General features: G+C 48.8%; 94 protein-coding genes and 1 tRNA gene (1 of these 95 cut by a window edge). 36 read left to right on the top strand and 59 right to left on the bottom strand.

Annotated elements, in window-relative coordinates; genetic code table 11:
- Nucleotides 1–2,073: the 5' portion of a Lon protease family protein gene (locus tag D6M16_RS13220; RefSeq protein ID WP_120512342.1), read on the bottom strand. Its footprint begins 297 nt before the window's first position; the window shows 2,073 of its 2,370 coding nt (coding positions 1–2,073); the start codon lies at nt 2,071–2,073; its stop codon lies off the left edge, out of view.
- 170 nt (nt 2,074–2,243) lie between these two features.
- On the opposite strand from D6M16_RS13220, the gene D6M16_RS13225 reads away from it, so the two are divergent.
- Complete coding sequence (locus tag D6M16_RS13225) at nt 2,244–2,576, top strand: hypothetical protein (RefSeq protein ID WP_162941030.1); 333 nt, start codon at nt 2,244–2,246, stop codon at nt 2,574–2,576.
- Here D6M16_RS13225 and D6M16_RS13230 read toward each other — a convergent pair.
- The 4 genes from D6M16_RS13230 to D6M16_RS13245 form a co-directional block, all read right to left on the bottom strand.
- Nucleotides 2,573–2,968, bottom strand: a complete 396-nt coding sequence (locus D6M16_RS13230; RefSeq protein ID WP_120512344.1) for a hypothetical protein — start codon at nt 2,966–2,968, stop codon at nt 2,573–2,575. The genes D6M16_RS13225 and D6M16_RS13230 overlap by 4 nt on opposite strands.
- A 2-nt stretch (nt 2,969–2,970) precedes the next feature.
- The gene (locus D6M16_RS13235; RefSeq protein ID WP_120512345.1) at nt 2,971–3,273 is read right to left on the bottom strand and encodes a hypothetical protein; all 303 of its coding nucleotides are present in this window, start codon (nt 3,271–3,273) and stop codon (nt 2,971–2,973) included.
- 587 nt (nt 3,274–3,860) lie between these two features.
- The gene (locus D6M16_RS13240; RefSeq protein ID WP_162941031.1) at nt 3,861–6,029 is read right to left on the bottom strand and encodes an SEC-C metal-binding domain-containing protein; all 2,169 of its coding nucleotides are present in this window, start codon (nt 6,027–6,029) and stop codon (nt 3,861–3,863) included.
- Between the two features lie 945 nt (nt 6,030–6,974).
- The gene (locus D6M16_RS13245; protein ID WP_162941032.1) at nt 6,975–7,424 is read right to left on the bottom strand and encodes a DUF3850 domain-containing protein; all 450 of its coding nucleotides are present in this window, start codon (nt 7,422–7,424) and stop codon (nt 6,975–6,977) included.
- 382 nt (nt 7,425–7,806) lie between these two features.
- Between D6M16_RS13245 and D6M16_RS13250 the strand changes: the two genes are divergently transcribed.
- Nucleotides 7,807–8,496, top strand: coding sequence for a helix-turn-helix domain-containing protein (locus D6M16_RS13250; RefSeq protein WP_120512348.1), 690 nt, complete (start codon nt 7,807–7,809; stop codon nt 8,494–8,496).
- 47 nt (nt 8,497–8,543) lie between these two features.
- On the opposite strand, the gene D6M16_RS13255 is transcribed toward D6M16_RS13250, so the two are convergent.
- Together D6M16_RS13255 and D6M16_RS13260 are read right to left on the bottom strand one after the other, a co-directional pair.
- A complete protein-coding gene (locus D6M16_RS13255) occupies nt 8,544–8,972 on the bottom strand; it encodes a GFA family protein (protein WP_120512349.1) in 429 nt (142 codons plus the stop codon).
- 41 nt (nt 8,973–9,013) lie between these two features.
- A complete protein-coding gene (locus tag D6M16_RS13260; protein WP_162941033.1) occupies nt 9,014–10,591 on the bottom strand; it encodes an ATP-binding cassette domain-containing protein in 1,578 nt (525 codons plus the stop codon).
- A 396-nt stretch (nt 10,592–10,987) separates the two neighbouring features.
- Between D6M16_RS13260 and lhgO the strand changes: the two genes are divergently transcribed.
- Nucleotides 10,988–12,229: an L-2-hydroxyglutarate oxidase gene (gene lhgO, locus D6M16_RS13265; RefSeq protein WP_120512351.1), complete on the top strand. Its 1,242-nt coding sequence runs from the start codon at nt 10,988–10,990 to the stop codon at nt 12,227–12,229.
- Between the two features lie 660 nt (nt 12,230–12,889).
- Here lhgO and D6M16_RS13275 read toward each other — a convergent pair.
- The 5 genes from D6M16_RS13275 to D6M16_RS13295 all read right to left on the bottom strand — a co-directional run bounded on the left by D6M16_RS13275 (nt 12,890) and on the right by D6M16_RS13295 (nt 18,986).
- Nucleotides 12,890–13,768, bottom strand: coding sequence for a 6-carboxytetrahydropterin synthase (locus tag D6M16_RS13275; protein WP_120512353.1), 879 nt, complete (start codon nt 13,766–13,768; stop codon nt 12,890–12,892).
- A gap of 123 nt (nt 13,769–13,891) precedes the next feature.
- The gene (locus D6M16_RS13280; protein ID WP_120512354.1) at nt 13,892–14,605 is read right to left on the bottom strand and encodes an outer membrane beta-barrel protein; all 714 of its coding nucleotides are present in this window, start codon (nt 14,603–14,605) and stop codon (nt 13,892–13,894) included.
- Nucleotides 14,606–14,737: 132 nt separating this feature from the next.
- A complete protein-coding gene (locus D6M16_RS13285) occupies nt 14,738–15,118 on the bottom strand; it encodes a SpoIIAA family protein (RefSeq protein WP_120512355.1) in 381 nt (126 codons plus the stop codon).
- 147 nt (nt 15,119–15,265) lie between these two features.
- Nucleotides 15,266–16,819: a long-chain-fatty-acid--CoA ligase gene (locus tag D6M16_RS13290; RefSeq protein ID WP_120512356.1), complete on the bottom strand. Its 1,554-nt coding sequence runs from the start codon at nt 16,817–16,819 to the stop codon at nt 15,266–15,268.
- Nucleotides 16,820–16,973: 154 nt separating this feature from the next.
- Entirely contained in the window at nt 16,974–18,986 is a 2,013-nt protein-coding gene (locus D6M16_RS13295) for an alkaline phosphatase D family protein (protein ID WP_240435618.1), read from the bottom strand.
- A 286-nt stretch (nt 18,987–19,272) separates the two neighbouring features.
- On the opposite strand from D6M16_RS13295, the gene D6M16_RS13300 reads away from it, so the two are divergent.
- Together D6M16_RS13300 and D6M16_RS13305 are read left to right on the top strand one after the other, a co-directional pair.
- Nucleotides 19,273–20,190, top strand: coding sequence for an AraC family transcriptional regulator (locus D6M16_RS13300; protein WP_120512357.1), 918 nt, complete (start codon nt 19,273–19,275; stop codon nt 20,188–20,190).
- A 116-nt stretch (nt 20,191–20,306) separates the two neighbouring features.
- The gene (locus tag D6M16_RS13305; RefSeq protein ID WP_120512358.1) at nt 20,307–22,430 is read left to right on the top strand and encodes a TonB-dependent siderophore receptor; all 2,124 of its coding nucleotides are present in this window, start codon (nt 20,307–20,309) and stop codon (nt 22,428–22,430) included.
- Between the two features lie 119 nt (nt 22,431–22,549).
- Here D6M16_RS13305 and D6M16_RS13310 read toward each other — a convergent pair whose 3' ends face one another.
- The 3 genes from D6M16_RS13310 to D6M16_RS13320 form a co-directional block, all read right to left on the bottom strand.
- The gene (locus tag D6M16_RS13310) at nt 22,550–24,079 is read right to left on the bottom strand and encodes a tripartite tricarboxylate transporter permease (protein WP_120512359.1); all 1,530 of its coding nucleotides are present in this window, start codon (nt 24,077–24,079) and stop codon (nt 22,550–22,552) included.
- A 2-nt stretch (nt 24,080–24,081) separates the two neighbouring features.
- Nucleotides 24,082–24,555 (bottom strand): tripartite tricarboxylate transporter TctB family protein, encoded by a 474-nt coding sequence (locus tag D6M16_RS13315; RefSeq protein WP_120512360.1) that lies wholly within the window; start codon nt 24,553–24,555, stop codon nt 24,082–24,084.
- A 105-nt stretch (nt 24,556–24,660) separates the two neighbouring features.
- A complete protein-coding gene (locus tag D6M16_RS13320) occupies nt 24,661–25,641 on the bottom strand; it encodes a tripartite tricarboxylate transporter substrate binding protein (protein WP_120512361.1) in 981 nt (326 codons plus the stop codon).
- Nucleotides 25,642–25,909: 268 nt separating this feature from the next.
- Between D6M16_RS13320 and D6M16_RS13325 the strand changes: the two genes are divergently transcribed.
- Complete coding sequence (locus D6M16_RS13325; protein ID WP_120512362.1) at nt 25,910–27,571, top strand: ATP-binding protein; 1,662 nt, start codon at nt 25,910–25,912, stop codon at nt 27,569–27,571.
- Nucleotides 27,568–28,275 (top strand): response regulator, encoded by a 708-nt coding sequence (locus D6M16_RS13330; protein ID WP_120512363.1) that lies wholly within the window; start codon nt 27,568–27,570, stop codon nt 28,273–28,275. Before D6M16_RS13325 ends, D6M16_RS13330 begins: the two co-directional genes overlap by 4 nt.
- A gap of 53 nt (nt 28,276–28,328) precedes the next feature.
- Here D6M16_RS13330 and D6M16_RS13335 read toward each other — a convergent pair whose 3' ends face one another.
- Nucleotides 28,329–29,081 carry an SDR family oxidoreductase gene (locus D6M16_RS13335; RefSeq protein ID WP_120512364.1) on the bottom strand — a complete coding sequence of 251 codons (753 nt, stop codon included), beginning with the start codon at nt 29,079–29,081 and terminating at the stop codon, nt 28,329–28,331.
- Between the two features lie 24 nt (nt 29,082–29,105).
- A complete protein-coding gene (locus D6M16_RS13340; RefSeq protein WP_120512365.1) occupies nt 29,106–30,098 on the bottom strand; it encodes a D-2-hydroxyacid dehydrogenase family protein in 993 nt (330 codons plus the stop codon).
- 243 nt (nt 30,099–30,341) lie between these two features.
- On the opposite strand from D6M16_RS13340, the gene D6M16_RS13345 reads away from it, so the two are divergent.
- The 8 genes from D6M16_RS13345 to arsJ all read left to right on the top strand — a co-directional run bounded on the left by D6M16_RS13345 (nt 30,342) and on the right by arsJ (nt 38,448).
- Entirely contained in the window at nt 30,342–30,740 is a 399-nt protein-coding gene (locus D6M16_RS13345) for a hypothetical protein (RefSeq protein ID WP_162941034.1), read from the top strand.
- A 34-nt stretch (nt 30,741–30,774) separates the two neighbouring features.
- Nucleotides 30,775–31,338 (top strand): copper chaperone PCu(A)C, encoded by a 564-nt coding sequence (locus D6M16_RS13350; protein ID WP_120512367.1) that lies wholly within the window; start codon nt 30,775–30,777, stop codon nt 31,336–31,338.
- 306 nt (nt 31,339–31,644) lie between these two features.
- Nucleotides 31,645–32,685 carry an outer membrane beta-barrel protein gene (locus D6M16_RS13355; protein WP_120512368.1) on the top strand — a complete coding sequence of 347 codons (1,041 nt, stop codon included), beginning with the start codon at nt 31,645–31,647 and terminating at the stop codon, nt 32,683–32,685.
- Nucleotides 32,682–35,006, top strand: coding sequence for a beta strand repeat-containing protein (locus D6M16_RS13360; RefSeq protein WP_120512369.1), 2,325 nt, complete (start codon nt 32,682–32,684; stop codon nt 35,004–35,006). The genes D6M16_RS13355 and D6M16_RS13360 overlap by 4 nt, the downstream gene beginning before the upstream one ends.
- 240 nt (nt 35,007–35,246) lie before the next feature.
- Nucleotides 35,247–35,588 carry an ArsR/SmtB family transcription factor gene (locus tag D6M16_RS13365; protein ID WP_120513173.1) on the top strand — a complete coding sequence of 114 codons (342 nt, stop codon included), beginning with the start codon at nt 35,247–35,249 and terminating at the stop codon, nt 35,586–35,588.
- A gap of 17 nt (nt 35,589–35,605) precedes the next feature.
- Nucleotides 35,606–36,607 carry an ArsJ-associated glyceraldehyde-3-phosphate dehydrogenase gene (locus D6M16_RS13370; protein WP_120513172.1) on the top strand — a complete coding sequence of 334 codons (1,002 nt, stop codon included), beginning with the start codon at nt 35,606–35,608 and terminating at the stop codon, nt 36,605–36,607.
- A gap of 14 nt (nt 36,608–36,621) precedes the next feature.
- The gene (locus D6M16_RS13375; protein ID WP_120512370.1) at nt 36,622–37,116 is read left to right on the top strand and encodes a cyclin-dependent kinase inhibitor 3 family protein; all 495 of its coding nucleotides are present in this window, start codon (nt 36,622–36,624) and stop codon (nt 37,114–37,116) included.
- A gap of 96 nt (nt 37,117–37,212) precedes the next feature.
- The gene (gene arsJ / locus D6M16_RS13380; protein WP_120512371.1) at nt 37,213–38,448 is read left to right on the top strand and encodes an organoarsenical effux MFS transporter ArsJ; all 1,236 of its coding nucleotides are present in this window, start codon (nt 37,213–37,215) and stop codon (nt 38,446–38,448) included.
- Between the two features lie 28 nt (nt 38,449–38,476).
- On the opposite strand, the gene D6M16_RS13385 is transcribed toward arsJ, so the two are convergent.
- Both D6M16_RS13385 and D6M16_RS13390 read right to left on the bottom strand, forming a co-directional pair.
- Entirely contained in the window at nt 38,477–39,304 is an 828-nt protein-coding gene (locus D6M16_RS13385) for a sulfurtransferase (RefSeq protein ID WP_162941035.1), read from the bottom strand.
- 125 nt (nt 39,305–39,429) lie between these two features.
- Nucleotides 39,430–40,305, bottom strand: a complete 876-nt coding sequence (locus D6M16_RS13390; protein WP_120512373.1) for a patatin-like phospholipase family protein — start codon at nt 40,303–40,305, stop codon at nt 39,430–39,432.
- A 294-nt stretch (nt 40,306–40,599) separates the two neighbouring features.
- On the opposite strand from D6M16_RS13390, the gene D6M16_RS13395 reads away from it, so the two are divergent.
- The 6 genes from D6M16_RS13395 (at nt 40,600) to D6M16_RS13420 (ending at nt 44,396) form a co-directional block, all read left to right on the top strand.
- Entirely contained in the window at nt 40,600–40,908 is a 309-nt protein-coding gene (locus D6M16_RS13395; RefSeq protein ID WP_120512374.1) for a DUF1330 domain-containing protein, read from the top strand.
- 108 nt (nt 40,909–41,016) lie between these two features.
- Nucleotides 41,017–41,355: a Fis family transcriptional regulator gene (locus D6M16_RS13400; protein ID WP_120513174.1), complete on the top strand. Its 339-nt coding sequence runs from the start codon at nt 41,017–41,019 to the stop codon at nt 41,353–41,355.
- Nucleotides 41,356–41,490: 135 nt separating this feature from the next.
- Entirely contained in the window at nt 41,491–42,267 is a 777-nt protein-coding gene (locus D6M16_RS13405) for an MBL fold metallo-hydrolase (protein ID WP_120512375.1), read from the top strand.
- An 81-nt stretch (nt 42,268–42,348) separates the two neighbouring features.
- Nucleotides 42,349–43,305, top strand: coding sequence for a GlxA family transcriptional regulator (locus tag D6M16_RS13410; protein WP_120512376.1), 957 nt, complete (start codon nt 42,349–42,351; stop codon nt 43,303–43,305).
- Nucleotides 43,306–43,545: 240 nt separating this feature from the next.
- A complete protein-coding gene (locus D6M16_RS13415; protein WP_120512377.1) occupies nt 43,546–43,953 on the top strand; it encodes a GFA family protein in 408 nt (135 codons plus the stop codon).
- A gap of 56 nt (nt 43,954–44,009) precedes the next feature.
- Complete coding sequence (locus tag D6M16_RS13420; RefSeq protein ID WP_120512378.1) at nt 44,010–44,396, top strand: hypothetical protein; 387 nt, start codon at nt 44,010–44,012, stop codon at nt 44,394–44,396.
- An 88-nt stretch (nt 44,397–44,484) separates the two neighbouring features.
- Here D6M16_RS13420 and D6M16_RS13425 read toward each other — a convergent pair whose 3' ends face one another.
- Together D6M16_RS13425 and D6M16_RS13430 are read right to left on the bottom strand one after the other, a co-directional pair.
- Nucleotides 44,485–44,787 carry a hypothetical protein gene (locus tag D6M16_RS13425; RefSeq protein WP_120512379.1) on the bottom strand — a complete coding sequence of 101 codons (303 nt, stop codon included), beginning with the start codon at nt 44,785–44,787 and terminating at the stop codon, nt 44,485–44,487.
- Between the two features lie 22 nt (nt 44,788–44,809).
- Nucleotides 44,810–45,799: a trypsin-like serine peptidase gene (locus tag D6M16_RS13430; protein ID WP_205576893.1), complete on the bottom strand. Its 990-nt coding sequence runs from the start codon at nt 45,797–45,799 to the stop codon at nt 44,810–44,812.
- 964 nt (nt 45,800–46,763) lie between these two features.
- On the opposite strand from D6M16_RS13430, the gene D6M16_RS13435 reads away from it, so the two are divergent.
- The 4 genes from D6M16_RS13435 (at nt 46,764) to D6M16_RS13450 (ending at nt 49,027) form a co-directional block, all read left to right on the top strand.
- Nucleotides 46,764–47,348, top strand: coding sequence for a nucleoside deaminase (locus D6M16_RS13435; RefSeq protein ID WP_120513176.1), 585 nt, complete (start codon nt 46,764–46,766; stop codon nt 47,346–47,348).
- Nucleotides 47,349–47,391: 43 nt separating this feature from the next.
- Nucleotides 47,392–47,853: a GNAT family N-acetyltransferase gene (locus D6M16_RS13440; RefSeq protein WP_120512380.1), complete on the top strand. Its 462-nt coding sequence runs from the start codon at nt 47,392–47,394 to the stop codon at nt 47,851–47,853.
- Between the two features lie 134 nt (nt 47,854–47,987).
- A complete protein-coding gene (locus tag D6M16_RS13445; RefSeq protein ID WP_120512381.1) occupies nt 47,988–48,512 on the top strand; it encodes a DUF2937 family protein in 525 nt (174 codons plus the stop codon).
- 143 nt (nt 48,513–48,655) lie between these two features.
- Nucleotides 48,656–49,027: a VOC family protein gene (locus D6M16_RS13450; protein WP_120512382.1), complete on the top strand. Its 372-nt coding sequence runs from the start codon at nt 48,656–48,658 to the stop codon at nt 49,025–49,027.
- 230 nt (nt 49,028–49,257) lie between these two features.
- Here D6M16_RS13450 and icmH read toward each other — a convergent pair whose 3' ends face one another.
- Genes icmH through D6M16_RS13475 form a run of 5 tightly spaced genes read right to left on the bottom strand, consistent with a single transcriptional unit; the run spans nt 49,258 to nt 53,864 of the window.
- Nucleotides 49,258–50,040 carry a type IVB secretion system protein IcmH/DotU gene (icmH, locus tag D6M16_RS13455; protein WP_120513177.1) on the bottom strand — a complete coding sequence of 261 codons (783 nt, stop codon included), beginning with the start codon at nt 50,038–50,040 and terminating at the stop codon, nt 49,258–49,260.
- Nucleotides 50,037–51,362: a type VI secretion system baseplate subunit TssK gene (gene tssK, locus D6M16_RS13460; protein WP_120512383.1), complete on the bottom strand. Its 1,326-nt coding sequence runs from the start codon at nt 51,360–51,362 to the stop codon at nt 50,037–50,039. The genes icmH and tssK overlap by 4 nt, the downstream gene beginning before the upstream one ends.
- Nucleotides 51,363–51,371: 9 nt before the next feature.
- On the bottom strand, nt 51,372–51,875 hold the full coding sequence (gene tssJ, locus D6M16_RS13465; protein WP_120512384.1) for a type VI secretion system lipoprotein TssJ: 504 nt from the start codon (nt 51,873–51,875) through the stop codon (nt 51,372–51,374).
- A complete protein-coding gene (tagH, locus tag D6M16_RS13470; RefSeq protein ID WP_120512385.1) occupies nt 51,868–53,259 on the bottom strand; it encodes a type VI secretion system-associated FHA domain protein TagH in 1,392 nt (463 codons plus the stop codon). Before tagH ends, tssJ begins: the two co-directional genes overlap by 8 nt.
- Nucleotides 53,260–53,267: 8 nt before the next feature.
- Nucleotides 53,268–53,864: a hypothetical protein gene (locus D6M16_RS13475; protein ID WP_120512386.1), complete on the bottom strand. Its 597-nt coding sequence runs from the start codon at nt 53,862–53,864 to the stop codon at nt 53,268–53,270.
- A 746-nt stretch (nt 53,865–54,610) separates the two neighbouring features.
- Here D6M16_RS13475 and D6M16_RS13480 point away from each other — a divergent pair.
- The 3 genes from D6M16_RS13480 to D6M16_RS13490 are packed head-to-tail and all read left to right on the top strand — an operon-like array spanning nt 54,611 to nt 59,798.
- A complete protein-coding gene (locus tag D6M16_RS13480) occupies nt 54,611–55,891 on the top strand; it encodes a type VI secretion system ImpA family N-terminal domain-containing protein (RefSeq protein ID WP_120512387.1) in 1,281 nt (426 codons plus the stop codon).
- A 22-nt stretch (nt 55,892–55,913) separates the two neighbouring features.
- Nucleotides 55,914–59,309, top strand: coding sequence for a type VI secretion system membrane subunit TssM (gene tssM, locus D6M16_RS13485; RefSeq protein ID WP_162941036.1), 3,396 nt, complete (start codon nt 55,914–55,916; stop codon nt 59,307–59,309).
- Nucleotides 59,310–59,345: 36 nt separating this feature from the next.
- Nucleotides 59,346–59,798, top strand: a complete 453-nt coding sequence (locus tag D6M16_RS13490; RefSeq protein WP_420812255.1) for an Lrp/AsnC family transcriptional regulator — start codon at nt 59,346–59,348, stop codon at nt 59,796–59,798.
- A 97-nt stretch (nt 59,799–59,895) separates the two neighbouring features.
- On the opposite strand, the gene tssG is transcribed toward D6M16_RS13490, so the two are convergent.
- The 10 genes from tssG to D6M16_RS13540 form a co-directional block, all read right to left on the bottom strand.
- Nucleotides 59,896–60,894, bottom strand: coding sequence for a type VI secretion system baseplate subunit TssG (gene tssG / locus D6M16_RS13495; RefSeq protein WP_120512390.1), 999 nt, complete (start codon nt 60,892–60,894; stop codon nt 59,896–59,898).
- The gene (gene tssF / locus D6M16_RS13500; RefSeq protein WP_120512391.1) at nt 60,891–62,639 is read right to left on the bottom strand and encodes a type VI secretion system baseplate subunit TssF; all 1,749 of its coding nucleotides are present in this window, start codon (nt 62,637–62,639) and stop codon (nt 60,891–60,893) included. Before tssF ends, tssG begins: the two co-directional genes overlap by 4 nt.
- Before the next feature lie 11 nt (nt 62,640–62,650).
- The gene (gene tssE / locus D6M16_RS13505) at nt 62,651–63,061 is read right to left on the bottom strand and encodes a type VI secretion system baseplate subunit TssE (protein WP_120512392.1); all 411 of its coding nucleotides are present in this window, start codon (nt 63,059–63,061) and stop codon (nt 62,651–62,653) included.
- Between the two features lie 69 nt (nt 63,062–63,130).
- Nucleotides 63,131–64,609, bottom strand: a complete 1,479-nt coding sequence (gene tssC / locus D6M16_RS13510) for a type VI secretion system contractile sheath large subunit (RefSeq protein ID WP_046220062.1) — start codon at nt 64,607–64,609, stop codon at nt 63,131–63,133.
- An 11-nt stretch (nt 64,610–64,620) separates the two neighbouring features.
- Nucleotides 64,621–65,118 carry a type VI secretion system contractile sheath small subunit gene (tssB, locus tag D6M16_RS13515; RefSeq protein ID WP_120512393.1) on the bottom strand — a complete coding sequence of 166 codons (498 nt, stop codon included), beginning with the start codon at nt 65,116–65,118 and terminating at the stop codon, nt 64,621–64,623.
- 26 nt (nt 65,119–65,144) lie between these two features.
- A complete protein-coding gene (gene tssA / locus D6M16_RS13520; protein WP_120512394.1) occupies nt 65,145–66,689 on the bottom strand; it encodes a type VI secretion system protein TssA in 1,545 nt (514 codons plus the stop codon).
- A complete protein-coding gene (locus D6M16_RS13525; RefSeq protein WP_162941037.1) occupies nt 66,686–68,644 on the bottom strand; it encodes a serine/threonine protein kinase in 1,959 nt (652 codons plus the stop codon). The genes tssA and D6M16_RS13525 overlap by 4 nt, the downstream gene beginning before the upstream one ends.
- 533 nt (nt 68,645–69,177) lie before the next feature.
- Nucleotides 69,178–69,600 (bottom strand): organic hydroperoxide resistance protein, encoded by a 423-nt coding sequence (locus D6M16_RS13530; protein WP_120512396.1) that lies wholly within the window; start codon nt 69,598–69,600, stop codon nt 69,178–69,180.
- Between the two features lie 203 nt (nt 69,601–69,803).
- Complete coding sequence (locus D6M16_RS13535) at nt 69,804–71,015, bottom strand: cyanate transporter (RefSeq protein WP_120512397.1); 1,212 nt, start codon at nt 71,013–71,015, stop codon at nt 69,804–69,806.
- Nucleotides 71,012–71,494 carry a nucleoside deaminase gene (locus tag D6M16_RS13540; RefSeq protein WP_120512398.1) on the bottom strand — a complete coding sequence of 161 codons (483 nt, stop codon included), beginning with the start codon at nt 71,492–71,494 and terminating at the stop codon, nt 71,012–71,014. Before D6M16_RS13540 ends, D6M16_RS13535 begins: the two co-directional genes overlap by 4 nt.
- A gap of 253 nt (nt 71,495–71,747) precedes the next feature.
- On the opposite strand from D6M16_RS13540, the gene D6M16_RS13545 reads away from it, so the two are divergent.
- The gene (locus D6M16_RS13545) at nt 71,748–72,194 is read left to right on the top strand and encodes a DUF3429 domain-containing protein (protein ID WP_240435619.1); all 447 of its coding nucleotides are present in this window, start codon (nt 71,748–71,750) and stop codon (nt 72,192–72,194) included.
- A 31-nt stretch (nt 72,195–72,225) separates the two neighbouring features.
- Here the strand turns inward: D6M16_RS13545 and D6M16_RS13550 are convergent, their stop codons facing one another.
- From D6M16_RS13550 to D6M16_RS13570, 5 genes are all read right to left on the bottom strand, one after another.
- The gene (locus D6M16_RS13550; RefSeq protein WP_120512399.1) at nt 72,226–72,993 is read right to left on the bottom strand and encodes an AraC family transcriptional regulator; all 768 of its coding nucleotides are present in this window, start codon (nt 72,991–72,993) and stop codon (nt 72,226–72,228) included.
- A 57-nt stretch (nt 72,994–73,050) separates the two neighbouring features.
- Nucleotides 73,051–74,778, bottom strand: a complete 1,728-nt coding sequence (gene leuA / locus D6M16_RS13555) for a 2-isopropylmalate synthase (protein ID WP_120512400.1) — start codon at nt 74,776–74,778, stop codon at nt 73,051–73,053.
- A gap of 181 nt (nt 74,779–74,959) precedes the next feature.
- Nucleotides 74,960–76,345: an FAD-binding oxidoreductase gene (locus tag D6M16_RS13560; RefSeq protein ID WP_120512401.1), complete on the bottom strand. Its 1,386-nt coding sequence runs from the start codon at nt 76,343–76,345 to the stop codon at nt 74,960–74,962.
- A 735-nt stretch (nt 76,346–77,080) separates the two neighbouring features.
- Nucleotides 77,081–77,171, bottom strand: a tRNA-Ser gene (locus D6M16_RS13565).
- 127 nt (nt 77,172–77,298) lie between these two features.
- Nucleotides 77,299–77,742, bottom strand: a complete 444-nt coding sequence (locus tag D6M16_RS13570; protein ID WP_162941038.1) for an NUDIX domain-containing protein — start codon at nt 77,740–77,742, stop codon at nt 77,299–77,301.
- 128 nt (nt 77,743–77,870) lie between these two features.
- On the opposite strand from D6M16_RS13570, the gene D6M16_RS13575 reads away from it, so the two are divergent.
- The 4 genes from D6M16_RS13575 to D6M16_RS13590 all read left to right on the top strand — a co-directional run bounded on the left by D6M16_RS13575 (nt 77,871) and on the right by D6M16_RS13590 (nt 81,085).
- A complete protein-coding gene (locus D6M16_RS13575) occupies nt 77,871–78,998 on the top strand; it encodes a M14 family metallopeptidase (RefSeq protein WP_120512403.1) in 1,128 nt (375 codons plus the stop codon).
- A gap of 270 nt (nt 78,999–79,268) precedes the next feature.
- On the top strand, nt 79,269–79,472 hold the full coding sequence (locus tag D6M16_RS13580) for a hypothetical protein (RefSeq protein ID WP_120512404.1): 204 nt from the start codon (nt 79,269–79,271) through the stop codon (nt 79,470–79,472).
- Nucleotides 79,473–79,646: 174 nt separating this feature from the next.
- A complete protein-coding gene (gene trxC, locus D6M16_RS13585; protein ID WP_120512405.1) occupies nt 79,647–80,081 on the top strand; it encodes a thioredoxin TrxC in 435 nt (144 codons plus the stop codon).
- Between the two features lie 152 nt (nt 80,082–80,233).
- Nucleotides 80,234–81,085: a hypothetical protein gene (locus tag D6M16_RS13590; protein WP_120512406.1), complete on the top strand. Its 852-nt coding sequence runs from the start codon at nt 80,234–80,236 to the stop codon at nt 81,083–81,085.
- 165 nt (nt 81,086–81,250) lie between these two features.
- On the opposite strand, the gene D6M16_RS13595 is transcribed toward D6M16_RS13590, so the two are convergent.
- Nucleotides 81,251–83,245 carry a methyl-accepting chemotaxis protein gene (locus D6M16_RS13595; protein ID WP_120512407.1) on the bottom strand — a complete coding sequence of 665 codons (1,995 nt, stop codon included), beginning with the start codon at nt 83,243–83,245 and terminating at the stop codon, nt 81,251–81,253.
- Nucleotides 83,246–83,630: 385 nt separating this feature from the next.
- Here D6M16_RS13595 and D6M16_RS13600 point away from each other — a divergent pair, with 385 nt between their 5' ends.
- The 3 genes from D6M16_RS13600 (at nt 83,631) to D6M16_RS13610 (ending at nt 87,611) form a co-directional block, all read left to right on the top strand.
- A complete protein-coding gene (locus tag D6M16_RS13600; protein ID WP_162941039.1) occupies nt 83,631–85,766 on the top strand; it encodes a TonB-dependent siderophore receptor in 2,136 nt (711 codons plus the stop codon).
- A gap of 130 nt (nt 85,767–85,896) precedes the next feature.
- Nucleotides 85,897–86,805, top strand: a complete 909-nt coding sequence (locus tag D6M16_RS13605) for an SMP-30/gluconolactonase/LRE family protein (RefSeq protein WP_120512409.1) — start codon at nt 85,897–85,899, stop codon at nt 86,803–86,805.
- A 47-nt stretch (nt 86,806–86,852) separates the two neighbouring features.
- A complete protein-coding gene (locus D6M16_RS13610; RefSeq protein WP_120512410.1) occupies nt 86,853–87,611 on the top strand; it encodes an IclR family transcriptional regulator in 759 nt (252 codons plus the stop codon).
- 23 nt (nt 87,612–87,634) lie between these two features.
- On the opposite strand, the gene D6M16_RS13615 is transcribed toward D6M16_RS13610, so the two are convergent.
- The 17 genes from D6M16_RS13615 to D6M16_RS13700 all read right to left on the bottom strand — a co-directional run bounded on the left by D6M16_RS13615 (nt 87,635) and on the right by D6M16_RS13700 (nt 115,019).
- Nucleotides 87,635–88,414 carry an IclR family transcriptional regulator gene (locus D6M16_RS13615; RefSeq protein ID WP_120512411.1) on the bottom strand — a complete coding sequence of 260 codons (780 nt, stop codon included), beginning with the start codon at nt 88,412–88,414 and terminating at the stop codon, nt 87,635–87,637.
- A 498-nt stretch (nt 88,415–88,912) separates the two neighbouring features.
- Entirely contained in the window at nt 88,913–89,941 is a 1,029-nt protein-coding gene (locus D6M16_RS13625) for an IS110 family RNA-guided transposase (protein ID WP_120512413.1), read from the bottom strand.
- A gap of 603 nt (nt 89,942–90,544) precedes the next feature.
- The gene (locus D6M16_RS13630; RefSeq protein ID WP_120512414.1) at nt 90,545–93,727 is read right to left on the bottom strand and encodes an AAA family ATPase; all 3,183 of its coding nucleotides are present in this window, start codon (nt 93,725–93,727) and stop codon (nt 90,545–90,547) included.
- Between the two features lie 2 nt (nt 93,728–93,729).
- Nucleotides 93,730–94,290, bottom strand: a complete 561-nt coding sequence (locus D6M16_RS13635) for an ABC-three component system middle component 1 (RefSeq protein WP_120512415.1) — start codon at nt 94,288–94,290, stop codon at nt 93,730–93,732.
- Complete coding sequence (locus D6M16_RS13640; protein ID WP_120512416.1) at nt 94,280–95,611, bottom strand: ABC-three component system protein; 1,332 nt, start codon at nt 95,609–95,611, stop codon at nt 94,280–94,282. Before D6M16_RS13640 ends, D6M16_RS13635 begins: the two co-directional genes overlap by 11 nt.
- The gene (locus D6M16_RS13645; RefSeq protein WP_120512417.1) at nt 95,604–96,683 is read right to left on the bottom strand and encodes a ComEC/Rec2 family competence protein; all 1,080 of its coding nucleotides are present in this window, start codon (nt 96,681–96,683) and stop codon (nt 95,604–95,606) included. The genes D6M16_RS13640 and D6M16_RS13645 overlap by 8 nt, the downstream gene beginning before the upstream one ends.
- An 897-nt stretch (nt 96,684–97,580) precedes the next feature.
- Nucleotides 97,581–102,122: an NPCBM/NEW2 domain-containing protein gene (locus D6M16_RS13650; RefSeq protein ID WP_120512418.1), complete on the bottom strand. Its 4,542-nt coding sequence runs from the start codon at nt 102,120–102,122 to the stop codon at nt 97,581–97,583.
- 199 nt (nt 102,123–102,321) lie between these two features.
- Entirely contained in the window at nt 102,322–103,818 is a 1,497-nt protein-coding gene (locus D6M16_RS13655) for a CoA-acylating methylmalonate-semialdehyde dehydrogenase (RefSeq protein WP_120512419.1), read from the bottom strand.
- Between the two features lie 2 nt (nt 103,819–103,820).
- Nucleotides 103,821–104,981 carry an iron-containing alcohol dehydrogenase gene (locus D6M16_RS13660; RefSeq protein WP_120512420.1) on the bottom strand — a complete coding sequence of 387 codons (1,161 nt, stop codon included), beginning with the start codon at nt 104,979–104,981 and terminating at the stop codon, nt 103,821–103,823.
- A 201-nt stretch (nt 104,982–105,182) separates the two neighbouring features.
- Entirely contained in the window at nt 105,183–106,679 is a 1,497-nt protein-coding gene (locus D6M16_RS13665) for an FGGY-family carbohydrate kinase (RefSeq protein WP_120512421.1), read from the bottom strand.
- Nucleotides 106,680–106,712: 33 nt separating this feature from the next.
- The gene (locus tag D6M16_RS13670; protein WP_120512422.1) at nt 106,713–107,552 is read right to left on the bottom strand and encodes a class I fructose-bisphosphate aldolase; all 840 of its coding nucleotides are present in this window, start codon (nt 107,550–107,552) and stop codon (nt 106,713–106,715) included.
- Complete coding sequence (locus D6M16_RS13675; RefSeq protein WP_120512423.1) at nt 107,539–109,290, bottom strand: glycerol-3-phosphate dehydrogenase/oxidase; 1,752 nt, start codon at nt 109,288–109,290, stop codon at nt 107,539–107,541. Before D6M16_RS13675 ends, D6M16_RS13670 begins: the two co-directional genes overlap by 14 nt.
- A 41-nt stretch (nt 109,291–109,331) precedes the next feature.
- The gene (locus D6M16_RS13680; RefSeq protein WP_120512424.1) at nt 109,332–110,318 is read right to left on the bottom strand and encodes an aldo/keto reductase; all 987 of its coding nucleotides are present in this window, start codon (nt 110,316–110,318) and stop codon (nt 109,332–109,334) included.
- A gap of 35 nt (nt 110,319–110,353) precedes the next feature.
- Nucleotides 110,354–111,313 carry a sugar-binding transcriptional regulator gene (locus D6M16_RS13685; RefSeq protein WP_120512425.1) on the bottom strand — a complete coding sequence of 320 codons (960 nt, stop codon included), beginning with the start codon at nt 111,311–111,313 and terminating at the stop codon, nt 110,354–110,356.
- 13 nt (nt 111,314–111,326) lie between these two features.
- A complete protein-coding gene (locus tag D6M16_RS13690; protein ID WP_120512426.1) occupies nt 111,327–112,346 on the bottom strand; it encodes an ABC transporter permease in 1,020 nt (339 codons plus the stop codon).
- Nucleotides 112,347–112,363: 17 nt separating this feature from the next.
- Complete coding sequence (locus D6M16_RS13695; RefSeq protein WP_205576894.1) at nt 112,364–113,899, bottom strand: sugar ABC transporter ATP-binding protein; 1,536 nt, start codon at nt 113,897–113,899, stop codon at nt 112,364–112,366.
- A 64-nt stretch (nt 113,900–113,963) separates the two neighbouring features.
- On the bottom strand, nt 113,964–115,019 hold the full coding sequence (locus tag D6M16_RS13700) for a substrate-binding domain-containing protein (protein WP_240435620.1): 1,056 nt from the start codon (nt 115,017–115,019) through the stop codon (nt 113,964–113,966).
- Between the last annotated feature and the right edge of the window lie 324 nt (nt 115,020–115,343).

Consider the following 115,343-nt stretch of genomic DNA (forward strand, 5'->3'; position numbering starts at 1 on the left):
CTGTGCCTGACCAAACTGGTTCATCGAGCCGGTAATGGCAATCGACTGATTGATCGGGCAACCGGAGAACGCCGAAATAATGGCACACAGCTCCGCCATGGAGGCGCTGTCACCGTCCACACCACCGTAGGATTGCTCAAAGGTCAGGTGTGTGGTCAGCGGAATGCGCGCACTCTTGCCAAACAGCGACGACAGATACGCGGTCAGTATCATCACGCCTTTGGAGTGAATCCGCCCGCCCAGCTTCACGCTGCGCTCAATGTCCATCACCTCGCCTTCCCCCCACGATGTCGTCGCCGTGATCCGGTTCGGCAAGCCGAAACGGTGATCCGACGTCGAAACCACGGACAGCCCATTGATCTGACCAATAACGTCACCCTGCGTATCTATCAGCGTGGTACCGTTCCTGAAGGTATGCAGCATCTGATCCTGCAGACGACTGACCCGTTTTTCCTGGCGCAGCAAAGCCTGTTCGACATGCGCGACACGTATCATGTTGGCATTGGCGGCTCTGGCGGTGTAATTGGTTTCGCGCAGCAGGTTGGCGATATCTGCCGAATGCAGCGACAGCTTGTTCTGATCCTCGGCCTGACGGGAGCTGTATTCAATGATGCGGGCAACGGCTTTGCGGTCACAATGCAGCATGCCGTTATCGTGCACGATACTGGAAATGAAACGCGCATACTGAAGCTCAGACTCATCGGTACGTTCCATTTCATCTTCAAAGTCCGCTGTGACACGGAACAGCTCACTAAAATCAGGATCGTAATGGACCAGCAACTGATAGGTCTGATAATCACCGAACAGGATAATTTTCACATCCAGCGGAATGGGTTCAGGTTCCAGTGAAATCGTACCGGACAGCGTGACTTCCCGCTCCAGTGAACTCAGGTTCAGCTTGCGTGAACGTAATGCCCGTTTCAGGCCGTCCCACACATAGGGCCGCTCCAGCACTTTCACCGCATCCATCAGCAAGACACCGCCGTTAGCACGGTGCAGGCTGCCGGATCGAATCAGCGAGAAATCGGTAAACACCGTGCCTTTGTAAGTCGCGTTCTCTATGTAGCCAAAGATAGCGTGATAATTCGGGCTCTCTTCCACCACAATCGGAAAGTGCTCACTCTCCTGGCTGACCAGCACATTGACCTGATAGCGACGCGGCATTTTCTTATCCAATGCGGCATAAGAAAGCGCGACCTGATCTTCACTTTCTTCCAAAAAGATATCGAGGTTTTCCAGAATGTCTTTCTGCATCGCCGTGAGATAGTCTTTTATCTCAGTATGACCGCGGTACTGCTTTTTGAGCGGTTTGACAAAATGCGAAACGACCTCCAGCGCCACTTCTTCATTGAGCTTCTGGATTTTATCGGAAAACTCTTCTTCCCAGTCAGTCAACTGGCGCGCAATGCCTCGCAGTTTCACTTCCAGCGCCGTGATAATAGTTTCGAATTTTTCCTGCTCTTCTTCAGGCAGCGCCACAAAGCTTTCTTCGGTGTGCGGCTCTTCGCCATTCATGGCCACTAACTGATAATCGCCCTGAGTCGTCAGGGTCAGGCTCACCTTTTGCTCTTTCGCTTGTTCGGTAAGGTTGCCCAAAGCCGTTTGCTGTTTCTCCGCCAACTGATTTTTCAGCTGCTCAGAGCGCGAGTAATACATTTCATTGTCGAACGCCAGCGGCAAGGCTTTCACCAGGCGAAGCATCAGCTTTTCAACGTCTTTTTTGAACGGCATTCCCGTGCCGGGTTTCAGTTTCAGCAGCTTAGGGGTACGGGTCTCTTCAAAATTCGCGACATAACACCAGTCATACAATGGCGAAGCATCCCCGTTCGGATCATGGCGGTTCAGATACCGCAGTACCATAGTCCGTTTACCCAGCCCGTTACGGCCTATGGCATATATGTTGTAGCCTTTCTCCTTGATCGACATCGCGAACTCAACCGCCTGCTGAGCGCGTTCCTGCCCCACAATTTCGTTCAGGGGTTCTAAATGTTTGGTTGATGAAAACTCGGCATCCAGCCCGTTTAAGGTGCAGGTGCGGTACAGGGTATCTGCTTGTAATGATTTCATTGTCATACCCTTCCCCTTATCTCTCCACTGATAGTTATTTCAGTGTAGCCAGCAATTAGTTACTTTTTAGTGACTTAGCTTGGTTTTAAGGAGTTATTTGTTTGAGTGGTGGTTTTTTGTGCGACGGGAGGGGGTGGGATGTCTAAAATGTCCAGCCTACCTTTAGGTGAATTTGTATGTCGCGCTTTCACTTTTGTGCCTGCCTCAGCATTTTCTTATGCGCGCCAGGTACTCTTTTGTGGCAAAAAGAGTACCCAGAAATGCCTTTGGGTTCTTTGTCGCTTTCCGGGCCGGTTGTAGGCGCTCCCAGCGCCGACAACCTAAAAATTCGTCCTGAATTTTTCCCTGGGTTGGGGATTATTTTAGCCGAGGATCGTGATTGCCATATTGTCCACTTACCCTTTACCTCAGTTGAATCTAATCAAGTTTATTTCAACCTGATGAATTTGACTGCTGAACTAGACAAAAAAAGCCGCAAAAGCGGCTTTTCCTATGTAAGGGTTTATTAACTCAACGCATCATCTTGATGTTTGTATAAGATCGAGAGCGCAGGAAAATACACCACGAGATAAAGTAATGTCAGTAACAGCACTTCCATACCTGACATCAATGCAAAATCTGCCCACATTGAGTCAGCAAAACTAAATGCGCCAATCACTGCCGTATTGAAGAACACAAGCTTCAAGACTACACGACTTTTAAAAACCGTCTTTCGATAGGCATATGCGTACAAGCACAAGAACATCAGTACGCCACTCGCCAAACCCCAAGCATTAACTAATGTGTTAGATTCCTGAAGCTGCAGCTGTGTGTTCTTAAACATGACCAGATTTATACCAATACTCAGGACCGTCAGTACCAGTAAAACCCAGAAAAACACTTTAGCCTTCGTTCGATTCATCTTTACCACCAATAACCATACATAATTTTACGAGGGTCATCTGGTAAACGCAAAATCGAGTCACGGTCTACCAGATATTTTCTTTTAAAATTATGACGTTGAATACCATATGCAGGCAGTTCCTCCAATAGTTTTATCGCTTTTTGCACATTTTCATCCTGCATTGTTGCACCAGCTTCAACCTCAGCCTTAAGTGCCGGCACTATGTAGCGATAGTATTCTTCGGATTTTGCACGTGTTAAAAAGACACCTGCAATTGCACCGCCTGCGTGCCATAAGCCTTTTACTACTTCAACTAAAAGCATGATTTCACCTTACTCAATAAAATACGTATTCTATTGATTTATAATGATTAATTGAATTAGTGAAAATGTCTTTTGTATACTTCGTAATGACTAATTCAGCTTACGAATTGACAGATAAATTTTAGTATTATCTCAAATACTAGTTAACCTCAGTGGTAATTTGCATGTCGCGCTTTAACTTTTGCGCTTTCTCAGCATTTTCTGATGCGCGCCAGGTACTCTTTTATGGCAAAAAGAGTACCCAGAAATGCCTTTGGGTTCTTTGTCGCTGTCCGGACCGGTTGTAGGCGCTCCCAGCGCCGACAACCTAAAAATTCGTCCTGAATTTTTCCCTAAAGCTGAGGAAATAGTTTGGATCGTAACTCGTTATTGCCCCATTATTTGGTAGACCTCTTACTCATTCACATCCTGTTCATGGGCTTTCCCCTACTAAAATTTATCCATTCTTCTAGTGGTGTTCGTTTGTAAATCCCCGTGTTGTATCATGGGGGTATATTCCACGTAACCTCATGCCGTTAACGGGGCTCAGATAAAAGAAAACTGCCCTTTCGGGCGGTTAGTTTAAAGCAAGTATATTTAGATGCCTTTTATCTACCGCAGCATCTCTTATACTTATTCCCACTACCACAGGGACACTTATCATTTCTGCCAATTTTAAATTTCATTTTCTTTTGAATATCTGAAGGAGAGATTTTCTTTGTGTTATTTTTTATCTCTTTAGGTATTGCTTTTTCCATATCCTCATCATATGCCCATGGAAAATCTACTCCTCCCATGAATACTGGATATTTAGTAATAGCATCAAAAAGAACACCAAACCACTTATCAAACTTACATGAGTATTTCTTCATGTTCATGTGAGCCAACATTCGATTAGCTTCATGCTCTAAGTCGATTTTATTCTTACATAAATCCACATGTACCGTCACACCGTATTCGTCCATAAGCAACGAAAAATCGTGTAGTTTGGAATCTTGAATACATTTGTACGAACAACCGTCTACTGCTTTATTGAAATCATTGATGGCCTTACTGGAAAATTTGAGCAATTCCAAACCAAAATTAATAACTCCCCTATCATCGCCTTTATCAATCACCGATATTAACCTTGAGAAAGGAGTGTTCACATGATAAGTGAGAATTCCCTCTGGTGTCTTTTTCCCTCCCCAGTAAGGTATTCTTCTAGACATTATTGCGTGATCTAAATCTCCACATATACTTTCATCTAAGCATGCGAATGTATAATCAGATGAAAGCCACAAATTTTCCTTTAGATGATGAGATAAAATTGTCAATTCAGAGCTTGCAACAAAATCATCAAAATAACCAGCTCGTCTATCTATATAGCTAATGAAGTAAAGTGGAGTGTTTAAGAATTCACTCATCACATCCAAGAAAAATATATCCATTACAAAAGGTTTCTTGATAAGTTCAAGGTCACTATCAAGAGTTAACATGTTCAGCGACTGAAATGTTAACGATGGGTAATGTTCTGATGTAATGGAAATAGGATAGAAGCAATCAATATCTAAGTTGAGTTCAATTTTTTGATTATTTTCGTCCTTTAATATGACGTTTTTGGAGTGCAAAGCTTTAGCACACTTCACGGCTTGGTCATATGCATTTTGTACTGCTGCTACAAAATCCCGCTTAGCTGCAACCCCATCACCTTGTCTAGCTGGAAGAGTTAAAGCCTTTGACTTTGCTTGAAATATTAATGCTTTATTTCCAAATAAAACTAAGACATCTATTTCGCTTATTCTAGTTTTTGAGTCTTTATATATTTCAATGTTGCTAAATACATTTTTTTCACCGAATACCTTCTTAAGGTATTTTATGGTCATTTTTTCTACATATTCACCACGATGTTTTTCTGCCTGTTTCAAATATTCCTTATCAGTATCACGAATCCAGAACATTGGAGATTCATATAGATTTTCTAATAAACTATAGCTGTTAAATATATAGTATTTATCATTGAAATTAATTATAGGTTGTAATTTCACATCGTTCAAATCAGTAACGTTATTGAAGTTCGTGTTATTTGTTGAGCATGTAAAGCACTCTATAAATGAATATAGTTCTGATTTTTCAAAATCAATTTTTTCACTTATAGCATCAATGTCTATTCTAAACATTTCAAGTAAGTCTTCATAGTTGGCTACTTTCTTGTAAAACCGACTTGCTTTTTCATTAATATTTTCTTTTATCATGCTAACTATATTAACTGCATTTCTAACTGTGAACCCCTTATTTTCAAGAATCCACTCTTCATCCTGTGCATATTTTTCAATAGACAGATCGTTATATTGAAAATCATAAGCACTGTCAGCAGAATAAAATGTAGATTCACGGATGGAAGCTGGTGAACTCATAAATCTTTCACCAAAACCTTTAGATGAATCCATATCTGAAAATAATGCTTCAATAGCACTAGGGTTAAATGTCATGCTGTTATGAAGTTCTTCAAGAAGACTATCTGAATCATTTGCTAATTTATCTATTTCTTCTTGCGTTATGTCTAACTTCGTTAATGTTTTTTTAACCATTAAACCTAACAATGTATTGATTTCATTTTTGCACAACTTATTTTTAGAAAACCAATGGCTAAAATTCTCAGCAATACTCCTCCCAGGAGAAGTAACAAGAAAGTTGTCCCTAAAACAAAGGGATGCAACTGCGTATATATAGCCGTTTGATTTACAAATTTCTTCTAATTGACTAAAGACATCTTGCTCTGCTCTATGCTTTATCATTATCACACCTTTTTCCTAGCCTATGAGTACGAGATTATAGTTTCTTGAACTTCACTATTTAGTGAAGGATCTCATGTTTGGTGAAGTGTCTTGTCTTGCAATTTTTAGTAGATAGGAAGTGGCCTTAAGCTCCAACTCGCTTTGAATCGCCAACAGAGTAACGCCTAACTGACAATATTTGACTTACAAAAAAATATTAATGAATTGCTAATATTCGATTTTTCGTAACGCATTTTTGTCCAAAAACGAGTTTAGCGCCCAATAGAGACGCACTCCCCTAGTGGAAAAATTCAGGACGAATTTTTAGGTTGTCGGCGCCGGGAGCGCCTACAACCGGCCCGGATCACACCAAAGAGCAAAAAGGGGCTTTCTGGGTACGCTTTGCACCAACAAAGAGTACCTGGCGCGCGAACTCAGATGCCAAGTAAACCACCAGACTCAAGCGCGACATACCTCAACTGCACCAGAAGCAATAAACACAACACACCCGAAAGCCCAAAAGAAACCCACTCCCTCAGGGAAAAATTCAGGACGAATTTTTAGGTTGTTGGCGCCGGGAGCGCCTACAACCGGCCCGGACCACTCCAAAGAACACAAAGGGGCTTTCTGGGTACTCTTTGCACCAACAAAGAGTACCTGGCGCGCGTACTAAGATGCCAAGTGAACTACCACACTCAAGCGCGACATACCTCAGCTGCACCAGAATCCATAAACACAACATCCCCAAGAAACCCACTCCCCAGGGAAAAATTCAGGACGAATTTTTAGGTTGTCGGCGCCGGGAGCGCCTACAACCGCCCCGGACCACACCAAAGAACAACAAGGGGCTTTCTGGGTACTCTTTGCCCCAACAAAGAGTACCTGGCGCGCGTACTCAGATGCAAAATGAACCACCAGACTCAAGCGCGACATACCCTCAGAATCTGAACTCCCCCAAAAAGAACATCACGACTCCACCGAAAACTTCTTCAAAAAGTGATTCGCCTCATCCACCCAACACCGCCCTGCCTGCACGTTGCGTTTCGCCTGTTTATCCGTGCTGCCGGCTTTCTTGATAAGCTGATAGGCCGCTTCTGTGTAATCGCAGTGCTCTTTTAAGCGATCACGCAGATAGCCAATCAAGCGAATACCCTGCAAGGGGGTGGTGTTTGCCAGCGACAATACACACCAGCCATCGTCCAGACCCGCCGCGTTACCGTGCTCGACATGGGTAATGAGTGAGCTCATCTCCTGCCCTGTCTCTTCGCCGTTAGCGTCCTGTTCGCGAAAAATAAGGACATCGCCGACCGTATATTGACGATGATTGAGACACAACTGGTGGGTTTTGCGTCCGGCCAGTATGTCGGTGAAATCGGCAGACGGAATACTCAGTTCATGAAGCGTGACTTTGTTCATGCCGGAACCTCCACGTTGTGGCGATCGGCGTTGACAAGGGAGCGCCATTGACCCGTCGCCTGAGTTCTCCGGCTCATTTGAGAACGCTGTGTATTGCCAAACGACATACGTTTAGCTTGCCGTAAAAGCAGAGTACGGAAATGAGGGACGATTAGCCTCCGAATCTCCACTTTTGCGATGCAGGGTACATCAATCGCTATTTGATTCCTTGTCATGAGTGGTATCCTTACGCGTTGGTTTTGCGCACTTTTTGCCAATTTTGCGCTGATTTGTTGAATACGCACAGTGTTGATCCTCAATTGAATACCGTCAATAACTTATGCCGTTAACAGGTGACTTTTGACGATCATTTTCGAGTTCGATCACACTGACTGGACAGTACATGAGTAAAAAAATCCTTATTTTTGACTATCTGAAAGGTCATGACTTCACATCGAATCTGAGAGACTTAACCCATTGTGCTTCCTTTGGTGAGATGGCAACGCTGTTTGACGTGCCAAAAACCACCTTCAGCACCTGGAATACCCATAACCGCACCTCTCATGAACTGGTTGTCCGTACGCATTTACGTACCGGCATCCCGATTCACCGGTTAATTTTACCTGCAGATTATCCCCTGGAAGCGCTGCATCATTCGTTTACGAACAGCAAAGCCGCTGAGCATAGCGCCATTGCTGAAACCTCAAATGAGTACAGAGCAGACCGGCAATCGACGACGAATAGCGCGGTATCCGACACAGTCGTCACGCTGGACAGCTACAGCCTGACCAATGGAAAGTTGCTCAGCACCGGTACACTTCCATATGCAAAACGCATTTTTGAGTCCTGGAGCCTGAATGCCGCATCCACCATTGAAGTGGAAAACCATGAAGGGCGGTTTCTGATTGATAAGAGTCAGAACGATGCCGTGAGCGGTGATTACCTGATTGATATGAACGGACGTCTGTCGATAAATCCTATTCAGCGCCTGCCGAACAAGCTGGCGGTGACGCTAGGCCACACCTGTGTAGAAGTGAATGACAACGAGATCAAAGTGATTGGCCGAGTGGCGGTCAGTTTGAAAAAGCAGTGAACTGTCACTATCCCGGGCCGCAGAGACCGGCCCGGGATGGCTGTTACTTAAGGGGCAAATTGAGCGAAGACTTCTTCTTCGGTCAGATTTTTGGTGTTGTTACTGAAGGCATAATAAGCCGGTTTTTTATCAATGAAGATCTGCTGCTCCATTTCCAGCTGACTTTCCTGATCCAGCAAACCTGCCGGTACTATGTACTGCCCGGTTGGTTTAAGAAAATAAAACAGATGAGTACCGCAATTTTTGCAGAAACCACGCTCGCCCCAGTCTGATGACGAGAAACGGGAAACATAGTCTTCGCCACTGAACGTCACTTCCGTGCCAGCCGAAACAGCCAGATACGGGCCACCGCTCCATTTACGACACATGCCGCAATGACAGACTTCCGCATGCAGCGTACCGCTGTTTGATTGCATTCCGACCTTACCGCACAGGCAATGTCCTGTGAGGTGATGCAACGATGATGTTGATGACATAGTGCCCTCCTTATCCATAAGCCTCAGATAGCATAGTTGATTTATCTGAAAAAATCCCAGCGCTGATTCACACCACACGCATCCACAAAATCCGGATCGTGACTGACCAGAATGAAGCTGCCCTGATGTTCACTCAATGCCTGGGCCATCATGGATTTTCCCTCCAAATCAAGGTGGTTGTCCGGTTCATCCAACAGCAGAACCCCTTCCTGTTGCTGATGACTCACCACCAGCATCGCCAGCCGCATTCGTTCACCGCCGCTCAGGGTCGACATTTGCTGCTCGACCCTTTCCCGGCGAAAACCGATACAGGCTGCCAGGGTGCGCAGCTCGGCGGCCGTATAGGCAGAGCACAGGCGCGTCAGGTTATCCATCAGCGTTGCCTGCAAATCAAATAAGGAAAAATGCTGATCCAGATAGCATAGCGGCCCGTGCCTGTGAATCTCACCCGAGCTGGCTGGCAGCTCACCCAATAGCGTTTTCAGCAAGGTCGACTTACCTGTGCCGTTACTGCCATGCAGATGAATTTTATCGCCATAGCAAACAGTTTGGCTGATGGCGGGTAATTGTCCCCGCTGTAAGCCCAGTTCGGTGATCGTCAGTAACCGCGCACTTCGCTTGGCCGCACTCTTGGTACTGAAGCTCAGAGGCTTATTGCAGTCCATTTTATCCTGCAGCGTTTTGAGCTGTTGCTGCGCCTGTTCCAGTTGCTGGTGTTGCTGATGTTTTCTTGATGATGCTGCACTTTCTGCGGCATTTTTCTGGTAATCAAGCAGCAAAGTGGACTGGCTGCCAGCGTGCCTGTCCCGCTTTCCGGCCGCCGCCCGGCGCTGGGCTTTTTCTTCATTGCGCTGATGCTGTCGGTGAAGGACGTTGATGTGTTGTTTCGCTTTCGACAGTTGCGTGGCCAGTAACCGGGCTTCATGACTTTTCTGTTCCCGGTATTGCATAAAATCAGTGCCGTAGCTGGCTAACCCCGTGTGGCTGAGTTCAACAATGCGATCGGCGTTTTTCAGTAATAGCGGATCATGACTGACCAGCAAAATGCCGCCCTGAAAATGGGTGATGTGTTGCGACAGCCATTCTCTTCCATGTCGATCCAGATGGTTTGACGGCTCATCGAGAATGAGCAGCTCAGCACCACTGCGAAAACAAAGCCACAACCGTAACCGTGTCAGCTCACCGCCGCTCAGACTGGTGCAGGATTGTCCGGGATCGGGCGGTAATCCTAACGCTGTTAACTGGCGGGACAGGGCATCCGGCAGATCCCATTGTTCGCCTACCGCCTCGAAATCTGCCGGATCGCAACTGCCGGCGGCGATGCGTTTCAGCGCTTGCAGGCAGTCGTCGACGCCCAGTGCCTGTGCGACAGTACCCAGCGCCGACAAATCGTTCTGCGCCGTCAGCTGAGGTAAGTAGGCGATGTGTGTATGCCTGACCACCCGGCCTTCATCTGGCTGACGGGTACCGCTTAACAGTGCGGCCAGCACAGATTTGCCACAACCGTTTCGGCCTACCAGTGCGGTGGTTTCACGGTCTAAAGTGAGGGATAGATCAGAAAACAGCGGTTCCCCGTGGGGAAGAAAAACAGTCAGAGACTGAGCTTGCAATAATGTCATAACGACCTCCGGTGCAAGCGCAGGGAGAGACATTACCGTCAGAATACATGGCTTTTTGCAGACAGATCTGAGTAGCACAACCGGTAACAATACGGTGATTCACAGCCGTTGACTGCTCAGACATAGACGGTTAACGCCCACTAACCCTGCGGATCCAAAAGAAAAAGTTCAAAGGATGTCAGGGGTTAGTGATTCATGTAGGCGTTAACTCCAAATGAGGTGATGGCGGCTATTAAACCACCGTAAAACGCATACCGCAAGATGCGCTCACCAGAAAGCAGGGGGATGAAAACAATTTATCCTTTTGCGACTTTGTCTGCTTAGTGTTTAAATACCTTATCAATCATAATGATATCGGCCTGAGCTGGCCTCTGTTACCTTTGCGAAGGATATGCGATGAAGGATGAGTACGACTATCTGGTGATTGGCGGCGGCATAGTGGGGGTCGCCACGGCCAGTGCTTTGTTACGCCGGTATCCTGACAGCAAAATTCTGCTGATTGAAAAAGAGAGCACCCTCGCCCGTCACCAGACCGGCCACAACAGCGGCGTGATCCATGCCGGTGTTTATTATGCACCCGGCAGCCTGAAAGCACGGTTTTGCAAGGAAGGCGTACAGCGTACACTCGATTTCTGCCGCCAGCATACTATTCCCGTCGACAACTGCGGCAAATTACTGGTCGCCACCAATGAGACAGAAATGCGCCGGATGCAGGATCTGCTGACACGCTGCCGTGAAAACGGCATTGAGGTCGAAATGCTGGATCAGGCTCAGTTGCGGGAAAGAGAGCCGAACATCAGCGGCCTGGGAGCGCTATTTGTACGGGCAACCAGCATAGTGGATTACCGGCAGGTCACTGAACATATGGCCAGCGATTTTACCGCTTCCGGCGGAAAAACGGCCCTGAATACACAAGTAACAGACATCACCGAGCACGGCGATCACATCGCACTGACCTGCCGCCTGAGTAACGCAACCAGTGCCGGTTCTTTTTCTGTCAAAGGCTGTTTTCTGGTGTGTTGCGGCGGGTTAATGGCCGATCGCCTGACCAGAATGATGGGGCTGAAGACAGATTTTCAGATCATCCCCTACCGCGGAGAATATTACCGTCTGGCAGCCAGACATAATCAGATTGTCCGCCACCTTATCTATCCGATCCCCGATCCTGCACTGCCCTTTTTAGGTGTTCACCTGACCCGCATGATAGATGGCTCTGTCACGGTTGGTCCAAATGCAGTACAGGGATTTAAACGAGAGGGTTACGGGCGTTTCAATTTCAGCCTGCGTGACACGCTGGACATGCTCTCTTTCCCCGGTTTCTGGCAGGTTACCGGTAAGCACCTGAAAACCGGATTACAAGAATATAAAGATGCCTGGTGGAAAGCCGGATATCTTGAGCGGGTACGAAAATATTGTCCGGGGCTGACTCTGGACGATCTGGAACCCTACCCGGCAGGTATCCGTGCTCAGGCCGTGCTGAAAGACGGTACATTGGTCCATGACTTTCTCTTTGCAGACAGCCCGCGCAGCCTGCACGTGTGCAATGCCCCGTCTCCGGCAGCAACCTCTGCGATGCCGATTGCCGACTACATTTGCGATAAAGTGGCTGAGATTGAACAAAAGAATGAGGCTGGCTGAAACAACAAATCAGGCTAAATCCAAGAAACCACTCCCCAGGGGAAAATTCAGGACGAATTTTCAGGTTGTCGGCGCCGGGAGCGCCTGCAACCGACCCGGACCACACCAACGAACAAAAAGGGGCTTTCTGGGTACGCTTTGCACCAACAAAGAGTACATGGCGCGCATCAGACGATGTCGAGAGAAGCACAGCACTCAAGCGCGACATACCATCACGACCGTTTACCCGACACCAAACCCAAACCCCAAGAAACTCACTTCCCTAGGGGAAAATTCAGGACGAATTTTCAGGTTGTCGGCGCCGGGAGCGCCTACAACCGGCCCGGACAACACCAACGAACAAGTAGGCATTTCTGGGCACTCTTTGGGCCAGCAAAGAGTGTCTGGCGCGCATCAGACGATGGCGAGAGAAGCACAGCACTCAAGCGCGACATACCATCACGACCGTTTACCCAACACCAAAGAACAAAAAGGGGCTTTCTGGGTACTCTTTGCACCAACAAAGAGTACCTGGCGCGCTACAAAGATGCTGAAATTGGCACGGAAAGTAAGCGCGACATACAAGCTAAATTTCAGAAATTGCGCTCGCTGTAGGGGTTCCCGCGAGCGCACTCCTGTTTAAGGCATGCTTTGAGAGAAATAACCGGTTTTTCGGTACGATTACAAGCTCGCCATTGCACCTTTGCCAACCCCTTCATAGGCGACAACATCCAGCGTCCGATGCTCACCAATGGCAGGTTTCACGGCGGCGGCAATATAATGCGCCAGCAGCTCAATGGTGGTATCTGTACCTATCATTTCCGTCTCGCTTTTGGCGATAGCAAGCTCAAACAGCCCCTGCGGTGCGGTATAGCGAAAACCGTAGTGGGTGGTATCAGACGCACTTGCCGCGTGCTCACTCAGGTTCAGTTCACTGACACTCACCTGATCTTCTGCTGTACCCAGATAAATATCTGTCCAGCGCTCTGCCCAGTCAGCTTCCAGCTTGCTGTCACGCTGGCCATCCACATACAGTTCAACCGGTGAACGGTGGCCGTGTGCAATACGCTGACAGTTGCCGTCGTGCTTTTTCAGACCGTGGCTGTAGTGGTAAAACGCGCCATCAATTTTTTCATGGCGTAATACCAGTTCAAGGCCCTGAACATTGTCCGGCAGCTTTCCTGACAGTACTTGATGCAAATGCTGAGTGACAGTCTCTACAGTGATGGCATCAGCGTCCACCAGACAATAAGCTTCATCCGGGCAATGCAGATGGATACTTTTATCACCACGAAGCAAGTCTACAGTCGCATAGCCCGGTTGAGTCGCGGCCATTTTGATCGATGCATTGGCTACCGGCACCAGTAAACGGTGGTCAACATACTGATCAACCAATTGTTTAATCTGCTTTTTGACCCGGCTGAAATCCAGCACCATGCTCATTTCATTCAGCTCGCCAGACATCACCACGTCCAGAATCCAGCTTTCTCCCACCATACCTCGGATCGGGCACAGATAGGAGGCATCAATAACGGTGAGATCTCTGACAAATAGCTTCACGCTGACGTCCTTACAGAAATGATTGTCGTTTTCGGAGCTGGGCATTATACGCGCACAGCCCAAGGTGTAAACCCAAAGCCGCAGGCTTCATCATACACACTGCCAGCTGTGGACAAACAACACTCAGTAACGGTAGTTGGCCGCCAGAAACAACGAGCTGACACCGCGCTGCTGCGATTCAAAGTTCACCGTATTGCCTGAGTCGTCCTGCCCTTGCCAGTTTTTCAGCTTGCTTGGCAGCACAGTGTGTCTGAAACCAGCCTCGACTGTCATGTCCGTAGAGACGCGCCACGCCAGGCCGGTTTGCATGCCAATGACAAAGCCACTGGTTTTGTAATCACCCTGATAGCTGGAATCGGAACTGACGCTGGCGTAACCGAAATGCAGGCCGACATATGGCGAAAAGTCTTTGTTATATAAGAAGAAATAATCTGTGCCAAGCAAGTTCAGATTGGCGATATTGTCAAATTTCAGCCCCGTTGACGGAAACCGGCTTTCTTCCACATGCCTTTCAAAGCTGTAGTAAATCCGACTGCGCCCTTCGGGTGTGTAATAACCAAAATCCACGCCCCAGAAGCCAGTGGCACCGGCGTCATCAGACGATTCAGATACACCGGCAATCGTTGCTGTGTCCGTTAAGCCCATCAGGCTGACGCCGCCCCTTAAACCAAAGAAATAACGGCTGTCTTCTTTATCGGCCTCTTCGCCCGATGGCAGAACACTTTCGGCCTTAGCAGCAGTCGGTTGCGGAGTTGCCGCTATGGAACCGGCACTGGCAAGACACCCAAATAACAACACAGAAGAAAAAGGTAAAAAAGAAAAGGTTCGAAACTGCAAAGCTGCCTCCCTGTTTAAACAGCCTAGTGGGGATTTCCCCTGAGCATGAATACTGCAGCATCATAGCAACTCCCTGCTTTACAGACGAGCGAAATCCCTGCAAAAACAGCAACAAACACTAAGCTGTGCGTTTCACTCTTCCCGTAACCAGGCTAAGGCGTCAAACGGGGTATCGAAACATTTCACTTCACCAGAGATAAACCAGCTGCCAATCTTCGCCACGATATCCATCCATCGCTGATTGCCATAAATGGCAATCCGGTGAAATTTTTTACCGTGTTTCAGGCCAAGTTTGAGGTCATCCCACGCCGCCTGCATTTCCCAGCCTTCAAACTCTGAACCATCGAAATAAACATTGACCTTTGGATTTGCAACGCCTTCAAGGGCATCGTCAATCAAAGGGGTGATCTGTTCATAATCTTCGTGAGTCAGCTTACCGATAGCCTTCAGTTCCATAAAAAAGTTATCGCCATCCCTGTCCACTTCAAACAATAATCCATGAGTAGTATGCATAAAGCCTCCGTTTGTCGTTAATGAATGAACAACTGGCTTAAGGATATTCTGGATAAGTGTAGCTGTAACAAGGGAAAACAGGAGATTATGACTAACAAGGAAATGCACACACCGGGCAGCTGGCCCGGTGTGTAATGTCGATAGGGATTAAGCGGTTTCTGCGGCCTGCTGCACTTCGGCCCTCAGATCTTTCTTGAGGATTTTCCCGGTCGCATTCATCGGCAGTGCCTGACGAATTTCGACCATGCGCGGGTATTTATAAGCAGCAAGCTGTTCTTTACCCCAGGTTTTCAGCTCCTCTTCGCTGACCAGTGCGCCCTCTTTCAGTACCACAAAGGCTTTCACTTCTTCGCCATACTGATCACAGGGCACACCGACAACGGCAACCATGGCCACGTCAGAGTGTGTCATGAAGACTTCTTCAATTTCACGCGGATAGACGTTAAAGCCACCCCGGATGATCAGATCTTTGACCCGATCGACAATGAACAGATTACCTTTTTCATCAAACCGCCCGACATCGCCGGTGTAGAACCAGCCATCGCGCAGGGCTTTTTCATTTTCTTCCGGCCGGTTCAGGTAGCCTTTCATGATGTTATGGCCGCGAACAATGATTTCACCCGACTCACCCTGAGGCTGTTGCTGGCCTTTGTCATCCACCACACGCACCTCCACGCCCTGAATCGGCTGGCCGACTGAACCCGGGATCCGGGGCATGTCCAGATGGTTGAAACTGGCAATAGGGCTGGTTTCCGATAAGCCGTAACCTTCCAGAATCGGTACGTTAAATTTCTCTTCGAAAGTGCGCAGCACTTCTACAGGCAATGACGCGCCGCCGCTGACACCGATACGCAGCGAAGACACATCGTTGTCGGCTTTGCACAGATTCATACCGATATACATAGTGGGTACACCGGCAAATAGGGTGACTTTGTGTTTTTCAATCAACCCTTTCACCAGTGCCGGATCAAAACGGGGCACCATCACCATGGTACACCCCAGACTGACGGGCGCATTCATATTGACTGTCTGGCCGAAGGTATGGAACAGCGGCAAGGTGAGTAAGTGGACGTCGTCGCCACGCATTTCCATCAGATTCTGCGCCACCAGCGCATTGGTGTACTGATTGCTGTGCGTCAGCTCCGCCCCTTTCGGCTGGCCCGTCGTGCCAGAGGTATACAGGACAACCGCCGTATCATCCGATTCACGGGGTGTGTAATCGCAAACAGGTGATTGATCTTTCATGAAAGATGTCAGGGTCGGTAATCCCTGATAGTCCGTCAGCGACTGATCGGCTGTCATCACTACCATGTGCTCGCAGCTATCGACCTGATTAAACGCGGCTACACCGGCCTGCGCCATGGGCAATCCTTCCACACCCTCAAAGCAGAAATAGAACTTCGCCGCTGAATCTTCCAGATGGAATTTAATTTCGCGTTCACGCAAGAGCACGTTGAGCGGCACAGTGACGGCACCGGCTTTTTGAATGCCGTAATAAACCAACGGGAAGAATGGCAGATTGGGGCAACTCAGTGCCACCCGATCACCCGGCTGTATGCCTTTGGCCTTCAGGCCATTGGCGATCTGGCTGGCAATGGCATTGAACTGAGCATAAGTGATCTGAGTGTCACCGAAAATAATCGCGACTTTGTCAGGCTTGGACACAGCATTACGCTGTAAGGCAGCGGCAAGGTTCAACATGGTGTTATCCTTGTGTTGAGTTCTACACAACGTTTTATAAAGACAAGCTCTCCCGCCTGCCTTTTCATTTGAACCATAGAATTAAACGGACGTTTGACCTATGTCAACAACGCCGCACCTCTGTGTTAAAAAATTGTGAAGCACCCGACTATGGCTAATTATTGTCAGGCCTTGCTGTTGCTTTTTCACCCGCTTCTGAATGGCGTTTCTGTTCTTGCCGGGTGGGAGGAAACCCGATGGACTGCCCCTCTGCTGTCAGAATCGCAATGCGTTCAGGCTGGCCGTCATCTTTCAGCCACAGCTCACCGATACAGCTGCTGTTGACTAAACGGCCGTGTCCCGGCGTGTCCGGATCCCGCTTGTAGATCTTCATGCGTTTACGTTTGGTAAACCAGTTGAGAGGAGAATGCGGACTGTACAATACCCTGTCCATTCGTTCACAAACCCGTAACAGTTTCTCCGGGAACGTATTTTTAATCCCGCTGGCGGTGATCTGGTAAATATTCGGACTGTTACGGCGAAAACGCAGCTGAATATCATAGGCAAACGAGTAATGCACATCGCCGGAAATGATCACAAAATGGGTCGGGGTTTTGGTATGGGTGAAGATGCTCAGCAAGGTATTGGCGGCCCCAGGGTGGGCCATCCAGTTTTCTGCATCCACCACCAGAGGCTTACCGAGTAATGTCATGATGCGCTGCAGAGTTTCGATGAACTTCACGCCGAAGATAGGCGCGGGCGATACTATGATCACTGCCGGTTCGTGAATCAGGGCCTGCTGCATTTCTGTGAGTGCTTCCCAGTCCATCAGACCGGAGGGCTTGTTCATTTTCGATTCTGAATGCCAGCGACGGGTTCGGGTATCCAACACCAGCATCTTAGGTTGCGTGTCCACCTGATAGTGCCAGTGCTCAAACGCATACAGGTGATCGATCATGGCATCGTGAGAAGCGTTGTCCGGCGCCGAAAAATAGCTACGGGCCTTGGTCATAAAAGTCTCGTCAAACTGTTCCGGGTCATTGCCCCAGCCCTGACAGAGCCAGTATCCGAACAAACTGTTGCCGATAATGCGCTTTGAAAAAGCATGCTGATAGGCTGCCTGTTCCCAGCCGACAGTCAGGTTCCAGTCGTCGGTGACATCGTGATCGTCAAAAATCATATAAGTGGGAATATGCGCGACCAGACGCTGGACGTTAACCAACCCGCTGATGAATCCCTGAATTTCCGTTTTTTCCTGTTGCCACAATTGCTGCCACTTGTCCGCCAGCACCTGTCCGCCGCACTGAAAACCCTGTTTTTCCAGACGATCAATATCTACCAGCTGCCAGACAGTCGGTGACCAGACCAGCAGATACATTGCCAGAAACTCGCTCAGACCAATCAGGTGGTTTTCACATTCATTGGCGGTGAAAACCGGCCGTTGTCTGGCTGGCAGCCAACGCAGCATACGAGTATCTGACAGCCAGTTACCGGTCGGTTCGTACACTGGCAGAACCTGATCCCGGCCATACAGCTGGTGATGACTGGCGCGTAACGACGATAACGACGCGTAGGAGGCATCGCTGAAGGTTTCGTCGGGTAATCCGAGCAAGTCGATGACCTGACTGATGGCGTCTAAGGTCGGTCCGGCCACATGATCGGCATAGATCTGATCGCCACTCATCATCAGTAAGGCCGGACGTTCACCCAGCGGCAGTGACGCCACCTTTTCATCAGCCGCCGCCAGACTGTCTTTGCCGGGAAAATGCGGATTGCGGCAGGAGCCATGCTGAATGTAGTCGGCACGGGATTTGATAGTCAGCGTCAGCCGCTCCTCACCGGGATAGAGCAGCTCAGGCAGCAGTGCAGTCAGTGCCCCCTGCTGGGTTTCAATCTCGTAAGCCAGCTCAGTATCCAGCGGAAAATCGCCGGAAAACTGTGCCATCACTACCCAGGCTGACTGCCCAATCTGAATTTGCTGTTCGCCGGTGAAATCAGCCTCAAAAAAAGGGGATGCCTCTTTGCCCTGAAAAAGCTGAAACCGGCCTTCAAGCGGTGCGGATGTCACCATCCACAGCGTTATCACCCTGGCATTACAGCGGCGCAATACCGGCCCTGTCAGCAATAAAGGCAGCTCACGCGATTGTTCAGCATTGTGCATATTCTTTTCGGGGTTGTTGACTGTCATTTATCCGTGTCACCTGTTACCTGCAATGTCACCCTGTCTATCCGTCTGCCTGATGCTGCATCAGGCAGACGGATATATTGATGAATTCATTCTACTTCGTACACCTTCGGCTCTTGCCAATAGAATGTCAAAGGTCAATTCACAGCCCGGATATGCAAGCTGTTGCGTCTGTGACGCTGCGCCATCTCCAGGTGACAAAGTGATAACCTGCTCAGCTACCGGGGACAAGGCTTCAGTGGTACTATCTACAGCCATTATGGAATCTCAAAGACACTGAACCGTCGTCATGAAAACACCAGCGCGCCCAGATCAGACACCCAAGCCGCATCATTTTACGCGTATTCAGCGGGTACTGGATTACATCCACACCCATCTGGATCAGCCGTTGAGTGTGGTGGAACTGGCGGAGCAAAGCTGCTGGTCACGCTGGCAGCTTCAACGGGTCTTTAACAGTGAAACCGGGCTGACACTGGCGCAGTATGTGCGTGAGCTGAAACTCAGCCGTGCCGCTGAACAGCTGTTATCGAGTAATGAGCGGATTCTCGACATCGCACTTGCCTGTGGTTTTAACTCCGAAATCAGTTTTATCCGCGCTTTCCGGCAGATGTTCGGCTGCTCTCCCGGCAGTTATAAAAAACGCGGCCTGCTGACAGGCCTCAGAACCCCTTTGCAATCGACCAGACCGGTAACGTTAGCGCCTGAGATCTCACAGCGTCTGTTACAAATTCGTCTTGAGCGCCGCCCTGCCTTTCAGCTATCCGGCGTGAGTGGCCCAATTCGTGGCCTGTTTGCCGATGATCCCGATTACCCGGAGACAGTACCCGCCATCTGGCACCAGTTTCATCAGCAGTTTACCGGGACAGACACATTAAGCCAGATAGGTGTGATTGATACGCAAAACCAGCCGGGTGACGCATTGATCTACTGGGCCGGCATACCGGTTGAACAAACGGTTGATGCAGATCCGCTTATCACAGCGCAGGCTCAGCGCCTGAGTGTTCCCGAACAGCTTTACGCCGTTATCCCCTATTCCGGGCCTATCCACCAGCTCGACAAGGTCCTCCACTGGTTCATTGCCGCCTGGCTGCCTGAGTCCGGTTATAAAGGCATTGATGGCTATGAGCTTGAGATTTACCCGCCACAGTTTGATGTGACCAATCCTGCTCAGCGGATGGAATACTGGCTGCCGGTGGAGCCTGCCTGAAATATCACGCCGCCAGATTTCAAGATGCACCAAATTGTTAATTTTCCCGCCGCAAAATCCTTAGAATGCAATTGATAACAATTAGCATTCACATATTGCAGCAGAGGTTTCTTTTGATGTATCGCACTTTCGCGCCTTCATGGCTGGCTATCTCCATAGCCTCAACGTTCAGCGTATCGGCTATCGCCCAGACAGACACTCAGACACCCAGTGCAGATGACACCATCATTGTGTTAGGGGAAACCTACCGCAACACAGCAACCAAAACCGCACTGACACCCGAAGAAACCCCGCAGGCTATCTCGGTTATCGACCGTGAAACGTTGGATCTGCGCGGGGCCAGCTCAGTCAGCGAAGCATTACGTTATGCGTCTGGGGTCAATACCGAGCTGCGCGGCGGGGCGGTCACCCGGCTGGACCTGTTCAATATCCGGGGGTTCATCAACTATCAGAATTTCTATGACGGTCTGCAACTGCCCTACCTCAGTGGCTGGAACCTGCAAGGTCAGGTGGATGCCTTTGCCGTCGAGCAGGTTGAAGTGTTTAAAGGCCCGACCTCTGTACTGTACGGCAATATACCGCCGGGCGGTATGGTGAACCTGATTGCGAAAACGCCGCAAAAACACCAGCAAACAGATATCGAAATCAGCACAGGTACCAACAACCTGATGCAAGCCAATATGGATACCACGGGCCAGCTGGGGAACAGCGATGTCAGCTATCGCCTTATTGCTCTGGCACGGAAAAGGGACAGTCAGGCCGATACGGCAGAAGATGAGCGTTATATGATTGCCCCTTCCATTGACTGGCAGGCCTCTGATGACACCCTGATCAACGTTAACCTGTATTACCAGAACGACCCGAGCGCCGGCATCTATACCACAGTACCGGCAAAGGGTTCTGTGTTGCCTAACCCGGAAGGCCAGCTGTCGCCTGACACTTTCACGGGCGATAAAAACTGGAATGATTTCGAACGTGAAGTACTGATGCTCGGCTACAAAGTGCTGCATGATTTTAATGACGACTGGACGTTACTGCATAACCTGAGATACAGCGACGCCAGCCTGCATCAGACCAACACCTACAATGGTGCGCTCGCCGCAGATAACCGGACACTCAGCCGTAACGCCTATCAGACCGATGAAGAGTTAGGTTTCCTGGCCATGGACAACCAGCTTACAGGCAAACTCCATTGGGGCGCTGCCGAGCACAATGTGCTGATAGGCCTGGACTACCAGAATATGGACGCTTCTGTGGTGTATCAGGACACACTGGACTACAGTGCGCCGAGCATTGATATGTTCAATCCGGACAATGATCAGATTGACCCGAGCAACCCTGGCTTTAACTACAGAGCCAAGCACAACATCAATACCTCTCAGCTGGGTGTGTATCTGCAGGATCAAATCCGCTGGAACAAGCTTATTGTGCTGGCCGGGGGACGGTTTGATCATTACGAACTTGATCAGAAGACCGACGGAGTAACATCCGGCGATATTGAGCAAGACAGCTTCTCCGGCCGAATCGGCGCGCTCTACAATCTGGCCTACGGGTTTGCACCCTATATCAGCTATTCGGAAAGCTTTGAGCCGGTAGCCGGGCAGGACAGATTCGGTAAAGTGTTCGACCCTTCCGAAGGCCAGCAATGGGAAGCCGGGGTAAAATACCAGTCTGCCGATCAAACCCGGTCCGCCAGCCTGGCAGCTTACCAGCTGACCAAGCAGAATGTGGTAACCCGAGACCCGAATGGCAGCGCCTATAACAAGATCCAAACGGGCGAAGTCCGTACCCGTGGACTGGAGTTCGAAAGCTTCTGGCTGCTGACTGACAATCTGGATATTGCGCTGAACTACACCTATACCGATGCAGAAGTAACGCAGGACAATACCGGCATCGAAGGCAAAACCCCGGTATGGGTACCCGAGCAGATGGCATCGCTGTGGACTAACTACTACATCTACAACGGCCTGTTGAGCGGTACTGTTTTAGGCGCGGGTGTGCGTTATGTCGGCGAGTCTGAACTGGATGCACAGAATACCGCCAAAGTCCCTGACTACACCTTGGTTGATCTGTCTGCCCGCTATGATTTAGGCGAACTGAGCGCCAGCCTGAACAATGTGAGCGCCACCGTCAGTGCCTCAAACCTGTTCGACAAGCAGTACTACACCTGTTTCGATCAAAGCAACTGCTGGTTGGGCACCGAGCGCTCGGTTGAAGCCAAGGTCGCATTCAGTTTCTGATCGTTAACCTGTGGGTCCGGCCTGAAACCGGCAATCAGTCGTCGGATGTCAGAAAAACAAAGCCGCACGGTCAGCTGACCGCGCGGCTTTTTCTTTGCTCTTATTTATCCGGCTTCAACTCACGCCTGTTGTGCCTGCGCTTTGGCAGCAGCCTTGCGCTTATCACGCCAGGTACTGAACAGTGGCATCAACAACGCCAGTACTGCCAGCACCATGATGGTTAATGTCAGTGGGCGTTCCACCAGGAAAGCGAATGAACCGTCAGACAGCGTCAGCGAGCGGCTGAGGTTTTTCTCCAGAATGTCGCCCAGTATGAATCCCAGCAGCATAGGCGCCATTGGGAAATTGAGCAATTTCAGGAAAGTCGCAATCACTGTGATCAACACCATCATCTGAATATCAAAGGCATTGAAACTCACCAGGTACACACCTGTGATGGAGAAGAACAGAATCAACGGGATCAGGATCGGACGCGGAATCACCAGCAGCCGGGAAATATACGGGATCAGCGGCAGGTTCAGAATCAGCAGTACCAGATTACCGAAGTACATTGAGATGATCACCGACCAGAAAACATCCGGATTATCCAGGAACAGGCGCGGACCCGGCTGAATACCGTATGCAATCAAGGCACCCAGCATAATAGCGGTGGTGCCTGAGCCGGGAATACCCAGTGTCAGCAAAGGGACGAAAGATCCGGTAGAGGCTGCGTTATTTGCTGACTCAGGCGCAGCCAGGCCCCGTAACGCACCTTTGCCGAATTTTTCTTTCTCTTCTTTCGGCGCCAGATTCCGCTCCATGCCGTAACTCAGGAAAGACGCAATGGTCGCCCCTGCGCCCGGCAATACGCCGACCAGGAAACCAAAGACAGAAGAACGCGCGACCGTAGGTGCCACATGCTTCACTTCTTCTTTGCTGAGTTTCATGCTGCCCAGATTATTCATGTCCATCTGCGCATCTTCATGCCTGTGCTCACCCCGCAGAACCGTCATCACCACTTCAGTCAGCGCGAACGTGGCCATGGCCAGCAGCAGGAAGCTGATACCGTCAATCAAATCCACATTATCGAAGGTAAAGCGCGGTACGCCCGTCATGACGTCGTTACCAACGGTCGAAATCATCAGGCCGAAGACTGTCATCATCAGGGCTTTGAGTACCTGGCCTTTGCCGGAAAAAGCAGCCACCGCGGTCAGGCCCAGAATCATCAACGCAAAATAGTCGCTGGACTGGAAACTCAGTGAGACTTTCGCCAGAGCAGGTGCTGCAAAGAGCAAAATGATGGCACCGACGGTTCCGCCAGTGAAAGAGGAATACGCAGCCAGTGCCAGCGCTTTACCCGCCTGATTTTTCTGTGCCAGCGGGAAACCGTCAAAGGCAGTAACCACTGTGCTTGAACAACCCGGCGCATTGATCAGTATTGATGAGGTTGACCCACCAAAAACAGCACCGTAGTACACTCCAGCCATCAGGATAATGCCTGAGGAAGGATCAAGACCATAAGTAATAGGGATCATCAGTGCAATGGCAGAAATCGGGCCCAGACCCGGTAACATACCAATGAATGTCCCGGCAAAGCAGCCAACCACTACCATCATCAGATTGAACGGCATAACTGCCGTTGACAATCCGGTCATCATTCCATCGAACATAGTTAACCCCCGAAAATACTCGTTATCAGTCGGCCAGGGGCCAGGTAGATGTCAAGTAACTGCGTCAGCAAGAACCAGAAACACACCGCAAATGGCACAGATGCCACCAGCAGAACCTTAGGACGGCGTTCACCCAGCAACCAGTACCCTCCCATCAGAAAGATCACTGTCGACAACATAAAGCCAATCCATTCGAGGGAAGCGGCAAAAATCAGCATCAGCAGCAGCAGTTTGGTGATCAGAACAAAATCCAATCCCCGTAAATCCAGCTTGTCATCCTGACTGCGGCTCGCTGTCACCAGCTGGCATAACGCCAGCACAATGCCCAGCCCGGCCAGTGTCAGCGGCAAAGATTTCGCATTGAAGGGCTGATATTCATCGCCGGGGAACATCTCAATGCCGCTACCGTAGTAACCGTAAACGATGGAAAAGCACAGAAATACCAGTCCACCGATATGATCTTTCGTTATTGTCATGGTCATCCTCACCACTATCGGTTTGACCCGGCCCCAGTCTCAGGCCGGTTTGTTACAACGCGCACCACCCAGACAGGCGGTGCGCAACATGTCATGCAGACAGGATTACTTCAGGAAGCCCAGTTCACGCATCAGATCGCCGATTTCTTTTTCCTGCTGTGACAGGAAAGCAACGAACTCTTTGCGAGGCTTGTAGATTTCAGTCCAGCCGTAACGATCACGCACGGTTTTCCACTGATCTGTGTTGTACATTTCACCCAGCACCTCGGCAAACTCATCGGCTTTTGCATCGCTGACACCCGGTGCGGCAAAGAATCCACGCCAGTTGACGAAAGTTGCGTCATAGCCCAGTTCCTTCAGAGTCGGTACTTCCGGCGCTGAAGGAGAGCGCTGATCGCCCGTCATCGCCAGGATGCGGATTTCACCGGCGTCAGCCAGCGTCAGCGCTTCACTCAGGCCGGTCGACAGCAATGTGGTTTCACCAGACAGCAGACCCGCCATGGCTTTACCACCGGCATCATACGCCAGGTATTTCAGACGGCGCGGCTCGCCACCACCGGCTTTAAACGCCAAGGCGGCAACCAGGTGATCCATGCTGCCACGGGCAGATCCGCCCGCCACTGTGATACTGGTGGGATCTTTTTTGTAATCGTTCACGATGTCGGTGAAGCTGGTGTATTTGGAGTTAGCCGGCACCACAAAAGCGGCATAATCACCCACAGTGGCGGCTACCGGGGTCAGATCGCGGAATGACTGAGGGAACACTTTCGACAGAGAGCGAATCACAATAGGGGTAGAGTTAACCATCAGAGTGTCTGTGGATTGCTCGGCGGTTTTAATCAGGTACGCAATGGCTTTACCGCCGCCGCCACCTGACATGTTCTCGTAAGAAATGGTGTCAACCAGTTCAGACTTTTTCAACACTTCACCGGTACCGCGTGCGGTGCTGTCCCAACCGCCGCCAGCACCACCAGGTACCAGAAAGTGAATGGAGTCCACTTTTGCCTGAGCACTCATGCTCAGTGCAGAAGCCATTAATGCAGCAAGTACGGAGACACGTTTGCGGGTAATTAACTGAGTAAGCATACCTTTTCCTCGTTATTAGATTGGGGTCCATCGCCCGACCTGATTTACCGCTATGGCTGAAACATAATGTCTGCCTGCGGCCTCAGGTTCTGTTATTGCTTAACTACCGGATCAAGGTATGCCACGTTCAGAAACATGAAAAGATTGTAAAAATAATGTGAATATCGGGCGTTAAATGCATTAAGTTCATATTGTTCACAGCATTTCGATGCCACTGACGGTACACTGTTTCACAGATGTTACAAAGGTAGACGGAACACCTTCCCACATGACTAAGTTGTTGTCTTTGCGTCATTTTCGACTCAAAACCCGGATGGTTTTAATTCTGGGTTTTATCGCGATCCTGCAAGCAGGGGCGCTCGGCCACTTTACCATTCGCTATCTCGACAATGTGTTACATGAACAGATTGGCCAGCAGGCGATTCGGGTAGCGAAAACCATAGCAGCGTCACCCGATGTGATTCGCGCGGTATCAGACAGAAACACCGCCTTTTTGCAGCCACTCAGCCTGAAAATGGCACAGGCTGCCCAGGCAAGGTTTGTCGTTATTGGCGACAGCCAGGGCATTCGGCTCGCCCACCTCAACCCGCAACGTATTGGCAAATCGATGTCGGATGATGACAGCGACGATAACCGCCAGGCGCTGATTAACGGCAAAGCGTATGTCGCGTTGGATAAAGGCAGTATCGGTTGGTCGATGCGAGGCAAAGCCCCTATTTTCAGCAACGATGGTGCTCAGATCATCGGCATAGTGTCTGTCGGTTATTTGCTGACCGAAGTCGATGCCATTGTCAGCCGCCATCAGCTTTCCATGATTGTGGCCAGCACGCTGGCCTTTCTGTTCAGTGTGATCATGGCACTCTGGTTTGCCAATCATTTCCGCAAAGCCATTTTTGATTTGGAGCCTGAGCAGATTGGCCGGCTGTTTCATGAACGCAATGCCACGCTGGAAACCGTGCGTGAAGGCATAGTGGCCATTAATCAGCACGGTATTATCACCACGTTTAACCATGCCGCCATCAAAACGCTGCAGTTACCGGCTGACGAGAAATACATTGGCCGCCATATCCATGATGTCTTACCCGACAACGGGATGCTGGATGTACTGGAAAGTGGCGAGCACCATTTTGATCAGGAAATCTGGCTGCATGATCGCAACCTGATCGCCAACCGTTTTCCGATGGTGCAGGACGGAGTAGTCACAGGGGTGGTATCGAGTTTCCGGCTGAAAAATGAAGTCGATCTGGTTAGCCGTAAGCTGACCCGTATTCAGCAATATGCCGACAGTCTCCGCAGCCAGTCCCATGAATACAACAATAAGCTGCACACCATAGCCGGTCTGATTCAGATTGGTGCGGTTGAGCAGGCACTGAAAGTGATCGGGCAGGAAACATCCAGCCATCAGAGTTTTATTCAGACCATAATGAAAGCCACCTCCGACAGTATTCTGGCCGGTTGCCTGCTTGGTAAATACAACAGGGCCAGAGAGCTGAATCTGGAACTGGCCATTGACGACGACAGCCAGATGTCAGACATACCGGCTTCTCTGCCCCGCGAGCAATTAGTCAGCATACTGGGCAACCTGATAGACAATGCGCTGGAAGCCACACTCAGGCACCATGGCGCAGGCGGTATGGTGCTGCTCAGTATGAGCGATTTAGGCAAAGAGCTGATATTCGAGGTCAATGATCAGGGCCCTGGCATTGCCGAAGGGGAGCAAGATAAAATTTTTACTCGTGGTTACACCACCAAGGACACAGAAGGGCACGGCATCGGGCTGCATCTGGTGAAACAACTGACTGACCATCTCGGCGGCATCATTACTGTCGAACCCGCAGAACCCTCCGGCAGTCGCTTTACTGTATATATTCCCAAATCACTGCGTCGTTCAGACAATGCAACAAGACACGGACAAGAGGAACAACAATGACAGCACCCATTACTGTCGTTATTGCAGAAGATGATCCGCAAAATGCGGAAATACAGCGTCGCTTCGTCGAAAAAACACCTGGCTTTCAGGTTGTAGGCATAGCCCATGGCCTTGATGAAGCCAGAGATTTGATTGACGTGTTCCAGCCACAGTTACTGTTATTGGATAATCAGTTCCCAACCGGAACCGGACTGGAACTGCTCAGGGAGCTGCGGGCTGAAAGCTGCCATACCGACGTGATTCTGGTCACGGCGGCCACGGAAGTTGAGACCTTGCGCACCGCGATGCGCAGCGGGATATTTGATTACATCTTAAAACCCGTTGTGTTTGAAAGACTGCAATCGGCGTTATTCAATTTCAGTGCTCACCTGGACAAGTTGTCTGACATGCAGTCACTGGTGCAAAGTGATGTTGATGGCTTACTGCAGCCCGCCCCCGCCGATCAACCCGCACCGCAGGCGTCGGCTCCCGGCACATCACGATTGCCGAAAGGCATCGATGGCCTGACGCTGGATAAGATCCGCAGCGTATTCACCGATCCCAACATTAACCTCAACGCAGAACAGGTCGGTCAGGAAATTGGCGCCAGCCGGACAACCGCGCGCCGATATCTTGAATATCTGGTCAGTACCGATGAGCTGAGTGCTGAAGTCTCGTACGGCAGTGTCGGCCGGCCGGAGCGCAAGTACCGCAGTCAGCCATAGCTGCCGGCGGCCAGCCCGCACGAAGACGGGCATCGGCCGCACATGTCTGGGCCTTAACGGCCACCTGCCAGATCGATAAACGATCCGGTCGAATAAGACGCCTGCTCCGACAATAACCAGCAGATCGCTTCTGAGACTTCTTCGGCAGTGCCGCCGCGCTGCATTGGGATCGCTGATTTCAGCCGTTCAATCCGATTCGGCTCGCCACCCGATGCATGCATGTCGGTGTAAATAAAGCCGGGTCGAACGCCGTTCACACGAATGCCTTCACTGGCTACTTCCAGTGACAGGCCGCGTGTCAGAGTATCCATCGCCCCTTTCGAGGCCGCATAATCGACATATTCAAAAGGTGCGCCGGTGCGGGAAGCCGCAGAAGAGACATTGACAATCGAGCCGCCCTGGCCGCCTTGCGAATAGGCCATGCGCCGGATGGCTTCCCGGCAGCACAGAAAACAGCTGGTGACATTAGTCTGCATCACGGCATTGATTCGTTCTGCTGACATCTGTAACACCGGCATCTGCTGCATCAGAATACCGGCGTTATTCACCAGCCCGGTTATCGGCCCCAACTCATTGTCGAGCGTGGCAAACAGCCGCATCACATCCTGTTCCTGAGACACATCCGCTTGTACCGCAATGGCGTTAACGCCATATTGACGCGCCCGGTGCACAATCTGCTCTGCCGCTTCATGCTCAGAGCGATAATTCACGCAGATACTCACGCCCTGAGAGGCCAGTTGAATCGCTGTCGCCGCGCCAATTCCCCGGCTGGATCCGGTAATCATTACTACCTGCTCTTTAGGCATCTTCGATTCCTTTTCATTCCATTGTTATTGATGAGGTTCACTGTTTAATACCCCGGCATTGGCAAGACCGGATAGCTGGCCTTTGCCGTAACTCACCACATTGGCCAGAGCCGTTTCAAAATACAGTGTGTAACTGTCCTGCTCGACAAATCCCAGGTGCGGCGAACACAGCACATTCGGCATGGATAACAGTGGCTCATCAGCGGGTAAAGCAGGCTCTGTCTCGTAAACATCCACTGCCGCATAACCCGGCCTTCCCCGCTCCAGAGCAGCCACCAGCGCGCCGGGTGCTACCAGTTCAGCACGACTGATATTCACAAACAGTGCGTCGGCTTTCATCTGTGCCAAATCATCGGCCGTCACACAGCCTCGGGTGTGTGCATTTAGCCGTAAATGCAGTGATACGATGTCAGACTGAGTAAAAAACGCCGCTTTCGACGACGCTGCCTGATACCCTTGAGTGGCTGCCAGCGCGCGAGAATTTTCACTGCCCCAGACCAGCACCTTCATATCAAACACTTCTGCGATTCGGGCAATACGCTGGCCAATTTTACCGAATCCCCAGATCCCCAACGTTCTGCCTCTCAGGCTACGGCCCAATTGCGGTTGCCCGGACTGCTGCCACTGCCCCGCCTGCAGATGCTGGCAATAAGGCAGCAGTTGCCGGCTGGCCGCCATGATCAGCGCCCAGCATAACTCCGTGGGCGCGACAGGAGAGCCAACACCTTCTGCCACAGCTACCTGGTGGCGGGTACAGGCTTCAAGATCCAAATGATTGCTGATCTTGCCGGTCTGGCTGATCAGTTTAAGTCGGGGGAGATGGGCAAGTAAGGCGTCGTCAATGACGGTGCGTTCCCGGATTAACACCAGTACGTCTTTATCTTTCAGTCTGTCGACAAGCTGAGCCTGATCAGCCGGCGGTGATGTGTACACAGTCACATCGTAATCATTCAGAAGAGCGTAACAGGGCAAGGTACGGACAACATCCTGATAATCGTCCAGAATAGCAACCTTCATTCCTTTGCCTCCGGTGGATAGGAGTCGATATTCAAGCACTCTTCTCATGAAAAAACAACCTGATAGTCAAGACGCTGGCGGCCGGTTTAACCCACAAAAAGCCTGTGTTCAGTCTGATTTTTTCAAGCACTTACCGGTAATCTGTTACCGAATGTTATTCTCATCTGCTATGATTCCAGCTTCTCAGAAACAGACAAAAACACCATGACCGCGACTTTGACTTCAACCCGCAATCGCGCTGGAATGATAACTATCGTTCTGGCGTCATTGTTATGGCTGAATATGCTGTCGGCTGTCGTGGTGATCAACCCGGCTTTCCATCAGGGTTCGCCCAGCGGCTTGACCGGGGAAAAAATTCTGATCTGCACGGTACATGGCCTGCAATGGGTCTCGGTCGCCGATCTGGTTAATCAGCAAGACGGCTCGCCGCACGCGCAATGGCAAAATCACTGCCCGCTGCTCACGCCATTACAGCCCATCCATTACGACACAAGTCATATTGTGCCGATCACTCTGGCATCCGTTGCGGTATTTTCCGGCCTGCGCCGTATGTTCTGGCTCAGCGCTAACAACAAACTGTATGAGCTGTTTGGGCCAAAACACTCTCCTCCGTCGTTAAGCACATCATCACATTCCGTTTAAATTTTTGATTGCTTAAATCCCATTGGAGAACACAATGAAATCATTACACGCTTTACTGCTGGCCGCTTCCGTCTTCACCTCCGGCCTGGCAACAGCCCACGAATTTGAGTCTGGCGAGTTGCATATTGATCATCCCTGGTCCAAAGAAGTCCCGCCTATGTCATCGGTGGTGGCCGCGTTTTTCTCCGTTGATAACCACGGCGATAAGGCTGATGTCCTGCTGCGTGCGGAATCCCCTATTGCTGAGAAAGTTGAACTTCATGAACATGCACACGAAAACGGCATGATGAAAATGCGTAAAGTGGACAACATCCAGATTGCTGCCGGTGAAACACAAATGCTAAAACCCGGCGGTTACCACATCATGATGTTTAACCTGACCTCAGTGCCTAAGCTGGGTGACAGCTTCCCGCTGACGCTCTACTTTCAGCATGCCGGTAAAGTGGATGTGAAAGTGAAGGTTGAAAAAGCCGATTACATAATGCAATCCGGGCAAGATATGGACCACAGCCAAATGAACCATGAAGGTATGGATCATGACGCTATGGAGCACGACAATATGGATCACGATGGCATGAACCAAGACAGCATGCACTGATCTGTCATTTAACAACACCTCCAACACCTCGCGGGCTCATCTTGCGGGGTGTTTTTGTTTCTGCGCCCGAGTGCGCGCTGGCACCCACGCATAAATCATTCCTGAACCCCAGATTGTTACCTCCTCCACCCAGGGTAAATGGCTAAGACTAACAACCCGTCCCATCATGTAATGATATCTGTGCAACTTCTTTCGCCATTCTGTGATCTTTGTACTAATTTGACTTTAGGCATACCTGGAAGACAAGAAGTTCCTAAAGCTGGGTAGCGCTTTGTAGCTTTTTCAAGGACTGAGGATGGATAGGTAATGAATCAGAGCACAAAGTTTTCCCTTTCATGTTTTGTACTAAGCACTTTATGTATCTCTCTCGCCAATGCTTCTGAGCACCGGGTCGGACTCCGCGCCAATTACACTTTTGCTGATGGTGCCTGTGAAAGCCATAACATCAGCTGTGATGATGATGCGCCAGGTGCGGGGATTTTCTATAACTATGCCTGGACTCCGCGCTGGGAACTGGAAGTAGCCTACGACTATTACGGCCAGTTTGATGCCACTTACCCGGCACTGGATGACCCTTCGGTTGGCGCCGATTATGAAGGAGATGTGTTAGGGCTGTCAGCCTCTCTGGGCTATCGCTATCCGGTATCGGATGTCGTTTCTCTGGTGGGCAAAGCCGGCGTGATGGCCTGGCATGTTTCCAGTGACGGTAAAGAAATTGCCGGGACGGTATCCAACGACGAAGACGGCTTCTCTCCCATAGTCGGCGTCGGCGTTGACTGGGACGTTACACCGCGCTGGCGAACCGGGCTCAGCTATCAGTTTGCCAATAATGTTGGCGACGATGGCACGGCTGGCGCCGATCTCCACACCCTGATGCTGGGCATCAGCTACCGCTTCTCAGGTAACGATCCGCAGCCTGCGGCCGTGTTTGAGCCGCAGCCTGAGCCTGCACCACCGACTGTCACGCAGGAAGCCTTCACCCTCCAGGTGGATGGTACTCAGTCCAATGCCATTTTCGAGTTCAATTCAGCCAAACTTCGCCCTGATATGACATCCACATTCCAGCCGATGCTGAATCACCTGAACCAGTATCCGGAAGCCATGCTGCGCGTGGAAACCCATACCGACGATGTTGGCTCAGAAGACTACAACATGAAGCTGTCTGAACGCAGGGCGCAAAGTGTTGTGCAGTATTTTGAACAACAGGGTATTACCCCTGACCGTATCAGCTACGAAGCGTTTGGCGAAACCAAGCCGCTGGTCAGCAATGACACCCCGGCTAACCGTGCCATGAACCGACGCGTTGTGCTGACTTCTCCTCAGTTTACAAGGAAGGCAATCCAATGAAGAACAACATTTGCCGGTATCTGACGCTCTGGCTGAGTCTTTTTCTCATGACGCTGACCCTGGCAGGTTGCGGCGGAGAAGGTAGTGGTCTGCCCAGCCAGAAAGACAACAACACCAGCGCCGTAGACAAGGGCGGTAAAACGGTTCGTAATCTGGAGATCATCCCCAGTGCGAACACAGCCGAAGCAGGCAGTTCCCTGAGCTTTACAGTGAATGCCATTCACGCGGACGGCGGTAAAAATGATGTTACTCAGGACGCACAGTGCACCAGCAGCGATGAATCAGTCGCCACCGTCAGCGGCAAAGGAATGATCCAGGCCGTTGCTGCCGGTCAAGCCACCATTTCCTGCAGCTATGCGGGCGTCAGCGGCGGTAACGTCGTGATTACTGTAACGGGTGGCCATACTGTCAGTCAGCTGCAAATCACTCCCGGACAGGTGTCCGCAGCGGCAGGGACACAGGTGCAGTTTACCGCGCTGGCATACTATCACGATGGCAGCCGTGAAGATGTCACCAGCCAGACCACCTGGAATACCACAGATGCCAGCACTGCCGAGGTGGACTTAAACGGCATGGCTTCCGCCAAAGCGTCAGGGGTAGCAACAGTCACCGGTCAGTTTGAAGGAGTGAACAGCAATCAGGCGACGATGACAGTGACAACAGCCACACTGAGTGCCATTCATCTCTCACCCGCCACGGCATCCTTGGTACAAGGCACACAGCTGCAGTTTACTGCCACAGGTCAGTTCTCCGATGGCTCGACACAAGACGTCACCTCTCAGGTGATCTGGAACAGCGACAATACAGCAGCTGCCACCATCTCGGCATCAGGATTAGCTGAAGGCGTTGCCGCGGGGACTAGCGGTATAACCGCCAGTTTCGGTGGCACAACCAGTGCGCCTGTTAATCTCACTGTGACGGCGGCCACAGTTGATTCAGTGCAAGTAACACCCGCTAACCTGAGTCTGGCCAAAGGCACCAGCCGGGCCTATACCGCCATCGCGCATTTTGATAACAACACGTCGCAAGATGTCAGTGCGCAAGCAACATGGAGCAGCAGCAATACCACAGTGGCAACCGTTTCCGCTACGGGTATGGTCAGTGCTCTCACGGCGGGATCTGCCGCTATCTCTGCCAACTTTGGCGGAACAGTCAGCAACAACGCAACTCTGTCTGTCACTGAAGCGACCGTGATTTCTGTCACCATTGCACCGGAAACGGCCAGTATTGCCAGCGGCACCACCCAGCAATTTTCTGCCACCGCCAAGTTCTCCGACGGCAGCTCCATGGATGTAACCGATCAGGTGAACTGGAAAAGCGGCGATACCAGTGTCGCCACCCTTTCTGCCACAGGCCTAGCGCAAGGTTTGAGCGAAGGAAGCACAGTGGTTACCGCCCATTATCAGGGGATGAACAGCGCTGAGATTCCTCTCTCAGTCACACCGGCGACCATCAGTGCCATTGCTGTCAGCCCGGGGACAGCCAGTATTGCTAATGGCACCACCCAGCAGTTTACTGCCACGGCAACCTTTTCCGATGCCAGCACGCAGGATATTACCCATCTGGTCAGCTGGGTCAGTTCGGACACAGCTATCGCCAGCATCAATACCTCAGGTCTGGCCCAATCGCTGGCAATGGGGACGACAGAAATCACGGCCAGCTATCAGGGGCAAACCAGCCCGGCCGTCACCCTGGAAGTGACGGCTGCAACGGTAACGTCACTGACAGTAGCGCCATCCACGGCAACCATTGCCAACGGTTTGACCCAGCAGTTCACAGCCACAGCCACCTTCACGGACACATCCACTCAGGATGTCACGGATCTGGTGAGCTGGGTGAGCAGCGATACCGGTGTCGCGACCATCACTGCTGACGGTCTGGCGCAGGGCGTCTCCGAAGGATCTGCAACGATTAGCGCGAACTATGAGGGCAGCTCGAACACAGCAGACCTGACGGTTGGACCTGCGGTACTGGATCGTATCAGGATCGAATCTGATCACTCCGGTGAACTGGAAGTCAGGTTACTGTCTCCACTCAACTTTAGCGTCTCAACCAGAGCCTATTACACTGACGGTAGCAATGAAGTCTTAGATAACAATATTGTGACTTACCATAACTCCAATACTTCCCTGCTCGCATTGGATGTATTAACCGGCCTGGTCAATGTCAGTGCTATTGTGGCAGGCAGTGCAGAAATTACCTCTTCTGCGCTGTCTCTGAACAGTGAAAATGCTATTAGCATCAACTGTCTGGTCGCTATCCCTGGCGTGCTGTCACTGTGTACTATTGATTCGATTGAGAAAATAGCCATTGAACTTTAATGGCTTTATATTCTGCAAACGGGTCCGCGATAATGCGGACCCTTTTTATTCCTGCCTCATAGCCACTAAGTCTTCAAAGCGATAGCTCTCTTTTTCAAAACCCTCTCATCTTGAGCATTGTCTGCTCCGCTAAACAGCGCCAATACTCCAATATGAAGATTTCATGACATCGGCTTCGCAGGGATTGACCAAACGCGGCATCCAACTAATATATACGGAAATTCGAATATGGTTATAAGCATGCTACCACATCAATTTTTTAAACTGCTGGCAGATGAAACCCGTGTGCGTTGCTTACGGTTAATCGTCAAAGAGCAATGCCTGTGTGTGGCGGAACTGACCGAAGCACTGCAGGTCAGCCAGCCGAAAATGTCACGTCACCTGGCTGTGATGCGCGCCAGCGGATTACTGGTTGATGTCAGGCAGGGGCAATGGGTGTTTTACCGGTTAGCTGACGATCTGCCCGGCTGGATGCGAAAACAAATTTACGGACTGGTGGACTCGAACTGTTTAGAGCAGGAGTACCAACAGGACAGTGAACGACTCATGGTAATGAAACAACGACCCGTTTGTTGCCAATAATGCAGGAAGAGTTAACGATGACAATCAAAGTAGGTATCAATGGTTTTGGCCGTATTGGCCGTCTGGCACTGCGTGCAGCGTTTGACTGGCCAGAACTGGAATTTGCACAGATCAACGATGTTGCCGGCGATGCCGCAACCCTGGCTCACCTGCTGGAATTCGATTCCGTGCAGGGCCGCTGGCATCACGAAGTGAAAGCGGAAGGCAATCACATTGTCATTAATGGTAAAGCCATCCTGGCCACGCAGGAAAAAGCGATCGATGCCGTTGACTGGTCTGGTTGTGACGTGGTGATTGAATCAACAGGCAAACACCGCAACACCGAGTATCTGAATCAATATCTGACGCAGGGTGTGAAGCGTGTCGTCGTATCTGCACCGGTGAAAGAAGAAGGCATTGCCAATATTGTGGTAGGCGTTAACGATCATATCTTTAATCCTGCCCAGCACCGTATTGTGACGGCAGCGTCCTGCACCACCAACTGTATTGCGCCTGTGGTCAAAGTGATCCATGAAAAACTGGGTATCGAGCAGTCTGCATTTACCACGATCCACGATTTAACCAATACCCAAACCATTCTGGATGCACCACACAAAGATTTGCGCCGCGCCCGTGCCTGCGGCATGAGCCTGATCCCGACCACCACAGGATCGGCCTCGGCCATCGTCGAGATCTTCCCGGAACTGAAAGGCAAAATTAACGGCCATGCCGTGCGTGTCCCGCTGGCCAATGCGTCACTGACCGACATCATTTTCGACGTCAAACGCGACACCACAGCCGAAGAAGTCAACCAACTGCTGAAAGACGCTTCGCAAGGCGAACTGCAGGGGATTTTAGGCTACGAAGACCGTCCGCTGGTGTCTATCGACTATAAAGGCGATCAGCGCTCAACCATAGTGGATGCTTTGTCTACCATGGTGGTCGGCAAGCGTATGGTGAAAATCTATGCCTGGTATGACAATGAAATGGGTTACGCCACCCGCACGGCGGAACTGGTACGTAAAGTCGGACAGGCATAACAGGAGCCATAACAATGACACATCCAATCTGGACTTTACCCGTTACCGATACCAGTTCACTGGTACTGACACCCTGCCCCGGCACCAAAGGCGTTTCTCTGGCAGACAGCCTGACACAGCTGAAAGCACAAGGGGTGCGCGCTGTCGTTACTGCCATCAATCAGCAGGAAATGACAGACAAAGAAGTCGCTGATTTGGGCCTGCAGGTTGAACAGTCTGGCATGGTGTGGGCGCACACTCCCATTGAAGACGATGCCGCGCCTGATAGCGAATTTGCCGCACAGTGGCAGGCAGCCAGCCCGCAATTGCATAAAATTATTGCAGAAGGGGGCAACATCGCTCTGCATTGTATGGGTGGCTCAGGCCGTACCGGTCTGCTCGCCGCTCATCTGTTGCTGGAAATGGGCTGGCCGTTGTCACGCATTATTGAACAGGTTCAGGCGCTGCGTCCGGGGGCCTTTACCAAACCGGTCCAGGTCGATTACATCCGCCAGGTAGCGTCACAATAATAAACAGTGTTTTGCCGTTTCGCGCCTGTCTGCACATGCTTGGGTTTGGCATAGCAGCCAGCAGCCGAAACGGCGAACAATACGGGTGTCGTGTCTATGTTTGCTAAATATTTCGCGCAATTCAGCCAGCCGGTCCGTCAGTATATGCTGGTGACCTTCAATTACTGGAATTTCACTGTGACTGACGGCGCGCTGCGCATGTTGGTCGTCCTCTATTTTTACGAGCTGGGTTACTCCACCCTGGCCATCGCCTCCCTCTTCCTGTTCTATGAATTTTTCGGCGTGGTCACTAACCTGGTCGGCGGCTGGCTGGGCGCCAGACTGGGCCTGAACCGGACCATGAACATTGGCCTTGGCATGCAGATTGTTGCCCTGCTGATGCTGGCCGTCCCCAACCCTATGCTGACGATTCCCTGGGTCATGGCCGCACAGGCATTGTCGGGAATCGCCAAAGATCTCAACAAGATGAGTGCCAAGAGTGCCATCAAAACGCTGGTGCCTGACAATAAACAAAGTGCGCTGTATCAGTGGGTCGCGCTGATGACGGGGTCAAAAAACACCCTCAAAGGCGCTGGCTTTTTCCTCGGTGGTTTACTGCTAAGCATTATGGGTTTCCAGAATGCAGTACTGACCATGGCGGGTGTGCTGGCGCTGGTATTCATCAGCAGTCTCCTGACGCTGAAAGCTGACATGGGCAAAGCAAAAAATAAGCCCAAATTTGCCGAGATGTTCTCTAAATCCGAGAGCGTCAACATCCTTTCTGCTGCCCGCATGTTCCTGTTCGGGGCGCGGGATGTATGGTTTGTGGTTGCACTGCCTGTCTACCTGGGTTCAGTGTTTGGCTGGAATCACAGTGCTGTCGGCGGCTTCATGGCGGCCTGGGTGATGGCCTATGGCTTTGTGCAGGGTTTTGCCCCCAAACTGACAGGCAAGGCGCAGGGCAAAGTGCCGGACGGACAAGCCGCAACACGCTGGGCACTGCTGCTGGCCATCATTACCGCAGGTATCGCTTACGGGGTGCAAATACAATGGCAACCGGAACTGGTGATCATTGGTGGGCTGATGCTCTTTGGGGCGATCTTTGCGATTAATTCGTCGTTGCACTCATACCTGATTGTCAGCTACGCCAAAGACGATGGCGTCTCGTTAGATGTCGGCTTCTACTACATGGCCAATGCTATGGGCCGACTGATAGGCACCGTATTATCCGGTTGGGTGTTCCAGGTTGCAGGCCTGTCCGCCTGCCTGTGGGTATCTTTCGTCTTTCTCGCCCTCACCACCCTGATTTCCCTGAAACTGCCTAAGATCCAGGCTTATCAGGTCGTCTCTTAAACGCCATCATCATCAGCGAACCGAGGCACTAGGCAACGGGTAAATCGGTTCGCTGCCCCCACTCCGCCCAGGCGCCATCATAAACCGACAGGTTTCTGTACCCGCACAGATAAGCTGCTAGCAGCCCGATGCAGGCAGTTACGCCTGAACCGCAGGTGAAGTACAGCCGATCGTCGGCGAACACCTGCTTTTGGGCAAACAACGCCTGTAATTTATCTGGATCTTTATACTGACCACCTTCAAGAAAAGAGGCGAACGGCAGGTTTATCGCATGGGGAATATGCCCGCTTCTCAATTCTGGCCGTGGCTCTGGCTGCTGACCACAAAACCGCCCAGCGGCACGCACATCGATAATATGATGCCCTGGCAGACCGGCTTTTTCTGCCAGTTCTCGCCAGTCAGCAATCCACGCGGTGTGATATGCACCCTGCCACCCGTTACCACTCTCGGGAATGACGGGAGAAGCGACAACATCCCGGCCTTCAGCGATCCATGCAGGCAAACCGCCATCCAGCACATAAACCTGTTTATGCCCCATCAACCTAAACAGCCACCAAGCCCGTGGCGCTGAGTAGATACCTTTTGCATCGTAAATGACAATCTCACAATCTGTCTCAATGCCCAGTTTGGAGACTTCTCGCTGAAATGCCTCATAATCCGGGGCGGTATGAGGCAGCGAAGAAGAAGCATCAGAAAAATGCCGCTCCAAATCAAACGCAATAGCGCCGGGAATATACTGCCGAGTGTCCAGGTCGACATTATCACCAGTCACACTCTTCATGGTGGCATCCAGAATGACCAGGTTGGGCGATCCGCTTTTCCTTGCCAGCCAGGAGGCTGAAACTAATACACTCATCATTTCCTTCAGATAAACACGTTATTGGGTGATTTACGCTCAATTTGAAATCATCCTACTGAAAAAGGCGATTGTTAAATTGTAATTACAGCGATTTTCAGCCCTTATTGCGAGGAAACTGTTTCTCACAGGCAAAACTGACAGTTTTCATCATGAGAGCCATTGAGAGACTGCCGGCGATGGATATGAAGCATGCCTTCTTTCAGGCCCATCTTATAACCTTCATCCAGGGTGGATTTTCGCATGGTCAAACGCTTCACGCTAAAACTCTCCGGCGGGGCGATAACCCGGATTGTGGCATCTGCCGGCGGTTGACGGATGAACGCCAGTGAAGCGTTATAGTTATCAGCTCGTTTGATCATAGCTGCGGCTATCTGTGGCTGGCGGGCAAAGACTTTTTTCATCATCCACGGATATTTAGCCGGTTTCATCTGATAGCTGAGCGGATGTGACAAAATCACCGTAATATCTTTTGCGCCGCGGCGGTAGGCTTCCCGCACCGGGATCGAATCTGCCACACCGCCATCGGTATAGCAGCCGCCGGCAAAGCAAGGTGTTGCTTTATAAGCAATCGGCAGCGCACTGGTGGCTTCCATGACATCGCTGACATTGGAGGGATTCACATTGTAATAATCCGCCGTACCCGTATGGATATTGGTTGCTGCGGCAATCAGTGCTGTTTTCCCGAACAGTTTGTGCTGATCCAGCGGATAAAGCCGTAATGATTCATCAATCAGCCACTTCACATCCACCAGATTACCTCCCTTCAGAAAACGGGCGGGATTGTAAAATCGCTTATCCGTCGCTAACTGCGTGATAACGCGGTAACTGCGCTTGGGCTGATTTGCCAGATATCCCAGTAAGTTGGATGCGCCAGCTGAAACGCCGATAGCCAGATCAAAAGGGTTATAGCTGTCATCCATAAAGGCATCCAGTACCCCGCTGGCAAAAATACCCCGCATAGCACCGCCTTCCACCACTAATGCTGTTTTCTTATTCATAAACTGCTAACCAACTGATTTAAATTAGATAAAGAGTACCTAAAGTTGCTCTGGCAAGGTAATTGAAATCACGGATTGTTCAGATAGGAGCAAGCTATGGATACCCAGCAGGTCATTAGCAACAGTTCTCAGCAAGACAGGCGATGTTTTCATCAATACACTGTCTGTTCTGGTAGCATTCCGGATAATTATCAAGATATTCCTTGAGCAAACTCTGAATCTTCACTCAACTGGCTATGTTTTCCCAAAGGATTACCCTAGGGTTTCAGATAAACACAGAATAGGGAAATAGCTATGTCTTTTGAAATGCTGGTTGCGCTCGATGTCGCGAATGATGAAATTTACGCACAATACAGACGTGAAATGACCCCCATTTTATCCCGCTATAACGGCAGCTTTGGCTATGACTTCAAAGTCTCAGAGGTATTGATTTCACAGGTGTCTGCATCTATCAACCGTGTTTTCTCTATTCGCTTCCCCAGCGAAGAAATGAAAAATCAATTCTTTAACGACAAAGAATATATTGCAGTAAAGCAACATTATTTTACGCCGTCGGTCCGGGCCACTACCCTCATCGCCAGCTACGAGAAACCAGACAACTGAAACCCTGCAGGCACTTTTATTGTGCTGTCCAAAACGCTACCGTATCGCCTTTCTGACAACCAGTGCTGCGAGCAAAGCGTCAAGCTTGCCGCCCTCAACGAGATAAACATGCGAAAGACCGATAAGAAAACGGATAACCAAATCAGACTATTACTGACAGAAGTGTGTGATCATGCGCTGGAGACCTACCCCGGCTTTCAGTGGCTGACCCATCTGGTCGATTATTCGCACTTTCCCGAAAGCCTGAAAGTGGTTTGCGTATTCGATACCAATACGAACCTGTCACATTTCTATGAGGAAGGAAAGCCTGCGCTCGACGCCTTAATAGTGGCAAAACTGACAACGATTGGCATTCGCCCGAGCAAGTCGTCTGCCTTTATTTCGTATGACACTGAAGAAAATTGCGAACGAGAGAACAAGGGCAAGTGGGCACACCGTTTGGGGTGAGTGAAACTGGTTTTACGAGACCGGTGGCTTGTCCCGATCTCGTTGAACTATGTCCCGCGGGCCACTCACAACACCTTGAAAATACTCTGATAATGAAAGCTCAATACACAGAGTTATTATCAGAGAGTACATATCATGAAATTTACTCAAATCCGCAACGCAACACTGCTCATTGAATTTGCAGGAAAAAAATTACTTGTCGACCCTATGCTTGCTGACAAGGGCACCTACCCAGGTTTTGAAGGAACACCTAACAGCCATCTGAACAATCCATTGGTCGATTTGCCTTGCCCCATCGAAGCGTTACTGGATGTGGATGCCGTTATCGTCACTCATACGCATCCGGATCACTGGGATGAAGTCGCCAAGCAGGTCATCCCGAAAGATATGCTGATCTTTGCCCAGCATCAGGCCGATGCTGATGTGATTGGTCAGTCCGGCTTCTCCGATATTCGCGTGCTTGCGAACCGCACAGACTATGACGGTATCAGCCTCAGTATTACCAACGGCCAGCACGGCAGCGATGAGGTCATGGCGGTTATTGGCGAACGTATGGGTGAGGTATCGGGCGTCGTACTTGCTCACCCTGATGAGCCGACATTGTATATAGCAGGAGATACCGTCTGGAACCCATTTGTTCAGAGCAGCATCGAACAATTTCAGCCGGAGATCATCGTGCTGAACAGTGGTGATGCGCAAGTGACTGGCCTTGGCCCGATTATCATGAACAAAGAAGATGTCCTTACGGTGTATGAAGCCGCCCCGAATGCCACAATCATCGCCAGCCATATGGAAGCGGTTAACCACGCGGTATTAACACGGGAGGCACTGCGCCAGTATCTGGCAGATAATCAGGCAATGGATCGTGTGCTCATTCCCGAAGATGGTGAGTGTTATTTATTTGCACATTGATAGATAGTCAAGTGCCCTTTTCATCAGTGGTCCTGTAGGGCACTTCATTTCAGTCTGTATCAGCAAGGAACTAAAATCGTCATGTCATTACCCACAGTTGCTGTTATCGCATTTAACCAGTTCAGTACCTTTCACTTTTCTGTTCCCTGCATCATTTTTGATGACATACTGCCTGACATGAAGCTTTTTAATCTGACAATTTGTGCCGGTGAGCCCGGACAGATTCGTTCCAGTCATGGCCTGATCATTGATGCTCCGTCAGGGCTGGACGGATTAAACAATGCCGACATTATTATTGTTCCTTACTGGCGCAAATCTTCTGAGCAACCAAACAGTGCCTTGTTAGATGCCTTACGCAAAGCACATGCCCGTGGGGCACAAATCGTAGGCCTATGCCTTGGCACCTATGTACTGGCTTATGCTGGTTTATTACATCATCGCCGGGCCTCAACACACTGGGAGTTCGAGCAGGATTTCTCCCAGCGATTTCCGGATACCATCCTTGATACCAACGCACTCTATGTCGATGATGGCTCTGTTGTGACATCGGCAGGGACAGCCGCAGGGCTGGACTGCTGCCTGTATCTGCTGCGACAGCGCTATGGCAGTGCCATTGCCAATAAAGTTGCCCGTCGCATGGTTATTCCCCCTCATCGCGACGGTGGACAGGCCCAGTTCATTGAACGACCGGTTCCAGCCACCACACAGGATGAACGCATCAACCGTTTGCTGGCATACCTGCGCGGTACGCTTGATCAACACCATGAACTGGATAGTCTGGCCGAACGGGTGATGATGACCCGCCGGACATTCACCCGCCACTTTCAAAAAGCAACAGGTGCTTCTGTAGGTGAATGGTTACTCTCGGAACGGTTACAACGCTCTCAGGAACTGCTCGAGTCAACGACACTGCCGATAGAGTCTGTCGCTGCACAAGTCGGTTTTACCTCTGCAACCTCCTTTCGGGATCACTTCAAAAAGAAGTGCAATGTGACGCCAAGCGAGTGGCGTAAATCGTTTCACTATTCAAATCGCTGACAGCAGAGAATGGCAGAAATGGGAAAATGCGAGCCTGCGATAGCAACACATTGCGTAAGCGCACAAAAATGAAAGCATACAGTACGAAATACATGAAAAGTTGCGATAAATCAGGATAATGCGGCCAAATGAACCGAGCAGTTGTCGGGTTCACACGGCGCACGGGAAACAAGATATTGATGCAACAGACCTGAATTCGGTCAGATGCCATCAGTCTTACTAGAGCCACAAGGAGTTCTTATGTATACCGGCAGCTGCCTTTGCGGTGGCGTACAACTTACCATTACCGGAAAAATCAGCGATATCATTCACTGTCATTGTTCTTTATGCCGGAAATCGACAGGCTCTGCTTTTGCCACAAACGGGTTTGTAAACACCGCTGATTTTACGGTTACCCAAGGACAGGAGTTACTGCATTACTTTGCATTAAAATCTGGCAGGCAACGCCATTTCTGCCGAGTCTGCGCGTCGCCGATATACAGTTCCAATACAGCAGATCCTGCCCGCATCCGGATCCGGCTCGGCATTCTCGACTCAGAGATCGTCGAAAAGCCCATATCACATAACTTCGTCACATCGAAAGCCAACTGGGATAGTCTGGATGTCAACTTGCCCCAGTATGAAGCGCACGAACCAGGCAGAAAATAACCGCATTCTTCGCTCTCCATCAAAGAAAGCAACACGCAAGAAGGTAAACAAAGTCGATGACCAACGCCCAAGATTTTTCAATCTGTCGTCAGTATTTCACCTACAAAAACGATGAATACAGATTATTAAGAATTAAAAATGCGAGAGTAAAAGTAAATACACTGAAAGATCACCTGCTCAGAGTATTCATTATCGGCATGCTCGTTTCCAGCGTCATAGGGTTCATGGAGCCTTCAGGGATCGCTTGGATATTCATGCCGTTCGGGTTTATCACTGGCGCGCTGGGCGCTTTAGTTTCTGCACGTAAATATGAGCTGCAGATTGAATTCGAGCACGAAGACGAAACCGGGCTTCAGTGGATTAGCGTTGTAAAAGGTAATAAACAAACCGATATGGCAGTATTGTCAGAGCAGGTAAATAAGATACAGCAAAAGATTGCCTGAAATACCGCAATGGAGGTGGCGTTACACTGTACTGCAATGACTTGTTAATATTACCACTTTCCATTGCACAGCAAGAATCAGAAAATACTCATTGGTCTGAAACCGTTTTTCGTGGCATATTTTGCAACCTATCTATCGTTTCGTCAGAAGCGGTTAGCCATATCTGAACCGGAAATGATTCGAGTACTGTGACATCTTTAACCTCACCATTTTTTTCAAGCAACTGAACTTGAGCAAGTATCGGATCGTTTGCTTCAGCACTCCCCAAAATCATCACTCGCTTCCAGTTATCTGTTGTGGAACAGGCTTGTATCATCATAAAAAGTACAATCGCAATGCATTTTTTCATGTCATTTTCTCGATAATGAAGCCCAACAATGTTGAGCTTCATGAAAAGTGTCTTTTCGGATGATTTAAGGATTATTGGCAATCCAGCTTTTGAGCGTATTGTAAACAGTACTGGTCAAACGTGTACCGCAGTTTCTCGTTGTAGAACCTGTGGTATGTATACCTCTGACATAATTATTACTGTCTTTAATACCACTGCCACTTTGGCCGCCAGCTGTATCAAGCGTATAACAAACCCTGTAGCTCGATATGGCAGAGGTCGAGCCGGAATCTGTCCACATTGTGCCTGTCGGTTTATCACCAGGGTACCCCGTTACGCTATGTGTACCGTCAGAATAGGTTCCCCAGCCTGAGTGACCTCCATGAGGAGCGCTATCGAGAACAATAATGGCATAGTCATAATTTGTATCACCGTTATTGTGCCAGGCTGTGGTCGTGACGGCATTTTTCCAGGTCGTCGTTCCCCAGGGCTTATACGAACCATTTTGACCGGCAGTAAAATTCAGTGATTTATACCAGGTTCCAGAACCATTGGAAACACAATGACCAGCCGTTAACACGTGTGTTTTCGTGATTAGTGTTCCCGTACAACCCACAGCAATCCGGCCATTATACAAATGCGGTGCCGACGTTGTATTCGTCACTTTTACGCGATTATCCGCACCGATTACTTTCAGTGGTGATATCACATCGTTCGGAAGTGCCGGCACTGTCGCTTCGTGAGGCTCGGTCGAGAAAACACTCGAGTCAAATCCTTGCTCTTGCATGATTTTGACCGCTTGGTCCAAGAGCGCCAGAGTTTCTTCCGATATATCAGCTTTAAATTGGGTTCCATCGGCAGAGACGGCTACAGCCCCCATCGCTGCCGCCCTTTCTGCCAAAGAGTATTCTTGTTGCAGTGAATATTCATCGGCTTCCGGGACATGAACTACATTGTCGCCTTCAATAAAAGTGGCTTCTTCATTCATTTTTACAAAATTATTCAGGTCATTTGCATGTGCGTTATTTATAAAAAGACCCGCAAGTGCAATAAACACCAGATTCCTTTTCATCATTCTGCATCCTATTTATTAATATTCATAGAGTGGTCAGTAATGCGAAATTATGTCAATAGCCAACTGTTCTCGCATTGATAACTATAGGCCACCATATACACGCCACTAAAAACAAAAATAAAAAAGCTCATCAAACATGAAAAACAGAATATCAAGCAAAGAAATCAAAATAAAACAATGGTGAAAATATAAAATGCAGATTAATGTACCGAATTAATTTCATTAAAATCAAAATAGTCACTAAATTTAGACCAATAACAAAGCTTGAAATCATTATTTACCTTTAACATTGTAAATAATGTATTTACTCACTGAAAAGTAAAAACAACCTTCATATAAAGGAAAACACCATCTCAACAACTAACCATCAAAAAAACAATCACTTACCCCTCCAAGCATTTCACGCCTGATATCACATTTCATTTATTGAAATCAGATGAAACAATAAAAAACACATGAAGTTTAATGACTTATGCAAAACTTTTACTTTCCCCTCTTTAAAGGTTGCAAACAAAGACAACCAAATAAAATCACCTTCTTTTTATTAGCTCCAGTTTACTCCCAGAATCATTAGTGTGTTTTCATTGCCAATATTGATAAAACCATAAATACCGTCCACTTCCCCTTTGGCGTTTCATACTGAATGATGACAAATCAAGCCGCGTCAATATAACCCTAACATTTACAATGACAACCATACCCGAATCATGTCTGACTTAATCATATTCAAAGCCGAGGTGTGTTTTAATTTACCCTCACCGGCTAGCCTGCTTTCACAGTACTCTTCCATTTTTTCGCGCATTGCTCCATGTGACAAAGTCAGCGCGGCCAAAAAAGATCGCCATCAAAACTTTCGCATTGTCCAATAATGTGAGCCCGAGCAAATGAGCAATGAATGAACTAAAATAATCTGCAAAATCAGAGTTATACTTTCGAAACTCAATCTTGGAACAGAGAGATGGTTATGACGACCCTGCTGAATCAGCATTCAGACATCAATGAATCCGCGCTTCGTGCGATCGCCCATATGCCGACGACCAGCTTGCCTGTGTTAATGGACCATGATTTCACAAGCAAGTTATCCGATGCAGACTACATGCGGATTGCTGTCCTGCTGGCACAAAAAAGCTACGACGAAGGGGGCTGTCCGATCGGAGCGGTCATCATCCATAACCAGACCGGACACATTGTAGGTAAAGGTCACAACACCCTGGTTCAGGAAGATCACCCGTACAACCACGGTGAAACCTCTGCGATACGCGATGCTGGCCGGATAGATTTCAGCCAGACCACCTTGTTTACCAGCCTGAGTCCTTGCGATGTCTGTGCAACACTCTTGTATATGAGAGGATTCAAACGGGTTGTCGTCGGCGATGTTACCAATGCTTCAGGGAACGAAAACCTGTTACGGGAAAAAGGCGTTCAGGTTGATATTCTGGAAGATAAGCAAGGAATTACCCTTTACGCTCAGTTCCGAAAAGAAAAACCAGAGCAAGATCTTGAAGACTGGAAAGGACTGTGTGCGGTTCATCCGCATTGTGCCTCCTAGCTGACAGCCTCATTGTTCACCTTTCAGAAACAGGAGAAACCCATTGGAAATCATCCGTTGCTGTCAGGTCAGTGATTTAGCAGCATTACGCGAGCTCTACGCGGAGCTGCGGCCTCATGACCCTGTATTATCTGATTCGCAAGCAATGAATAGCTGGCAGGATATACTCAACAGCCCACACACCAAAATCATTGTTGCCGATATTGATGGGGTGCTGGCATCCACCTGCCAGCTTGGCCTGGTACCAACCATGACGAACGGAGGTCAGCCTTTTGGCATCATCGAGCATGTGGTGACCTCACCACAATACAGACGGCAAGGACTGAGCCAGAAGGTCATCGAAAAAGCGCTTTCGCTGGCCTGGGAGATGGGATGCTATAAAGTCATGTTGCTATCTGGAGAAAATTGGCCAGAGGCACATCACCTTTATGAAAAAGTCGGATTTCAGTCGGGCATTGAGCGCGGATTTGTCATAAAAAATCCATTAAATTCCGGTTCGGGCTGACCTGTGACGATGAGCACAGCGCACGTTTTACTTCAACAATCCTGCCTGGTTATCAGCTATAACATACGAAGCTGAAAAAGAAGACGTTAACCGAATGTCGCTTTGCGCCACTTTAACCAAAAAAGGAAAGTCCCTTGGTAGGAAGAATTGTTGATAAATTGCTGTTTGGCGTCATGCTGATTGCTGCGCTTCAGGTTCCTTTACTGGCCGATCACTATCAGCAATATCTGGCCGGATTATTTGAAGCCACACAATGGCAGGTTAACGGCTACGAAAACACCGCCAGACAATACGGTTATCCTGACGTGACAGCGATGATTGAACAACATCTGGCAAATACTGAAGCCAGTGTTAAAGCGGACGCCTTACAAAAGCAAGCAACCCTGAGCCTGTATGAAGATCTGAAATCAGGGATGACCGTTTTTGAGCATGGGACATTAATTGAAAAATCAGTGTACATGTTCACACCTGCACACTTTGACTCGTTACAGAAAACCCTTGCCCATTTCAAACCCGGCATTCCACTCTCGCTAAATGGTCTGATGTTTGGTGTCATCCTGGGGTTAGCCGCCAATATCTTACTTACCCTGCCGTTTACTTGGTTGTTCAATCGCAGACGCCGGGCCAGGATTACCGCCAGACGCTCAGTGATATCGTGATTTCATTCCTGGTGACGGGATCCAGTGGCTCATTGATGAACTGCACAATTTATCGCCGGAAAACTGGACAGGCTTGCAATCTAAACCAGACTTATTCGTAAACTTGATACCCGCTTCTACCCAGAGCCAGGAGGAAAGATCGCGTGATAAGTAATGTACTGTTAGGCACGAATGATTTACCCAGAGCAGAACGTTTTTACGACGCACTGCTGGTGTTGTTTGGCGCCAAAAAGACCATGAAAACCGAGCGTTCTGTATTATGGCAAACCCAAAACGAAAGTGTGGGCATCGCCATTTGCACACCACATGACGGACGAGCGGCCACCAGCGGTAACGGCAGCATGGTTGGCCTGCAGGCCAATTCTGCCGACATGGTAACAGCCATTTATCAAAAGGCCCTTGAGCTGGGTGGTACAGACGCAGGTGAGCCCGGTGAACGAAAGCCCGGCGTTTTTGCGGCTTATTTCAGAGATCCGGATAACAACAAGCTGGGAGTGTTTTTTGTTCAGTGTTGATACCGTTTCAGCTGTAATCCGGAAGTGATTTTTCTCTTCCGGATTACAACGCAGAGTGGCTATATCACATCACGTATTGTGAACACAGCACAATAATATAGCCACTCACAGCCTTCCTGCCACAGATGTGTACTTATCCGGCACCGACATTGCTCGCTTGAAAATTCACTGTGGCATCTTCGATTTTTAATGCCTGTAGAATTGAATGATTACAGAACCCATGTAAGGATTCAGCCAATCAGTTGGTTAAATTTAAAATCTATAATCCAATACGTGGCTGAGTACATCGCTGCCAATAACACAACCGTGCAACCAATAGTCAGTTTTGGCGAAATCACACGCCTTAAAGGCCGACTAATAACAGCGGCCTTTAAATTCACTAACTGTAACTTTTCCTGATCCTGTAGCCGGTCTTCTTTGATCAACTGGTAAATGGTTTCGGCTATATCCGCAATTTTTTCATTACCCCGTTCAACGCGACCGAATTTCCCTTTAAAACCAACCTGCAACAGAAAGTATAAAAATTCGATAAGCTGTCGGTAACGTTTGGGATCTTGTCTTAGCCTGTCCAGTATCGTATAGAATTTATCACCACCTGATGTTTCATTGTGAAACTCAGCAAGCAGGCTGTGTGTGCTCCAATTACTTTTCTCTCCCCACTCCTGACTGTACACCGCTTCGTCAACCGCGGCACAGACACAGTAACGCATCACCAGAAGCGATGCTCTGTCTGTGTTTGCCAGCAGTAATCGCTTCTCGGCTTCTTGAATCTCCCTGCCAATTTGCTCACGTAGCAAGGTGGGATCATCCAGCCATGGAATAGAGGGAATACAGGTCAGACAAGCCAGTACCCAGGTAAACTCATCAACCAACGGGTTAATACCCAGCTTTTTGATTTCCAGCTGCTTGACTGCAATATTGCGTGGCACTTCCGGCGCCGGCATGACCTCCAGAGGTTTGCCTGGCTCAGGCTGAAACAGAACGACTGTTATGTCATCATCGAACTGACTCATAATCTGACGGCCCACATTTGTAATTCAATATTCGGGAAATCGCCGGAAACATGCATTGCAATCCCAGAAGAAGAAGACAATGCTTTCCATTCATCAGACCCCTTGTCCAGCTCAAAATACGTAAAGCCCGCATGGTAAGGTAACTGACGTGGCACCACCGGCATTGCTTTAATAGCGATACCTGGCAACTGGAAGTTCACCAAATCACGAATATTTTCCAGACTACCCACTTTAACCTGAGATACAAAGCGAGTATGCAGTACATCGAGTGTGACATCAGCTTTCACTGCAAGAATAAAGGTTGTGGTCTGAATAATATCGCGATCAGCAATATTGGCAACGCGTATACCGTAGCCCTGCTCTTTCAGCACCAGTGGGATGGCACGCTGTTCTGACATTACGGTCAGGCTATTGCGGTTCCTGCTGATCAAAGACCACATACAGTCAGTCAGATCACCATGATTATAGGGAGAAAAAGTCTCAGGCCGGCGTGATGATGTGCATAATGTTGCCAGTTCCCCTTCAGCCTGCAGCAACACTCGGTAGAGTGCTTCCGGGTGAACACCTTCCAAGCCAGCTAAGTGCCAAAATACCGGCTCTAACTTGTTCACTACCTGCAGTAGCATAAAATCCGCTACCGAAGATACACCTTGCTGATCAACCACACCAAGCCGGCTAACTATTGATTCAGCTCGATGTTTCAGCAAAGAAGCAAATTCAGTAACAAACTTGGTCAGTACAGCAGAAGCTTTAATATCCAGGCAAGTGGGAATGAACTTGTCATCAAGCAACACAGTACCGTCACTTTTGACTTCCGAAATTTTCAGAATAGGGATCGACGTAAAAGCTGAACGATCTTCAGTCTCTAACATCAAGCGGAAATTCAGGCTGCCGACATGAATGGTTGTGGTATCTTCACTCTCGTACTGACAATCTACCACTTGCTGCTCGTGAAGATGATAGCGTGCGCCGTCGCCCGCATTGGTATACAGCTCCCCCTGTTCAGAAGGCAGAGGACAACATAAATACACCACTTTATCTACCGTGGATGTGTCCACTTCCAGCAGTGCAGGCGCTGATGCTTCAGAAGGAAAAGCAAACGGTGTGCGATCCTGTAATATCCCCTCCGCAACAGTAACGCCAATTTTACCCATTTTCAGCAGTTCGGCATTAATCTCTAACCGACTGATTCCCCAATTTAATGGCGAGCTGAAAGCGGTATACAAACTCATTTGCTGAGAGTGAAAACGATCCAACTGCTGAAAATGCTGCGGTTTCATGAACATGCCGTCTTGCCAGACAACCGGGTTATACAATGACATAATGCTTCCTTAGAAATAAATCTGTTCTACGCCTTGTGTTCGCTCTACAGACAACACGTTATTCACCAGATTCACGTCCAGATAATAACTCTCCCGCTCTTCAATGGTGTGTATAGTCCGCCAACTGGTCCCGTTAATATCCCGGAAAGCAACTGCAAATCCGACTGCTCGTGTTTCTGGCTGAAGTTTTAAGAATTCGGTGAGTTCCTGATCTGGCTCTAACTGGTACTCATAGCGCTTAATATACTCATCACCCAGCGCGGCTTTGTCGTTTTCAAATAATGAAAAGAAATCCAGGCTGCGAAACAAGACCGGTGAAGACAATTCATAGATACGCAGAATAGCCGGTGATGATGACCCGTTAGGACGCAGGTTCAGGCTCTTATCGGTCATAATGTGCACTTCTATTTCCGCGGTTTCAGGGATAAGCCCGGTGGTATCTTTGAACTGCTCCCATACTGCGCACCCTGACAGTGTCAGTGCGGCCAGCAATCCCAAAAAATAATTACGCATTTTGCTCCTGTAATAATTCTCTGTACTTTGATTCCAGGCTTGTATCAAAGCGATGTTTTTCATCGGTCCGCCAATTTGACTGCTGTTCAGAAAAATACGCCTGATAAGCTTTCCAGGTCCGTTGGCCCTTCAACCATCCCCCGTCAGCCTTTCGCTTAGCTTCAAATGCCGACGGTGATAAAGCATCTAACTGTTGCTGGAAAATACCGTCACGCGCCTGAAGTAACCGGGATCGGTGCGCATCCAGCTCTTCCTGGATATGCTCGATCAACTCATAAGGCTCAAGAACCGACTGCTGGTAAAGCGACATCATACTGTCCAGTAAATGTGGCTTGGCTGACTCGGATTCACCTGCCATCACCAAAGAGCGATGCAATTCAGCATTCAGTGAATCCAGGCATCCTTTTAAGCTCAGCCCCATTTGACGAAACCAGTTCTCGTCGCAAAGATGCTGTAACTCTGACGGAATCCCTAAACCTTCCAAAAACGCCTGTTGTGCAGGCTGAGCGGATGGCTCAGCTTGCTTTGAGTCAGCTTGCTTTGAGATAGTCCGCACTGATTTGGAGTGAATGTGTTGCTCTGTTAATGAAGGCTGGGTAGGCGATGTTAAACGCTCAGCTGGCCCGGTTTGTTTGATGCTCTTTTCTGGTCCTGGCGATAAGAAGGTTTCTGGTCCTGGCGCTGAGAAAGCCTGCGCCTGATTGAGAACTGAAAAACTGTCATCTTCTGCATTCCAGTCTTCCGGAATCAGGCTGGGAACATCCATTTCAGAATGGATGCTTTCACTATCGTCAAGGATTTGTCGTTGCGTTGTGTTGTAATCAACAAATTGGTTGGGTTCTTCATCTTCAATCAGTGACTCAGCTTCTTCATTCACTTCCTGAAGATGAGCAAGCGGTTCTGTAGAGTCCGCTTTATCATCTTGTGCCAGAAACAAATCTTCTATCGTTCCGTCTCCCAGCATTTCAGATTCAGGCGGGAGGATCAGGTTCAGACTGTCGACGGGATCGTTGCTTTTCATATCCGGCATAATGTCTTCTGCCAGATTGATGTGATGCACTTCATTCTCAAACCCCGCACTGAACTCATAGCGCCCCATCGAAATAGAATCGCCCTCCTGCAGGACTGTAGGCTGACTCTTCAGCGTACGCTTACCATTAATGAAGGTACCATTAGTGCTGATGTCATTAAGGTAATACTCACCGTTATAACAGGTGATCAGGGCGTGTGTTGCTGACAGATACTTATTATGATCTTCCAGATGAAAGGTACTCTGAGCACTACGACCGATTGTCCCGCCCTGACTGTCAAATTCCATTTGCTTTGCCCCGACATACTCTTCCGGGGCACTGTTTACTTTGAGAATGAGGGTTTTGTGCGTCATAAACGATCTTAGAATAAAAACGATAAGGAAAATTCTACGCCGCCAAGACCATCATTGACCGGCACGATCAGCGTCGCCTGAGGCGCAATCTGCAAATGCGCATCAGGATTACTGCCCATTTTTATCACCATTCCGGCATTGAGCAGTAAACTGGCTTCGAACGCATTGTTATCAGGTAACTGAGTACCGTACTTGAATTCATCGGCGTCGACATGCCAGCGCTCGCTGTACTCGCTATAAGCGAGTGATATACCGGCACCAACATAAGGCGTCAGCCAGCTCGCCACGGGTATGGCATACTGAGGCAGCACACGAAACTCGTAATTAGTGACTTCCTGGTAAACACCATTCTGAGGGGCAGGAATACTGTCCGCAAAATAATTCAGACCAAACCACCAGCGCCAGCGGGCACTGTTATCATCGATCGGCCGTGTATGTACCAGTCCCCAGCGAATACTCTGGTTTTCACCCGATTCGCCTTCCTCTGCAGTAGAAGTAAAATCGTAGTATGCGCCAGTTACACCGAAGCGTTCACCCTTAGCAGAGGCGAAGGAAGCATGAATGAAACAATAAACAATACAGGCAACTGTAAGAAGACGAGGCATAATGTTCGCTTTCTCTAATTTAAAAACCCCTGAAAGATAAACGCATAAAAATATGAATTCAAGGCTTCATTTTCTCTATTTTTAAATAAGTTATTTTTCCTATTAAATCTGTCATTTTGACTGTATTGGCTTGCAGATTGACAGCGAAATACAGACGTAAAAACGCTACCCACCCCGGCTACTAAAGCTGCAAAAAAATCAAGAAAACCAGTGCGATCAGCCTCTAAAAAACACAAATAAAAATAAATTAAATTAAACTTAAAAATATTGAATAAGAATCACAAAAAAGAATACGCAGGATAAAAATCCCTACCTACATTCATGTTAACAAGAGCTAATAACCCCTTGCATCATGAGGAAACAATCTAAAAAAACATAGCCTTATCCATAATAAACCGAACGCAACACCTTGAATGTGAATTTAACTGTGATCTTTATCCAGCAAAGATGGCATTCATTTAGTTTAGTATAATTCTTCCTATTACAATGCAGTGCACATGAATGTCATAACCGTGTTAAATAAAGCTGATTTGTGACAAACAACTGCTGAAACCGACATATTACCTGCTGCCTGATTACATCATGGCGAAAGCACGTTGAGGAGTTAATAAAACATAAGATTAGTCCGCCCTATTATTTAGTATCTACTAATAAATTAAACATTAAGTTAGCGTGTAGGAATTTACTTTCCTGTCACAGGGACACCTTTACTCATAATTACAAGTTTCGAAGTTGGCTATTAAATAATGAAATTCACTGATATTGCACTCAGACCAATATCGGCACAACTGCCTGTTGGTCATGACCCAAGAGAGCTCGATCTCTTTTCTGATTTAAAAAGAAACGTAAATCGATTAAGCAGTTTTGTCTCTCCGGCACCCTGGAAAGAAATCTATGCTGTTTCAGAATTGCTCCTGACCCAGCACAGTAAAGACTTTCGCTGTGCCAGTTACTACTGCGTATCTGCGTGCCGTATTGACGGACTGATGGGCGCTGTAAATGGACTCAGTGTTCTCAATGACCTATGCATAGTTTACTGGCACACCGCATTCCCGGTTGCCAGTAAACCCAATGCGCGCATCCAGTCTTTTGACTGGGTGGCAGAACAAATGCCATTAGCACTCAGCAAAATTAAAGTCTCACTCAAAGATCTGCCCCTAGTGGAAGCCGGGCACCATCTTGCGCTGAATATTGAACAGGAACTCCAGCGTCAGTTGGGAAAACAAGCCCCATCGCTGGGACCGGTTCGCAGACAGTTTACTGAATGGAAAGATCAACTGGATGAACAGGCCGAAAAAGAATTAGCTAAACAAAAACAGCGTCCATCACCCACGCCAGCCCCAACGCCAGAAGTAGCAAGTCAGCCTGCCGCTGAGCAGCAACCTGTCAAAAAACAGCCAGCGAAACACATTCTGCCGGCCTGGTGTTACTGGCTGGCTACAGTGTTTACCCTGGGTTGTCTGGTCTTTTCCATTGTCGCAGTCCGCCAATACCTGTATCAGCGTGACATTAAGGGCGCCACTGCAGAGCAGCTGGAAAGTATTACGTCAAGGCTTATCCAGGCTGAACCCTATTTCAAACACAGGCTGAAAGAAGATGTTCTGACCAGAACCCATGATCTGATGATGAACTGGACGGCTTTTCCCGGACGGGTATATGAGCACCAGACATTGGAAGAACTGGCAAATAACGTCAATGCGCTCTACCCAGACTCCATTGCTGCCAAAGAGTCAGTGAGTCAGTACCGGGCCGGAAAAGCAGCGCTGGCTCAGGATTATTTACTCATCAATGACCAGTTCAAACGAGCCAGAACTATCATAGCTAACGCAGCACTTGTCGATGACAGTGAAAATATTTCAGCGGCCTACCGATTTAGTAATACCCTTTTTCCATTCCTTGGTCGCCTTGATTATTTGGAGAAAGGTCACATAAACCATGACGATATTTTAAAAGCACAAAAAACCTTAAGTGCTTATCAATATCGCCTTATGGAACTCACACATAATTTCGAAAATAAAAATCAATAAAAATATTCAGGCAGGTTATATCTTGATTAGTAAACTCAAAACGCCAAGAGTATTCATCGTGCTCTCAGCAGCGCTGCTTTCGGTGCTGTATGGCTTATTCGCATATTTCATTATGGCTTTTCCTGTCAGCGATTACCTGACATGGGGACCTGTGCTTCTCATCTGTGGTTTAGCCATGGTGCTTCTGATCACTTACGAAGTAAAAAAACGCAAATCACGCGCTACCAGCGATATAGAGACAGAAGAAGAAACCTTAAACGGACTATTATCTTCCCTGTTGAGGAACGCCAGTCATAAGCCTATTTACTTGCTGCTGGGTAACAAAAAATCAGGAAAGACATCACTCCTGACCAGCTCACATGCCATCAAGCCCATAGATCAGAAAAATACGCTGCAAACGGATTATTTTGTCTGGCATGAATCTGAACAAGCGATATACATCAAACCGGCTCCACGCCTGATTTATCAGGATACATCGAACACAGATCAAACACTCTGGAAAGCGTTTCTGGAGAAAATTGTCGCGGTTAAGCCTCGAAAACCCTTTGCGGGGTGCCTGTATGTGGTGGATCTGGAGTTTTTGATCACCCAGGAAGAGTCTCAGCGCGAGTATATTCTGGATATTATCAATACCCGCGTCAGCGACATCACTGAGATGACCCATACGGCATTGCCTGTATATGTTTTCCTGTCAAAGATTGACAAACTGAAAGGCTTTAAAGAATTTGTTTCACTCAGTCCGCTTAAAATGCAGCTGGAGCATCTTTCAATTTCACTGAAAGATGCCAAAGGTACACTCAATGACGTCTTTGACAGCGGCTTTTACGCTATTCTCAGCAAGATGGAGCAAAGCACGCTAGACTGCGCCGCGATGGAACGCTCACTGGTCAACAACAGTGCACTGGTAACCTTTCCGAAGCAGTTTGAGCTTTGCCATAACATCATCCGGGATACCCTGAACAAAGTGCGGCTGGAAAAGGACGGATTTCACCTTGTTGACCTGCGGGGTCTTTACTTCACATCCAGTCATCAGGGCGGCCGGAAATACAACCTGCTCGCCAAAGGATGCAGTAATTATTTCAATGTCCCAATGATTGCCTCTGAGCACGACCAGTTATCAGAGTCACCTTTGTTCACCCGTTTCATTATTGATGAGCAGGTACTGCCCGAGGCAAACTTTGCCGGAGAAAACAAACGCCACCTGCGACAACTCATGCGTAAGAGCCATATGACTATGGCTGCTTGTGTCACATTGCTTAGTGTAAGTGGTTACTATTTCTTTACGACTACGCAGAGCAATATTTCCATTATCAACCAGCTTCTGGAAGTCGCTGGCAATAAAAACAATGATCACGAAACCGCCGACCTGAAGAACCATTTTGCCGTAACATCGAACGGTATTTTGCCTCTTTATCAGGCCTGGACCAACGCCAGTCATCTTCTGGACGAAAAACTGATCGATATTAATGTCGACAAACTCGATCAGACAACGCAGATTGCCTACCGACATTTGCTTGACAGCATCCACCAGCAACTGTTGCCACTGGTAGAAAAGCATATCCAACGAAAACTGGCCAAAAGCAGCCTTTCGCATCAGGAAAAGCTCCATTTGCTGAAAATATATTTGATGCTGAATGAAACGGACAAGCGCGATTACAGTTTTCTTCTGAAGTCTATTTCACGTCTGCTTACAGAGGATTTTGGCTCAGACGGCGTATACGCCAACATACCTCAGTATCTGTCGGTGTACTTCAAAACTAACTTCCCGCCCATTGGGATCAACTGGGATCTGGTTCGAACCACAAGGCGAGACCTGCTGTCCCAATCCAAAGTCGATATTGCCTACAGCCAGATTCTTAATAGCGGCAGAGATGCCGATCTCGGCCAGCTCAGTATTCCAAGAGCAATAGGTTTCAATTTCGGTGAAATTTTTGATAATGAAAAAAGCAACCTTAATGAACTCAACATCAACAAAATTTATACCGCGACCGGTTTTACCACTTTCTATCGCCCTTTATCGGAGTCTTTATCGCACGATTTAATTGCCGACAACTGGGTGCTGGGTTTGTCAAATAACACTATGCCGTCGGACGAAGAGCTTAAAGCGTTTCAGGCCAAGGTGCGTCGCAAATATACTGACGACTATATCAATGTCTGGCGCACAGCCATCAGCGATTTACGTTTTAAGCAGTATGACAACATAGTGGAAATGACCAATGCGATTGACACTCTGTCTGGCCCGTCATCGCCGTTAAGTACCATACTGAATTTGTTGTATACCAACACCAAATATTCACCAGAAGCAGGTGCGCTAGCTCAGATGACACTGAAAGATGAGCGCCTGAATCAGGCGGTAGATCTCTTAAAAGATTCGGCAGAGAAAGTGATCGAACCTGACTATGAGTTAATGAAAAGGGTCGAAAAAGCCTTTGCCGTTATAAATACCCTGCAGACCAGTGAAACCGAAAGCTCACAAGCTCCCTGGGACCAGGTGATCATTTCACTCAGCAACCTGCGTGCCTATCTGAAGCAGATCACCGATGCGCCCAATGTTCAGCAAGCGGCTTTGATCGCAGCCAAGGCAAGAATGCGTGAAACTGCGGCTGATCCCATTGTTCGTTTGAAGCAGGTTGCTCAAAAAGCACCTGAACCAGTAAAAAGCTGGTTGAATGAAATCGCCCATCAGGCGTGGTCTGTCTTGCTGGCCGAATCACAACTGGGCATCCAGGAGTTATGGACCAGTAATGTTTACAGTAAGTTTGAACTGGTTGGTCAGAACAAATATCCGTTCACCAAGCATGCTGAAACTGAGATTTCACTGACCGATTTCGAAGAGTTTTTTGCTGCACAAGGCACCCTGGACAGCTTCATTGATGACACGCTTTCGCCTTTCTATGACACGAACTTGTGGCAGGCCAAACGTGTTGATGGCGAAACATTGCAGCTATCGCAAGAAATGATCACCCAGATGAAGAACTACACCATGATCAAAAATGTGCTTTTCGATCCCACATCGAACAAGTTCAACATTGATTTCAGTTCACGCTTTATCGACCTGGATTCTAGCGCAATACGGGCCAGTCTGAACTTCGGGGGTGAAAGTCTGGATTATTACCATGGCCCGGCAAAGAGTAAACAGTTTGTGTGGCCACCGGAAAGTAATGAGTTTTTCGTGAACGTCAACATTCAGGACATCACGTCCAGCGGCGAGCAACACAGAAAAGCAAAGGAAGGGTTTTGGTCTATTTTCCGACTGTTAAATGAGTCGCAACTCGAACCTACATCGGATGGTGGATTTAACGCGGACATTCTTGTTTCTGGACGACACATGACGGTAAAAATCAAACCGTCTAACTCTAATAATCCGTTCCTTTTACAAGAACTGTATAACTTCTCTGTTCCAAGAGATATCCAATAAGTTGGTAGCTTAGGTTAATCAAAGTCGAGAATAATGATAATGAATACTTTACACAACAACAGCATTGACCGAATTGATAGGAAGATATTGTCAAACCTGCTGATTAACGGACGTGAATCAATCGCGAATATGGCCCGCAATGTGGGCCTTTCCAGAACCGCCGTCGCAGAGCGGATCACGCGAATGGAGAAGTCAGGTGTGATCGAAGGTTATACGGCTAAAATCGGGACACAAAAAAGCGCAACCATGACCAGCTGTTACCTGCTGATCAAATGCGAAAATGGCTGGAAGAAAAAAGTGTGCGACAGCCTGAGAGAAATTCCGGAAATTAAATCCATCAGTGTCGTCGGTGGTGGATTTGACATCATCACTTTACTGGAGGCTGCTTCATTACACCTGATGAACGAACTGTGCGATGAAGCAGAAAACATTGTTGGCATTAAGGAGCTGCATACCACAGTCGTATTCCACAGCCCAATTTGCCGTTAAGCGCCTGGTTCACTCATAACCATTTATAAGGGCATTGAATCACCTGGCACTTCGCCTTGCAGCCAATACTGCAAGTAGCAGAGTGCCAGGTCATCATCTAGACAGCACCGATGATCACCACTGTCTGTTTATCACCTTGTACGTTACCCAACCAGCTGACCTGCCCAAGCCGGTTTGCTTCCTTCGAGCCCAAAATGCTGGCTGGTAATCCATCCGACTTCACTTCCAGTTTCAGATCCCAGGCCATAGGATCGCGTAATACAAATCGCATCAACTCTTTGAGCAAGCCATAGCCCTGCTCTCCTGGCAAGAAGTGGCAGTATTGCTCGTAGTCCAGTTCATGAAAAACCAGATTAAACTTGCCTGTGATGTCGGTGAGGTGATCACCCAAGTGGTAATCCTGGCCAAGCACACAGTTTACATGCCCTAAACGGTTGAGCTGCGAAGGGGCAATCTTTACCCTGCGGGGCACCCACTGTTCAATACTGACTTTGGCCAGATTAAAACAATGAGCCACAATACCTGACACCAGATTCGGAGAACGGGTTCTTGAAGATAACTGGCCGATATAAGAGAGCAGTTTTGCTCTGTCAAAGTTAAAATCACTCTCTTCACTGAGATCAGACGAAATACCGACAAGGTTAAACAAGTTACGGGACAGCGGATCGACCGCCCCGGATTCGTACCGGACATGGTATCTGTATTTTTTCCATATCCGGTACAAGTGTGAGAGATACCTGTGGTGAAAGAAATCGAAAAAATCTTTCACCGGGTTGTCTTCGCCTTCCCGGCCGGCCAGCTTTTCTGTATATGCAGTGGGTAACGGTGAGCCAGTACCGTGCAGGCCGCCGAAATTGACCGTCAGGCTGGGAACCTCCCTGTTATCCCAGTGAACAGTCTCAAACTGCGAGATATCTGAGCGGGGGAAACCCAACTCAGGCGAAATTCGAAACCGCAGAAACTCCTGCTGTGGTGTTTTCGCCTGTCCTACAGAGGCAAACTGCCCGGATATGTTCTTTTTCTCAGCGGCTTCCAGTAAATAAACCGCCTGAAAAAAAGCATACTCGTGGCTGGACTGATGAATCTTATCTATCATATCACCGCCTGTTTACCCTGATTACCATCCCACCGATATACCTCACCGGTTTTCACATCAATCACTTCCAGTTCAGAGAATGAGTTGATGCTGGAATACAAAGAGAAAAACTCATTCAGGATAGACACCAGCAGATACATATCCCCTTCATTGGCAAACATTGATGAATCCATTTGCAGCACAATCTGGTTGCCCCGGATAGGTAAGCCACGGAAAATCCGCTCAATGGGTTTCATGTTAATCGCTTTAATACCGTTTAACCGGTTAGCCGATGCGCGCTGAGACTGCCTGTCACTGCGTGAATGAAAGTCGTAAATACTCAACATCATTTTCAATACATCAGCATCAATCAGAGACAGATAATTGAGTGACATATTGGCAATCAATTGCCAATGAAGGCTGCTGTCAATTTGCGGGCTGACAGAAACGGTCGGCTTTGTCAGGTTAGTGAAATTGGCATAGTTAGGCGACTTATGTGTAGAGAAAGTAATGTCTCCGGGGGCTAACCGTTGTGGCAGCTTACCATTGGTACAGGTTAACTTAATCAGTACCGTTTCTGTCTCAAGATTGGCGACTCCGGCATTATGATCGAAAAAGGAAATATAGTGCGACAAGCCTTTTCCTGAGACATGTTCCGCGACTTTTACATTGTAGTAATGGCGATTGTTATCAATCCCTAACTGATGCTCAAAGGATTCAAAAGGCAAATAATCAACCTGGCGACGGTTTTCATTACTCCAGCCTCGGACTTGATTGACTGAATACACTTCGAAATTATTTTGCCGGGTTGTTTGCGGACGCACCCGATATTCAGTGCGCTTATGATCCAAGCGAATCGGATCGGCATCCAGTTCGAACACATTGGCTATCGGTGTGCAGAAAAGCCGCAAATTTTTCTCTCTTATCGTCACTTCTGACGGCAAAGAGCGCGAAAAATTGAATACCAGGCTCATGGTGCTCTGGCTGGGTACGCCATTGAGCCATTCCAGACCATCTACGTCAAAAAACATAAATTTGTCCGGCATCGAAAAATATTCCTGGATTAATCGATAACCGGAGAAAGAGTTTGGTCCGTAGGGCAATAAGGCTTCATCGTCAGAAAAACCCACTTTCTTTATACAAGAAGCAGGTAATCGTCGGCTTCCTCCCCCCGCAAGCTTGACATCAACACTGTCTAAATAGCGAAATAACCACAGGTATAGAATGCGGGAGATATGCAATTCACCGTGAATATGAAAACGTAATTTATCTAACCCAATGCGTGATAACTCTACACCCGTATCGGTTGATAAGGTGACATTAAGGTGGCTGTTCGAGCGTGTATTCTGCTGAGTCACGGAATTAATTGACAGTGGATACAAGTCGACATCGTAGCAAGTTCGAAACAGGCACTGAGTTTCATCGACCTTTTCACTGGCCATTTCATGACCACGCGTCACTGTACTTTTCTGTGACACACTCCCTGCATAAGGGATCATCTGAGCAATACACATTGAAGGCACAGAACGTAAATAATGCGGCCACAACAGAGATATCAGGGATTGAGTCAGCTCAGGAAGTTCATCATCCAGCTTCTGGCGTAATTTGCCATTCAAAAATGCAAAGCCTTCTAATAAGCGCTCTACATCGGGATCATTGCTGCTTTCCGACAGAAACTTAGTCAGCTGAGGGTGACTTTTCGAAAACTCAGAACCCGCTTCTTTAAGAAACGAGAGCTCATCCTGAAAATACTTGCTATAAGTCATGTTCGTCGTCTCTACACAGAAAACTTACCGTCAACACCAACGGACAGATCAATGTTCATCCTGGTTTTCTTATTGTTATGAAAAACTTCGCCATTAACGGCAAACCGGAGCTGAAGCGGATCATCGGTGTGGGGAACGTATCTCACCACTACGCCGGCTAATCTTGGCTCAAACTTTTCAATGGTAGCTTTCACACTGTTTCTGATTTCCCGGACGATATTGGATTTATCGGCCAACACATCATTAAAATCAGGCAAGCCATAATCTTTCGCTATCATTGCATTGCCAGCATGGGTATTGAGCAAATCCGCCAGATGATGATGAATCGATTCAATCAAATACTGCGTCGACTCCACAGCATCATAGCTGTTCTTTGCTTCACCCATTTCAATGCGCTCGAGTAATCGGTAACCTTTATCCATAGACAGATTTCGAACGGCAAGCCACTTCAGAGCCAGATAGCCTGACAGTAGCTGCCGTTCGCCTTTTACTTAGTTTTGGTCCAGTTTACCGACCAGAGACAGTTCAAAACTGGCGCCCATGTACTTGAAGTGCGGACGCACAGCAAGAGACACACGGTACCAGCCCGGATCGCCTTCAACGTCTGATACTTCAACCCGTGCTGCACGCAGTGGACGACGACCACGTACTTCTGCCGGCGGATTTTCCTGATCAGAAACGTACTGACGAATCCACTTGTTGAGTTCAATTTCAAGATCAGTACGCTCTTTCCACGATCCAATCTGTTCACGCTGCAGCACCTTCAGATAATGTGCCAGGCGGTTGATAATGAACATATACGGCAGCTGAGTACCTAACTTGTAGTTAGTCTCTGCGTCTTTGCCTTCTGGCGAGTTACCAAAGAATTTTGGCTTCTGCACCGAGTTTGCTGAGAAAAATGCAGCGTTGTCTGAGCCTTTACGCATCGTCAGTGCGATGAAACCTTCTTCAGCCAGTTCAAACTCACGACGATCAGACACCAGAACTTCAGTCGGAATTTTGGTTTCAATGCGGCCCATTGACTCAAAATTATGCACGGGCAGATCATTCACTGTACCGCCGCTTTGCGGTCCGATAATGTTCGGACACCAGCGGAAATTCGCGAAGGAGTCGGAAATCCGGGAAGCCAGTGCGTAGGCAGAGTTGCCCCACAGATAGTGATCATGGCTGCCTGATACATTTTCGTTATAATCAAACGCCTTAATCGGGTTATCTGCTACAGAATACGGCGCACGCAGCATGAAACCTGTGGTACACAGACCCAGATAGCGGGAATCTTCATGTTCACGCAGACCACGCCATTTGGTGTACTGAGGCCCCTCAAACACCGACTTCAAATCTTTCAGGTTCGGCAGCTCTTCATAGCTGTCGACACCAAAGAATTGCGGACCCGCAGATGTAATGAAAGGAGCATGGGACATAGCACCTACGTTCGCCATGTATTCCATCAGCTTGATGTCCGGTGAGGTCGAAGACATCTTAAAGTCACAGATAACCGCGCCCACTGGTTTACCACCAAACTGGCCGTATTCGCGGGTATAGATTTGCTTGTACAGACCTGATTTCACGACTTCCGGGGCGTCATCAAAATCATCAAGTACTTCATTTTTCTTCGCTGAAATAACTTCGATCTGAATGTTCTCGCGGAAATCCGTCTGATCAACCAGGTACTTCAGTCCACGCCAGGAAGACTCAATGGCCTGAATTTCAGGTGCGTGCAAGATGGCATCGACCTGCGCAGACATTTTCTGATCGATTTCAGAAATCATCAGATCGACCAGTGACTGATCAACTTTATCGGATACATTTTTGCTCAGCAGTTCAGAAATGAACGCTTCAACGCCACGCTTTGCAACATCAAAACCTTCATCAGATGGCTTGAGCCGGGTTTCGTTCAAAATACTGTCTAACAGTGAACCGGATTCAGCCAGTTGGGCATCCTGCTCAGGAGTCATAGCTTCAGTTGTCATGTGCCACCTGTTTATTCTTCGTTATTAGAGTTGATGCTCAGCTCACTGAGCAGCTTGCTGCGTGCTTCATCATCCTGCAGCACCTGTGCAATACGTTTGCGGAATGCCGGCACGTTACCCAGAGGACCTTTTAGTGCGACCAAAGCTTCGCGCAGTTCCAGCAGGCTGCTCAATTCAGGCACCTGGCGGGCAACGGCTTCCGGTGAAAAGTCTTTGATATTTTTAAAAGTCAGATCCACGCCCAACTGAGCGCCTTCTTCACCGCTTAAACGGTTATCAACGTTGACTTTGACATTCGGCGCATAGGCACTCAGCACATCATTGAAGTTATCTTTATCAATGTTTATCGGATCACGATCCTCGATGGGAGTTTCGTCATCACGACCGGTGAAATCACCAATCACCATCATGCTCAGGGGCAGTTCTACTTCTTCCTGAGCATCCCCTGTAGCAGGAACATATCGGATATTAATTCGCTCTTTTGGAGCGACTGAACCATCTTTAGACATAACTTGTCCTTCTTAGCAGCTATATGTTAATGAACGGCCGCGAGCCATTCTCTGTACTTAGCGGGAAACGCATCTTCCCGTGAATAAATTTGAGTCAGCGTTAAAGACAGTAACTGCTCCAGTTCGGCATCCAGAGTCGGTTCCCAGTAACTCAAATTAATGCGTTCTCTTTCTGGCCAGATCACTTCCAAATGTGGCAGCGCAATACTGTGCAGCCCGTTATGGTGCAGTAACCTGGCCAATTGCAGATGCAAGAGAAATCGTGAACGCCCTGACTGAGCGTCATCCAGTAACGAAGAGGCTGACACTAAAAGTTGTCCCAGTTCAGCACCTTCAAGAATGTCATCCCCTCTGTCACCCAGCAGCTCAGCGAGCCCTTCATGGCTGGATGAAGAGGACGTGGCTGACGGTGCCGCCAGCCATTGACGGGTAGTCTCGTCAGCAAATGGCGTTTCATCATCAAACCTCAGCGCGTCAATACCGGCTAATCGTGTGGTAAAACGCCGTGTCTCTTCGCGTACAGACTCCGCAGCCTGGTGAAATCCCAGCTGTTTGAGCATGTCATGCATCAGTCGCTGGCCGGTCAGCCAGAACGGGGTATTACGCAGGCTTTTTTCAAGCCGGCGGTAATATTCAGAAGCAGACTGGTTTACCAGAGCCGACTCATAATCAGACAAGGTGTCCTTACTGACCGGCAGCCTGAGCGGTGTTTTTCCTTCGGCATCATGGGGGGGCAATTCATCAATTGCCATCCAGGTGACAAAACGGCCCACCTGATAGGCAAGCGGCATTTCAGGACTCTGATGCAGTAAATGTTCGGCCATCTGCTCCAGGGATTTTTTATCCGCCTCACCACTCAAAACACTTGTCTTGGCAAGAGAGGCCGTTGGAGTCACATTTTGAGCTGCCGCAACAGGCGCTGGAACAGATTCAGGTTTTGAAACCGGCTTGGGCTCGGCAACGGGTGACTGCCGGTCTGCCAACTGGCCATGTTCCGGTTCAACTGCGGGCTGGGGTGACCCTGCCGGCTCCCCGAGATAATTGCTACTGGTGGTCAAGGCGTTGCGCGCATTGATCAGGGAAGCCTCTGAGCCTTCAAAGACTTCGCCCATGGCAAAACTGATGTCCTGACACAAGGCTGCGCAGGCTTGCAGCTCAGACTGAACGGGATTGCTGAGTTTGGCGGCAATCAGGTCAATCTGATTATCCAGCCATTCGATAGCGCCATCACGGCCACGCGCTCTTGCCGGATACAGTGAACTGCCATACTGTTCCAACGCCGATTTCAGTAAAGTCAGTCCGGCTTTCAGCCCTTCGCAGCCGTGATGTTCTGCCCAGGCACGCGCGATATAAGCCATGGCTTTGAGATCTTTACAGTGTTGTAACAGTACAGTTTCAGCCTGCTGTTCAACGACCTGCCAATCCACCGTTTCACCAAATAATGAACCGAACTTTTTGACTTCCGCTTCCATCAGCTCATAGCAAAGTTCATAACGGGCATCTTCTCCGACCGGAAGCCCGGCACCTATTGGTGACAACAGTTCATCTAATCGGGCATTGAATTGACTCATGTATCCCACTCCCAATCGGGCAAAACAACAGACGTAACATTATTGGCATTGATACTGAGTGCCCCGGCTTTAAAACGGGTTGCCTGGCTTGCTTCAATATCCTGTTTAAGCTGGGCTTTGATGCTGTCCACTCTGTCAGGCGCAAAGGTTTTCACATCCTGATAAGCCTGCTGAATAATGTTTTTTTCTACCACCAGATCGGACTGCAGCGACTGACGGAGTATGTACTCACCGCGCCTTGCATATAGCAAAGCTCCCATACTTCTGATGTCCTTACTTTCGGGAAACACCTGCTGGGCACTTTCGATCAGGCTGGCGGCATCTTTAAATTGTGCTTTATCCATGAGCTGCGACACCCGGGATAGAATTTTGGTGACAGTCTGATACCTGACTTCGTGCGAATAGTAATATGCGTTTGCCGTTGCTTTTTTCCATGACGCTTCGAACGCTTTACGAGCAAACACCACATCGCCCAACTCCAGTAAATTCAAGGCTTCTTCTGGCGTTACTGCGTTTTCACTATATAAACTTGCGTTTTGCAACAGGGTATTAATTCTCGCCTGGGCACTCGACAACTGCTTTTCAATGTGAACTTTGTCGCTGTCTTTACCGCCCTGCATTAATCGCCGCATAACGATCAATTCATTCTTTATGGCCTGCAACTGCTCGCGACGTTCTGCATTGCTTGCTCTTTCCTGCTCAAACACCGGACTCATCTGCTGATAAATCTGCTTTTCCTGTGCTGATTTTCGGCGGTCATATTCTTCAACTACCGATACGGCTGTCTTTGATAAATCTGGGGTCTCTGAAGTAAATTCGTTCAGAAACTGGTAGCTATACCAAGAGGTATCATCAGGCTGAAAAACCTTACCGTCATAAGTAAAACTGGCAGGCTGGCTGGTCTGATAGCTGTCGAGCGCAAAAAAGTAAGCATGACGGATCACCAGAAACGCCACCAGCACCAGCGTGGCGCCAATCAGGGTAATTTCTAACGAACGCCACCCATCAATAGCATTCACCAGATCGTGTTTTCTTCTGCTTAATACCAGATCGGCATTCCGCATATTGTTAAAAATAGGGGCATTGGACAACGGCGTTTCTGTGTCAATCTGTCCCAGGATTTGCGCAAAATGAATCGGTGAGAAACCATGACTGCGTGGTTTGCTTATTACTGTTTTAATGGCTTTCCAGGCATGAGGCGGTATGACCACCGGCCGTTTCTGACCCGTTATCACCAGCCCAATCTCAGGGCTTGCCGCTACGCCCAGAAACAGGCAATAGGCCATAACAGCCAGTGAATAGACGTCATCTTCAGGTTGCCCGATTCCGGAGCGGATATAGTCTGGTGATGCGTAATTCAGACTGGCTTCCACATGATCATTTGTTTCACCGGTATATTGTGCGGCGCCAAAATCAACCAGACGAACGGCATCGTCAGCGCCTATCAGCACATTAGAAGGTTTCACATCCAGGTGGCATACACCTTGTGTATGGGCATAGTCCAGTGCACCTGCCAGCTGGTAAATCAGCCAGGCAATATGATCAGCACGAAAACCACCATTGCTGTGGCGGCTGACTTTCTGAGCCAGATTTTCACCGCTTACCCATTCCATAAAGAAGTAAGGCGTGGAAAATTCATGGCCGACTTTGATGTACTTGACCACGTTTGGGTGCTGACACACCTCAAGTTTTGTTGCCTCGCTCAGCAATGCATTTTCAGCGGTTTCATTGCCACGCTGTAATACAGACTTACAGCAAATGATTTTATTAGGATCGGCTTTATCGGCTAATTTATACAGCACAGTGCCACGACCCGGCTTGGTGATCGTCTCGAGAATATCGAACTTGGCCCGCAAGCTTTCTTCAAGAGAAGGTCTGCTCGCAAGATCCAATTCCTTTTGACGTTTCTTTTTCTTTATCAGCGCGCGGTGAATGACATCGTCAATCGCGGACACCTTTTGATTGCCAGATTCAGACAAAGGGAAAAACCAGCCATAAAACCAATAGATGGCGAGAGTTTAGAGTTGTCTTATTAAGCATTTCAATAGCCGAATAACATTCCGACTTTTTGATGGTCAAGAAAGTCATTTTCACTATAAGAAAGCTCATAATGAAACAGGGTGATGAGTGGCTTTTGCGCAAGTAAAACTGCCTGAAATAAAGGGATGTTGATATTGATCCCAAATAAATTTCCCAGCCATAAAAACAAGCGAATTGAAATATAAAATGAATTTTCACTTCCACTTAATTAAAGTTTTAAAATGGTCGTTTATAGTGGTTTCATTTTAACATTATCAACAGTCGACCATTGGTTCTTTAACATGCTTTTTAACTGGTCATCACTGTTTTTATTATTGTCTCAGATCCAAACCTGATTCAGGCTTTCTGACAGGCGGCACATTCATTATGTAATATAATAAAGTTCAAAGAAAAAAGGGCTATTTAAGCCCTTTACTATTCTCATTGATTCATTGTCATACAATGAATGTTATTTAACAATCAGCTCTACCCGCACGTTACCGCGCGTTGCATTTGAATACGGGCAAACCTGATGTGCTTTCTCAGCAAGTTGAGTGGCGGCTTCGCGATCCATTCCCGGCAGTGAAATGTGCAGCTCGACATCAATTGCAAACCCCACACCGGCAGGATTTTCACCGATACCGACTTGCGCTGTCACACTTGGCTCGCCAGGTAATTTAATGCTGTCCTGAGCGGCAACAAATTTCATTGCACCGATAAAACAGGCGGAATAACCTGCCGCAAATAACTGCTCCGGGTTAGTGCCGTCTCCCCCCTGACCACCCAGCTCGGTGGGTGTGCTGAGTTTCACTTTCAGTTTACCGTCCGCTGACTCCGATGCTCCGTCACGACCGCCAGTCGATGTTGCTTTTGTTGAATACAGAACTTTCATTACTTTTCTCCATTTAGTGAATGCGATAGTTCAATGACGGTAGGCACATCCTGCAGGAAAGCTATTCAGTGCCGTATCGGCCTTTCTGCAAATGCCTGAACCGTCAAATTCTTCTGTAGGAATAACTGTAGCTGAGTCTCTGAGAAATGACGCTTCCTCCCACCAACCGCGTTATCGTTTTGCGCCGGATTCCGAGACGGTTATCAACGCTGACTCACAGCGACAGGCGACATCACCTGATCGTAATAGCGCGGATTAAACCGCCAGTAGAGACAAGCTGTGATCACCACCAGAGCTAAATGCAGCAGCCAGCCAGACACAAACGAACCCGTCATATCATTCAGTAAGGCAATCACCCAGGGAGCCAGGCCCGCAATAATAAACCCGCCTCCTTGCATCAGAGCTGCCAGTGTTCCCGCCTCTTCCGGGGCCTTGCTGTGGTCCAGCGCAGTCACAATAATTAATGAAAAACTGCCACCCAGCCCTGCACCACACATCCCGACCCACAACAAAGCCGTTTCGGCCGGCCAGAGAGCCAACCCACAAAATCCCACCGACTGCATAACGAGCGTCAGCATTAACCACAAACGCCGGTCCGTTTGCTTGCTTGCCAATAGCGGCAGTCCCACGGCGCTGATAGCCTGACAGACAGACATGACCACAATCAGCGTTGCACTGTCAGTGCGCTCCCAACCCAGTGACTGATAATAAGGTGCCAGCCAGGCAACCAGTGTGGAGTAGCCACCGTTAACCAAGCCAAATGCAACCATCAAGGACCAGGTGCGGGGGCGATGCAAAAAAGCATGCACCTGAGTCATATTTCGCCGGTTTGTCTGTACCTCGGTTAAATAACGGCACCCCACCACAATGGCGATAAAAACAGGCACAGCCAGCAGCCCTAAGGATTGACGCCAGCTCAGACCAGCATCCACTAAGTGCGGAACACTGTAAGCACCCAGCGCCCCGCCCACCATCAGACAAGCCGAATACACACCTGTGATAGGTGCGACCTGCCGGGGAAATGAGGATTTAATCAACCCGGGCATGGCTGACTGTACAAATGCCACACCTGCCCCGCACAACACAGCGGTAACGATGAACGTCCATCCATCCTGTACCCAGAATCGCCATAACGTTCCCAGTAAGAGGATCGCCAGGGCACTTAACATCCCTTTTCGCATTCCCCAGGTGGCCTGAAGTCCGGGAGAAACAAAGGCACCTATTCCCATGAGCAACATAGGTAGCAGCGTCAGTAAAGACGCTGAATACACTGTCATCCCCAACTCGGACATAATGGTGTTTAAAATGGGTCCGGGAGCAACCAGAAAGGGTCTGAGGTTCAGGCCGATTAATACAATCAGTACGAGTATCATCCAGTCTGAACGATGCCGGGAATGCTTGGTCGCCGTTATCATGATTGTGTATCTGGGGATGAACCTGCCGCCTGCCACTTTTCGTACAGATGGTGCTCCGCCTTAACCGCCGCCGGATCCGGTTGATGTGAGATCACCGCCCAGTTCTGCTGGTCAACGGGTACGGATAGATCCTGTGCTATCGCGGCGGTAGATAAGCCAAAAGGTTCCGCCTGTTCATTAGAGTAAGCAAACACTATCTCAGTAACACCGGACATTCGCATTGCGGCTAAGCACATAGGACACGGCTGACCGCTGGCATACACTTTACAGCCATCCAGTCGCGGGGATTTGAGTGCTTTACCGGCCTCACGTAACGCGAGCAGTTCAGCGTGCGCTGTAGGATCACACTCCGCCTGCATCCGGTTTACCCCTGTCGCAATCACTTTTTGGTCTTTTACAACGACTGCGCCAAAGGGGCGTCCGCCTTCTTTCACGTTCTTCTCTGCCAATAAGATAGCTTGCGATAAAAATGGATTCATACTGCGCCTTTTAATTGCGTGTGACTATGACTGGATACATTACACAGGATAAACCGACACTATACGTATTGTCCTGAGTACTCTGAAATTAAATGATTCACTGGCAAGTATTCGAAAATCAAATACTGAGCACATTCTGCTCAGACTCTCGCGCCAAAAGACACCACTGCTTTTGGCGAGAGATATTTCCAGAAGCTATAGTCAATACAACAAGGTAAGCGCTTACCTCATGCTTGTTATATAGGATTGGCTCATGCAAGAACCCAACACCATCATGAAAGAACTCGGGTATTTAGGGCTGGTCCCTTTTGTTATCACCGCCCTGCTTGCTGTTGCCGACATCACGCTTTTTAACCTGTCCGGGCAACAAATGTTCATTGCTTACAGTGCCGTTATCCTGAGCTTTTTATCCGGGATACTCTGGGGGAATGCCATTGACCATATCTCCCATACACTCAGCCGCAATGCCCTTATATTGAGCAATCTGTTTGTGCTGCTTGCCTGGGCGGCCATCCTGCAAGGCCATAAACATGACCTTATCGCGATAGGTTTACTGGCGCTGGGTTATCTGGCCGTCTGGTTTGCCGAGAAGCTCATCCGGCAAACCGAAGGGGAAGTAAACCCTAAGGGGTATCAGACCTTGCGTGGCAGACTGACTGCAGGCGTGATTGTTTTGCATGGCGTGGTGATGCTGAGCTGAAAGATCACGACAGGTAACAGGCGGGGTCTTTTTAGTCTCTGGATAACAGCTGATACTCGGTTGGAGAAAGTCCCACCCGGCTTTTAAACATAGTGCTGAATGCACCAGGGCTGTCATAACCAACTGCAAGAGATGTGTCCATCACATTCAAACCGCTGGACAATAATTCCAGGCTACGAGATAACCGCTGTCTACGGAGCCATTCACCAAAACTTAACCCTAAATGCAGATGGTACTTTCTCGACACGCTGCGTTCCGAGATCCCTAACATTTTCGCTGCATCTGTAAGCGCCCAAGGATGCTCCAGCCGGGAGGATATTTTTTCACAGATAGCTTTCAAGCCAGAATCTTCGCGGGGTACAGGGACGTAAAAATCCAATGCGGAAATTTCTCTGAGCTCATCTAGTATTAACTCAACAATCCGCTCTTCTTTTCCACCTTTTGGGTAGTCTTGAGGAATATTGATCGCAGCAAGAATTAACTCTCGTAGTAAGGGGGTCACCTCCAGCACCTGACACTCATTCGGTAAATCCGCACGAGCAAAGGGATCAATAAATAACGTTTTCACCTGTACAGTACCATTCGCCCTTAAGCTGTGCGTCATTCCGGCTGGAATCCACAATCCCCGCCCAGGTGGTACTATCCAACTCCCTTTTTCCGTTTCTATGCGTAGTAAACCATGCAGTGTATGGAGCAGTTGGGCCGTTGTATGAGAATGAGGTGGTTCGGTATCACCATGAAAGTAACAATACGCCAGCGCTTTCAATCCACCATGTATTGACTCAGACTGGAAATACATTATGACCACCTCAATTTACTCTCTATGCCAGACTGACTGGCAGGGGACATTTCAGAGTTACTCATCACTTTCGACTGAATCTAAATACTCTGTCTTCCCGGTCGGGAAAATCTGAATTTCCGATTCAGCCAGCAGATTAGACACCGCATTCAATGTCGCTTGTAATGATGCTCGACTAGTATCATTTTCAATCGCAACACCAAAATAACACCCACTTTGGAATGAATGACATTCAATATATGAAACCGCACGGCTGTGGGTTGTTTTACCCAGCGTATGTTCGGAGTAATGCCTTATCGCTATCGGAATGTCCAGTATTCTTTCAAGGCCACAGATAAGAGCACTTAACAAACCATTACATCTTCCCTGAACCTTTATCACCTGATTGTGATATCGAACCCTGGCGGTGATGCTTTGCTCTGCCCCCTCAGGCTTACTCTCGTAGTCCAGCAAAAGCATTGAGTTATAGGGTGCCATACCATAGTGACGGCGAAACAAGGTCCATATCTCTGCCAGACTTAATTCGAGTCCGTGTTGCTCGCTGCAACGCTGTACCTGCTGGCTAAAATCTATCTGCAGATTCCGTGGTAATTTCAAACCATGATTTTTCTCAATAAGCCAGGCAGCGCCACTTTTTCCTGACTGGCTATTTACCCGGATGACCGCTTCATAATCACAACCCACATCTTTCGGATCTATCGGTAAGTAAGGCACTTGCCATCGCTCAGATGGCTCATTCGCTCTGGCATCAAAGCCTTTTTTGATTGCATCCTGATGGGAGCCTGAAAAAGCGGTAAACACCATTTCTCCCGCATAAGGGTGTCTGGGGTGAACGGGCAGCGCGTTACACTCTTCAACAATTTCTACCGATGCTCTGATATCTGAAAAATCCAGATGAGGTGTAATTCCCTGCGTATACAAGTTCAGCGCCAGGGTGACAATATCAACATTTCCTGTCCGTTCACCATTACCGAATAAACACCCCTCGACACGTTGAGCACCAGCCAGCATAGCCAATTCAGCAGCGGCAACACCTGTGCCTCTGTCATTATGAGGATGGATACTGATTGTCACGTGTCGTAAATCAGAAAAAGAATGGATGAATTTTTCGATTTGATCGGCATACACGTTTGGCGTATTTACTTCCACAGTGGTGGGTAAGTTTAAGATTAAAGGCCGCTTTTCATCCGGTTGCCATGCATCCCTGACAGCTTCACAGATAGCCAGCGCATACTCGAACTCAGTAAAACAGAATGTCTCCGGAGAGTATTCAAGAACCCAGTCTGTCTCGGTATTTTCTTCGCATAACTGACGAATTTGCTTTACACCACTTACGGCCATATTGAGTGTTTCTTCTTTGCTCTTTTTAAACACAATCTCTCGAAACACGGGCGCTGTTGCATTATACAAATGCACAATGGCACGGGGAGCTCCCCTCAGTGAACTCATCGTTTTTTCAATCAGTTCCGGCCGGGACTGAGTAATCACCTGAATCCACACATCTTGGGGTATCTTTCTTTGTTCTATCAGATACCTCACAAAGTCATAATCGATTGTTGATGCAGACGGAAAGGCAACTTCAATTTCTTTAAACCCGCATTGAATCAAATGGTCAAAAAAGCGTGCTTTTTTATCAAAATCCATCGGGTTGACCAAAGCCTGATTCCCATCTCGCAGATCTGTCGAACACCAACGAGGCGCCTGAACCAGCTTCTGTGACGGCCAACTGCGTTGAGGGAAATCTATCACTGATGCGGGAATATATTTTTTCGCAGGATTTAGCATGACATGTCTCCTTACAAGTATGTTTAATACCCTAAAGACGCACGCCAACACTGTCTTACTCGTTCCGGACAACAACCGTTGTGATTGGGACAAGTAAGCTTCAATGACAATAAACCGAGACCGCTCCCGTTGGGGCGGTCTCATTAATAAGCCTGATGTTTTCTCTTGCAGCAAAGCGCGCTTATTCTGGTTTGATATTCTGATTCATCCTGAACAGATTGTGGGGATCGTATTTCGTTTTCAGTGCCACCAGACGTTTGTAGGCTTCACCGTACGCGAAGGCAATCCGATCACTTTCGTCCTGAGTCAGAAAATTAATGTATGCCCCGGCACTGGCGAATGGTTGTGACTGGGTGAAGAATTCCCGTGCCCAGGCGATACAGGCTTCATCTTCCGCGGCGGTGTCCCAGCGTCCGTGGACATTCATGACATAGCGTGCGTCGCGGCTGGCGTATGCCATGGCATCCGGCGATACCTTTTCTGTCTGGCCGCCAATGGTGCCGATAAATATCTCGCAGTGCGGTGACGGCAGCTTGCCGGCGTATTCGATCAGCACATCCAGTACCTCATCCGATAAATGGGTAAAGTTGTGCGACTTCCAGTAATTTCGCGCCCCCGGGGCAAGCAAAGGATCAAATGCCTGCTGCCAGGCAACGTAAGGCTGTACGCCGATGTGCTCACCGTAGGGTGTTCCGAAACTGCGCAGCGGCGCAATCAGTTCTTCACCTTCTGCAGGATCGCCAAAATAGCACAATGCCAGCGCGATCATTTCTTTGCCATGAACCGTTTCCGGCAAAAATGGCAAAGGCGGCGCTTTGCGGGTCACCATCCATACATTCAGCGCTTCTGGCATAGATTCCGTAAAACGGGCAAACTGCGTCAGAATGGCTTTTGCCTGCTCAAACGGAAAGACGATCAGCCCACTAAGCACATCCGGACCCACAGGGTGCAACTGAAACTCAAAACTGGTCACAATCCCAAAATTACCGCCGCCGCCCCGTAAACCCCAGAACAGATCAGCGTTTTCAGTCTCGCTGGCTGTGACCTGTGTGCCTTTGGCAGTCACAACATGGGCGGAAAGTAAATTATCGATCGTCATACCGTAAAGACGGCTTAACCATCCAAAGCCACCTCCCAGGGTCAAACCTGCCACACCTGTGGTTGAGTTAATGCCGAACGGGGTAGCAAGGCCGTATTTCTGTACCGCGGCATCCACATCGCCCAGCGTGCATCCCGGCTCCACCATCACCTTTCGGGTATTCGGGTTGACATGCACCGCCTTCATCAATGACAAGTCAATCATGATCCCGCCATCGCAAACCGCGTTACCGGCAATATTGTGCCCACCGCCGCGCACTGACAGCAGAAGGTCATGTTCACGGGCAAAATTCACCGCCTGAATCACACATTCTGCCGAAACACAGCGCGCGATGAGAGCCGGTTTACGGTCAATCATCGCGTTCCAGATCTGCCGGACCTCATCATATTCATCATCTTTGGGGACGATAACCGTCCCCTGAAAATGCACCCTGAATTTATCAATGGATGCCGCCTCTAGCTGGCTCATACCCGCCTCCGCGTTATTTATTACCTGAACCATATTCACAGAGTGTTCGCTCGTTTCGCTGACAGTGGTTTATGGCGCAGACGCACCACGGCGCTCCAGAACGGATCCCGTGTAGTTAAATCAACCTATCAATAGAGTAAAACCCATTCACGGGGGCGGCGTTGTCCTTTATTGAGACGAAATACAGGATTGGAGAATTGAGCTTATGCTTCTGCCTGAAGGACTCGGCTGAATTGGTCCAGACATCTTCTGCCTATCTCATCTTGCCAAGGTTCAGGCGAAAAAAAACCGCTGACAGTTCAGCGGTTTCTTCGAATGTGGCGGAGCCAGAACAAGGTATAGAGGGATTTTCAAATCCTGGAAAACGCACACTAAATCTCAATGAAAAAAGCCCCGACTAGGCGTCCCCGTCTGATGACGAGGCTTTCGAATGTGGCGGAGCCAAAACAAGGCATGGGGGGATTTATCACTCGCAAGCTCGCGCCCCTTCGGGCGTTGCCTGAAAGGCAACGTGGTCTCGCTTCGCTCGGCTGAAGACTCGCCGTCCGCCCCTTCTAGGGTTCTTCACCCTGTCTCATCTTGCCAAGGTTCAGGCGAAAAAAAACCGCTGACAGTTCAGCGGTTTCTTCGAATGTGGTGGAGCCAGAACGAGGTATAGAGGGATTTTCAAATCCCGGAAAACGCACACTAAATCTCAATGAAAAAAGCCCCGTCTTATGACGAGGCTTTCAAATGTGGCGGAGAGATAGGGATTTGAACCCTAGATACGCTATTAACGTATGCCGGTTTTCAAGACCGGTGCTTTCAACCACTCAGCCATCTCTCCGTAAGTGCGGCGAATAATACGTGGGGATGATGGCGCTGTAAAGTAAAAAAAGTTCAACTGCTCAATAAGCCGCCAGACGGAAAGTTAACTGATGACTTTACTCTCTTTTTGCATCAAAAAAAGCCTCTCACACTAAATCTGACGCCACAAACCCCAGATAGTCGCAAGTGTCATCACGGATGATATCGCGTAGCGCAACGGGGTGAAGCTGATGTGCGTCCAGTTGTAACTTGTCCGCCCAGATAAATTCAATATGGGGTTCTTTTGAAACAATGTCTGCCGGTTCATCAATACCGGCAAGACGGCCACGAAACACCAGCGCGATTTCCGTTTGATGCTGGCCATTTTCCTGCCAGTCATTTTCAGCGATCCCGATCAAATCCCCGATCTCGGCTGTAAGCCCGGTTTCTTCACGGATTTCTCTTGCGACAGCCTGCACTGCCGCTTCCCCGGCATCAACATGGCCCCCAGGGAGAAACGTGAATGCCTCCCCGACCCGTCTTACCAGGAGTACTTTTCCCTGCACTTCTATCAGTGCCCGTGATGAATAATGCAATCCCAACTTTGCCACTCCGTGGTTACTTAACTGTGCACATAGCTTAACGGCCACAAGACAGCGCGGCAAACAGCACTCTGGTTATGCTCTTGCTATAGTTGTGCTAACCTTCTGCCTTCATTTACCTTACAAGGTTTAGAGAGATGAACATTTTCAGTAACTTCGAAAGCGGCAATATTGATGTTGTAAAAGCCGACCATCCTGGTGATATTCAGCTGCGAATCAACAAAGACAACCAATCTGATTTTTACCAGTGGTTTCACTTTCGTCTGGAAACTCAGGCTCAGGTTGAACATGATTTCGAATTACAGGATTTAGCGAAATCTGCCTACCCGGAAGGCTGGAAAGATTACGATGTCGTGGCATCTTATGACCGTGAAGAGTGGTTCCGCATTCCGGCTGAATTTGACGGTGATACCCTGCGCTTTAAGGTGATTCCTGAACAGCGTTCCATGTATTTCGCCTACTTTGCCCCCTACAGTTACGACAGACACCTCGATTTGCTGCATCAGGCTCAGATGAACTTCAACTGCGAGCTGGAAACCCTGGGCAGCACTCTTGATAACAATGATATCAGTCTGCTGACGGTAGGCGAGCCAGGCGAAGGGAAGAAGAAGATCTGGATTATTGCGCGCCAGCATCCGGGCGAGACCATGGCGGAATGGTTCATGGAAGGTCTGTTGCAGCGTTTGCTCGATGAAACCGACACTGTCGGCCGTGCGCTGCTTGAACGTGCCGTCTTTTACATCGTGCCGAATATGAACCCGGACGGCAGCATCAGAGGCCATCTGCGGACCAATGCGGCAGGAATCAACCTGAACCGTGAGTGGCAGACACCCAGCATGGAAAAAAGCCCGGAAGTTTTTCTGGTACGGGAACGTATGCTGAAAACCGGCGTCGACATGTTTCTCGATATTCATGGTGATGAAGCCATCCCATACAATTTTGTTGCTGGCTGTGAAGGCATTCCTTCTTATGATGAGCGCCACGCCACGCTGGAAAACAACTTTAAACAAGCCTTGCTGACAATTACACCGGAATTTCAGGATGACTATGGCTATGACAAAGATGCACCGGGCGAAGCCAATCTGAACATGGGCACAGCCTGGGTTGGTGAGCAATTTAAGTGTCTGGCGTATACCGTTGAAATGCCGTTTAAAGATCACAACCTGCAACCGGATGCCTTTTATGGCTGGTCGCCGGAACGCAGTCTGGCTTTCGGTCAGGACATGTTAGCCGCAGTCCGCGTGGTCGTTGACCAACTGCGCTGAATACTGCTGCCTGAGAAATGCAAAAGCCAGTCTCCTGACTGGCTTTTTAGCACTTGGATGGCGCATTATTCAGCCCGCATTTTCTCAGGCTGGAACGGCGAAAGATACTCTGAAAATCAATTCTGTCAAAGCAGAACTTTATCCTGCTGACGACTTCATCTCACAAATACGCCTTTGGTCACAAAGCACGATTTCTTTACTTTGACCCTGTCTGAAAGCTCTGATAAAGATATGCCTGATCTCGACGCATAGTGCTTTCAGGAGGTAATTGTGTCTATCAACTCACTTGAATATCTGGAAATGGCTGATGCCGCTAACAAGTGGGATCAGCAGGACGAATCAGCATCATCTGCTAAAGTCTCGGCTAATAAACGTCAACAAGCTGCCGCACGCCGCCGTATCGAAATGCTGCGTGACATCCGTGAATGCGGATTAACCATTGAGGAAGCCAAAGAGCTGGGTTTATTACACTGAAAACCCACAGTGAACTCTACCGATCCCGTCATGGCTAATGTGCTCTCTTGCATTAGCCATGCATTGTCACCCCTTCATCGTTTTTCTCTATTGCAACAATTGCCCGATTCCCTCTTTTCTGAACGACATAAAATCAGTACATTGAGCCCATATTGAGACAGATGGAAATTGATTATGTCGACTATCACTACCCGTTGCCCGCATTGCCAGGGCCTGAACCGTATTCCCGTTGAACGTATTGATGACAAAGCCGTATGTGGTGCATGTAAAGAAGCACTGCTAGACGGCAAACCATTAGAAGGTACCGCCGAGAACTTTCAGGCTGTACTGCAAAGTGAACAGCCCGTTGTGGTTGATTTCTGGGCGCCCTGGTGTAACCCGTGTGTGGGTTTTGCCCCGGTATTTGAAGATGTCGCGGCAGAAAGAACCGGACAGGTGCGCTTTGTAAAAATTGATACCGAAGCTCAGCAGACGCTGGCAGCACAATACGGTATCCGCAGTATTCCTACCATTATGGTCTTCAGACAGGGCAAGCTGGTTGATACCCTCAATGGCGCACTGCCAAAATCTCACTTCGACCAGTGGCTGAATCAGGCACTGGCAAAATAACCCTTTTCGCATATAACGTGATAAATGGCGCGGTATCATTCTTATAAAAGATACCGCGTTATTGTTAGCCTCTGTATTCCTTCACTTTTTCGAGTACTTACCTATACTTAACCTCATAAAAATGATGTGTTTGGGTAATAGGTGTGGATGATATGCAAAAGCACTTTTCTCGCGCGTGTCTGACTTTGACAGGCCTTTTCTGGCTGTCGGGATGCAGCAGTTTATCTTCTCTGGGATTCAGCAGTGATTACAGTATGTATGACACTGCCCGGGATTTCATTGACGAAAATGAGGTTCGCTCCAACGGTGCCGTGGTTGACAAAGGGCAGTATTACCCCAAAAGCGCCTATTCATATACCTACCGGTATTGCAGTAACAGCCCGGAGCAAGCCGCGGAAGATATTGCGCAGTTTCAGAATCTGGCCAGGCAGGTTTGTGACCTCAACAATGGCCAGTTGAATCAACAGGAGACAGGCACCTGGTGCGTAGTAAACGCCAACACTGCCGAGGAAAACCCTCTCTTCTCTGCCAGCATCAGCGGTACGGATCAATGGGCAGATCTTTGTCTCGATGGCCCATTCGTAACGTTAAACGTAATTGAAAATGATGGCGCGCCAGACGACGAATGGTACAACTCGGCCATTGTGCTGGGCTATCAGCCTTACTCGCCCGAACGTAGGCTTCTGGACACGCCAGCAACAGCAACCGTACTGATTGAACCAACCAGAGCACCGGCAGCCAATGGGGCCTGGACAGAAGAAAGCGAACACATTTATACCAGTGTCGGCGAAAATGTTTGTCTGTATGAAAGGCCGCGCAACAGCACACTGGGCTATACCTACCGAGGGACGGTTCGAAATGCCACCGAGGGCAAAGTGAGGGTATTGGTGACCGAAAAGTACAAAGGCGATATCCGGACGGCACCAACGTTAGAGCGCCTGGACTGGCATGAAGAAGCCTATATTACGGCAAGTGCCAAGGCGTGGTTCGTGTGTTCATCGTGAGTATGAAGCGGCTGTCCCCAGATGTTCGAAACTCGTTCAGCGTTATTCAGTCCAGCAACGACGGCCAAAGTCACTTCCGTCTTCAGGTCAATATCATTGATTATTGTTGTACATCATTAAAAAACCCGGCTGTTGCCGGGTTTCGTTTACTCAACACTGAAATGACTACACCACAAATTTTTGCATGGCGCTGTTCAATTCATCCACCTGAGATTTGATGGACCGAGAAGTCTGGTTAGCATTCTTGCAATTGCCTGAGACATCGTCGGCGGATGACGACAACTGATGTACCAGCTCTGCAACCGACTGCGACACATTCGACTGCTGCTCCGTTGCAACCGCAATGTCACTCACCTTCTGCGACACCACCTCCATGTAACGAACCGTATCTTTGAGCATCTCATTGGCCGTTGCAGTGTGCTCTGTGCCCACCTGAACCAGAGACTGGCTCTGTTCGATAACCTGTACGACCTGATGGGTAGACGCCTGAAGCGCTTCAACAATCGCGTTAATCTCTGTTGTAGACTCAGTGGTGCGCTGGGCCAGCAGGCGGACTTCGTCAGCGACGACCGCAAAACCGCGCCCTAGCTCGCCGGCTCGGGCCGCTTCTATCGCCGCATTCAACGCCAGCAGATTGGTCTGCTCCGCTACGCCCTGAATCACTTCCGTGACATGTTCAATACGGTCACTGTCGGTTCTGAGTTGCTGAACCATGTCGCTGGCCTGCGCCACCAGCGTATTCAGCTCTGTCACTGTCTGCTGATTTTGATCCAGCGCCTGCTCGCCGTTCACCAGCAGGGAAGCCGAATGCGCAAGATCGTCAGATGCCGCCTGGGTGTTTTGTGCCGTTTCATGGGCCGTGGCGGACATTTCTTCTATTGCTGTCGCCACAGAGTTAATCCGCGACGCCTGATCGCTCACTTCCCCAGCTGTATCTGCATTGGTGGCTAACAGCTTATCCATGCTGACATTCACTGCGTGCGCTTTGGTGGACACCCCGGTCACTAAGCCAGACAAAGCAACGGACATGCGGTTAACCGCATCAATCAACGCGGCGATTTCATCAGCGCCTTTGTTCACCAGCGCTTTGCCAGAGAAATTACCGTGCGATATTTCTTCCGCACGTGTTACCACACGGCTTAAACGCGAACCAATATCCCGCCCCAGCCAGGTGGCGATAAACAGAGAACATAAGCTGGCAATCACACTGGTAGCTATCAGCAGAACCACCACTTTCTGCACGCTGCTGCTAATCGCATCACCACTTTCGGCAGCAATCACCTGCTGTTCGCGAACCACTGTTTCAATGGTTTGCGCCAGCTGTTCGACGGCAAGCAGGGTTTCTGTTTCCATCTGGTAATTCGCTTTATTCCAGTCCTGTGCCTGGCGGTGCATCACAACGTCTGTCGCCATAGGTAAATACATATCCTGCATTTCCTTAAACAGCGACCAGAGACTTTTCTGGCTGTCGCTCAGGCTGTCCTGCTTGCGGTTAATTTCAGAAACCGCCCGGTTATGATGCCGCAGGTACTCTTCGAACTTGTCCAGATTGTCCTGATCGGCGCTGATCAAAAACGCACGCAATTCACCCAGACCGTTAGATAGCGACGAATAAGCATCTGTCAGCAACTTCATCAATCGCTTACGATCGTCACCAGCAGGATTACCTTCCTCTTCATTAAGCATGCCCTGAAGCTGGTCTAAAGCCACTTCCGCTAACGGCGCCGCTTCTGATTGCAATAACGTATGCGCGGGCAGGTTTTCCGGTGTGTGGCTCATAGAGGCCACCGCTTTTTCACTGGCTTTCAGTGCTTCCCAGTCTGCTTTTACTAACTTAAATTGCGCTTCACTCAGATGATTTTGTAAACGGGCGACTTCTTCATCTACTTTGGTAAACGCATCGTCAAGTTGTTGACGGTAACGTTCCTGCCGCGCTTCATCTGCCGCCAGCATATAAGCCCGGAGGCTGGACAATGAAAATTCGGCATTTTGCTGAATGGAACGGCTGGCATCTACAGTGGGAATATCCACATTCAGGAGTGAATAAGCATGGCTTTCCACTTTATTGATCTGGAAATAAAGAATAATTGCTGCGGCTAAAAATAATGCAGTCAACAAGAAAAAGCTGACTCTGAGCTTCCTTGCAATGGATAAATTCATAACTGACAAGTCCGTTTACTTCGTATGTCGGACCAATATAATGATAGCGATACCAATTGTGAACACTTTGTCATCAAAGTATGAATTTTTTCAGCATTACATGTGGTAAACACCCCAAAAATGCACACCAAGTTAAACTAATTGAATAATTATGTCGTTTAATTAACTGGAATATCCCTCCGGCAACTCATCAATTTCCCTATGCATCAAGTCCAGTATTTTGTAGCAAAAATATGATACTGGATGTTTTTTTATTCTGCAGAATTGTCTCATCGCATCAAAAAGGTGATTAAGATCACATACCCTGGGAAGTCGGTAAGTATAATTGCAAATAACAATAATTATTACTTCGCATTTGTTTTACATTCGTTTGGGTATCCGCGTTATGACACAATTATTCAAGCCAAGTCCAAGTATGCTTGGGCTGGCAATCAAACAGATCTGCCACAAAAATATTCTGCCGATTTCCTTGTTTGCTGTTGCCTTACCGGCGTTCGCCGATGAAGCAACAAGCCGCGTACAGGATGTTGAGCCAGAGACTATCGTTGTGACTGCGTCAACACTGAAAGTAGAAGCACCATTGGCTGAAACGCCTCGTACCATGGCGATTGTTGATCAGGATAGTCTGGAAAAGAATCAATTCCAGAAGCTGGATGAAGCCCTGCGTTATCAGGCTGGTGTACTCTCAGCGCCTTACGGTTCAGATACAGATACAGACTGGTTTAAAGTCCGCGGTTTTGATGCGGCAACTTACTTGGACGGTAATCGTCTTTTCACTACCGGATACTATGTATGGACACTCGAACCATTCGGTCTTGAGCGCGTTGAAATCCTGAAAGGACCTGCCTCTGTGCTTTATGGTGAGGCGCCTCCGGGAGGAGTTGTCAATGCCATCAGCAAGCGTCCTACCGACACGCCAGAAGGTAACGTGCAGCTGCAAACCGGTAACCGGAACCTGAAACGCATTGGTGTCGACATTTCCGATTATGCCAATGAAGATGGCGATGTCCGTTATCGGATTGTCGGCCTGGCGAGTGAGCGTGATGGCACATTGGACGGTACTTACAATAACCGTTATTACTTCGCACCAAGCCTGACCTGGGACATGTCTGACGACACCAGTATTACTTTCCTTGCCAGCTATAAAGAGGATGAAGGGGTTCCGACAAACGGCTTTTTCCCTGCTTACGGTACATTAATCAATACCCCACAAGGTAAAATCGACCCGTCAACAAATCTGGGTGAGCCAGATTACGACATCAATAAGAACAAGCAAATTTCATTGGGTTATGAGCTGAGCCATACATTTAATGACGTTTGGAGCCTGAAACAAAATGCTCGTTACGCTTATACAGACCTTCTACTGCGCAGCACTTACGCCTTTGGTAGTGAAACGTCTGCAGACCTGTTCCGTGGTTTAATTTATCGTGATGGCACAACAGATACATACAGTCTGGACAATCAGGTCACAGGACATTGGTATGGTGATCGAACAGAAAACACCTTATTGGTTGGCCTTGATTTACAGTATTACAAGAACGACAGCAAAGAAAATCCATGGCCCAACACCATGGGTTCAAACATGGGAACCATCAATGCTTTCGATCCTGAGTACGGCAACTTCACTCCGGCCGATCCGAGTTTGGCTACGCATGCACTAATCACCAAAAAGCAAGCTGGGTTATATGCAAAAAACCAGTTCAAGTTTGACGGTAAATGGATCGCGACAATAGGCGCCCGCTTCGACGAAGTTGATGTGGATAACGAGAACAAGACGGCAAATACTGACGAAGATGTTTCAGACAATCACTTATCCATGAGCGGTGGTTTGATGTATTTGTCCGAATCAGGTCTGTCTCCATACGTTAGTTATGCAGAGTCTTTCGAAGTCATTGCCTCTATCGATCCGCTCACCAATAAGGTTTATAAACCTCTGGAAGGTGAACAGATTGAAGCTGGTGTGAAATACACGCCAGAGTTCATTGACGGCTATTTAAATCTGGCCTGGTTTAATATCGATCAAAACAATGGCTTGGTTTCATCGATTGACGGCGGATCCCAGACTCAGGCCGGTAAAGTCACTTCACGCGGCGTTGAAGTAGATGCAGTCGCTAAACCAATGGAAAACGTCAGTGTCGCGTTCAATTACACCTACAACGACAGTCAGTACAAACCTTCTGAAGGTGCTGAAATGACACGTTCTCCGCTCATTCCACGTCATATGGCTTCAGCTCAGGCTGATTACAACTTTGCCAGCTTAGGCGCTGAAGACTTAACGGTTGGCGGTGCGGTCCGATACATTGGCTCTTCTGTCGGCCACACTTCAACAGGCGCAGAAATGCTGAATGTTCCGTCTTATACCGTTTGGGATATGCGTGCTCAATACGACATCAACAACCAATGGCAAGCACAGCTGAACGTCAACAACCTGTTTGACGAAACCTATGTGTCCAGCTGTGACTACTACTGTTACTACGGTGAAGAGCGCAGTGTGATAGCCACCCTGAATTACCGCTGGTAATGCGTACACTTGCAAGGTGACAACCAGAACCCTGCTCTGTGAGCAGGGTTTTGTTTTTTCAACGCCGTTCGTTCACCTCGTAATAATTAACCTATATTGATACTTAAAATATCATTATAGGAAAATCATCATGGTAAACCCCTTCGCTCAGACCCTGACTGACACCCAGTGTGAAATTGGCGAATCGCCAATCTGGCTGGCCTCGCAACAGACACTGTTCTGGGTCGATACTGAGAATAACCGCGTCCACCAGTATTCACTGATGACAAAAACCCATCGCACCAGCGACGTCCCGGTCGCAGTCACGGCCATAGCCCCTGCCCACTCTGGCTGGCTCGCCGCCACCAAAGCGGGGTTATACCACTGCCAGGCAGATTTCAGCGGCTTTGAGTTTATCGCCGACCCAACCGAAGGACTGACCGGTATACGGCTGAACGATGCAGTAAACTGCCCGAGTGGTGATCTCTGGTTTGGCTCCATGAATGAAGCCCATTTAGAGCTAGCTGAAGGCTGCCTTTACCGGTATCAGGCAGACACCCATACCATCAGCCAGATAGATAGCGGGTATGCCGTTGCCAATGGCATTGCGTTTAACGCCAGGCTGAAGCGTGCCTACGTGGCCAATATGTTCCGCGGTCAGGTTATCGAGCTGCAAATGAATGACGACTGGACTGCCGTACTCAGCAAACGTGTCTTTATACAGTTGCCGCAGCAAGAAGGCTTACCGGATGGCCTGACCACAGATAAGCTGGGAAATCTCTACGTGTGCCACTGGAACAAAGGCGCGGTCAGCATATACAACCCGGAAGGTAAATGTATTCATCTGGAAGAATTGCCGGTAAAACACGCCACCCGGTGTACCTTTGGCGGCGACAAACTCGACATGCTGTTTGTGACCACGGGCTGGTATGGCATGTCTGAGCAGGAACGCAGTGAGCAGCCACTCTCTGGCTGTACCTTTGTAATGCCCTCCCTGTTTGAGGGAAATACCGACACTCTTTTCTGTGAATCGTTTCCACATCAACCTTTTAGGCAATAGGCATACCCGCTATAATCGCCGGACAACAGGAATTACAGGATCCAGCTATGGAAAACAAAGCCAACGCCGTCAGTCGCATAGTGGAAATCATCACCCAGAGCGCCAGACAGGAACAGCCAGTTCCGCTGCCGGAGCTGATTTTTCATTCTGAGATCCCAAAACCGACCTATCACCGCCTGGTTCAGCAGCTGGATGACGAACAGTTTCTGACGGCCGATGAACGCGGCAACGTTTACCCCGGTGCCGAACTCAAGCGTATTGCCCTCAACCTGAACAGTAACAATGAGCGGAAAGCACAACTTCAGGCAATATTGCACGGGTTGTCGAGGCGCGTGAAAGAAACCTGTGGGATTGCGATTCCGGACGGCCATGAAATGGTGTACCACGAGCGTATTCAGACCAACTGGCCGCTGCAGATTGTTTTACCCATAGGGATGAAAACCCCTATATGGGCAACTGCCAGCGGTAAGTTGTTTCTGAGCTCCCTGACCAAGTCGCAGCGGGAGCGGATCATCGGCCAGCTGGAGATGACCAAACTGGCCAAAAATACCCATACCGATAGTGATACGCTGGAACAGGAATTAAAAGTCATCCGCGGACGTCAGGTGAGTGTGGATAACGAAGAATTCATCGACGGACTGGTGGCTGTGGCCATTCCGGTCAAATCTGCCGACGGCAAATTTCTGGCATCCCTGTTTTGCCACTGCCCGAAAACACGCAAATCTCTGGATCAATTGCTGACGTATTTACCTGATCTCGAGCGTACCCGAGACCAGCTGCAGAGCTATATTCGTGACCTGACTTAATCACAACCCTTTGCTGTTGCCTGCTAATCGTCGGCCAGCATCAAGGCCATAATCTCATCAGCGGCTTCTTGCATCAGCGGCACAAAAGTTTCCAGATCGAGCAATGAATGACGTACCACCGGGCTGTGGCAGAACAGAAATCCCAGCAGCAAGCCGTCGCGGGCAATCGGCACGGAAACCGCGGCCATGCCATCAATGAATTCGCCATTATCCCGGCCATAACCCAGTTCACGGATAACAGCCAGCTCATGCTCCAGTTGTGCTTTATCAACCAGGGTATGCTCGGTGAAGACTTCCAGCGCAATGTTATCCAGAATCACCCGGCGAACACTGTCGGGCAAGGTTGCCAGGTACAATTTGCCTGACGCTGTCGCCGCCAGCGGCACTGAGCTGCCCACCGGCAGACTGATTTGCAAAGGCCAGTTGGTCTGAACCCGTTCAAAGTACAGCATTTCGATGCCGTTCGGCACAGAGATCCCACAGGTTTCACCAATAAGCGCCGACAGCCTTTCCAGCACTTTCAGGCGCTGTGACTCAAACACCTTGTTGCGCAGAACAGCCAGCGCCATTTGTCTGAACTCTGGTCCGGCAATGACTTTTCTCAGCATGTTTTCGCGCAAGATACCGAGTTCTTTCAACTGCACGAGGAGTTTTGCAGTAGCCAGCTTGGGGAGATCCATCGCCTCAGCCAGTTCATTCTGATCGTACTGACCTTCGTGCTCGGAAATAAAGGATAAAATCCGTAATACACGCTCAATCGTCGACCCTTTTTCTTTTCGGATTACAGGCTTAATTGTGCTCATGTTTATTCTTATAGTGTTGTTTCAGGTCAGGTTATACGGTTCATTCTGGCTGATCAATATAAGGTTCGCGAAGTGGGGTGTGTTCTCTTTAAAGTCTGTCTGGTATGTCGCGCTTTGGTTCAGTGGCAATCTCACCATTTTCGAAGCGCGCCAAGCGGGAATCCATACAGCGAGTAGATTGCTAAGGCTGAGTAAGTATGTCGCGCTTGAGTTCAGCGCTTCCCTCGCCATAGTGTGGCGCGCGCCAGACACTCTTTGTTGGCCCAAATGTATGGTCCGCCCCGTTTTTGCAACTACAATTTTAACGGGAGTGGTTTGCGCTAATGTATTCGGAGTCTCTCTTGGAAGCTCTCTCGCATTCCAGCTCCACGATGATATCTGCGCCAGATAATCCTTAAAAGAGTGCAAGCATCTCAGTGCTATTTGGACCGTCAGGTTATCTATCTGGCCGATGTACCGTTATCGTCATCATTGTCATTGCAAAATGGGTGAATGAGTTTATTGGCAAGCAAGTTTGTTGGCGTTGAACGCTCGATGTGAGTGCATCACAGCCCAGGCGATCCGCACTAGCTTGTTAGCCAGTGCGACAACAACAACATTAAAAGGCTTGCTTGCCCTCAGATTACTGAGCCAGGGTTCGAAGCATTTTCCCGTTGTTTCTGGCTTTGATAAGACAGCACGGGCGCAATGAATAAATAATGTTCTGAGCCTTTTATTACCCCGCTTGCTTATCCCCAATAATGTGGTTTTCCCACCTGTAGAGTACTGTCTCGGAACCAATCCTATCCATGCTGCCATATCACGGCCACACTTGAAATTTCCCGGAGAGGCAATCTCAGCCAAGCATGAACTCGCTGTGATATGAGCAACACCAGGGATCGACATAAGCAATTCACCAATTTCATTTTCAGATGTCATTTTGATTAATTTCTGTTCTTGCAGCTGAACGTGCTCAGTGAGGTACAGGTAGTGCTCGTGAAGTTCTTTTAATTCCAAGAGTAAAGCTTGAGGTAGTGATTGGTTTTGCTCTGCAATCCATTGGAATAACTTTTTCATCGTTGAATGACCGTTGGGAAGACTGAGTCCGAATTCAACAAGAATCCCACCAATTCTGAGCATGGTCGCCGTACGTTCTTTGATATAGGCATCTCTTGCCCGGTTGATGATACTGATAACTTGAGCACTCTCTGATTTCACGGCAGCAAAGCGCATTGATGGGCGGGATGCAGCTTCAGCAATCGCCGCTGCATCAATGAAATCGTTTTTATTCGATTTCACATAGGGCTTTACATATTGAGGTGGGATGAGCTTTGCTTCGTGCCCGTAACTTTCACATTTTCGGGCTAACCAATGCGCGCCGCCGCAAGACTCAAATGCCACAGTTGTCTGCGGTAAATTAGAGAGCCATAAAAGCAGTTGAGCCCGATTGAATTTCTTACGAAACACCTCATGCCCGTACTGATCATGCCCGATACAGTGAAAAGTATGTCTGCCTAGATCGATACCAAGAATATGTAAATTGTCCATGATGGCACACCTCAGTGGTTTCGGTTTCCTCAAGCTTAGCCACTGACGTCGCTAGGGGTGAGGTTGGGGCGGACCATATCATTAGAGTGCCCAGAAATGCCTGTTTGTCCGTTGCTGTTGTCCGGGCCGGTTGTAGGCGCTCCCAGCGCCGACAACCTAAAAATTCGTCCTGAATTTTTCCCTGAGAATTGGGTTTCTTGTGATTTTTGGGGAGATGTGGTTGGTGCTTTAAGTAGGACATGAAGGTATGTCGCGCTTGAGTTCAGCGCTTCCCTCGCCATGGTGTGACGCGCGCCAGACACTCTTTGCTGGCTCAAAGAGTGCCCAGAAATGCCTGTTTGTGCGTTGCTGTTGTTCGGGCCGGTTGTAGGCGCTCCCGGCGCCGACAACCTAAAAATTCGTCCTGATTTTTTCCCTGGGGAGTGGATTACTTTGAGGGCAAAACTCTTTTTTGGACATAAATGAGTTAGTTTTTTAGTTCTAAAGTCCACAACTCTCATTAGCAAACGTATATCAAAACCTGATTGCCTTTTAGAGCCATTGCAAAAAAGTTACTTCGTTATGATGTGAGTAGTATTTTTAACCACTCATACGTTATCTTAATCAAGATTCTTCAATAGAACTATCTTGACTAACTTTACCGAAAGATTTGAGTCTGAGAAACTTAGACGAAAAGCTATCTTGCGGAATTTTTTTCTTTAACAGCTCATGGAAGTTTTCGTCATGCGTTGTAAGAATAATCTGCTTATTGAACTTAACACTAATCATCCGAAGAGTATCAATCAGCCCTAGTGTGTTTATGGCATCTATGGACTGAACTGGGTCGTCAATTAGGATACAATCTACATCATTTTCTTCGTCATCTTTAGCATTTATCGCTCTAGCAAGAAAAATACTTAGCGCTAGTACATTAATTTGTGCCGAACTAAAACTTAACGTTGGAGACATAAGTTGATTGCTTTTTGAACTTCGAGCAGACACTAATAGTTTTGGCTTATCTTCTGCCGTACACGTGAATATAATTTCCTTATATTCTGGGTGGGGATCAATGCTTTGATATATCTTATTAATTAAATCCGTATTAAAGAAAGCATCAACTCTCGAACTAATTTCCTTTCCTAAAGATATAGAATCATTCTCTAGCTCAATAGAAATACTGTATAGCTTTTTTAATTTACAATTTATTCCACGTAATTTTGATTGGATTTCTGTTATATCTAAATAGCCGATCAACTCTTCAGAGATATCTTTAACTGTTGACACGAGCACCAACAGCTTATGATTCTTATCATCCTTCAAAGAAACATCATTGATCATGTTTTCAATACTTAATCTGATGAAGGTACTAAGGTCTTCATTGCTAGCTGAATCATAACCATTCAAGATATTAAAAAACCATGGCATAGACTTTATGATTATATCCATATCATCTTGTAAAGCATGGATTTTATTATTTCTTTCTCTTAGTTCTAAGTTACAATAAGGGCTTTTTTCGACATGAAGATCAATAACTTTCTCTGCATCCACCAACTTACTTTTTTCGGCTATGTACTGTGCAAGCTTAGCATCAAGTTCTGTAATAAAATTTATCGCTAACTCTGTAATCTCAGCTATAGATGAGCTCTGTTCTAATTTTGATTTCGTAATGAATTCGTTAAGCTTTACGTAACCAGATAGTTTTGCATTGGACTCTGAAAGTCTGTTTTCTATATCTTGCAATTTATTTATGTCATCTACGTTCACATTGCCATATTCAATTTCTTTTTTCAGCAGCTCTGCACTATTGTATAACTCATCAACACACTGAATTAATGTAGACATCCTACCATCCAGATGGAGGTTGTACTCTTCTTTTGACATGTACATAACAGAAGTGTTCAGTATATCCATTTCTTGTTTTATTTTGGAAAACTCTTCTCTAAGATTTATAATTTCAATCTCTTTTTTAGCCTTCTTTAAATCCAGAACATCTATTTCTCTTTTTGCTGATACAATATAATTAGAGATAAACGTTTTAAACGCTCCAAGTGTAGCGTTCAAATTATTCTCTAACTTTGATTTATCATCATTGAGCTTATTCAAGTCGACCACTAAAGACTTCTCTAACTCTGAGAGAGCTGAGTTTTTGCTAATCCTAGCTAATAATTCTTCATAGCTATGGTTAGGTCTATCGCAAAGAGGACAGTGGCTTTGCTGAGTTTCAGAAATTAGAACGCTAGCTTTTTCAATTAAAGTCAGAACATCCGAGTTTTGTTTTCTAACTTCATTAAGTTTCTGGTGCTTAGCATTGACATCTCTGTCAAAAATTGAAATTTCATCTTCTATATTTTTATATCTATCAGTTATATCACGAAGTAAATTATTATCTTTCTGTGAAATATTCCCCTTTTCTAAATACTTGGTCACATCATTTATTTTTAAACATTTAACTTCGTCCATCTCTTCTTTAGTTGACTTTATTTTATTTAGATAAGTATCACATTCATTATTTAAGACTTCGAATTTTAATTTGAAATCTCTTTCAGCCTTAATGAGCTTACTGATCTTATCATATGTATCATTTAACTGAGTTTTTTTGGATTTTACCTCACTTAACTCTTTTTCTAGAACAACTCTTTCCGACAATAGTTTTGATAATTTTCTTTTATTATCATTAAGCCTTTCCGACTTGGAGGTTAAGACCTTTTTATGACCCTCCAGCTCTCGCTCCACATTTGTTTTTTGTAAATATACTTCTGTGAATTTTTTTGCATCTTCACAAATTTGAATTAAATCAATGCGTTCACTTTCTGCATCTTTTATATTATTATCTAATTTAATTTTCGCTTGAATAAATTCATCTAGCTTACTTATATTACTATTTAGAAGTATAATTCTTTCTCTCTCTTCTTTAAATGAGAGATATTGCTGATACATAGATATAGCAAGTTCAATTTTTGATAGTTGTGACTCAAGAGTCAAAACTTCTTCTTTGTTAATCTTCGAGTTTTTTTCGAGGCTATTGTATAACTCTATTATTCGAGATGAAAGTGCGAAGTGACTACTTTCATTGTATGGGGCTGATATTAACGGTAGAGCTATATTTTCATTAGATTTATTTAACTCGCTAATAATTCGGTTAACTTCATCTACATTATTGAGAATTTCAAGTTGTGATTTTTCTTCTTTTTCTAATGTAAGCTTCTCAGCAACAAGCTTTTCTTCCTCGTTTGAAATTTCAGACTTGACAGATAGAATAGACGTCCTTACGCGATTGATTTCAACTAACTCACCATCAATCTCTGAGAACTTTAGAAATCTGTCTTCAGAGTTTGTTTCTCGCAAAAATGCATCTATAGACTCTTGATATAGCATTGACGATTCAAAGTAATTATTGATATTACTCTTGGATTGAATTCTAAGATCTGAACTATTTTTCTGACTATTTTTATATGAAGATATAAATGGCTTCTCATTTCTGTCTGTAGAAACCCTAACTATTGTCTTTAAATTTAGTGGTGCATTCTTATTTCTTATTACTAACTGTTTTTCTCCTTGAGTGTTATGCTGTCTACACTCCTCAAGGTTTAACTTTGATAGTTTATCACTACGAACATATCTTGTTATTTTTTTAGTTATCGCAAAATCTATTGCGTCAAAGAAAGATGTTTTCCCAAATCCATTAGGAGCAAACAGAGAAATGAAGTTAGCAGGGGTTTCACTATCACTACTAGTAAAATCAAAGGTGCCATCTTCTTTTTGCAGGTAGGACTTAAATGCTTGTATTTCAACTTTTTTTAACTTCATTATTATTGACCTAACATTCTATTTATCCAATCTACCCTAGCATCTTTTGAAACTCTATCTCGGCCAAATGTAATATTCTCGCTAGTAATTGACTTTGAATACCCCCCCAATAATTCTTTCCATTTGTCATTATTAGACGTATTATTAGACAAATCAAAATTTCTAAGAAGCAATCTATTATTTAAAAACTCTATAGTTTTTTCCTTTAAAATCTCTTCACTTTTAGTTGAAAGTTCTAGAACTAGTTTACGCATGTAAAATTTATCATTCTCAATTTCATATTTTGTTTCTAGGGATGTTTCACCTGTAACTATAAATATCAAGTAATTGTTCCACCTTTCAAACTCAGTGGTTTCATTAGCACTTAGGTATTCATAATTTAAAACGTCTGCAATATCTTCCCACTGCTCTTTTAAATCGCTTTCTTTTTCGAACACCAAACAAAATGCATTTACTTTAGCTGACATAGTCATATTACAAGACAAGACAAATTTTCTTATATTATAATCTGGTACTAGATCCGAAAAACTATGATTTTCTTCAAAAGATATATCATTCTTCATCAGCTAAAAATTCCCTATAACTATTATTTAAACTTTCTTTCACTTGTTCGCTATCAAATACGGTGTAGCAACTATAATCATCTTCATTATCGGACAGGCATCTGTCATTGACTGATGGCCAATGTAATATGTCATTTTTTATATTACGGTTACGGTTTACAACTTCTATCCTATGCTTCTGACTAACAATAGAACTAGATATGTCATTTAACGTCATTTCAGAGACTTTTTTGTCTAATATAGGGCTTCCTACATTAGCGTTTTGTGGCGAGAAGATTAGTATTTTTGACGATTCATTTATCGGACCAAAGTCAGTTTCTAAAATATATGTTCTAAATAGTTTTTTAAAATTAACTTTTTTATGGTCAAAGACAAATCTAAATTTTAAAAACAACTCATCCAAATAATTTTCATTGCAATAATCAGAGTCTGATGGAGGGTTTAGAGATAGGTATATCGACAAGAATTCTAAGAAACCTCTCCATAAGCATCTATTGTACAAATCATTCTTCTTTTGTGCATGCGTTAATATCTTATTCTCAAACTTATCTAAAATTGAGTTTGGATTAACCGTCGACGAGTTAGTTACCCCATATTCTTCTAATATGGTCCGCAAACATCCTTTAATTCCATTTAAGCTCCCATCATTCTCTAAATTAACATATTCGAAAATTATATTCCTATATATTTCGAAGCTTCGAAGATAGTCTGGTATCACCAATTTCCAGTTATTATTATTGAGGATTTCGATGTAACTAGCAATCTTTATAGCATCTACTTGACTGTTTGAAGACTCAGGGATTCTCATACCAATCTCAACAGCCAAAATGCTAAAACTTCCTGTTTCTCGATCAATCGAGAAGATACCACCTCCCGAAAAACCTTCGACATCATCAATTGGCGCAATACCATCTAGAAAAAAAGTGTATTTCTCATCGCCTATATCATGAAGTTCGCAGTTGTATGAACCTAATTGGTCTATGACTTTTTCTTGATGTCTATTTTGCTCCGGATATCCATAAAGCTTCAAATTCTGACTGAAGTGTTCGTAATTGCTCTCATAAAAGTGTACACCTTCATCTACCTTAGATATCTTTAGAATGGCAAGATCAATATCATTATGCTCTAGTTTATCTAAAACTCTGATATCAAGACCATTCACACTTTCAATATGAATATCCTCAATATCTATCTCAGTAATCACATGTTTTGCAGTAAAAATATAAGAGTATTCATCAGTGCATGGGTTGATTATGACGCCACTTCCTTCCATAACCTTTACAGTGGAATTCTTAATTTTTTGTAATGCTAATTCATACATTTAAGGGATCTTCACACCTTTTAATTACAACACCTGAGCCTGCTAATGTTTCCAGCTCTTCTTTAGTAAAGATTTTCTTGATAAGTTGTGGGTAATTAAATATCAGGCTGGGCTTATCTATTGTTTTAATTATTCTTGCTAGTGTCAACTTATTCGGTAAGCCATGTAAGCTACCATCAGTAGATATTATGAAGCTCTTACACTCAATTAGGCGCAAAAAATCATAGCTTGTATTATATTTGCTGCCATGATGTGAAAGTTTAATACAGTCAAATGTCAGCATTTTTTCATCAGAACCTTCATTCCCTTTACTGCTGACTATCTTTGACAAAGAATCACATATAACATCGTCATGTGCATCTCCGAGAAGCAAAATTTTTTTCGACATATATTCAAAGACAAAAGCTATTGAGCTTCCGTTATGAATAGATGTATCTCCCTCAAAAACATCATTTTCACTTAACTCATAAATATTTGACTTATAATCTTTTTCAGACGCTGATGTCACACTTCTAGGAGCTTCTTTTTCCCACTTATGAAGTAACTTTGACAGCTTTTCTAATGTGGGCGACAACACCGTAATTTTCGCATCATAAAAATCAATTGAATGTCCAGAAACAATCAATTCCTCATCCCATATACCAAGTTCTGTTATACGCTCTTCTAACGTAACTCCTTGCTTTACACTTGTTTCCCCATCCTTGCGGTTCTTTCTTTCAAGATATAGTTCATTACTCGGATTACTTTCGGCGTTAAAATATTGCTTAATCAGCCTTCCAGAGTTAAACCATATGCTGTCACACAAATCTGTGAGCAACTCTCCAGTTTCAAACCCTTTGATAAGTCCGCCAATATGATCATCATCAACATGAGTTAAGATCAGCTTGTCTACACGCTCGCCGTTATCTCTAAGTATCTTTAGTGCTTTATAAAGCTCGCCTTTCTGTGTGGCTGTTTTGTATACAGAGGACTTACCACCATCGACAAGAATATTTCGCTTAGTTCCATTATGAACCCAAGATAGCAGGATGCAGTCACCGTTTTTTGCTTTTAGTACTCGAACCGTAATCACTGAGGGACCTTACCTAGTATAGACGAGGAAAATTATACCAATCACAATGATACAAGTGAAACAGGGTGGGCAGACATTGTGAACCATATGTTTTTAATTACAAAAAGTAAGACAAATAATACTTTGGTGAAGTGAGTGGTTAATCGCCTGAAAAAAGAAATGGGGCAATAACGAGTTACAAGCCCAAACAGTGCCAATACCCCAGGGAAAAATTCATGGATGAATTTTTAGGTTGTCGGCGCCGGGAGCGCCTACAACCGACCCGGACCACAACCAGCGAACAAACAGGCATTTCTGGGCACTCTTTGGGCCAGCAAAGAGTGTCTGGCGCGCTTCGAAAATGCTGAGATTGCCACTGAACCCCAGCGCGACATACTCGCAAGAACCTCAGAATTCCCCAAAACCACGCTACCGCCAAAGCGCTCCATCAAGAACCCCCTGAACCTCTCGTTTCCAAGACTAGAACACGGTTTCAGGGTTGCTTTATTGAATCAACCACAGTGTGATTTCAGCCAACAAATAAGTACAACGCCCTTGTTTTGCAATGTCCCTCTAACTAACAACGGGACAATTCCAAGATTGGATCTAACCATTTCCACTCCCCCAGGGAAAAATTCAGGACGAATTTTTAGGTTGTCGGCGCTGGGAGCGCCTACAACCGGCCCGGACAACACCAACGAACAAGCAGGCATTTCTGGGCACTCTTTGAGCCAGCAAAGAGTGTCTGGCGCGCGTCATACCATGGCGAGGGAAGCAGTGAACCCAAGCGCGACATACCGACACAAATCCTGAAATCACCCAACCCACGGCAAATAAAAAATGCCCGGACAGGCACTGCACTGTCCGGGCAACACGGGAGGTCAATCACCCCACCCTCCCCAAGAGAAATATCCCTCGCTAGTTCGCGTACCTCAACCGCGCATCAGCCCAATCCGCATGGTCATAGCCATCGCCATCACCCGCAGTGCCCACAACCAACTTCAGCTCAGTGACATTGGACGGGATCGGCAGGTTAACAGTGACCGGCGCCTGACTGCCGGTCAGCGTGACACTCTGATAGGCCAGACTGCCGTTGAGCCAGACTTCAAACACCACACTGCCGTTATTGCCCACTTCATCATCGACGCCAATCACCGCCTGGAACTGGTCATACTCACCGGCCACCAGGGTATAGGTGACGGTGGAATCTGCATGCACGCCAAGTCCCTTGCTGTATACCGAACCGCCAATCGTGATCGGATTGCCGTCATTCGCCAGTTCTTCACCGTTGCTGGTGTCTTTTTCCAGCGGCCCCCAGCCGTTGATCACAGTCCCGGTTTCGGTCATGTCGCTGAGATAGCTGTACTGACTCTGGCCGGAAGACTGCAGCAGTTTGGCATCGCCCCAGCTGGCATGGTCACTGCCGACACCATTACCGGCACCCGTTACCACCAGTTTCAGCTCATAGTTATCCGGGTTCAGATTGATGGAGACATACTGAGCGGTGTCTGAACCGGTCAGCGTGCCGCTCTGATAACTCAGCACACCATCCACCCAGACTTCAAACACCACACTACCGCTGCCACCGACTTCATCATCGACACCGACGAAGGCACGGAACTGGGTATAATTTCCACCGCTGATGTCATACACCACTTCAGACTCAGCATGGACGCCCAGACCTTTCTGATACTGCGTACCACCAATAGAGATGGTGCCGCCGTCATCTGCCGCTGCCTCACCGTTGCTGGCATCTTTTTCAAACGGCCCCCAGCCATTGCTGGATGACACTTCTGTCAGGTCGCTCAGGTACACCACTGTGGCTTCTGCCGGTGGCTCAGGCACTACGATTTCCGGCCCTTCGTACTCAATCTGCTCCAGGTAGGCAACAAGTGCCGCCCGTTCACTGGCGCTGCTGACGCTGTGCTGGGAACCGGTTTGCAGCACGTCATTGAGTGTTGCCGCCTGTCCGTTGTGGAAATACGGTGGTGTTGACCATACGCCAATCAGTGTTGGTGTATCAAAACCCACACCGCCAAGCGCATTCCCGCTTCCCTGACCGGATGAGGCCTGAATGGTGCCGACATCATGACGCTGGTTATCGGTATAGAAATCGCCGCTGTGGCAGGTGTCGCAGCCTTTTTGCGTGAACAGTGTCTTACCTGTCGATGCGGCCGCCGTCAGACTGCCGTCCTGATTGCGGTACGGACTGCGCGGATACTGATTCAGGCTGCTGACATAAAACGCCAGGTTATCCAGATCAGCACTGTAACCGGCTTTATTGGCCCCTAACGGATCCGAGGTCAGCGCGAAGATGGCATCATCCAGAAAACCCACGCCCTGAAACGCCAGACGAATGTCGTTTTCAAAGTCATGAATTTCATCGAAATTTGCTGTCCAGTGAACCCGGCCATTCCCCATACCGACCCGGCCGAGCAGAGAAATGGTATTTCGCAGCCCTTCACCGCGGTCGGTAAAGTCCCAGACTCGGTTATCACTGTCACCGTCTGTGTGACAGCCGGCACACGAGATATAGCCATCACGGGTCATACGCGCATCGCTGGCGTTGTAGAAAATCTGTTTACCGGCCAGTACGCGCGGATGCATGGTTTCATTCGACACCAGCGAAATATCCGCCAGTTTGGCAATGGCTTCGCCCTCATTTTCAAACGGCGTTAAATCATGAACAGAGATGGTGCGCGACAGGAAATTATGCACGAATAGCAGATTACCGGCTTTCACCAAACCTCGTGGGGCTTTTCCTGAGTCGGCAATTTCACTGGCCCGCTCGCGGGTATAGGCATCGCGAACCTCTACGCTGTTTTGTCCTTCCAGCGCAATGTAGACATAATCGCCCAGCTCGCTGAATACCAGCGCTTTGGGCTGTGCCCTGTCGTCCATGTCCATTTGCAGACTGGGTACTTCTGCCAGCGTATTCAGGTTGATCTGCGAGGTAATGGCACGCAGCGTGGTTTCGAAGGTCAGCGCCTGATTCGGATCACCTTCATTGTACTCACCGCGATCCACATTGGCTTTGATCGCCGGTACCCATGCCGACTGACCATCCGGCGAGATGGTGACCGCATTGAGATAATTCGGGATCCCGCGGCTTCTGTCTTCGCCATCCACAGTCGTGGTGTCTTTCTGCAGATTCACCACAGAGTCCACAGACATTGAACCGACATGCACAGCAACGACCTCAGCATGAGACTGGGGAGAGATAAAACGCGTGACTAATGCGGTGGCCGAATCGCTGTCGACTGCAATACCTCTGGCGCTCTGGCCCACACTGACCGTGCCGGTAATGGTGCGGTTCGACGGATTGATTTTGACCATTTCGCCTGTTGCCTGCAAAGTGACCAGCGCGGCACTGCCGTCCGGTGTAAATACCACGCCATGCGGCTGGCTGGCGCGCGGCAAATTGATGGTATGCAGTACGCTGCCGGTTGGAGACAGGACTTTGATGTTGTCGCTGTCCTGGTTCGCAACCCAGAGGTTGCCGTCCGGGGCGATGGCCAGCGTACGGGGTTTTTCGCCAACCTGAGTTTCCCATACTTTGCCAAACGGTGAGGTCTGGCTGATGGCCGACACTGTGCCGTTATCTTCATTGACCGCGTACACACGGTTTGCATCTTTCACTATGGTGCTGGCGGTCGTCGGCGTGTTCAGTGTCAGCGGGTTGTATACCGTGTGCTGCTGCGTTTTGCTCGTGGTCAGTGAGCCCGATTCGCGCACAGTCACAATGGCATTCCAGTGATTTGGCGAGCTGTAGGTGTGGCTGACCGAGCCACTGCTGGAAAATGCGGTTGGCGGTGTGCCGTCACCAAAGTCCCAGGAATACTCCAGATTGCCGCCCAGCAAAGGAGAAGCCGAGGCTGAGAAGGAAATGGGCGTACCCAGCGTAACCTGAGCCGTGCTGCCAAGAGAAATATCATGACCCACAACAGAACCGGTAGAGAAACGGTAGCTGGTTGCAGGCAGCGGATTACCGGCAAAATCTTCAATGCCATCCAGTTCAACCACATAGATACTGTCTGCATCGAGTTGGTTGTCCGGCGTGAAGTTGGCAAACCCTAAATTCACACTGTAGGTGCCGCTGACCGGCGTACTGCTGCCCAGCTTGGTCACGGTAAAGGTATTACTGTTCACCGACTCCATCAGCAGGCTGTCGGAAAAGACAATGCCGACCCGGGACGAACGGGGTTGCAGGGTTGAGTCTATTGCCGGATTGCTGTGAACAATGGCCGGAGGCGTATTGTCCGGACCGGCCTGGTGCGCAATTAAACCGCTGCCAGTGCCGTGGTCATTGCCAACCCAGACCATGTTACCGAACGGGAACACCTGACCATGGTCTGTATCGCCGCCTGCTGCATTCAGCGAGCCGCTGCCTGATAGCTGTATGTTGCTGATATTGGTGATATCCAATACCGAGATATCGTCCTGGTTGCCGAGAAACAGCTTATTATCCTGTACGTTACAGTACAGATTCTGGAACCCGGACAGCTGATCGTGCACCAGTGTCATAGGCGTGGTTGTTGTATCATAGATTCTCAGTTTATCCGCTGTAGAGCGGGCACCGAAAAACGCGTACTTGCCATCCCAGCAGGAGGCATAGTATTTCTCCGGCAGGGAGCTGACCGTTTTTTCCAGCGTCGGGGTTTCCGGATCATCCAGGTTCAGAATAGAAAAGCCCGCTGTGGTTTCCATGCTCGACAGGAACATCTTATTCCCCACCACAAATACCGGACCGACATTGAATCCACCCAGTTGCGAGGTCGGGATGGTTTTCACTATTGAAGGATTATTGACGTTACTGGTGTCGACTATGGTTAAGCCGGCATTACCACGGGCCACATACAGATAAGGCGCCTGCCAGAACAACTGCCAGGACACGTTATTATAATCACCGAAGTTGACGCCCGAAATGGGCAGCTTGGAAACCTGAATGGGATTATTGACATCAGACCAATCCCAGATTTCAATCCCTTTCCCGGTCTGGATGGCAATCAGATTCCCTTCGCTCAGACCAAAAGAATGCGGCTCGCGAAATTCCGCGGTACGCAGTCCGTTGCCGGTGCGGTACTGATTAGTGGCATCGGGTTCATAGACCATCTTGACCAGTGACAGATTAGTCGGGTCTGAGGCGTCCAGCGCTATCCAGCCGCCGGGACCACCACCACTGTCAGGGGCGAAAATACCCACCATGTACCCATTGAGCATGGTCATGACATTCACGCCATAGTGTTTACTGCCGGGGTAATCCGGTGGCAGAAATCCAGTGGTGTCATCAACCAGAGGGTAAGATACCTGAGTGTACGCTTCGCCTGAACTGTAATTAAGATTGCCCAGTCCGGGGCCCTGTGCCGCCATTACTGACGCACTGAGTCCGAGCGAGGCAAGCATGCCCAGCACAGGTCGTATGCCGGGGTAGCGGTTAAATCGCTTCCGTATTGCAGCCATGAATGATCTCCATGATTTATTGTATCACTAGCGCAGAATTGAACTGCCCGGGGCCTGTAACTGCACCGCCCCTCAACCTCGGATAGTGAGTAGGGTTGATTTATCGTGATTACTGCAAAACTTCGCCAACTGAGTCGCGGCAGGAAGCCGCTTATTATTCAGGCGGCTTCCTGCATCGGGAAGCCGCTCGTTTGAAGTGTTATTTCATGGTCGGCATGACAAAGTCAGCCTGTTGCTGCTGGTTTTTCGGCCAGCGGGTAGTGATGGTTTTCATGCGGGTAAAGAAACGCACTCCATCGCTGCCGTGCATGTGCAGCGGCCCGAACAGAGAACGTTTCCAGCCACCAAAGGAATGAAACGCCATAGGCACAGGAATAGGTACATTCACTCCGACCATTCCGACTTCCACTTTGTCGCTGAACCGGCGTGCGGCTTCACCGTCGGCAGTGAAAATCGCCGTACCGTTACCGAATTCGTGTTGATTGATCAGCGTCAGGGCTTCATCCAGCGATTGGGCGCGCAGCAGGGACAGAACTGGCCCGAAGATTTCTTCGCGGTAAATCGTCATCTCAGGGGTGACGTGATCAAACAAAGTACCGCCAACGTAATAGCCGCTTTCAAAGCCGGGGACCTGATAATCGCGGCCATCCACCAGCAAAGTGGCCCCTTCTGCTTCACCGGCGTCGATGTAGCTGCTGACGCGCTTCATGTGATCGTCTGTGATCAGCGGCCCCATTTCATTCTCAACCGACTGGCCGTAACCCGGTCCGACACGTAACTCACGAATGCGGGCGGTGAGTTTTTCTGCCAGCTTATCGGCCACCTCGTCACCAATGGCGACCGCGACGGAAATTGCCATACAGCGTTCACCGGCCGCACCAAAGGCAGCACCCATCAGGGCATTGACCGCCTGATCCAAGTCCGCATCCGGCATCACCACCATATGGTTTTTCGCGCCGCCCAGTGCCTGCACCCGCTTGCCGTGTGCCGAGCCCTGCGAATAGATATACTCCGCAATCGGTGTCGAGCCGACAAAACTGACCGCTTTGACTCTGGGATCGCTCAGCAGCACATCCACCGATTCCTTATCCCCCTGCACGACATTGAACACCCCTTGCGGCAAACCGGCCTGGGTCAGCAATTCTGCCAGTCTCAGTGCTGCCGACGGGTTTTTCTCTGACGGTTTCAGAATAAAGGTATTCCCGGTGGCCAGTGCTATCGGAAACATCCACATCGGCACCATAGCCGGGAAATTAAAGGGGGTGATACCCGCGCAAACGCCCAGCGGCATCAGCATGGAATGCGAATCCACGTCTGTACCCACATTGCGGCTGTGTTCGCCTTTTTGCAGGTGCGGAATACCGCAGGCAAATTCGACCACTTCCAGTCCGCGGGTTAATTCGCCTAATGCGTCACTGTGTACTTTCCCGTGTTCGCGGCTGATCAGTGTCGCCAGCTCGTCCATATTCTGTTCCAGCAAGGCTTTGAAGCGAAACAAAATACGGGAGCGATTCAGCGGTGTCATCTGCGCCCAGGCCGGCCAGGCCGCTTCCGCGCAGGCAATGGCCTGCTCAGTATCAGCCACACTGGACAAGCCAACCTGATCGATCACTTTACCGGTGGCCGGATCCGTCACCGGCAGATTGCGACCTGAGGTCACTGGCACTATTTCACTGTTGATGTAATTTCCAATCATCATTAACTCCATACTTTTTTATACAGTTCAATCACTTCATTCTTGCTCGGAATGCGCGGATTATTGTTCGGTGAACCCGATGCCAGTGCCTGATCTGCCATGATGTCCAGCAGCTCATGATACCTGTGCTGATCAATCCCGAAATCCGACATGGCCGGCACCTGCAGATCAGCGTTGAGCTGGGTCAGCTCAGACATCAGACGCTGCACGGCTTCTTCATCACTGACGATGTCATCAGCCAGCCCCATCGCGCGGGCGCAGTCGGCATAACGTGTCAGACTGGCCGGAATGGAAAACTCGGTAATCGCGGGTAATAACATGGCATTGCTCATGCCATGAGGCACATGGAAATGAGCGCCGATCGGACGGCTCATGCCGTGCACCAATGCGACAGACGCGTTGGAGAAGGCAATACCGGCCAGCGTGGCCCCCAGCATCAGCTTTTCTTTCGCCTCATGATTGCCCGGTGTATTCACCGCTTCGCGAAGATTCGGCGCAATCAAACGCATGGCGGACAGCGCCTGCTGATCGGAAAACACCCCGGCTTTGGCGCTGACATAGGCTTCAATGGCATGCGTCAGCGCATCAATGCCAGTATCGGCGGCGATACGGGCCGGAACTGACAGAGTCAGCTCAAAATCAATGATCGCTGCTCTGGGAATTAACCCCGGCCCCATACACAGCATCTTTTCGTCTGTGTCCTGATCGGTAATGATGGTGACCCGAGTCACCTCTGATCCCGTGCCTGCCGTGGTCGGAATAGCAATCACGGGTAAGATGGCCTCTGTCACCACATGGGGCACTTTATAGTCACGCATCTGACCGCCGTGCTGTGCCAGCAGGCCAATGGCTTTCGCGCTGTCGATAGCACTCCCCCCACCCAGTGCAATAAGGCAGTCAAACTGACCGGTCACCACCTGATCAACCGCCGGCAGGATAGACGCCTCTGTCGGCTCCGGCTCGGTATCCAGAAAGACGCCGCACTCCAACCCTACCGCCGCCAGCGCAATTTCAACCCGGCGAACATAACCCAGCTCAGACATCACTCTGTCGCTGATAATCAATGGCTGACGGCAGGACAGCAATGTCAGCATGTCTGCCACTTTATCCAGAGCGCCTGCGCCGATTTCCATCAGTCCGGGCATTACGATTCGTTGTGTCATCCCTTTCGTCCTTTCAACCTTGTATTCATCTAGATAATATAGAGCACATAAGAATAAAAATGAGACAAAAAATATCAAAATAAATCAATTTTGAGAGACTGAGCAAAGCCGGAGAATTTCAGGATCGGCAAAGCCGTTCCGGCAGGGCAACGACCGGAACAGCATTGTTAACTGTTTGATAATAAATGGATTATATGAGAATTAAGTCGTCAGTCCTTTCAAGGCTTTCGACACAGCCAGGTAACGCTGGTATCGCTGATGAAGAATGGCTTGCTGCCGCGGCCTGGGAGTAAGGGGAATATTGAGCTTGGCCATGGCAGTGACCGCCTGCTGCAATGTCGCAAAACAGCCTGCCCCTGTGGCAGCTGCCATGGCCGCGCCTCTGGCCCCGGCTTCGGTGCAGTCGGAGGTCTGAATCGCGACATCCAGCACATCGGCAAACAGCTGGCTCCAGACCGGACTTTTGGCCGCCCCGCCGCTGAGAACCGCAGAGTCGATATGCTGACCGGCCCGCCTGAGCTGGCCGACATGTTCTAAGTGACCAAATACAATGCCTTCATAAACGGCATAGAGTAAATCCGATTTTTTATGCCACCCGGCCAGTCCGAAAAAATTCCCCTGCACCGGCTGATTGTCACAACCGCCGTAGAGATACGGGTGAAACAGCGGAAGATCATCACTGATCACCGTCTCGGCGACCAGAGTATTGAGTTGCTGAAAAAAATCGACACTGTCCGTTTTAGCTTGCAGTTTCTCTTGGTTAAAAAATTCACAGATGAACCATTCAAGGTTCGAGGCCGAGGTTGCACTCGACTCCACTGCCAGATAACGCTGGCCGGGAAAAAGGCAGGCCATAAAGACATCCCTGCCCGGCAGCGTGTCCGATACAACCTGATTGATGCTCCAGGAACCGGCGATCACAGAGGCGGCCTGACTTTGCCAGACCCCTGAGCCAATGGCGCAGGCGACGATATCAAAACAACCACTGACCACAGGCGTGCCTTCAGCCAGTCCGGTTAAGGCCGCCGCTTCAGTGCTGACCCGGCCCATAACATCCTGACATTCCTTAATATCGGGGATCGCCTGCTGCATCTCTGGGATATTTAATGCGGTGAGTAACACAGCCGAAGCGTCCCCGGCTGAAAAATCATATAACCCAGAGGCACTGAGATCCCCGTATTCAGTGGCGATGTCGCCGGTGAGGCAGAAATTCAGGTAGTCCTTACAAAACAGAACACTCCCGATACTCTGGTAGGTATCCGGGTGATACTGTTTGAGCCAGCAAAGCAGTGTGGCCGATTGTGCCGGCCAGACACCCTGACGGTTCAGCTCCTGGATCAAATCATAGTCGGGCTGATTTTTTATCGTCTGCACCAGATCATTCGCGCGGCAATCGAGCGATTTGATCGCCAGTAAAGGCATAGTGTCGTGATCCAGCAGGTAAAGGCCGTTGCCATGACCGCTGCAACCGACTGCCACTACCTGCTCGGGCTTCACAGCCCATTCTTCCAGTAAGCGGCGTATCAGGGTCGCGCACTGCGTCCAGAGCGCTGCCATATCGCACTGAGCAAAACCCGGTGCAGGAAAATACGTCGCCACTTTATCACCCAGCGCACCGATCTCCCGGCCCTGTAAATCAAAAATCGCCGCTTTTATTCCCGTGTTTCCGCAGTCTATGCCCAGTACGTATGGTGTCATTGCTCGCTTCCTTTTCTTGCTGACAGTGAGAAATTACTGCTGATAAATGGCCAGTGCATCGGACACGCTGGCGTTATTGTGGATCATCGCCATAAATGCCTGCACGATACGGCTCGGGTTCGGGTGCTGGTAAATATTCCGGCCATACACCATGCCTAATGCGCCCTGATCCAGCAGCTGACGCGCCTTGCTGAAGACCACTTCCACGTCTTCTTTACCACCGCCACGAACCAGCACAGGACAACGTGCCGCTTCGACCACACGGTGGAATTCCGACGCCTCCGCCGTTGGGTCGGCTTTGATAATGTCGGCACCCAATTCACGTGCCAGACGCACCAGGGTCACTATCTTTTCAGCATCACCGTCTACCGCATAGGCTTTACCCGAACTGGCCGGCTGCATCACGAGCGGCTCAATCATCAGTGGCATGCCGTACTTGTCGCAGTCGTTTTTCACCTTGCTGATATTGACCACACACTGGCGGAACAGATCCGGTTCATCAGGCAGCATAAACAGATTGACGACGACGCAAGCGGCGTCCATTTGCAGCGCCTGCAGCACAGGTTCCTGATCATTTTGCATCACAGCCCACATATGACGGTGACGGATGGTGTTGTACGGATTGCCCATATCCAGACGCATCACCAGCGCCGGTTTGTCTTTGCCGTCAACGTTTTGCAGCAGGTCGCACTGACCATAGTTCATCTGAATCGCGTCAGGTTTGGCTTCCACCAGCTGACTGACTACCGAGTCCATGTTTTCCAGGCCATCGAGAAAAGACGGCTCGTTACACACTCCGTGATCCAGTGCCACATCCAGACAGCGGCCATTGTTAAACAGCCGGTTCATCCTTACTTTCTTACTGATATACATAGTTTCCTCCTGAAAAAGATGTGGTCCAGATTTGCTCAACCTGTTCAGCACTGACATCCAGACCATGATGTAGCGGCAACTGACGACAACTTTCTGCCAGATCCTGTTTCGTTTGCTGTTCGTTCCAGCCCAGCGTCGCGGCCACCAGCTCGGTGACCTCAGCCAGTACCTGATTATCTATCCGCCCTTCAATCGCCACCGAGGTGCGACGCTGCAGCAGATCCAATGTGCGGCACACAGCCTCGTGTTCAATCAGATACGCCAGTTCACGCCGAGAGTAATCCGGCAGGCTGGTCAGCATCGCATCCTCACCGCCGGCGAGATAGGCCATCACCGCCAGGCTCCGAGTGCCATAACGTTGTAACAGCACTTCAGCTCTGGTTTCACTCAGGGCGTATGTAACATGGGCCGCTTTGGTAAAGGCTTTGCGTTCAATATCTGTCTGCGGGAAATCCCTGCCGCCACCAATGGGCCGGTCGGCTGTTGAGATCCGGCGGGGGTGCACCATATCCGATAAGATCTGATCGGCCACTTCTTCCCCGAAGGCACGAAATGTCGTCCATTTACCGCCAATCAGGGAATACAGGCGAACCAGACCATCTTCCGTGCTGTCTACCCGCAATGCATGACTGCGCGGGATCTGCCCTGTGGTCGAGGTTTTCACCGACGGCAGCGGACGCACACCGCTGAACTGATACACTATGTCTTGCCGCTGAATGACCAGCGCGGGAAACACGGCTTTCAGTGAGTCGAGCATGTAGTCAATTTCCTCATCGGTACAGGTTACGGCATCCAGATCAGCCACAGGAATATCTGTCGAACCGATCAGCACATTGCCGTAGTAGGGAAACAGAATGCAGACCCGCCCTTCCGGGTTCTCATAAAACACCATGTGCCCGTCCAGCTCGGCCAGTAACTCAGGGTGCCGGACAATAATGTGAGAGCCTTTTGTCCCCTGCAGATAGCCCGAGGCCAGTCCCAGACGATCGTTGGTCTGATCCACCCAGGCACCGGTGGCATTGACCAGTTTGTCCGCCGTTACCGTCACCGATTCGCCCGTCAGGGTGTCGCGCAGGGTAAAACGTTCGCCGTCTCGCTTCAGCAGTTCGGTATAGTTACAGGCAAGGCTCTCGCTTTGCTCGCCCGTGTCACCCAGCACCTCCATCGCCAGACGCTCGGGTGCACTGATCCAGGCATCGTAGTAATCGGCGCTGCAGGTGACAGCGGGATCGAACTGTGGCCAGCGTGCCGCCGTGTCGGACTTCGAAAAGAAACGGTGCGTCGGCAGACGCTGATCGCGACGGGTAAAAAAGTCGTAGAACCACAGCCCCAGTTTAATGACCAGCGCCCCCCGGCGACTGGGCTTATCCATCAGTCCGGTGAAGTTAAACAACGCATAAAACAGCCCGGACCAGCGAGAGAAAATCGGAATAGTGGTGACTAGCGGCTGCACATAATGCGGCGCATTGACCAACAGACGGTTCCGCTCAGCCAACGATTCCCTGACCAGAGCAAACTCGCCGTTCTCCAGATACCGCAGGCCACCGTGAATCATCCGCGACAGCGCGGCGCTGGCTTTACTGCAGAAATCTTCTTTCTCCACCAGCAGGACTTTCACCCCCTGCAAGGACAATTCCCGGTACACACTGATGCCGTTGATGCCACCTCCGACTATCACTACATCGAAATGCGCATCATGGGGTAATCGTTCCCGCCTTTGTTTTCCATCGCCTGCCATACTGCTCCCCTTATCGATTCTTATTGTGTGTGGGAATCACATCAGTCTGTCTGTAACTGACTGAGCGACTGAGCCACTAGTGTGCTGATGGTATCCACATCCACAGCGGACAGGTTTACCTCTCCGGCCCGGGCATTCTCTGCCGCCTGGGTCGGATTACGTGCACCGCACAAGGCATAGGTGATTCCCGGTTGCGACAGTGTCCAGGCAATCACCAGCTGGGCGACCGAAATGCCATAGTCATTGGCCAGCGGCGCGACCGACTGGCAGAATTGCTGCACTTTCTGGCGGTTTGGCTGGGAAAACAAAGGATTCGACAAACGCTGATCGTCGCCGTCAAACGTACGCTCGGCAGAGATTTTTCCGCTCAGCAGCCCCAGCGCTAGCGAGGAATAGCTCAGGCAGGACACACCGGTTGCGCGGGTGTGAGGCAACAGGCTCTGTTCAAGATCACGCTCAATCATGTTGTACTTTTCCTGCACCGCATCAACAGTGCCAAAGCGCTGGTATTGCTTCAGGTCATCCAGGCTGATATTGCTGACGCCAATCGCACGGATCTTGCCCTGTTGTTTTAGATCCATCAGGGTGGCCATGGTTTCTTCAATCGGTGTGGTCGGGTCCTGCCAGTGGGTGATATAGAGATCGATATAATCTGTTCCCAGACGACGCAGACTCTGCTCCAGTTCGAACTGAATGGCATCGCGGCCAAGATAACGGTGAACCGGTTTGCCTTCCTCATCGAAAAAATGATTGCCTTTCTGAGTGTGCCAGACCAAACCGCATTTGGTGGCCAGCACCACTTTATCGCGCTGGCCTTTGATGGCTTTGCCGACCAGCTCTTCCGAGCGGCCCAGTCCGTACGCCGGCGCGGTATCAATCAGCGACACACCGCAAGTGATCGATTCCTGAATAGCGGCAACGGCCTCCTTTTCATTGGTGCCGCCCCACATCCAGCCCCCCATGGCCCAGGTACCCAGGCCAATCACGGAAGCGTCAATACCTGAAAAACCTAACTGTCTTTTGTTCATGGTCATCCCTCTCAAGTTAACAATTCTTCTGTGTTTCAATATGCATCGAGCACACCCTGTGCGGTCGACTCATCTGTGATCAATGTATTGAGAAAACCGCCGCGCAGCGCAGCCGCAATCGGCATCACTTTTTCAGCCCCGGCTGCGACGCCGATGCTGACCGGGATCTGGCGCATTTCCGCCAGCGACAGGCCAACCAGTTTGTCGTTCAGCACCGGAATGCAGGCCGAGCCGGACTGGTCGTAAAGGTGCGCAAAGACTTCCCCTTTGCACTGATTCTCAGCCACCAGGGCTTTCTCGCCGTTGATCCAGTGGCGCAGGTCAAAATAGCTTTCATCGCCTTTTGCCACTGCGCCTATGCCCGCCAGCGCGATGTCAGCATGCCGGGCCATATCCAGCACTTCTTTGGTGGCCCGCATGTTGATCAGCATGTCACGGTCCGATTGGGTATCTGCAAACAGGGGCGCATGAAGCTGCATTGAGCGTCCCCCCAGTTTTTCTGCCAGCGCCGAGGCCAGATAATTCACATCGGTAAAATGCCTGCCCTGCACCCCGCCGGTGGCCGGCACCACAGTGACGTTCATGCCTTTGACCGGCTTCATCACGTCCACTATGGTGGCCAGCGCCTTGCCGCCACTGATACAGATGACATCATTCTTACGCAGGGTGTCTTGTAAAAATTCCGCCGCCACTTCAGCAATCTGTGTAAACCCAACGACAGGATCATCAGCATAGGACGGACAGAGCACCGCTTTAGGCAAACCTGTACGTGCCATCAGTTGCTTTTCCAGCTCCATTACCCCCATGTGCGGAATATTGAGGATAATTTCGACCAGCCCCTCCTCCCGCGCCTGACGGATAATGCGGTTCACCTTGGCGGGTGATAAATCCAGGCTTTTCGAGATCTCCGCCTGGCTGCGATTCTCTTTGTAATGAGAGAACAGCACCTTGCTCACCAGGCGGGATACATCCAGGCTTTTCGTTGTGGTTTGCATAAGTTCAGCCCTCTCAGGATTTGGCTTTCGACTTCTGGTGCAAATGGTGATCCGCCGCGACTGCCGCCAGCAATATCAGTCCTTTAATGAACTCCTGCCAGTACACAGACACATCGAGCAGAATCAGGGAGCTGGACACCACACTCAGCAGCGCTATCCCAAGAATGGCCCCGAAGATGGTGCCTTCGCCGCCTTTCAGGCTGGCGCCGCCGATCACCGCCGCGGCGATGATGTTGAGTTCCAGCCCGACCCCGAAGTTAGGCGTTGCCGCACCGAATTTAGACATATAGATGATCCCGGCCAGACCACAGAGCGCGGAGGACAAGACAGTGACATACAGCTTCACCTTGTTGGTGTTGACGCCCGAATATTGCGCGGCCTTCTCGTTACTGCCGGTGTAGAAAATCTTGCGGAAGGCTTTGGCATTACGCAGCAGAAAGTCACTGATAATGATCACCACAAAGAAAATGATGATAGAGAAAGGCACACCGAACAGGGTTCCCTGACCGACAAACTTGAACTCAGGCGGCAGCGTAAACAGCGAAATGGGTGTGCCCTGAGTGATGATCATACTGGCACCGCGAGCCAGACCCATAAAGGCCAGGGTGACAATGAAGTGATGCAGGCCCAGCCGCGTGACGCACAAGCCCATCAGCCAGCCGATAAAACCGCTGAAACCAATAGATGCCAGACTGGCCAGCCACGGATTCATGCCCAGCATGAAGAGCTTGGCCGCAAACACCATGGCCAGACACATCACCGCGCCGACCGACAAGTCAATCCCGCCGACAATCAACAGCATAGTCATACCCACTACCACTATACCTTCGGTGGAAAACGACAGCAGCATGGCTTTCATATTGGCCCAGGTCAGGAAGTACGGTGAGGCAAAGCTCATGCCGATAAACATCGCCACTATGATGAGGATCAGCGTGAATTCCCGCATCTGGCTGACACGCACCAGTGCATCACGGAAGGAACGTTTTTTACTGCTAACCGAAGTGCTGGGTGTAGATACATGTTCAATAGTCATTATTATGTTCTCCTGCATTACGCCTGTACGGCTGCCTGCGTCAGTTCAGCGGAACCGGACGCAAGGTGCATGATGTTCTGCTCTGTGATTTGATCCCCGGTCAGAATCCCCATCTGACGCGACTCTCGCATCACCATGACTCTGTCACTCAGACCGATGACTTCCGGTAGTTCTGAAGAGATGACAATGATGCCGACGCCAGCGTTGGCCAGATCGCGGATCAGTTTATGAATTTCGGATTTTGCCCCCACATCGATGCCCCGGGTCGGCTCATCGAGAATAATGAGCTTAGGGTTCACCGACAGGATTTTAGCCAGAGCCACTTTCTGCTGGTTGCCCCCGCTCAGTGACGACACCTTATGGTGCAGGCTGCCACTTTTCAGGTTCAGTCTGTCAGTCAGGGTTTGGGTTTGCTCAAATTCCTTATCCTTGCTGATCAAACCGTGATCAGACACCAGTTCCAGCTTGAGGGCAGAGACATTGACGGCTATGGATAAATCCAGAAACAAGCCTTCTTCTTTACGGTCTTCCGAGAGATAGACAATGCCTTTATCTATGGCATCGCGATAACAGTTAATGGTGATCGGCTGGCCATTGAATTTCAGGCTGCCGCGCCGCTTTGAGTGCAGACCGCAAAGCCCTTTCACCATTTCAGAACGCCCGGCGCCAATCAGGCCGGCGACGCCAAAGATTTCGCCCTGATACACCCTGAAATCGATGTCGTTAAATTTGTGGCCGTCTGACAGCCCTTCAACGTCCAGGATCACGGGATTATTTTCCACCTGACCCTGGCATTTCGGCGGATACAGGTTGGCAATTTCACGCCCGACCAGGCTCTGAACTATCGCCTGCGGTGTGGTGTCCTCTATCCGTTTGGTATGGATGTAATGACCGTCGCGGAACACGCTGACCCGGTCGCACTGCTCAAAAATATCAGCCATACGGTGACTGATATAAATGATGCTGATCCCCTGCGCTTTCAGTGTCTGCATAATGGCAAAGAGGATCTCGGTTTCCTGATCGGTCAGCGCCGCCGTCGGCTCATCCAGAATCAGAATTTTGCAGTCCAGCACCAGGGCTTTGGCAATTTCCACCAGTTGCTGATTTGAGATAGTTAAATCAGAGACTTTCTGTCTCGGGTCAATATCGGCCAGCTGACTCACCACCTCATAGGCTTCACGATACAAAGCTTTGTAATCCACCAGCCAGCCGGCCGAGCTGTTAATCTTCGCCATCATGATGTTTTCAGCCACTGACACATCTGAACAAAGCGCGATTTCCTGATGGACAAATCCGATACCCAGTTTCTGTGCCTCTAACGGACTGCTGACCACCACTTTTTCGCCATTAATAAACATTTCACCACTGTCCGGCTGGTGTATGCCGTCGATGATTTTCATCAGTGTTGACTTGCCGGCACCGTTCTCACCGGCAATGGCATGTACTTCGCCGGGCAGTAAATCGAAGCGGATATTATTCAGCGCGGTTGTCGAACCAAAGGTTTTAGTCACATTTCGGATCTCAAGCACTGGCGTTGTGTTGGACGTTTCCACCGTCTCTCCTCCATGAGTATGCTGAGGGAAGAGGCCCGGATACCGGGCCTCAGCAGGGTAGGACTTACTCGTTAATACCTTTAGTGCCGCGTTTCGACAGGTACTTATCCCAGTAGAAATCATCAGCATTGGCTTTGGTGACAATGGAGAAGCCGTTGTCGACGAACGGTACGCTCATTGGGTTATACCCGGCGCGGTCATGGTCATTCATCGGATCGATCATGTTAGGGTGCGCCGCCATGTACAGCAGCATCATGCCCATATACCCCTGCATACCCTGGTTCGGGTTCACCGCACCGAAGATCTCACCTTGCTTGATCATGTCGAGGATCTTGGCGTTCACGTCGGCATTAAACACGCGGATTTTACCGCCCAGTTCTTTGGCTGCCTGCGCTGCCCCCATGGCAGAGGTTGCTTCAGGCATGAACACGGCGCCCAGGTTAGGGTGGGCCTGCGCCATGGTCATTACAGAGTTATACGCTTTGGTGGCATCGGTATTACTGGCCGCGCGGGACACCAGCTTCATGTCTGGCCACTTAGACTTCATGCGCGCAATAAAGGCGCTGACGCGTCTGTCGTGGTTATCCTGACCCGGGTTCTCCAGCACGGCGTACTCACCTTTACCGCCCATGTCTTCAGCCACGGCATCGGCTGCAAATTTACCTTCCTGATAGTTATCAGAGGTAATGAAGGAGACGCGCTTACTGTTAGGCGAATCCGCTGCAAAGGTCACGACAGGAATACCCATTTCTGCCGCCCGGTTAATAGGTTCAATAAAGGGATCCGGGTTCATGGGGTGCAACAGAATACCGGCCGGTTTCTTCGCCAGAATCTGCTCAAATGACGCAAGCTGTTTATTCACATCATATTCCGGGGTGCCGGTATAGACAGTTTTACAACCCATTGAGCGTGCGGCTTCCTTCATCATTTCATAGACAGGGAACCAGTACTCCACACCGGATACCATAACGTTCATGTAATAGGTTTCACCCGGCTTACATTTAAACGCCGTTGGCGCTTTGGTTTCAGCCATGGCTGGTGAAGTAGCGGACAGAATGGACAGTGCAACAGTGGCGGTAGCCATCTGAAGCGTTTTCTTCATGACACGTAACTTGCTCATCCCACTCTCCTTTGTTTGGGGGATTACGAACTTTCAACCTACTGCCACCAGCTTGTGATACCGCGACCAAGCTTCAGATTGAGAAATAAACCAGTGAATGAAATATTTTTGCTCTCAGTGAAAGATGTTTACGAGATGTTAAAGATATTTCATTTGAGTTAAATTTATGCACAAAATTCGACCGCGTCAAATCAAATCGATATCACTCGTCTCATTTTGTCACAATAATTACGATTACTGTCCAGTTCTTCTATGGCAAGAGAGATTCATGGTGACGAGCAGTTAACCGCTAACATACTGATACTCAGTCACTTTATTAACAAA

Source organism: Photobacterium salinisoli, assembly GCF_003614885.1.
In the GTDB taxonomy this organism is placed as follows: domain Bacteria; phylum Pseudomonadota; class Gammaproteobacteria; order Enterobacterales; family Vibrionaceae; genus Photobacterium; species Photobacterium salinisoli.

What these genes read in the sequence shown, in the direction of transcription:
- D6M16_RS13225 (WP_162941030.1), top strand. Translation starts at nt 2,244, where the DNA reads ATGTCGCGCTTTCACTTTTGTGCCTGCCTCAGCATTTTCTTATGCGCG.
- D6M16_RS13230 (WP_120512344.1), bottom strand. Translation starts at nt 2,968, where the DNA reads ATGAATCGAACGAAGGCTAAAGTGTTTTTCTGGGTTTTACTGGTACTG.
- D6M16_RS13235 (WP_120512345.1), bottom strand. Translation starts at nt 3,273, where the DNA reads ATGCTTTTAGTTGAAGTAGTAAAAGGCTTATGGCACGCAGGCGGTGCA.
- D6M16_RS13240 (WP_162941031.1), bottom strand. Translation starts at nt 6,029, where the DNA reads ATGATAAAGCATAGAGCAGAGCAAGATGTCTTTAGTCAATTAGAAGAA.
- D6M16_RS13245 (WP_162941032.1), bottom strand. Translation starts at nt 7,424, where the DNA reads ATGAACAAAGTCACGCTTCATGAACTGAGTATTCCGTCTGCCGATTTC.
- D6M16_RS13250 (WP_120512348.1), top strand. Translation starts at nt 7,807, where the DNA reads ATGAGTAAAAAAATCCTTATTTTTGACTATCTGAAAGGTCATGACTTC.
- D6M16_RS13255 (WP_120512349.1), bottom strand. Translation starts at nt 8,972, where the DNA reads ATGTCATCAACATCATCGTTGCATCACCTCACAGGACATTGCCTGTGC.
- D6M16_RS13260 (WP_162941033.1), bottom strand. Translation starts at nt 10,591, where the DNA reads ATGACATTATTGCAAGCTCAGTCTCTGACTGTTTTTCTTCCCCACGGG.
- lhgO (WP_120512351.1), top strand. Translation starts at nt 10,988, where the DNA reads ATGAAGGATGAGTACGACTATCTGGTGATTGGCGGCGGCATAGTGGGG.
- D6M16_RS13285 (WP_120512355.1), bottom strand. Translation starts at nt 15,118, where the DNA reads ATGCATACTACTCATGGATTATTGTTTGAAGTGGACAGGGATGGCGAT.
- D6M16_RS13290 (WP_120512356.1), bottom strand. Translation starts at nt 16,819, where the DNA reads ATGTTGAACCTTGCCGCTGCCTTACAGCGTAATGCTGTGTCCAAGCCT.
- D6M16_RS13295 (WP_240435618.1), bottom strand. Translation starts at nt 18,986, where the DNA reads ATGACAGTCAACAACCCCGAAAAGAATATGCACAATGCTGAACAATCG.
- D6M16_RS13300 (WP_120512357.1), top strand. Translation starts at nt 19,273, where the DNA reads ATGAAAACACCAGCGCGCCCAGATCAGACACCCAAGCCGCATCATTTT.
- D6M16_RS13305 (WP_120512358.1), top strand. Translation starts at nt 20,307, where the DNA reads ATGTATCGCACTTTCGCGCCTTCATGGCTGGCTATCTCCATAGCCTCA.
- D6M16_RS13310 (WP_120512359.1), bottom strand. Translation starts at nt 24,079, where the DNA reads ATGTTCGATGGAATGATGACCGGATTGTCAACGGCAGTTATGCCGTTC.
- D6M16_RS13315 (WP_120512360.1), bottom strand. Translation starts at nt 24,555, where the DNA reads ATGACAATAACGAAAGATCATATCGGTGGACTGGTATTTCTGTGCTTT.
- D6M16_RS13320 (WP_120512361.1), bottom strand. Translation starts at nt 25,641, where the DNA reads ATGCTTACTCAGTTAATTACCCGCAAACGTGTCTCCGTACTTGCTGCA.
- D6M16_RS13325 (WP_120512362.1), top strand. Translation starts at nt 25,910, where the DNA reads ATGACTAAGTTGTTGTCTTTGCGTCATTTTCGACTCAAAACCCGGATG.
- D6M16_RS13330 (WP_120512363.1), top strand. Translation starts at nt 27,568, where the DNA reads ATGACAGCACCCATTACTGTCGTTATTGCAGAAGATGATCCGCAAAAT.
- D6M16_RS13335 (WP_120512364.1), bottom strand. Translation starts at nt 29,081, where the DNA reads ATGCCTAAAGAGCAGGTAGTAATGATTACCGGATCCAGCCGGGGAATT.
- D6M16_RS13340 (WP_120512365.1), bottom strand. Translation starts at nt 30,098, where the DNA reads ATGAAGGTTGCTATTCTGGACGATTATCAGGATGTTGTCCGTACCTTG.
- D6M16_RS13345 (WP_162941034.1), top strand. Translation starts at nt 30,342, where the DNA reads ATGATAACTATCGTTCTGGCGTCATTGTTATGGCTGAATATGCTGTCG.
- D6M16_RS13350 (WP_120512367.1), top strand. Translation starts at nt 30,775, where the DNA reads ATGAAATCATTACACGCTTTACTGCTGGCCGCTTCCGTCTTCACCTCC.
- D6M16_RS13355 (WP_120512368.1), top strand. Translation starts at nt 31,645, where the DNA reads ATGAATCAGAGCACAAAGTTTTCCCTTTCATGTTTTGTACTAAGCACT.
- D6M16_RS13360 (WP_120512369.1), top strand. Translation starts at nt 32,682, where the DNA reads ATGAAGAACAACATTTGCCGGTATCTGACGCTCTGGCTGAGTCTTTTT.
- D6M16_RS13365 (WP_120513173.1), top strand. Translation starts at nt 35,247, where the DNA reads ATGCTACCACATCAATTTTTTAAACTGCTGGCAGATGAAACCCGTGTG.
- D6M16_RS13370 (WP_120513172.1), top strand. Translation starts at nt 35,606, where the DNA reads ATGACAATCAAAGTAGGTATCAATGGTTTTGGCCGTATTGGCCGTCTG.
- D6M16_RS13375 (WP_120512370.1), top strand. Translation starts at nt 36,622, where the DNA reads ATGACACATCCAATCTGGACTTTACCCGTTACCGATACCAGTTCACTG.
- arsJ (WP_120512371.1), top strand. Translation starts at nt 37,213, where the DNA reads ATGTTTGCTAAATATTTCGCGCAATTCAGCCAGCCGGTCCGTCAGTAT.
- D6M16_RS13385 (WP_162941035.1), bottom strand. Translation starts at nt 39,304, where the DNA reads ATGAGTGTATTAGTTTCAGCCTCCTGGCTGGCAAGGAAAAGCGGATCG.
- D6M16_RS13390 (WP_120512373.1), bottom strand. Translation starts at nt 40,305, where the DNA reads ATGAATAAGAAAACAGCATTAGTGGTGGAAGGCGGTGCTATGCGGGGT.
- D6M16_RS13395 (WP_120512374.1), top strand. Translation starts at nt 40,600, where the DNA reads ATGTCTTTTGAAATGCTGGTTGCGCTCGATGTCGCGAATGATGAAATT.
- D6M16_RS13400 (WP_120513174.1), top strand. Translation starts at nt 41,017, where the DNA reads ATGCGAAAGACCGATAAGAAAACGGATAACCAAATCAGACTATTACTG.
- D6M16_RS13405 (WP_120512375.1), top strand. Translation starts at nt 41,491, where the DNA reads ATGAAATTTACTCAAATCCGCAACGCAACACTGCTCATTGAATTTGCA.
- D6M16_RS13410 (WP_120512376.1), top strand. Translation starts at nt 42,349, where the DNA reads ATGTCATTACCCACAGTTGCTGTTATCGCATTTAACCAGTTCAGTACC.
- D6M16_RS13415 (WP_120512377.1), top strand. Translation starts at nt 43,546, where the DNA reads ATGTATACCGGCAGCTGCCTTTGCGGTGGCGTACAACTTACCATTACC.
- D6M16_RS13420 (WP_120512378.1), top strand. Translation starts at nt 44,010, where the DNA reads ATGACCAACGCCCAAGATTTTTCAATCTGTCGTCAGTATTTCACCTAC.
- D6M16_RS13425 (WP_120512379.1), bottom strand. Translation starts at nt 44,787, where the DNA reads ATGAAGCTCAACATTGTTGGGCTTCATTATCGAGAAAATGACATGAAA.
- D6M16_RS13430 (WP_205576893.1), bottom strand. Translation starts at nt 45,799, where the DNA reads ATGATGAAAAGGAATCTGGTGTTTATTGCACTTGCGGGTCTTTTTATA.
- D6M16_RS13435 (WP_120513176.1), top strand. Translation starts at nt 46,764, where the DNA reads ATGACGACCCTGCTGAATCAGCATTCAGACATCAATGAATCCGCGCTT.
- icmH (WP_120513177.1), bottom strand. Translation starts at nt 50,040, where the DNA reads ATGAGTCAGTTCGATGATGACATAACAGTCGTTCTGTTTCAGCCTGAG.
- tssK (WP_120512383.1), bottom strand. Translation starts at nt 51,362, where the DNA reads ATGTCATTGTATAACCCGGTTGTCTGGCAAGACGGCATGTTCATGAAA.
- tssJ (WP_120512384.1), bottom strand. Translation starts at nt 51,875, where the DNA reads ATGCGTAATTATTTTTTGGGATTGCTGGCCGCACTGACACTGTCAGGG.
- tagH (WP_120512385.1), bottom strand. Translation starts at nt 53,259, where the DNA reads ATGACGCACAAAACCCTCATTCTCAAAGTAAACAGTGCCCCGGAAGAG.
- D6M16_RS13475 (WP_120512386.1), bottom strand. Translation starts at nt 53,864, where the DNA reads ATGCCTCGTCTTCTTACAGTTGCCTGTATTGTTTATTGTTTCATTCAT.
- D6M16_RS13480 (WP_120512387.1), top strand. Translation starts at nt 54,611, where the DNA reads ATGAAATTCACTGATATTGCACTCAGACCAATATCGGCACAACTGCCT.
- tssG (WP_120512390.1), bottom strand. Translation starts at nt 60,894, where the DNA reads ATGATAGATAAGATTCATCAGTCCAGCCACGAGTATGCTTTTTTTCAG.
- tssF (WP_120512391.1), bottom strand. Translation starts at nt 62,639, where the DNA reads ATGACTTATAGCAAGTATTTTCAGGATGAGCTCTCGTTTCTTAAAGAA.
- tssE (WP_120512392.1), bottom strand. Translation starts at nt 63,061, where the DNA reads ATGGATAAAGGTTACCGATTACTCGAGCGCATTGAAATGGGTGAAGCA.
- tssC (WP_046220062.1), bottom strand. Translation starts at nt 64,609, where the DNA reads ATGACAACTGAAGCTATGACTCCTGAGCAGGATGCCCAACTGGCTGAA.
- tssB (WP_120512393.1), bottom strand. Translation starts at nt 65,118, where the DNA reads ATGTCTAAAGATGGTTCAGTCGCTCCAAAAGAGCGAATTAATATCCGA.
- tssA (WP_120512394.1), bottom strand. Translation starts at nt 66,689, where the DNA reads ATGAGTCAATTCAATGCCCGATTAGATGAACTGTTGTCACCAATAGGT.
- D6M16_RS13530 (WP_120512396.1), bottom strand. Translation starts at nt 69,600, where the DNA reads ATGAAAGTTCTGTATTCAACAAAAGCAACATCGACTGGCGGTCGTGAC.
- D6M16_RS13535 (WP_120512397.1), bottom strand. Translation starts at nt 71,015, where the DNA reads ATGATAACGGCGACCAAGCATTCCCGGCATCGTTCAGACTGGATGATA.
- D6M16_RS13540 (WP_120512398.1), bottom strand. Translation starts at nt 71,494, where the DNA reads ATGAATCCATTTTTATCGCAAGCTATCTTATTGGCAGAGAAGAACGTG.
- D6M16_RS13545 (WP_240435619.1), top strand. Translation starts at nt 71,748, where the DNA reads ATGCAAGAACCCAACACCATCATGAAAGAACTCGGGTATTTAGGGCTG.
- D6M16_RS13550 (WP_120512399.1), bottom strand. Translation starts at nt 72,993, where the DNA reads ATGTATTTCCAGTCTGAGTCAATACATGGTGGATTGAAAGCGCTGGCG.
- leuA (WP_120512400.1), bottom strand. Translation starts at nt 74,778, where the DNA reads ATGCTAAATCCTGCGAAAAAATATATTCCCGCATCAGTGATAGATTTC.
- D6M16_RS13560 (WP_120512401.1), bottom strand. Translation starts at nt 76,345, where the DNA reads ATGAGCCAGCTAGAGGCGGCATCCATTGATAAATTCAGGGTGCATTTT.
- D6M16_RS13575 (WP_120512403.1), top strand. Translation starts at nt 77,871, where the DNA reads ATGAACATTTTCAGTAACTTCGAAAGCGGCAATATTGATGTTGTAAAA.
- trxC (WP_120512405.1), top strand. Translation starts at nt 79,647, where the DNA reads ATGTCGACTATCACTACCCGTTGCCCGCATTGCCAGGGCCTGAACCGT.
- D6M16_RS13590 (WP_120512406.1), top strand. Translation starts at nt 80,234, where the DNA reads ATGCAAAAGCACTTTTCTCGCGCGTGTCTGACTTTGACAGGCCTTTTC.
- D6M16_RS13595 (WP_120512407.1), bottom strand. Translation starts at nt 83,245, where the DNA reads ATGAATTTATCCATTGCAAGGAAGCTCAGAGTCAGCTTTTTCTTGTTG.
- D6M16_RS13600 (WP_162941039.1), top strand. Translation starts at nt 83,631, where the DNA reads ATGACACAATTATTCAAGCCAAGTCCAAGTATGCTTGGGCTGGCAATC.
- D6M16_RS13605 (WP_120512409.1), top strand. Translation starts at nt 85,897, where the DNA reads ATGGTAAACCCCTTCGCTCAGACCCTGACTGACACCCAGTGTGAAATT.
- D6M16_RS13610 (WP_120512410.1), top strand. Translation starts at nt 86,853, where the DNA reads ATGGAAAACAAAGCCAACGCCGTCAGTCGCATAGTGGAAATCATCACC.
- D6M16_RS13615 (WP_120512411.1), bottom strand. Translation starts at nt 88,414, where the DNA reads ATGAGCACAATTAAGCCTGTAATCCGAAAAGAAAAAGGGTCGACGATT.
- D6M16_RS13625 (WP_120512413.1), bottom strand. Translation starts at nt 89,941, where the DNA reads ATGGACAATTTACATATTCTTGGTATCGATCTAGGCAGACATACTTTT.
- D6M16_RS13630 (WP_120512414.1), bottom strand. Translation starts at nt 93,727, where the DNA reads ATGAAGTTAAAAAAAGTTGAAATACAAGCATTTAAGTCCTACCTGCAA.
- D6M16_RS13635 (WP_120512415.1), bottom strand. Translation starts at nt 94,290, where the DNA reads ATGAAGAATGATATATCTTTTGAAGAAAATCATAGTTTTTCGGATCTA.
- D6M16_RS13640 (WP_120512416.1), bottom strand. Translation starts at nt 95,611, where the DNA reads ATGTATGAATTAGCATTACAAAAAATTAAGAATTCCACTGTAAAGGTT.
- D6M16_RS13650 (WP_120512418.1), bottom strand. Translation starts at nt 102,122, where the DNA reads ATGGCTGCAATACGGAAGCGATTTAACCGCTACCCCGGCATACGACCT.
- D6M16_RS13655 (WP_120512419.1), bottom strand. Translation starts at nt 103,818, where the DNA reads ATGATTGGAAATTACATCAACAGTGAAATAGTGCCAGTGACCTCAGGT.
- D6M16_RS13660 (WP_120512420.1), bottom strand. Translation starts at nt 104,981, where the DNA reads ATGACACAACGAATCGTAATGCCCGGACTGATGGAAATCGGCGCAGGC.
- D6M16_RS13665 (WP_120512421.1), bottom strand. Translation starts at nt 106,679, where the DNA reads ATGACACCATACGTACTGGGCATAGACTGCGGAAACACGGGAATAAAA.
- D6M16_RS13670 (WP_120512422.1), bottom strand. Translation starts at nt 107,552, where the DNA reads ATGTATATCAGTAAGAAAGTAAGGATGAACCGGCTGTTTAACAATGGC.
- D6M16_RS13675 (WP_120512423.1), bottom strand. Translation starts at nt 109,290, where the DNA reads ATGGCAGGCGATGGAAAACAAAGGCGGGAACGATTACCCCATGATGCG.
- D6M16_RS13680 (WP_120512424.1), bottom strand. Translation starts at nt 110,318, where the DNA reads ATGAACAAAAGACAGTTAGGTTTTTCAGGTATTGACGCTTCCGTGATT.
- D6M16_RS13685 (WP_120512425.1), bottom strand. Translation starts at nt 111,313, where the DNA reads ATGCAAACCACAACGAAAAGCCTGGATGTATCCCGCCTGGTGAGCAAG.
- D6M16_RS13690 (WP_120512426.1), bottom strand. Translation starts at nt 112,346, where the DNA reads ATGACTATTGAACATGTATCTACACCCAGCACTTCGGTTAGCAGTAAA.
- D6M16_RS13700 (WP_240435620.1), bottom strand. Translation starts at nt 115,019, where the DNA reads ATGAGCAAGTTACGTGTCATGAAGAAAACGCTTCAGATGGCTACCGCC.